Source organism: Microvirga sp. 2YAF29, assembly GCF_052114605.1.
GTDB lineage: Bacteria > Pseudomonadota > Alphaproteobacteria > Rhizobiales > Beijerinckiaceae > Microvirga.
The window spans coordinates 113,561-226,737 of sequence record NZ_JBFRFB010000008.1 but is presented as its reverse complement, the minus strand read 5'-3'; the positions used below and the strand labels follow the sequence as shown (position 1 = coordinate 226,737).

Here is a 113,177-nt window from a genome sequence, read left to right as displayed (position 1 = left end):
ACGCGGTGTACGCCTAAAAAAGCCGTGCGCGGGGAGCCGTCAGGTTCTCAACACAAACACACACACGAGCCGGACGCCTCCTCGCGCCCTCCCTCGACTGAACAAACCTCGGGCCACACGCCGCGAGGCCGTTCCCGCTTGCTCTTTGACAGACAAACCCGTTCCACCTTGCACATGCCTGATGAACTCTCTTGTTCATTGACCTTGCGTCCTGTCCGAATTACCGCTTGTTCGGAAAATCGAACGCGTCCGCGAGAGCCATGACATCCTCCCCGCTCACATCCGAAGCACGAAGCCAGGCTGACGACCCGTCGAGCCTGGTGATGCGTTTCGGCGCTGACGAGCCGTTGATCATGGATTCGGGCGTGGCGCTGGCACCCTGGCAGATCGCGTACCAGACCTATGGCACGCTCAATGCCGACAGATCGAACGCCGTTCTGATCTGCCATGCGCTCACCGGCGACCAGCATGTGGCCAACGACAACCCGGTCACGGGCAAGCCGGGTTGGTGGCTCACCATGGTCGGCCCCGGCAGGCCGGTGGATACCAACCGCTTCTTCGTGATCTGCGCCAATGTGACCGGCGGCTGCATGGGCACCACAGGTCCGGCTTCCACCGATCCGGCGACGGGCCAGCCCTATGCCCTGAACTTTCCGGTCGTCACGATCCGCGACATGGTGAAGGCGCAGGCCGCGTTGATCGACCGGCTCGGAATCGAGAGCCTGTTCTGCGTCGTCGGCGGCTCCATGGGCGGCATGCAGGTGCTGCAATGGGCGGCCTCCTATCCCGAGCGCGTTTTCGCGGCCCTGCCCATTGCGACCGCAGCGCGCCACTCGGCCCAGAATATTGCCTTCCACGAGGTTGGCCGTCAGGCCGTGATGGCGGACCCGGACTGGCGCGGAGGCCGCTACCTTTTGGAAGGCACGCGCCCCTCGAAAGGCCTCGCCGTTGCCCGCATGGGCGCACACATCACCTATCTGTCCGAGATGGCCTTGCACCGGAAGTTCGGCCGCAATTTCCAGGACCGTCTCGCGCCGACCTTCTCCTTCGACGCCGATTTTCAGATCGAGAGTTACCTGCGCTACCAGGGCATTTCCTTCGTCGAGCGCTTCGACGCCAATTCCTATCTCTTCGTCACTCGTGCGATGGATTATTTCGATCTAGCAGCCGAGCATGGCAGTTCGCTCGCCAAAGCCTTCAAGGGTTCGACTACCCGCTTCTGCGTGATCTCATTCACCTCCGACTGGCTGTTTCCGACGTCGGATTCACGCGCCATCGTTCATGCGCTCAACGCGGCCGCCGCATCGGTGGGCTTCGTGGAAGTCGAGAGCGACAAGGGGCACGACGCCTTCCTGCTCGAAGAGCCGGAAATGTTCGCGGCGGCGCGCGGCTTCATCGATGCGGCGGCGCGCGTGAGAGGAATCGCATGACGTCCGCTCTCTCGCTTCTTCCCGCCACGGATCTGGAGACCGGCCACCGGCTCGATTTCCTGCTCGTCACCAACATGGTCGAGCCCGGTTCCCGCGTGCTCGACGTCGGCTGCGGCGACGGCGACCTTCTCACCCTGCTGCGCGACCGCAAAGGCGTCGATGGACGCGGCATCGAGCTCTCCCGCGAGGGCGTGAATGCCTGCCTCACGAAGGGCCTGCCCGTGATCCAGGGCGATGCCGATACGGATCTTGCCGATTATCCTGACGATGCCTTCGATTACGTGATCCTCTCACAAACGATCCAGGCGACGCGCCAGCCGAAAGTCGTGCTGGAGCATCTCCTGCGTATCGGCCGCCGGGCCATCGTCTCCTTCCCGAATTTCGGCCATTGGCGCGTGCGCGTCGATCTTGCGCTGAAAGGCCGGATGCCGGTGACCGACAACCTGCCCTATTCCTGGTACGACACGCCCAACATCCATTTCTGCACCATCCGCGATTTCGTGGAACTGTGCCGCGAAGTCGGCGCGCAGATGGAAAAGGCCGTCGCTCTCAATGCGGGCGGAAAGCCCATGCAGGTGAGCCTGCCCTGGTGGGTCTGGAACCTGCTCGGCGATCAGGGCGTGTTTCTGCTGAAGCGGCGGTGAGCCGCTATTCCCCCGACGACAGCGGATGCAGATCGCGCACCATGCTCTTTAGGCGCTCATCCAGCACGTGAGTATAGATCTGCGTCGTCGAGATGTCGGAATGGCCCAGCAGCTCCTGCACCACGCGCAGGTCGGCGCCGTTCTGCAAGAGATGACTGGCGAAGGCATGGCGCAGGACGTGAGGGCTGATCTTGTCGGCGCGAAGCCCTGCTCCAGCGGCGACGCTCTTCAACTCGCGGGCGAAGGCCTGGCGCGTGAGATAGCCGCTCTCGCTGTCGGCCGGAAACAGCCAGGGGCCTGCCACCTTCCCCTGCTCCTCCAGGAGAGCGAGGTAAGCCTGTGCCGCCTCCCGGGCCGCATCCGTCAGGGGGACGAGGCGTTCCTTGGCACCCTTGCCGCGCACCACCAGAAAACGGTCCCGCGTCTTGGCAGCACTCCGGGGAAGCGAGATGAGTTCGGAAACGCGCAGGCCGGTGGCATAGAGAAGCTCCAGCAGGCAGGCCATGCGGGCGGCGCGCAGTCTCTCGCCGGGCGTGGCCTCTGGACGGGTGACGCCATCATGCGCGACCTGAAGAAGCCGGTCGACCTGATCGATTGTAAGAACCTTGGGGAGCACCCGGCCGCGCTTGGGCGCCGAGACCGCCGCCGTCGGGTCGGCGGAGGCATAGCCTTCCACATACAAAAACTTGTGAAACTGACGGACGGCGGAGAGCCTGCGGGCGGCGGAGGAGGCCTTGAGCCCCCGCTCCTCCAGGCTCGCCATGAAGCCTCGGATGGTGGCGGCCGCCGCGCTGTCGGGCTGTGCGCCGGCCTCCTTCAGATATTCAAGATAATCGTCGAGGTCGCGCCGATAGGCATCGAGAGTGTTCTTCGAGGCGCCGCGCTCGGCGGCGAGCATGTCGAGGAAGAGGCTGGCGTGGCGCGCGCCGCTCATGAAGCCGAAGGCATGCGGTTGCTGGGCACCGGCACGGTGATCTCACGCGGATCGGGCTGCACGAAGGTCGCGAGCGCGAACATCGCGGCAAAGCCAAGACCAGCCAGAATGGCAACGACGAGAAGGAACCGGAATAACGTTGGCAAAGGAAGCCTCTTGAAGCGTCATAACGCTAGAACCATGCAAAAGCCACAAAGGCAAGTCCTGCCCGAAAGTAAAGCTCTTACCCAAAAGGAAAGACCCTGTCCCAGGGGAAAGTTCGCTGTGGGAGAGGGTGACATTAGCCTTGTGACAGGGCATCGCCCCCGTGCTAGGACTGATGCATGAACAATATCAGCCGCTTCAATACGCTCGATGAAGCTGGCGGGCATGACACTGGAAGCCGGCGCGGACACCCCATCAGCCGCAAGCTCGGCGCGCGCTCCATCGTGCTCGTCGGGCTTATGGGCGCAGGGAAAAGCACCGTGGGCCGCAGGCTCGCGCAATCGCTCAAACTGCCGTTCCGCGACGCCGATCACGAGATCGAGGCCGCAGCGGGCATGACGATCCATGACATTTTCGCGATCCATGGCGAAGAGCACTTTCGCGATGGCGAGCGCCGGGTGATCGCCCGCCTGCTTCAGGAAGGCCCGATGGTGCTGGCCACCGGCGGCGGCGCCTTCATGAACGAGGAAACCCGGCAGAACGTGACCGAGCACGGCGTCTCGATCTGGCTGAAGGCCGATCTCGATATTTTGATGCGGCGGGTACGCAAGCGGGATACGCGGCCTTTGCTGCGCAACCCAGACCCTGAGGGCACCATGCGCCGCCTGATGGAGATCCGCCACCCGGTCTATGCGCTCGCCAACCTGACAATCGACTCGCACGAGGCTCCGCATGACCGAGTCGTGGCGGACATCGTCAAGGCCCTGACCGACTGGTTCGAGAAGGCAGCACAGGGGAGCGCCGAATGAGTGCTGCGCCATCTCAGGCAGAGGCCTCCTCTCCCATCACCGTGCCGGTGCCGCTCGGCGACCGGGCCTACGACATACTCGTCGGACGCGGCCTCATCGCGACGGCGGGCGCACGGATCGCCGACTTGCACACCCGCGCCGCCGCCATTGTGACGGATGCGCATGTGGGGCCTCTTTATGCGCAGGCTCTCGCTGCTTCCCTGCAGGCGCACGGTCTGCGAACCTCCGTGGTGATGTTGCCGCCCGGAGAGGCGACCAAGTCCTATGCGAGCCTCGAACAGGTCTGCGATGCGGTGCTGGAAGCCAGGATCGAGCGCGGCGACCTCGTGGTGGCGCTCGGTGGCGGCGTGATGGGCGACCTTGCGGGTTTCGCGGCCGCGGTGGTTCGCCGGGGCGTGCGTTTCGTGCAGGTGCCGACCACCCTGCTCTCCCAGGTGGATTCCTCCGTCGGTGGCAAGACCGGCATCAATTCGCGCCACGGCAAAAATCTCGTCGGTGCTTTCCATCAGCCGAGCCTCGTGCTGGCCGACACGGCCCTTCTCGACACGTTGCCCGTGCGAGAGATGCGCGCTGGTTATGCGGAGGTGGTGAAATACGGCCTCATCGATGACGTGCGTTTCTTCGCCTGGTGTGAGGCAAACTGGCGAGGCATCTTTTCGGGCGGGCCGGAGCGCGACGAGGCCGTGGCCCAGAGCTGCCGGGCCAAGGCCGCCGTGGTCGTTCGCGACGAGCACGAGAACGGCGATCGCGCGCTCCTCAATCTAGGCCACACCTTCGGCCACGCGCTGGAGCGCATCACGCGTTACGATTCCGCGCGCCTCGTTCACGGCGAAGGCGTGGCCATCGGCCTCAACCTCGCCTTCCGCTTCTCGGCTGCGTTGGGCCTCTGCCCACAAGCGGATGCGGAGCGCGTCGAGACGCATCTCGCTGAGGTCGGCCTGCCCACGCGCCTTGCCCAAGTGCCGGGCGGCTGCGGAACATTAGACGAATTGCTCGATGCCATGGCGCAGGACAAGAAAGTGAAGAGCGGCGCCCTCACCTTCATTCTCGCGCGCGGGATCGGCCAGAGCTTTATCGCGCCCGGCATCGAAGCCGATAAGGTGCATGCTTTCCTGCAGGATGAAATTCACACGTCACGGCCATGATCGACGAATCCTCCCTCGGCGATCTCTGGATCGCAGCCCTGGTTGTCGTCTTCTGCCTTCTGCTTTCGGCTTTCTTCTCGGCGAGTGAGACGGCCTTCACCGGCGCATCCCGAGCCCGCATGCTGATGCTGGAGAAAAACGGCAGCCGGCGCGCGAAACTGGTGAACCGCATGCTCGACATTCGCGAGCGTTTCATCGGCACCGTTCTGATCGGCAACAACATCGTCAATATCGGCGTCTCCGCCTTCGCTACGAGCGTGCTGGTCGCCATCTTCGGCGATGGCGGCGCACTCTATGCTACCGCCATCATGTCGGTGCTGGTGATCGTCTTCGCGGAGGTGATGCCGAAGACCATCGCCATTTCCTCGCCCGACAGCGTCTCTCTCTTTCTCGCCCGCCCCATCTCATGGGTGGTGGCCTTGCTCGGTCCGATCGCGATTGCCATCGAGCGCTTGGTTCGGCTCATGCTGCGCCCCTTTGGCATCCATATCGGCGCGAACACGCCGATCCTTTCCGCCTCCGAGGAAATTCGCGGGCAGGTCGATCTGCTGCACAAGGAAGGCGGCGTTGCGAAGATTCAGCGCGACATGCTGGGCGGATTGCTCGACCTCGAAGACCTCACGGTCTCAGAGGTCATGGTTCACCGCACCAAGATGCGCACCATCAATGCGGATCTCTCCTCCGAGGAGATCGTGCGCGAGGTCCTCGCCTCGCCCTATACGCGCATGCCTCTGTGGCGCGAGAGCCAGGAGAACATCGTCGGGGTGCTCCATGCCAAGGACCTGTTGCGCGCGCTCGACGCGGTCGGCGGGGATGCGGGCAAGCTGAAGGTAGAGGCGATTGCGCTGGAGAGCTGGTTCGTGCCGGACACGACATCGCTTCGTGACCAGCTCAAGGCCTTCCTTGCCAAGAAGACGCATTTCTCCCTCGTCGTAGACGAGTATGGCGAGGTAATGGGTCTCGTAACGCTCGAGGATATTCTCGAAGAGATCGTTGGTGACATCAAGGACGAGCACGACCTTTCCATGCAGGGAGTTCGGCCCCAGCCGAACGGATCGGTGAACGTGGACGGATCGGTGCCGGTGCGCGATCTCAACCGCGCCATGGACTGGCACCTGCCTGACGAGGAGGCCACCACCATCGCGGGCCTCGTCATTCACGAGGCGCAGACGATTCCCGATACAGGCCAGATCTTCACCTTCCACAATTGCCGTTTCCAGGTGCTTCGCAAATCACGCAACCGCATCACGGCGCTCAGGATCACGCCGCTCGGGCCGATGCGGGCAAGGGAAGAATAGACCCCTCATTCTGAGAAATTTTGCTGCCGGCTGTACTCAAGCAGGCAGGTCTCATGCCTGTACGGCGCTGATTTCCCGCGCACCCTTGCGAGGTGCAGGCTCCTCGGAAGCCATGAACTGCGCGCGGGCCAATTCGGCGAAGCGTCCTCCTTTCGCAACCAGTTCGTCGAAGGTACCGGTTTCGATGACCCTTCCCTGATCGAACACGAGAATCCGATCCGCATTGCGGATGGTTGCGAGGCGGTGCGCGATCACGAAGGTCGTGCGGCCGCGCATGACCTCGTCGAGCGCCTTCTGAAGCTTCTGCTCCGTCGCGGCATCGAGTGCGCTGGTCGCCTCGTCGAGAATGAGGATCGGCGGATTCTTGAGGAGTGCCCTCGCGATGGAGAGGCGTTGACGCTCGCCGCCGGAGAGGGATCGCCCGCGCTCGCCGATGACCGTATCGAGCCCCTCCGCCTGACGGGAGATGAACTCGATGGCCTGCGCGCGCTCCACCGCTTCGATCATTTCCGCATCCGTCGCATCGGGACGACCGACCTGAAGGTTCTCGCGGATAGTGCGGGCGAACAGCATGGGCTCCTGAAACACGACGCCGATGTTTCGGCGCAGCGAGGCGAGCGCCAGATCGCGAATGTCTTCGCCGTCGATGCGGATGCATCCGGACTGCGGATCGAACGCACGGTGCAGAAGGCCCAGGGTGGTGGATTTGCCCGATCCGGTCGAACCGACGAGAGCGACATTCTCGCCCGGGCGAACACCGAAGTTCACATCCTGCACGGCCGCGCGCTTGCCGTCATAGGAGAAACTTACATTGTCGAACACGACTTCACCTATGAAGCGCTCCACATATTTGGCATTGGGCCTATCGTGAACGGCAGGCGCCGTGTCGAGAATCTCAAAAAACTCGTTCAGCTTCGGTGCCTGCATGAAAAGCTGGTTGATGAAGCTCACCGCCTGCTCCAGCCGCCCGATCAGCATGGTCGCCATGCTCATGAAGGTGACGATCTGACCGATGGTGGCAAGGCCGTTCAGGTGGAGCCAGGTACCGAGCACGAAGATGGCCGTCACCGTGATCGTGGCGGATGCGCGTGAGGCAACAGAAGCGAGCGCCCACCAGGACAGGACCGGGTTCTGCGCCTGCAGCAATTGCTGGATGATCGTGCGGAGCGACCTGCTTTCGGCCTCGATCCTTGTAAAGGATTGGATCACCGGCACATTGCCGAGCGCGTCGGAGGCATGCTCCGCGAGGCTGGAGTGATAGCGCTCGACAGAGCCTTGCAGGGTCTCGGTCTTACGCAGCACAATCGCGGTGAGCATCGTGAAGACCGCGACTAGCGCCACGAGCAGCAGGCCCAGGCGCCAATTGAGAAACACCGTGAGCGGCAGAAGCACCACAAGCGCGACGAGCGCGGAAAGGTGCTCCCGAAAGAAGCCGAGCCAGAGCCAGGACATGCCGCCCGACCCTTCCAGCATGACTTTCAGCACGCGGCCGGAATGGGTCGTGGTGTGGAAGGCGAGAGGCAGCTCGAGCACATGCTCGAAGTAACTCGCTACCACCGCCAGACGACGGCGATGCGCCAGACGATCCGCATGGAGCGCGACCAATGCACCAGCACCGATGGAGAACAGACCAAAGGCCACCCAGGCCAGGAGCAGCGGGGTCAAGGTCGCGAAGGTGACCGGAGTGCTTCCGGGGATCTGGCCGCGGGTGAGAACATCTATGATGCGGCCGAACAGAATGGGCTCGGCAAAAGCCGAGATCGCCAGCGCAATATTCGCCAGGGAAAGGATAGCGCCGACCCGAAGATCGGATCCCAGCTGGCTCAGAACACGCACATAAAGCCTGATCAGCCGCATGCGATTGACCTGCAAACTTGGCGGAGCCTGTCATAGGATCTCCGCTCCCGATAGAGAGTTGCGTAGCTCCATTTCAATGAGAAGCCAAGCCCGCTGCCCATGCGCACCTCATACCCCCGTGGGAGCCGGCTTTTTGAAGGGTTTGCGCAAGCCCAGCCATCGATGCCGGGGCCGGTGCGTCTGGGGGGGGCGCGGCTTGGCTAGGAGAATCGCGCCTTCCTCCGTCTTGCGGATGTGAAGCGTGCGCGTATGGAACTCCTCAAGACCCGGTCGATGGCCGATGGACATGACGCTTGCACCCTGCAGCTCGTTCTCGAACAGGGTCAGCATGGAAGCCTGATTGTCCTCATCGAGAGCAGACGTCGCTTCATCCAAGAAGACCCAGCGCGGTTTGTGCAGGATAACCCGTGCGAAGGCCACGCGTTGCTGCTGGCCGAGCGACATGGTCCTGTCCCAGCGCTCGTATTTGTCGAGCATGTCGACGAACTCATCCAGGCCGCAGCGCGTGAGCGCGGCGCGGATATCGTCATCGGCGAACGTATTCGGCGCGGCGGGATAGCTGAGCGCTGCTCGGAGCGTTCCCAGCGGAAGATACGGACGCTGCGGAAGGAACATCATCTCTTTCTGGGGAGGAATGCGGATGCGTCCCGAGCCCCAGGGCCAGAGAGTTGAAATCGCCCGGAAGAGCGTGCTTTTGCCGGCTCCCGACTCGCCCATGATCAGCACGCGCTCGCCGGGCCTAATCTCCGCCGTTGCATCCTCGATCAGGATGCTGCCGTCATTAAGCGCGATGGACAGACCGTCAAAGCTGAGCCACCCTTTCTCATGGGGCTGAATATCGATGCGGCCATTCTCAGCGGTGACCTCTTCGAGATCGATGGCCGCCTGGCGGAATGTCGCCACACGCAAGACCGCCGAGCGCCAATCCGCAATTTTAGGGAAATTGTCGACGAAATAGCGCAGGGCTGCCTGCACCTGATTGAACGCGCCAACCACCATCATCATGCCACCGAAGGAGAGGCGGCCGCTGAAATAGCCTGGTGCTGCCGCGAGGATCGGCACCACGATAGCAAGCCAGCCATAGCCCGAGGTGATCCAGGTAAGACGCGCAAGCCCACCGGACAGGCGGCGCGTGGCTTTCAAGACCTCCTCGACGAACCCATCGAGGCTGCGCCGCTCATCGGCCTCGCCTTTGTAGAGAGAAACGCTCTCGGCGCTCTCGTTCACGCGCACCAGGGCAAAGCGCAAATCGGCCTCGCGTGCATAGCGCAAAGTGTTCAGACGGATCATCGGACGGCCGACGAGCCATGTCAGCCCTGAGCCGATACCGGCGTAACCGATGGCAACCCAGACCATGTAGCCGGGAACGGAGACCTCATCGCCTTTGAACATGAACGTTGTCGTGCCTGACAATGTCCAAAGCACGCCGATGAAGCTGACGAGCAGGAGAAAGGCCTGGAGCATGCCAACGCCAAGTTCAGTCGAAAGCTCCGAGAAAAGCCGGCAATCTTCCTGAAGGCGCTGGTCGGGCTGGCCACTGGATTCACCCATGAAGCCGAGCTGATAAGCACGATTGGGCTTGAGCCAAATATCGAGCAGCACATGCGTGAGGCGCTGCCGCAGGCGGATCTTCAGCCGCTCCTGCAACCATGTTTGAGCCACGACGAGACCCAGCAAAACGGCAACGATGACCAGAAAGACGAGAAGCTGATGAAAGAAGGTCGCGGTATCGCGGTTCTCCACCGCATCGAAGAAGGCGCCGTTCCATTGGTTGAGCCTAATCTGCCCGAACATGTTGCCGACGAGGATGACGACGATGGCGATCGTCAGCCGCATCATGGGCCAGCCCTTGCGATTTCGGAACATATCCCGGAACAGCAGGAACAGCTCCCGGCCTATGCGCGGCGCGGGCTCGGGATGGATATCACGCTCATGATGCTCGGCGGCTTGGTGAACAGCAGCGATCTCCGCTTCTTTCGCCAGGGTATTATCCTGCCCTGGACCCACATCGGGATCTGTGCCCGTCGCGGGCGGTGGGGGCATTTGCTTGCCCAGTTTGGGATCGAAATCCGGCATGGTAACCGACGCACACTGCTCCATGCGCCGGTCTTGGCGCATGGAGCTAAAGCGCTACGCTTCGCATTCGGTTCCCTGATGCGCGCTCTGCGGCGCATATGCCTCAGTTCAGAGCCTGTCGGCTGCGACGACGAGGGCCCAATAGACCTTGTACTTGGAGTTCGGCGTATAAGCTGTGGCAATGCCGATCCGCGTGGCCGAACGGTCGAGGAGCACGCGATTGTGCTGAGGACTTTCGCGCCAGCCGGAGAAGGCCTCGGCCAGGGTATGATAACCGGCCGAAAGATTGGCGCCGGGCGCCGCAAAGCCGGCGGAGGACAGGCGCGCCTTCACGGCGTCAGTGGAGCTCGGCTTATCGGCGGACGCCATGGCCTGCGCCTCGGCCTCGGCCAGGGCCTGCAGGTCCGGATCGATGGTGAGCGGCCCCAGGCCATTGTTGCGGCGGTAGGCGCCGATCATGTCCCGGGCCATGGCCCCATCGACCACGGCTCCGCGTTGGGCCATTGAGGCGTAGAAGCTAGGCGTCTGAGAACGAGCTTGGCGCTGCTCGGTCTGGCAGGCGGCAAGGGCAAGGGCGCAAAGGCTGAAGATGGCAAGACGGATCATGCCGGCGATTTATCCTTGAGAAGGGTTAAGGTTTCGTCCTCTTCCCCGCCCTTCTTGGATGAATCGTCTCTCGGTTCCTCGTTCTCCTCCGGCGCAGGCACCGCGCCCGGAGGAACGCCGATGCCGGCTTTGCGCATCTCGCGGAAGACCTCGAAATAGAGATCGCTCGAAACCCGGCCCGCCGAATCGATATCGTCCACGAAGCAGACCAGATCGAAATCGATGGTGTTCTCCGTGACCTTCTTGAAGACCACGCGCGGATTAGGCTCGCTCATGATTTCGCGATGGGCCAGGGCCGCGCGCTTCATGAGTTCCGCCATCACATCCGGATCGGTGGCGCGGGGCACGGGGATCGAAACGATCACGCGTCCGACGCGGTCGTTGCGCACACGGTTGCGGACGATGCCCGAGATCAGGTTCGAGTTCGGCACGATCAGGGTCGAGCGGTCGAAGGTCTGGATTTCGGTCGAGCGAACATTGATCCGGCGCACATAGCCTTCGCCGTCGCCCACCACCACGAGATCGCCCACGCGGATGGGGCGCTCCCACAGCAGGATGAGACCTGAGATGAAGTTGTTGACGATGGATTGCAGGCCGAAACCGATACCCACTGAAAGGGCACCGGCCACGATGGTGATGCGCTCGAGGCTCAGGCCCAGATAGGTGAAGGCGACGACGCCGGCAGTGATGATGCCCACATACCCCGCCGCCGTGCGGATGGAGTTGCGCAGGCCCGCATCGAGATCGGTGGCCGGCAGGAAGGTGTTGTCGAGCCAGCGCTGGATGACCCGCGTGACGGTGAAGCCCACTGTGAACAGCATGGCGGCGATCAGCACCGACGACAGGGAAATGTTGAGATCGCCCACGCTGAAGCCGAAGAACAGCGCGCGCAGCGAGCCGGTAACATCCGTCGATTCGATGCCCCAGGGCAGCAGAACCAGCAGAAGGGCGATGATGATCAGCGCAAGACGCGCAACGCCGCTCGCCAACACACCGATCTGCTCCAATGAACGGCGCCGTATGCCAGTGTTGGCCTGGAGCGTCGTGGACAGGCGGCTTTGCGAGCGCAGGGATCCGCCGATGAATTCATCGGCCAGCGCGATGCACAGGATCAACATCGCGATAACGATGGTGATCCAGATGGTCTGATCGACCACGAAGGATGCGAGAGCCGTATAGCCGCCGAGAACGCTGCCGATGATGACGGCGACGATGAACCAGCCGAGGCTGCGGAGCGGCCCGCCGATATCGACCTCCGGAGCCATGTAAGGACCAAGGCAGGTCTCATCCTGATTCGCGCGTGCCGCGAAGCGGCGCAGCAGTTCCGCGAGAACAAGCGCTACGGCCAACGCGAAGACCGCGCGGGTGATCACGGTGATGGGAAGCGCTGCCGCGATCGCCGCATTGAAGGATTCGATCACCTTGCCAACCACGATGATGGTGGCCAGTGTGATGGCGAAGCTCATGATCCGGGTTGCGGATTCATTCCTGACCGGGATCAGCCGCCATGTCGTGTGGTCGGGCGCGAGAATGGCATCGATGAGCGCGCGTACGAAGGCGATGAAGGCAAGCCCGCGCAGGAACGCCGCCATTACCTGCTCCAGGCGGGGCGGAGCGATATCGGCAGAATCGAAGGCCACCCATACGATCCAGCTGCCAGCGATGGCAGGGCCTGCGCTGAGGACCAGGACGCCGACTGCGGCGAGAAGCTTGTTACGATGCAGGGGATCTATAATGGCCGGGTCGCGGCGCACGAGACGCGGAGCGATAGAACGCCGACCGACATAAAGCGCGATGGCGATGCCGACTGTCAGCCCCAGCATCAGCAGAACGCCGAGACTCAGGCTGCGCCCTGCCTGATCGAGAGCATCGGAGAACACGATGCGCTGCGCCCGAAGCTCACGTGGAATCGCCTGGACGACGTTCATCCAGAGACTGGGACTGAAGATACTGTCGCTTTGTTCGAATAGAGCGCGGGTGAAGCCGGCCCTGCGCAGATCGCCGATCTGGGTGTTCAACTGCTCGGCCTGGACCAGCAAGGCGCGCCCGAGGCGTTGCGTCTCGTCGAGTTCCGCCACAGCTGCCTCACGCTCGGCCCGGTCCCGGGCCACGTCGGAGCTTTCCTCGGGCTGGCCGCTCGCCGGCTTTGGACCAAGCTGCGACAGGCGCTGGCGGCTCGCCTCGAGGCGCGGGGCCTGCTCGTCGATGACGGAGCGAATACTGGCAATGACCGGTTCGATCTGAAGGCGCAGGTTCTGCAGGTCGGCATCCGACAGGGTACGCCCCTGCAGGGCCAGCTCCTTCTGGTCGAGATCGGCCTGATAGCCATCGAGCTTGGCGCGGGCCGCTTTGGTCTCAGCGGAAACGGTCACTGCGGGCGCGGCAGCCGGTGGAGCCGCAGCCGAGGGCTGGGGCGCAGCAGGCTGAGGCTGGGATTGCGCTTGCGGCGCAGGCTGCGCCTGCTGGGCCCACCCAATGCCTGCCGATCCAAGGCCGCAGGCAAGAATCACGGCTCCCAAAAGCCGCTTCATTCCGATGCTCTTCATTCACTCCGCCTTATCGCATTCCCTTGCGGGCCGGTTCTTCGCGAATCAATAAGGCGAAAACTCGCCTTCAGGCCGACGGAGTGCAACAAAAAAGCCTGGAAAGGCGAGCGCACCCTTCCAGGCTCATGGATTTTTGGGCTTTTACCGGTTCGGCGTGGGGTTTGCCGAACGCTGAGCATCTGGCGTCGGATAAGCCGGGTTCTCCGGCTGCGTCCGGTTGCCGGGATTGGCATTGGTGGAACCGGTCGTGGAGCCCGTGGTCGCCTCGCGGGCGGCATTCGTGCCCGGATCATCGGGGGAGGTCGAGCCGACCCAGATCATATAGCCGGTCACCGCAACGGCGAGCAGCAGCAGCGAACCGATCAGGACGCCCAGGACCGGGCGGCCGGGAGCGCCTTGACGGGCGCGATCGTCGGGAATTTGTTGAACCATCTCAAGCCTCTTTCATATCAAAAGTTGTCGAGGACGAGCGGCGAGGCTCGGCGTTACCAGGGCAACGCCCGTTGCCAGAGGCGGTTCCTGCCAAGCCTGGGGCAAAACCCAAGGGGACCATGACCGGGACCATGACTGGGCAAGCTTTCGAGACATTGGATCAAATGTTGCATTTCGCCGTTGTTCGAGACGGGCCGCTATTCAGTGACAGGGGACGAGGGGCCGATGGATCGGACACCGTTGGGAAGCTTGCAGCATTTCTCAACCTTCTCTGGCTCATCCCCTCCGCCCGCAGCCTTTTTTTCGCCGTTTTGGGTGCCCTTGGGTAATCTCTGATTCAAGGAGACGTCATGCACGACAATCGCATCAGTCTGGACGGGACTTGGGAATTTTTGCATGTGGCCGACGACCGCCTGTCGGGCCCGGCCGAGGTTCGCCAGATTACGGTGCCGAGTCCCTGGCAGGCCCAATTCTCCGACCTGCGCATGCGGGCAGGAATCGGCATTTACCGCAGGACAGTCGAAATCGACGAAGCGTGGCTGCACGACAGTGTCTGGATCCGGTTCGGCGCGGCGTTTCACAACACCAAGGTTTTCATCAACGGCGAGGTCGTGGGCCACAACGAAGGCGGCTTCCTGCCCTTCTCCTTCGATGTGACGGCGCATCTGAAGCCCGGCCCGAACGAGATCAAGGTCCGTGTCGACTCGCCCACCGACAACCCTGCCGAGTTCCCGGATTCCCCCTTCGCTGAAATCCCCTTCGGCAAGCAGAGCTGGTACGGCCCACTTTCCGGCATCTGGCAGCCGGTATATTTCGAGCGTCGCATTCCGGACCATATGACGCGCGTGCGCCTCGTTCCCAAACTCGCGACGGGTCAGGTCACCTCCGGCGTGTTCTTCGCGCGCCCTCTCACCGATGCCACGCAGGTTCGCATCGAAGTGATGGATCCATCAGGCGAGGTTGTGCTCGACGAGGTGCATGAGACGCAGATCGGCGTCACCAGCATGCCGTTCGAGTTCGAAATCGCCGACGTCAAGCCCTGGTCGCCGGACCATCCGCACCTTTACCGTGTGCGCTTGTCCTTGATGCGCGGCGGCGAGGTGAAGGACGAGATCTCCGACCATTTCGGCTTCCGCACCATCGAGACTCGCAACGGCAAGCTCTACCTCAACGGTGAGCCGCTTTACCTGCGCTCGGCGCTCGACCAGGATTACTACCCGGACACGATCTGCACCGTGCCGTCAATGGAATTTCTCGAGGATCAGTTCCGCAAGACCAAGGAGCTCGGCCTCAACTGCCTGCGCTGCCACATCAAGGCAGCCGATCCGCGCTATTACGAAGTGGCCGACCGGATGGGCGTGCTCATCTGGACGGAGCTGCCCAACGGCGGCATGGCCACCGACCGTTCGCGCGGGCGCAAGGAAAAGCTCCTCAAGGGCATCGTCGACCGCGACGGCAATCATCCGTCCATCATCATCTGGACGATCATCAACGAGAACTGGGGCGTTGACCTCGTCAACGATGCGGATCATCGCGATTGGCTCAAGCGCACCTTCGCGTGGCTCAAGGCCTATGATCCTACGCGCCTCGTCGTCGACAATTCGCCGCTCGCCCCGAGCTTCCACGTGGAATCCGACATCGCGGATTATCACTTTTATGCCGCCTATCCAGACCACCGCGCGCAATGGGACCAGTTCGTGGACGAACTTTCGAGTAGAGCCACATGGCTCTACTCACCTCACGGCGATGCGGTGATTACTGGGCGCGAGCCGCTCATGTGCTCGGAATTCGGCAATTGGGGCCTGCCCTATCCAAAGGACCTGCGTGACGCCGATGGCGAAGAGCCCTGGTGGTTCGAGACCGGCCACGACTGGGGCGAAGGCGTCATGTATGCTCACGGCGTCGAGAACCGTTTCTCCGATTGGAGCCTAGACCGCGTGTTCGGCGATCTGCGCCGTTTCGTGATCGCGGCGCAATGGCAGCAATTCCGCGCGCTCAAATACGAGATCGAGGCTATGCGCCGCAAGCCGAACTTGGCCGGTTACGTCATCACCGAGCTGCACGATTGCCATTGGGAGTCGAACGGCCTCCTCGACATGCGCCGCAACCCGCGCGTGTTCCATGAGCTGTTCCACATCATCAATTCCGATACGGTGATCGTCCCGAAATGGGAGCGCGCCTCCTACTGGTCAGGCGAGACGGCGAGCCTGGAGCTGGCTTTAGCCCATGGCGCCGGTCCGGTGCTCGAGGATTGCCAGCTTGAGGTCAGCGTCGGAAATGAAACCCAGCGGATCGCGCTGCCGCGCCTCGAAGCGCCGGATGTGCTAGACCTCGGACGCGTCGAAGTGCAGCTGCCAGAGATGGAGGAAGCGTCCCTGCGGCGCATCAGCTTCGATCTCCGTTCCTCCGACGGCAATCTGATAGCGCACAACCACCACGATATTGCCATCCACCCGAAGCGGGCGAAGCCCGTGCATTCCCGTGAGCTGGTGTGGTCGCCCGATGAGGATATACGCGAACATTTCCAGGCGCTCGGCTACACGCTCGCCCGGGCGTTCGAGGAATCGACCCTCATCGTGTCCCGCACGCACAACAAGGCTATCGCTGATCATGTGCGCGCCGGCGCCAAGCTTCTGCTTCTGCCGGAAGAAGACATGTCGCTCTATCCGTTCTTCCCGCATTGGCAGGCTGTGCGCGTACAGCCTCGTCACGGCACGCTATGGTCCGGTGATTGGGCGTCCTCCTTCGGCTGGTTGCGGCGCTCGGGCCATTTCGCCCGCTTTCCGGCAGGCCCTCTCCTCGACGAAACAATGGACCGAGTTCTGCCGGATTTCGTGATCTCGGGCTGCAACCTGCTCGACTTCCAGGCGCGCGTGTTCGCTGGGCTCGTCGTCGGCTGGATCCATAAGCCGGTGGCGCTTGGTGTCGAGCGCTCCTACGGGCGTGGACGCCTCGTCGCCTCCACGCTGCGCATCATGCGCGATGCGCCGCTGGCCGACCCCTCGGCCACCCTGCTCACGGACGCGCTCGTGGAGCTTGCGGTCGAATCCCGCGCCGCGCGCCTCGAAGAGGCCGTGCGGGCCGCCGAAGCGGCGGCCTGACGGGGAACGTCATGCCTTATGCAAAAAGCGGCGCGACAATCTCGCGCCGCTTTTCTTTCGATGATGGGAGCTTCTACTCCGCCGCCACTTTCATGGCATTTTCCGACCAGCTTTCCTCGCAATCGTAGAGGTAACGGTCGAGGGCGCTCTCAAGCGTCGGCATGAGAATGCCGCGCTCCGTGGATAATGTCGTATTCAGGACGGGAACATCACTCGCATCCCCGATGCGTGAAGGATCGAACCCTGCCCGCGTAGCCACCTGAATCGCGAGTTCGTGCCACGACAAGCCGCCGATATTCGACATATGCCAGATGCCGGATCCGCCATCGATGAGGAGGTCCAGGGCTTTATGGACCAGATCGGGCACGTAGGTCGGCGAAACCACATCGAGGCTCGCCTTCACGTCGTCGCCCCTGCTCAATGTGTTCAAGATCGACCACACGAAGTTATAGCGATCCCAGGGTCCGAAAAACGCGCTCGTGCGGATGATCAATGAGCTCTCGTATGCCGCGAGCACGCGGCGCTCCGCTTCGGCCTTGCTCGCACCGTAGACGGTCGTCGGGTTGACCGCGTCGCTCTCAAGATAGGACCGTCCGAGATTGCCGTCGAAAACAAGATCGGAAGAGAACGTTACGAGAGGAATGCCGAGATCGCCACAGGCTTTCGCGAGCGTTTCCGCGCCAAGAGCGTTCTCGCGAAAGCAGGCTTCTGCATCCTTCTGCGCTTCCGATACCCGCACATATCCCGCCGTGTTGATGACGGCCCAGGGTTTATGGCATCTCAGGGCTAACTTCACGCTCGCTAAGTCAGCGACATCCATATCCCGCCGCGAGAGCAGTACATGATTGAGGCCACGGAAGTCGCAAATCCGGGAGAAGGCACGGCCCAGCGTTCCTGTTGCACCCGTGATCAGTAGCTGGCGCGGTTCATCCGCGAGCCAACAAGAATTCGATGTTTTCGCGGGCGGCTTATAGAATCGAACATCGCGCTTCCACCACCCTGCCCTGTCGAGCACCGGATGATCGAAACGCCCGGTCTTCGCCAGGGCCTCCGATGCGTGGGCAAGAGCCGTACGCCGTGGGTCAGATGTACGGACATCGAACGGACCGGGCTCGTAGAAACCGCTGCGGCGGGTGAGCAGGCTGTTCCAGTCCATGGCACCGAAGAGCGACCAGATCGTTACGGCGCGAATGTCCGCGCCCTCGTCGCGGAGCGCATTCACATCGTTCCACACTTCCATCAGCCAGCGCAGCTGGTCATCGCGTGAACTGCCGTGATGAGCCTCAGTGACGGCGATGGGACGCTTGTATCGTTCCCACACCTCCCGCAGCCGGGCAGCAGGGCCAAGGTCCTTGGCCGGCAGCGGCATGCGAACAGCCTCGGCATCGGCGTAACGATGGCGACCGTTACCGCCCCAATGATGCTCGGGATAGCGGACGAGCCGCTCGTCGAGATACCGTTCGCTCGTCAGGTAATGATTGATCCCGATGATGTCGGGAGCCCCATCGCCTTCGAGGAAAAACTCGAGATCGGCTTGGCCTACGCCGTGGTCGAGGAAGATCCTCCACCAGGGATGATCCCGATCAACCATGCCGCACAGGAGATCGAAGCCCAGAAAGCGCCTTTGGTTCTCATGCTCGGCTTGATAGGCCAAGGCAGGTGTTGAGAAGGTCTTTCCCATGTCGTCCGTCTGAACGAGTTGCGCATCCGGGCGGACCTTGCGGATGGCACGCATGGAAAGAACGGTTGCCTTGCACTCGTTCACAAGGATTTTGAGAAACAACTCGTAGCTGGTGCCATGCGGATACCAATGGCCGTAAAGACCGCAGAAGCGGGCCGTCGTCAGAGGTTCGTTGACAGGTGTGTAGAGATCAAGATGCGGATAACGCTCGGCGACATTCGCTGCGTGGCGGGCGAGGAGTTCCGGCCATGCGGAATCGAGCATGTGGGTGTAGCGTGGGCCACTGCCGTGGTGGCACAGTCCCGCGATCGCGCGAATTCCAAGCTCTTCAAGTCTGGCAAGACGCTCGTCATGCCACGAAAAATCTGTCTGATCCGGATGCTCGGGAGAGATCGTCTCCCACAGCACCGGATGGCGCAGGGTTCGAATTCCAAGTTCAGCGATCCGATCGAGGTCCTCGATCCGATCACTGTACCCGGTCTCCAGGCTTTGGTCGCGGTACTCATCACCCACCCGCGCGACGGTGCATTCGATACCGCCCCAAAGCTCCAAAGGTCTGCTCATCACGTCACTCCGAGCTATTCCGTTCCGAAATATCAAAACTACGGGTCGCGCGGATTGTTCGTTGAAGATCCTGTCACGATATCGATGCGGCAGATGAGGGCATGACCTTTACGGTCGTGGTATCCGCATCAACCGGCAGGGATTCATTGATGCGCCGGAACGTGGCAAGCGCCTGGCCGACGATTTGATCCATGTTGTAGTAGCGGTAGGTGGCGAGCCGTCCCACGAACCATACATCCGGAGTTGCCAGCGCCAGCCGCTCATACTTTTTGAACAGCTCCTGATTTTCCGCCTTCGGGATCGGATAATAGGGATCGCCTTCAGCGGATGGATATTCGTATGTCAGAGCTGTCTTCACATGCTCCTGACCGGTGAGGTGCTTGTATTCCGTGACGCGCGTATATTCATGCGTCTGCGGGTAGTTCACGACGCCGACCGGTTGGTGCCATGGTTTATCGAGAGTGATGTGCTCGAAGCGCAGCGAACGGTAAGGCAGCTTGCCGAACTGGAAGTTGAAGTATTCGTCGATTGGGCCGGTATAGATGACCCGGCGATGGGGGACGACTTTCTTCACATCTTCATAATCGGTCTGCGTCATCACATGGATGTTCGGATGGCTCACCATCTTCTCGAACATGCGCGTGTAGCCGTGCTTCGGCATGAACTGGAATTCATCCGTGAAATAACGGTCATCCTGGTTCGTGCGGGTCGGCACGCGCGAGGTCACGGACTTGTCGAGTTCGGACGGATCGAGCCCCCATTGCTTGCGGGTATAGCCCCGGAAGAACTTTTCGTAGAGCTCGCGGCCGACCACGGAGATCACCACGTCTTCCGACGTCTTGATCTCTTCAACCTTCTCGGCGCGTTCGGCAAACCAGCCCTTCAATTGCTCAGAGGTCAGGTTAAGGCCATAGAGCTTGTTGACCGTGTCGAGGTTGATCGGGATCGGCACCTGCTTGCCGTCCACTTCCGCCAGAACACGATGCTCGTAAGGACGCCACTCCGTGAAGCGGGAGAGATGATCGAAGATCTGTTTCGAGTTGGTGTGGAAGATATGCGGGCCATATTGGTGAATCAGGAGGCCGTTATCGTCGTAGCGGTCATACGCATTCCCACCGATATGGCTTCGACGGTCGATGAGAAGAACGCGCTCGTTCCGCTCGGTTGCAAGACGCTCAGCCAATACGCTACCCGCAAAGCCAGCGCCGACAATCAGCCAATCATACATTCGATCACTCCGCAGGGGTAGTGGCGTAGATGGGAAGAGACGGAGCGGTGCGATCCGTTGCGATTTCTCCAGACTCGTCCTGCATCAGCTTCTGCATGGCGAACCACGTCTTATCCCAGGAACCCTGAGCCAGATGACGGTCGACCTTGGCGAGCCAGGCTTCTTTGGGTCGGGCAAGCATCATTTCGACCTTGGTAACGACCTCGTCGGCATTGCGCGCGATCTCCACAAGGCCCTTCTCGCCATAAGGCTTCACCACATCGGTGATGGCGGTGGACACAACGGGAACGCCGGCTGCGAGGAACTCGGGCGTCTTGGTGGGACTGATGAATTTCGTCGCTTCATTGAGCGCGAAATTCATGAAGCCTACATCCCAGCCCGACAGATAGCGCGGCAGTTCGTTGTAGGATTTTCCGCCCAGCCAATGAATGTTGGGGCGTTGCGGCAATGTCGCCGGATCGATCTTTACGACCGGGCCGATCATCACGAATTGCCAGTCAGGGCGCAGGTCCGCGGTTTGCGCCAGCAGGTCGATATCCATGCGCTCATCGATGACCCCGAAGAAGCCGAGACGCGGATGCGGAATATGCGCCTGATCTTCGGGATCCTGATGGGTCGAGCGGGCTTGCGAGAAATGACTGAACTCGATGGAGGACGGGAAGCCATGAACACTGCGATGGCGGCTCTTCTTGGCTTCGTAGAGACTCATTCCACCGGTGAACACGAGATCGCACCGGGAGAACAAGGCGTTCTCGAGATCAAGAAGCTGCTGCGAGGCTCCGCGGAAAAGCGAGAGCTCATCCATGTTATCGTAAACGCATAGCTCGCATTCGAGATCGCTGGTGAACGCCATCGCCATCGGCGTGTAGTACCAGAAAACGCGGCTGTCCCTGAATTCGCGCCCGATTAAGCCTTCGATCAAATCGTGCTGTTCGGCGACGATATCCTCATGGGACAAACCTTCCGGCAGCATGGGAACGGCAATCGTGACGCCTTGCGGGCGGCTGCTTACATCCATGTGCGGCTGGATTCCCGCTTTGAAGATCGGCTCTTCGATGATCAGCACATCGTAATGCTTGGCGGCGCGACTGAGCAGATGCTGCGGGCGTTGCCAGACAAAATCCCACCGCAGGTGAGAGAAACAGACGAGGAGAGGCTTTTCGGCATTGGCCTTGATAGGCGAACGAAGGGCATGCGGCTGCGTTCTCAAACGCTCATGCATAGCGCGATCCTCAAAAAGAGATGTGTTGTCACAATCGGACGGAAGAACACAGTCCGGGGCGAATAATGTGATGACTTATATGAAGCGCACCGGCGAAGGGTCGCGGTCGCAATCGTTCAGTCAACGCAGAAGGTGCAATTTGGTTCCATCTGCATTCATGTTTGTGAACAACTATTCATGAGGAAACTGTCGTTCACTTCTTCTCCAACAGCAACGTTCCTTGCTTTTGAATGAACGACTTTGCTTTTTCAGCAACCACGGCGAGTATCCATGGCAGCTGCAATTCAACGCGCACTTGGTCTTCCATGACATCGAGATGCCCGCTGACATTCTGACCCATTGCGCCGACGCGAAAATCCATTCGATCGCCCGCCCATGCTTCATTGATCGAGGCAACCTTGTCGCCGAACTGGGACTTCAAGCTGCCCATGCCGCCTTGAAGACGGCGCATAGCTTCGGCTTTGCCGAGATTATGGGGAATAGACACGACGAGGGGCTTAGACATTACGAAACTCCGCTTTGCCACGACAAGCGAGGCAGTGCCGGTCGGGTTCCGTCGCTAGAGCATTTCCACCCTGATTGCCCGAATCACGAGCGTCTCTTGCCGGAAGCGCCGCTCCAGCTCCGCTCGGTAATTCTCCCACCATGTGTGATCGATCTCGCGTGCCATCACCTCGAACACGACAATGTCGTCATGCGTCGTGTGACCGCCCTCCTTCCACATGCCGTGGGCGGGCGCGCGGGTAAAGCTCGTGATTCCGCCGAACCGTTCGGAAAGCTCCGTACGTACGCGCCCATATTCAGCGCCGTCGAAGCGTCGACCCGCATTGTCGGCCAGCGGAAGAAGGATTTGCACAAGATGCATCGCCTTGGCCTTGAAGCATCACATCATCGGAAGCAGGTGAGATAGTTCAGGAAGCGCAAAAAGCGAGAGCAGTGCTTCAGGCCATCAGAGCTGTAAAGAGTTCTTGATCGGATTCCGGCAGGTCCTCGACCCAGTCGCGGTTCGACGGCTTGGAAACGCGCCAGGAATGGCAGCTCGACGCCTGAAAAGCCTCCGAAGGACGAAGACGGCGACGCGTCCCATCGGGCCGCATCTCATCGATCACGACGAATCCGAAGATCGTGAGTCGTGTCGCCATGTCCTTGCTGGCGCGGTCGTCCGCCGCAATCGGCAATGAGCCTGCGGCATAGACCGCATCCATGAGGCTTTTCTGATCGCGGCGCGGACTGGCTGATGAGCGCGCGCCCGGAAAGCGGATAACGTTCGTCGGAAGAGACGATGTCGATTCCATATAAGCAACCCTTGGTCCCGAATCGGGTCCAAGGATCGCCGCAAGGAATTAAGAAGCGCCTAACCGGCGCCTCAAGGCTCAATCCAGCCGATGCAGGGACACATAACCCGTGCCGCTGGAGGTCAAGCCCAGAGCCTGGGCCGGGCTCTTGGCCAGATCGATGATCCGCCGATGAGCGAAGGGACCGCGGTCATTGACCCGAACGACCACCGAGCGGCCGTTGGATTCATTGACGACCCGAAGGCGGGTGCCGAAAGGCAGCGAACGGTGCGCCGCCGTCATGTCGCCGGAGTCGAAACGCTCGCCGCTGGCGGTCTTGCGGCCATGAAACCCCGGCCCGTACCAGGATGCCGTGCCTCGCTGGAACTCTTGGCCCAGGTTGGCCTGAGAAATGGATCCCGTCGCATTGGGATCGTGAGATGCAGTTGTATTGCATGCAGCAACGAACAGAAGAGGCATCATTGCGCACACGCGGGTGACGTTGTTTTTCAAGGACAGTCTCCCCTTGTGTTTTATTTGCAAGTGAAGCTGCCTTTTAAAAAGGCAAGAATAAGGCGTAGCAATTTTTTGTTGGCACTATCATCCTTTTGATAATGTGGATTGCTGTGAGATATAGCCTGATTGAAACTTAGTTGCTTATATAATAGCCTGGATATGGTTTCCTTTTTCGTAAAGGAATTCTTCATAATTCTCGGCTTTTCACGGATATCCCTCTAGTCGTCGAGGAGGGATGTCCTACTTGGCTTTTCCTAGCCGGGATGAGCCCCGGCGACGCATGAGGATTGCCGGTTCATGTCGAATGCCTCCCCATCGTCGCGGGTCGCCGTCGTCGGTTCCGGCCCGGGCGGACTCGCCGCCGCCATGCTGCTGGCCCGAGAAGGCATTCCAGTCACCATCTTCGAGCGTGAACCCGCAGTCGGCGGCCGCACCCGCACCATTCATGCGCCGGCTGGCTACAAATTCGATATCGGCCCCACGTTCTTTCTGTATCCGCGCGTTCTGAAGGATATCTTCGAGGCTTGCGGCGAACGGCTCGAAGACCATGTCGAGCTCAAGCGGCTAGACCCGCAATATCATCTGGTCTTCGAGGGTGGCGGTGAGATCCGCGCCACGTCCGACCTGCCTCGTCTCGAACAGGAAATCGCGCGTCTTGCACCGGCCGATGCGCGCAATGTACGGCGCTTTCTAGACGACAACCGCGAGAAGCTCGAAGCCTTTCGCCCGATTCTGGAGCAGGCCTTCTCAAGCCCAGCAGATCTCGTTTCGCCTGCCATGCTGGCGGCCTTGCCGAAGCTGCGGCCATTCTCGAATGTGGATGCGGATCTTAAGCGCTACTTCGCGGACCCGCGCGTGCGGCTCGCCTTCTCGTTTCAGACGAAATATCTTGGCATGTCGCCGTTCCAGTGCCCGAGCCTGTTCACCATTCTTTCGTTCCTCGAATACGAGCACGGCGTCTACCACCCCATCGGCGGCTGCGGCGCGGTGTCCGAGGCCATGGCCAATGTCGCGCGCAAGATGGGGGTGGAAATCCGCCTCGATACGCCGGTTGACCGCATTCTCTACGAGAACGGGGAAGCCGTCGGACTTGAAGCAGGAGGCGAGCGGCATGCTGCGGGCTCCGTGGTCGTGAATGGCGATTTCGGCCACGCCATGCGCCATCTCGTGCCGGAAGAGATGCGTCCGCGCTGGAAGAATAAAAAGCTTGATCGCGCGAAACTCTCCTGCTCGACCTTCATGCTCTATCTCGGCATCGAGGGCGAGGTCCGCGACCTGGCGCATCACACGATTCTCCTGGCGCGCGACTACCAACGCAACATTCGCGAAATCACCGAAGGCATTCTCTCCGAGGAACCGTCCATCTACATCCAACATGCGGGCGCCACCGATTCATCGCTTGCTCCAAAGGGACATACGAGCCTCTACATCCTGGTGCCCGTGCCGAACCTGCGCTGCGGCATCGACTGGCAGCGCGAGGCCCCGCGTTATCGCAAGCTGGCGCTGGAGCGGCTGAAAATCCTCGGGTTGCACGACATCGAAGAACGGATCCGCTTCGAGCGCGTGGTAACGCCGAGCGGATGGCAGGATGAGTTCTTCGTGTTCGAAGGCGCCACCTTCAACCTCGCGCATAATCTCACGCAGATGCTCTATTTCCGCCCGCACAACCGCTTCGGACGCAACGTCTACCTCGTCGGCGGCGGGACGCATCCCGGCAGCGGCTTGCCAGTCATCTATGAGGGCGCAAGGATCACGGCGCGCCTGTTGCTGGAAGACCGAGAACGACGTCGCTCGGGCCTGCCGCAGCAGGAACCGGAAGTCGCGCGAGCCGGTGAAGCCGCCTTATAGGGGATCGTGCTAGCGAAGACCAGCGTGATGGAGTTTCGCGTTCGAAACATCAAGCATCATCCCTAAGCTCTTGCCTTGTTTCACGAGAAGAGCGGCAACGGCAAGCTTGACTGCAACCTCATCGATCTCGACAGCAAGCCCTCTATGAGCAAGCCTCTATGAGATCGTCGTCTTGAACTGTCTCTTCTGCTTCCTAGAACCAAGACATCAGATCATACGCCCGCCGGCATAGCAAAGACCGCGCGTCCAGGCTCACTGCCCTGAACCGTTCGGCTTCTAGGAGGAATTTCGTGAGCGCTCGTGAGCATTCGGTGGCCGTCATCGGCGGCGGATTGGGTGGTTTGGCTGCGGCCTGCGTCTCCGCAGCACGCGGGCACAAGGTTACGCTCTACGACAAGAACCCCTGGCTTGGCGGCAAAGCCGCCGTATTGCACGAAGACGGCTTTCGCTTCGACATGGGCCCGACGATCCTCACCGTGCCCCGCGTTCTGGAACGCATCTTCGCGGAAGCGGGACGCAACCTTTCCGACTATCTCGATCTCGTGCGTCTCGATCCGCAATGGCGCTGCTTCTTCGACGATGGATCACGCATCGACCTGCAGGAAAACATCGACGCCATGGCCGATGCCATGGACCTCTTCTCCCCTGGCAAAGGCGCAGGCGACGGCTATCGCCGTTTCCAGGAAATCTCCGCTCATCTGCACGATATCTCCAACCGCTTCTTCTTCTGGAAACCTGTCGAGGATCTTTTCGACACCATCAACATCCGCGCCAACATGAACCCTGGAACATTGCGGGATGTTCTGTCCCTGCGCATGGGTTCATCGGTTGCCGGCACCATCCGCTCCAAGGTGAAGGACGAGCGCCTCGCACAGATGCTCGACCACTTCACGCAATATGTCGGCTCGTCTCCTTACGGCTCTCCCGCCGTGCTTTGCGCCATCGCCCATATGCAGGCCGCAGATGGCGTCTGGTATCCGATGGGCGGAACGCGGGCAGTGGCCGAAGCACTGATCAAGCTCGCCTCCGAATTAGGCGCCGAGTTCAAGCCGGAATCGGATGTGTCTTCCCTGAAGATCGAGAACGGCGCGGTGACCGGAATCGTGCTGGCGAACGGAGAAACCGCCCCTTACGACAGCGTGATCTCGAACATGGATTCGATCCGCACCTACCGGGAGCTCGTCGGCGGCGAGGTGGGCGAGCATTACGCCCGCAAGGACTTCGAGCCCGCCTGCTCCGGCGTCGTGCTCTATCTCGGCCTGAACAAGCGCTACGACCACATCCTCCATCACGATTTCGTCTTCTCGCGCGATCCGGAGGAGGAGTTCGACTTCATCTATCGCAAGGGTGAGCCTGCCCCCGATCCCACCTGTTATCTGGCGGCGCCCGCCGCCACCGATCCGAGCGTGGCGCCGGAGGGCGGAGAGGCGCTCTATGTTCTCGTCCACACGCCTTATCTGCGTCCGCACCACGATTGGTCGCAGATGTTTCCGGCCTATCGCCAGGTCATCATCGATAAACTCAAGCGCACGGCCGGCATGGAGGATATCGAGGAACGCATCGTCGTCGAGCGTCACCTCACGCCGCAAGATATCCATGACCGCTACAAAGTGCTCAACGGCGCGATCTACGGCCTGGCGAGCCACGGCAAATTCATGGGCGCATTCAAGCCCGGCAACCGCAGCCGGCAGGTACGCGGGCTCTATCTGGCAGGCGGCGCGGCACATCCTGGTCCCGGCATGCCGATGGTCATGATGTCGGGCTGGATCGCCGCCGACGCCCTCGATACGGACACGAAATCCGATAGCTTACGGAACGCATCTTGATGCAGGATACGGGCAGCAGAGCAGGAAGACGAGAACTCCGCGCACAGGCTGGGTCCTCTCCCGTCGCGCGCCGCTCCGCTGCGATCCATCGCTTCATGGTGTCGGTCTTCCGCCGCTACTTCACCCGCTACATGAACGCACTCAGGGTCGCAGCCTGGGGCATGCCGGACGCTTCCCGGATTGGTCCTGTGGTCGTCTATTCCAACCATCCGGCATGGTGGGACGCAGCCGTCTACATCCTGGCCGCAGACCGTTTCTTCCCTTCCCATGAAAGTTACGCGCCCATCGATGCCGCGATGCTTAAGCAATACGGAATCTTCGGTCGTATCGGCGCCTTCGGCGTCGATCTTGAGACATCGCGCGGCGGTGCCGAGTTCATGGCCGCAAGCGCCGAGATCCTTGCCTCGCCGAAGCGCGCTCTTTGGGTCACGGCGCAGGGCCGTTTCTCCGACGTGCGCGAGCGCCCCCTCTGGCTCAAGCCCGGCATTGCACGGCTCGTCGAGATCGCTCCCGACTGCACGATCATTCCGCTGGCCATCGAATATGGTTTCTGGCTGGAGCGCGGTGCTGAAGCCTTCATCGCCTTCGGCACACCCCTGCGCGGAGAAGACCTAATCGGCTTTCCGCGCGCGCAACGCCTTGAATATCTGGAGCGAGAACTCACGTCGACACTCGATCACCTGAGCGCCGACGTACAGGCCCGCGATCCCGCGCGCTTCCGTCCCGTGCTCGAAGGACGCTCCGGAATCGGCGGCCTTTATGACGGCTGGCGCCGTCTCACCTCGGCCCTGCGGGGACGGTCCTTCGATCCATCGCATGAGGGCCGGCATTCATGACGGTTCTCGGATTCATTCTGCTCGCCCTTGCGGCTCTTCCCACATTTTTGTCTCTCGCCAATCTTTTAGCCCTGCACAGAACCCGCCATTTCAAACCGCAGGCAGGCACGTTCGTCTCCATCCTGATCCCGGCGCGCAATGAAGCGCAGAATATCGGGGGCGCCCTCGATGCCGCTCTCGCCAGTACCGGCACCGAGATCGAGGTGCTGGTGATAGATGACGGATCGACCGATGCCACGGCAGAGATCGTGAAGGCATACGCTGCCCACGACCCGCGCGTGCGCCTGCTCAGCGCTCCTCCCTTATCCGAGGGCTGGACCGGGAAGGTCCATGCCTGCCATCACCTCGCCAAAGAGGCGCGCGGCACGCATTTCCTGTTCGTCGACGCTGATGTGAGGCTTGCGCCGCGCGCGGCGGCTCTGATAGTTGCACATGCGCAGACGATAGGCGTCGGTCTCGTCAGCGCCGTGCCGCGCCAGATCATGAGTTCGCTCGGCGAGCTTCTCACCGTTCCCACCATCAACCTGCTTCTTCTCGGCTATCTGCCGATCAAAGCCATGCGGTCATCGAGCAATCCCCGCTTCGGCGCTGCCTGCGGACAGCTGATGCTGGTCGAGAGTAAGGCCTATCGCGCCAGCGGCGGACATGCCGCGATCCGCTCTCTCATTCATGACGGCATCCAACTGGCGCGGCTTTTCCGCCAGAAGGGCTTCATGACGGATCTCATGCCAGGCGAGCGCCTTGCCACTTGCCGCATGTACACGCGTTTCGGGGATGCCTGGAACGGCTTTGCGAAGAATGCGCATGAAGGCATGGCGAAGCCCGTCGCGCTCCCGATCTGGAGTGCACTGCTGCTCGGGGGGCATGTGCTGCCCTTCGGGCTCCTGCCTTTCGTGCCCACATGGCAAATCGGGCTTGCCGCCGCGCTGTCTCTTTTCACCCGCACACTCGTGACATTGGCGGGACGGGAGAGCTTCCTGTCCATTCCCTTGCACCCCTTCGCCATCCTGACGAGCCTTGCCATCCAATGGAGCGTTCTCCTGCGGATCGGCGGCCCGAGGCGCGCGGGATGGAAGGGCAGGCTCTACCCGGTGGGATGAAGCGATGAACGAGCCGGCAACAGCAACGAAACGTCCCAGGGATGAAAATTTCCCCGTTGCATCGCTCGTTCTGTCGCGGCCGCATCGTGAGGCCGTCCTTGCCTTCTATGGCTTCGTGCGCATGGCGGACGACATTGCGGATGATCGCGATCTCGGCGCTGCGGAAAAGCTGACGCGGCTCGATGCTCTGGAAGAGGCCCTTGTCACCGGGGATCCATCTGTGCCTCAGGCGGTGCGCCTTCACGCCGCCGACAAGCGGCATAAGGCCGGCATCGCGCAAGCCCGGGAGATGCTGCGCGCCTTCCGGCAGGATGCCATCAAGAGCCGCTATAATGACTGGACGGATCTTGCCGATTATTGCCGCTTCTCCGCCAATCCCGCCGGGCGTTTTCTTTTGCAGCTTCATGGGGAATGCGCCTCGGCCCAGGCCCCTGCGGACGCGCTTTGCACGGCACTCCAGATTCTCAATCACCTTCAGGATTGTCGCCTGGACCGGGTGAATCTCGGACGCATCTACATCCCGATTCAATGGGCAATGAGAGCAGGCGGCGAGGAAGCATTCTTCAATCCCGAGAATGCCCCTGCCCGCCGCGCCGTTCTCGATGCCATGCTCGACCGGACCGACGACCTCATCGATCGAGCGCGGGCCCTGCCTCGGCATGTGCAGAACAAGCGCCTGCGCGCCCAGAGCATCGCGACCATCGCTCTGGCTCAACGTCTCAGCAGTCTCCTGCGGCATGACGATCCCGTACTTCGTCGCGTCGAGGTGAGCAAGAGCGATGCCGTGAAGGCCTTTCTGTCGGGCCTCTCCGGAATTCTGCATACGACCGTTGCGGACGACGAGCATGTGACGGCGGCCGCCGTCCGGCGCTCCGGCTCGTCTTTCCGCCTCGGCATGCAATCCTTGAGCCGGGAGCGCCGCCGCGCCATACATGCCGTCTATGCGTTCTGCCGCGTCGTGGACGACATTGCGGACGGAGCCGCCCCCGCATCGGAAAAGCTCCGGTTTTTGCGCGATTGGCGCCGCGAGATCGACCGCCTGCACCGCGCGCCCGAAACGCCCATCGGACGCGAACTCGCCCGCGCCACGAGCCTGTTCAAGCTGCCTCTCGAAGAATGCCATGCGCTCCTCGACGGAATGCAGACGGACAGCGCAGAACGCGTGAGATTGGCGAGCGACGGCGACCTGCGCCTCTATTGCCGCCGTGCGGCGGGATCTGTCGGTACGCTCTCCGTGCATATCTTCGGCACACCGAAGGCGCGAGACTTCGCGCTCGATCTTGGGCGCACGCTCCAGCTCGTGAACATCCTGCGCGATGTGGACGAGGATGCCGCGCGCCAGCGGGTCTACGTTCCTTTGTCGCGACTTGGGCAACTCGGCCTCCAGGATGCGCCCGCATCCATCCTCGTCGCCGATCCGCGCTTTGCTCGTACATGTGAGGCTCTTGCCGTGGAGGCGCGCGAGGGCTTCGCATCCGCCGATGAAGCGCTCCGACATCTCGACCGGAAGGCGCTGAAACCCGCGATCCTGATGATGGAGAGCTACCGTCGCATCCTCGACCGGCTTGAAGCTCGAGGCTGGGGATCGCGGCAGGGCAAGCTTCAGCTCACCACAACCGACCGACTCCACCTGATCACCCGCGCCATGAGGCCTGCATGACGATCAGACGCACTCATATCGTCGGCGCCGGCATCGCCGGTCTCAGCGCTGCTCTCGCCGTGACTGCGGAAGGCGGCGAAGCGGTTCTGTATGAAGCAGCCCCCCAACCCGGTGGGCGCTGCCGCACGATCCAACCCGCCGATGGATTCATTCACGACAACGGCACCCATGTGCTGTTCACCGCCAACCGCCGCGCCCTGAGCCTGCTCAAGGATGTGGGCGCACGGGACAGATGGATCGAGCCCGAACCCAAGGGGCTTCCCCTGCACGATCTGAAAACCGGCACCGCCCGTCGCATCGGCCTCTCACCCTGGTCGTGGCTATTGCCCTCGCGGCGTCCCGACGGCCTGAAGTTCTCGGACCTCTCGCGCATTGCGCGCCTTGCCTTCCCATCTCAGGATTGTCCGGTCGCCGCCATCATCGGCAACCGGCCGATCATGGACAGCCTGATCGGTCCGTTGACGGTTGCGGTTCTCAACACACCCGCGAGCGAGGCCTCGGCCTCCAGGCTCGGCCTTGCCTTGAGGCAAATGTTATGGCCCCGGGCCTGCCGCCTGCTGGTGGCCCGCAATGGATTGGGCGAAGACTTGGTCCAACCAGCCACCGAAACCTTGCAGGCACGGGGTGTCCCCGTTCTCGCCGGGCAGCGGCTCAGAACTCTTTTGACGAATGGGCAGCGTGCCATCGGCCTTGCTCTCACGGATCGCACGGTGGCGCTGGGGCCCGATGATCGGGTGATCCTCGCGCTGCCGCCCTATGAGATCCAGCGGCTTCTGCCGACGCTGCCGGTTCCGCAGGGCTTCGAGCCGATCCTCAACGTGCATTACCGCATTCCCGGTCTTGCCCGTCCGCGCTTCATCGGTTTTACCGGCGCGCTGGCGCAGTGGATGCTGGTGCGACCCGACCATGTGAGTATCACCGTCTCCGCCGCGCATGATGTGATCGATCTCAGCGCAGACGATCTCTCGCAGACGATCTGGCGCGAGATTGCGCCCACGCTCCAAAGCCTCGGCCTCGATGCGGCCATCGACCGGCAGCCTGAGGCGCGGGTTGTGAAGGAGAAGCGAGCCACGATCAAGCAGGCAGCGAACCTGTTGCCCCTGCCGCCGCTGCGCCCTCTCGCCAATCTTGCCCTTGCCGGTGATTGGCTCGGCTCCCTGCCCGCCACCATCGAGAGCGCCGTCGTTTCCGGCGAACTGGCGGTAGCAGCCTTGCGTCATGCGCGCGGGGCGAAGCTCACCGTATCGCGCACGAGTCTTCAAAGACGGGAGAACGCGGCATGATCCAGGACCGCCCGCCCCTCACCGTCCTGCTTGCGGCCCCGCGCGGATTCTGCGCCGGTGTGGAACGGGCGATTCACGCCGTCGAGGATGCCTTAAGAGAGACGGACAAACCCATCTATGTGCGCCACGAGATCGTGCATAATGGCCGTGTGGTCGAAGAGTTGAAGCAGCAGGGCGCCGTCTTCGTGGATGACATCTCCGAAATTCCCGATGGTGCGGTGGCGATTTTCAGTGCGCATGGGGTGCCGCGAAACGTGGAACGCGAGGCTGCCGGACGAGGCCTTGCCGTGCTCGATGCTACCTGCCCACTCGTGCGCCGTGTGCATATCGAAGGACAGCGTCATGCGAAGGGCGGTCGCGAAGTGATTGTTATCGGCCATCGCGGCCATGTGGAAGTCGAAGGTACCATCGGGCAGATCGACGGAAAGGTTCATGTGGTCGAGAACGTGGAGGACGCACGGGCCATTGCCGTGATCGATCCGGAGCGCATCGCCTACGTGACACAGACCACTCTGTCCGTCGATGACACGCGCGAGATCATCGCGGCTCTCAAAACGCGGTTTCCCACTATCCAAGGTCCCGACACAAAGACGATCTGCTACGCCACGCAGAACCGCCAGATGGCCGTTCGCGTGATCGCGCAGCGTGCGGAGCGGGTCATCGTGTGCGGCGCGCGCAACTCCTCCAACACCAACCGTCTCTGCGAGGTGGCGGAAAGCGAAGGCCGCCCTTCCCTCCTGATGCAGGACCCGAAGGATCTGACCTTGTCCTTCATCGACGGCGCGGCGGTGATCGGCATCACAGCAGGCGCGTCCGCGCCGGAAGAGCTGGTGCAGGAAGCGCTCGCCCTTCTCGCGCAATGGCGCAGGATCACGGTGGAGGAAGTGCGCGTGACCCACGAGGGAACGCAGTTTGCCCCCGTGGATCTCTCACGGCTGATCTCTCAGCTGGCGAATGCTTCCTGAACGTCGCGCGGCACGGCGGTGACGAGGCCGAGCCTGTCGCGCCGCAGCCAGCGCCACAGCATCAAGGATGCCACGACGGCAAGCCCGGTGGCGAGACCGATCCAGATACCGATGCCGCGCAGGCTGGTGCCGAAGGCGAGGATCACACCGAGCGGCAGGCCGACGCCCCAATAGCCGAAAGCGGCATAGACCATGGGCACGCGGGTATCCTGCAATCCGCGCAGCATGCCCGCCCCCACGGCCTGCGCCGCATCGGCCAGCTGGAAGATGGCGGCCATCACCAGGAAGGACACGGCAAACCCGATCACCGGCAGGTTCTTCGGATCGGACAGATCAAGGAACGCGCTGAGCAGCAGATGCGGCGCGAACCACATGAGGGATGCCGTAACCACCATGAAGCTCACCGCGAGAGCAAAGGCCGTCCAGCCCGCGCGGGTGACGCCCGGCGCATCCTTCGCGCCATAAGCGAGACCAACCCGCACCGTCGCGGCCTGGCTGAGGCCGAAGGGCACCATGAAGCAGAAGGATGCGATCTGCAGGGCAATGGCGTGAGCCGCAAGCTCGCTCGGGCCGATCAGCCCCATGAGCAGGGCGGCGGCATTGAAGATCGTCACCTCGAAAGCAAGCGTCAGGCCGATGGGGGCACCGATCTTCCAGAGGGTCTTGTAGCGCGGCCAGTCGGACCGCCAGAATCGGCCGAAAAGGAAGTAACGACGCAGCTTCCGGTCGAGGCTGATGACCAGGGCGAGCGCCAGGAACATGAAGACGCTGGAAATTACCGTGCCGACGCCCGCGCCGATCAGGCCGAGGTGAGGCATGCCGAACTTGCCGAACATGAAGCAATAAGCGGCACCCAGATTCACCGGCACGGCCACGATGCCGATGAGGAGCGGCCAGCCGGGACGCTCCAGCGCCGCCAGGAACGAGCGCAGCACCAGATAGAGCAGGAAGGGCAGCAGGCTCCATTGCAAGGCGCGCATGTAATCGCCCGCATCCTTGGCGAGCGCCGGCTCCTGCCCCATGGCGAGGAGCAGGAACTCCCCATTCCAGGAGATGATCCAGATCGGGATGGCAACCGTGATCGCGGCCCAGAAGCCCTGACGCACCGTGCGGCGCACCTCGCGCACGGAATGGCGCTTGCGCCCCAGTTCCTCGGCGATGAGCGGCGAGGTGGCGTTCACGAGGCCGATGCCGAAGATCAGGAATGCGAAATAGAGATTCGTGCCGAGCGCTCCGGCGGCCAGCGCGCCGGACCCGAGCCATCCCATGAGGATGACATCGGACGTCATCAAGGCGTTCTGTGCCACATTAGTGAGAACCAGGGGCCAGCCCAAGGCAAGGGTGGCGCGCAGCTCCGATATCCAGGCCGCGCGCTCGAGATTTTCGTTTTTTGCGCTCATAACGGCGCGCTTTTACCTAAATGAGGCCCGAAAAGCCACATCGGGACCCCAATATTGAGGAAAAAGTCTCAGAAGGAACCCAGCCACGGCGCATCCGTTCATCCCGGGTCACCTTGCCGTGCCACGCTTGGAGTCTCCCATGGCGCATCCTGCGCTTTCCACCTCGATCGATTTTGTCCTGCCGCCGTTGCTGCACAACGAACACGGCGCGCTGCGGACGGTCGGCGTAGAGATCGAATTCGTGGGCCCCTCTGCCGAGCAGGCGGTCCAGGCCCTGCAGGAAGCCCTTGGGGGCAGGCTGATCGAGGTGGACCCGCATGCCTTCGTCCTGAAGGAATCGGCCATCGGCGACCTCAGCGTGGAGTTAGACAGCCGTATCCTTCATCCCGGCAAGGGCGCCGGTGGGTCGCGTGGTGTCTTGCCGAAGATCGCGGCCCTGTTCGGCTTTGTGGCGCGCTATCTCGTTCCCTGCGAGCTGGTCACCGCGCCCACGCCCATCGACCGGCTTCAGGAACTCGACAGAATCCTCGACATCCTTCGTAAAGTCGGCGCGAAGGGCACCCAGGATGCGCCGTTCTATGCCTTCGGTCTCCATTTCAATCCGGAGATCCCGCGCCAGGATGCCGAGACGCTCACGGCCTTCATGAAGAGCTTCGTGCTTCTCAATCCCTGGCTTCGGCGGGAAGTGTCCCCCGACCGCACACGGGACCTCCTTGGTTTTGCCGATCCGTTCCCGACAGATTACGTCCGCAAGATCGCAGCCGCCGATTACTGGCCGGACATCCCCCGTTTCATCGACGATTATCTAAGCGCGAATCCCACCCGCAACCGCGACCTCGATCTTCTGCCGCTTCTCCACCATTTCGATGCTGCGCGCGTGCGGAAGGTGTTGCCGAATGAGAAGATCAACGGTCGCCCGACCTTTCACTACCGCCTGCCCGATGCGCGGGTAAGCGATCCCGGCTGGAGCATTGCGCCGGACTGGAACCGCTGGGCCTGCGTCGAGCGCCTCGCGGCGGACCGGGAGAAGCTCGATGCCGCAGGCGCCGCCTATCTCGACTTCAAGGGCGAGGACAAAAGCTGGGCCAATGTGGTGGAACAGGTGGTGCGCGCATGACACGTCCCCTGATCGGCGTTACCACATCCCGCCGCGGCGGCTGGCGCAGTTATCTCATGCATAGCCTCGCGCTTGCCCGTGTCGGCGCGCGCGCCGTGCGTCTGGTGCCAGGAGAGCCTCTGCCCAAAGCTCCCTTGCAGGGTCTCGTGATCGGCGGGGGTGACGATATCGGCGCGGAGATTTATGGCGGCAAGGTGCTTCCCGACGTTCGCATCGATCCCGAGCGCGACAAGATGGAGCTTGGCCTGCTCAAAGCCGCCCTGCCGGCGAAGCTCCCGATCCTCGGCATCTGCCGTGGCTCACAGATGATCAATGTGGCCCTTGGCGGCACGCTGCACACGGACATCCACGAAGTCTATGTACAGGCACCGAAGATGCGCACGGTCCTGCCGCGCAAGCGGGTGACCATTGAGCGCGATTCCAGGCTCGACCGAATCCTGCGCTGCAACCCATGTTTGGTGAACGCCCTGCATCATCAATCCGTCGACCGCCTCGGCGAAGGCTTGAGGATTGCAGCCCGCGACGAAAGCGGAATCGTGCAGGCCATCGAGAACGACCGGATGCCATTCCTGCTCGGTGTGCAGTGGCATCCGGAGCTTTTAGTGTGGAAGCGCCCTCACCAGCGCCTGTTCGCAGCCCTGGCGCTCGCCGCGCGCGAGGCCGAGGCACCGCTGCCGACAGCCGCGCTGGCCTTATGACGATCCGCTTACGCGTTTCGCGGCGCGGGGAAAGAGCGGGATGACCTTGTTCTTGTCCGGCGGCGCCAGATGGCGCTGGATCGCGGCGTGCAGATCGCGGCTGATGATGGGCTTCTGCAACAGCGGAAACTCGCTGATTTCATCGGCGGCGACAGGATTCCCGGTGATCAGAAGAACAGGAAGATCCACGTAGATCTGCCGGACTTCGCGGGCCAGCATGACGCCGTTCATCGTGCCCGGCATGGCGATATCGGTCAGCACGACACCGGGCTTGCGCGCGCTCAGGTTCTTCATGGCCTGCGCCGCATCGGTGGCGATGCTGGTCACATAGCCGAATTCCTCGAGCGTGGATTGAAGGGCCAGCGCAACTTCGATCTCGTCATCGACGATGAGGATCTCGGCATTCTTGCGCACATCCTCGCTGGGACTTTCGTCCTCACCCGGCGTTCCAAAGGGCAGAAGGGTCGTGGTGTGAGCGCGCGGCAGGTAAAGGGTGATGCCCATTTCCATGCCACTGCGATAAACCTTCGAGGCACCGCCGATGCCCTGCAGGAAATGGAGACTGCGGTTCAGGCGAAGCCAGGACGAGACATCGATGTCCTGCAACGTGAAGATGGGCTCCAGATCATCATCGGAATCGGAAGCGTCGGACGCCGTGCTGCGGATCGTCAGCTGCACGAACTCACCCTCGATGGCGAGGTTCGGCAAGGTGCCGCGCGGTACATGGACATTCTGGGCTTCGAGGGAGATCGTGCCGCCCTGAGTCAGGGCATCGCGCACATGGGCGCTCAAAGTCACGATGGCCGTCTCGATATCGTCGGGATCCGCCTCGACGGGCCAGAGGTCGTCCTCGAGGGACAGACGCAGTTCCACCGTATCGCGCAGAAGCGAGCGGCCCATGAGGGCCGCCACGGAATTCACCCGTTCCGAGATATCGAGATACTGCACCTTCGGCTCGCTCTGACGCGAGAAGGCAGCCGACTTGGCAATGAGCTTGGCAGCCTGATCGGAAGCCACGAGCGCGGACAGAAGCTTGCGCTGGACGGAGGGCTGATCCTTCATCTGCCGGGCAACGGCATCGATATTGGCACTGATCACCATGAGCTTGTTGTTGAGATCATGTGTGATGCCGTCGCGCAGGCGGTCCACGGCCTGGGCCTTCTGGAGGCGGCGCAACTCTTCATCATCCTCAGTGGGCGGCACTTCTTCGGCTATGGGAAAAGCGGCGACAGGCTCCTCGACCTGACGCTCCGTCACATCCTCGAAGACGGAGAAATCCTCTTCCACCTGCTCTTTGTCCTGAAGGTGTGCCCTCACCTGCCGTCCCACCAGCAAGGGCGCGCCGGCGGCCACCAGAAGGAAGAACGCGACGGCGCCCGCCATCATCTCGGGGTTTCGCGTATAGGCGGCAAACGCCAGCGCGAAGCCTGAGAAGATCAGCGCAAAGGACAGGACCGCAAAGGACAGCCTCAAAATCGGGGGCACCGTATGCTCGTGCTTTTCCAACAAATGAATTGACCTATGGCCCGCAAGCCGCCACTTCGAACGCTATCTTGTGTAGCATGAGCAAACGGCAAGCGAGAGCCTCTCGTTATAAAGTTTTCGTGCGCGATAAGGAGACGAATGTGCGGCTTTCTTATGTCCTGGGCTTGGGGCTAACCTCCCTCTTTCTAGGTATCTCTGCCCTGTCCGTCACGTGCGCCAGCGCACAGGAATCCATGGAGCGCCGGGTGAACGACCTGCTCTCTCAGATGACCCTGGAAGAAAAGGTTGGACAGCTGAATCTTGTCTCCCATGGCCCGCCGCTGCGCTGGGAGGACATTTCCGAAGGGAAGGCGGGCGCGGTGTTGAACTTCAATAGCGCCCCCGACGTCGCCCGGGCCCAGGAACTCGTGCGTCAGTCGCGCCTCAAGATTCCGTTGCTCTTCGGCCTGGATGTGCTGCACGGCTTCCGCACTCAGTTCCCTCTTCCGTTAGGTGAAGCCGCAGCCTTCAGCCCGCGCGTCTCGTTTCTCGCCTCCGAATGGGCCGCCAAGGAGGCATCCTATGTAGGCGTGAACTGGACCTTCGCGCCCATGGCGGACCTCTCCCGCGACAGCCGCTGGGGCCGCATCGTCGAAGGCTTCGGAGAGGATCCCTATCTCGGCTCCGTGCTCACCGCAGCCCGTGTCGAGGGCTTCCGCAAGGGCGGGCTTGCCGCCGCCGCCAAGCATTTCGCGGGCTACGGCGCGCCGCAGGGCGGCCGCGACTACGACACCACCTACATTCCGCGCGCGGAAATGTACGACACCTACCTGCCGCCGTTCCGCGCCGCGGTAGAGGCCGGAACCGCGAGCCTCATGGCGGCCTTCAACGCCAATAATGGCGAACCCTCCACGGCGAATGCGTGGCTTTTGACGGATGTGCTGCGCAAGCAATGGGGCTTCGACGGCTTCGTCACATCGGACTGGGTCGGCATTGGCGAATTGATCAATCACGGCGTCGCCGCCGACGGTGCGGAGGCCGCGCGTAAGGCGATCCTCGCCGGCGTCGACATGGACATGATGGGCCAGCTCTACATCAACCATCTGCCGGACGAAGTGCGGGCGGGCCGCGTGCCGGAGAGCGTGCTCGATGAATCGGTCCGACGCATCCTGCGCACGAAGTTCCGCCTCGGTCTGTTCGACCAGCCTGCCATCGATTCTTCGCGCACGGATGCGGTCTTCCCGTCGGCGGAGTCGCGCAAGGTTGCGCGCGAGGTCGCACGCGAGACCCTCGTGCTGCTGCAGAACCGGGGCGATGTGCTTCCCGTGAAGCCGGGCACCCGCTCGATTGCGGTCATCGGCCCTCTTGCCGACGCACCGCATGACCAGATGGGGCCGCACGCAGCCCGTGGGCATACATCGGACGGCGTTTCGTTCCTCCAGGGCATCCGCCAGCGTGCGCAGAAAGCCGGCATAGCCGTGCAGCATGCGCCGGCCTGCGACCTGTTCTGCCGCTCGACGGAGCAGCTGCCCGCCGCCATCGAGGCCGCGAAGCAGGCCGATCTGATCGTTGCCGTCTTCGGCGAGGCTCAGGAATTTTCTGGCGAGGCCGCATCGCGCGCCCATCTTGAACTCAGCGGCAAGCAGACGGAAATTTTGCAGGCGCTCGCCGATACCGGCAAGCCGATCGCTCTCGTGGTCATGGGCGGACGCCCACAGGTGCTGGGCGCCATCGCTGACCGGATTCCGTCGATCCTCATGGCCTGGTATCCCGGCACGGAGGGCGGCACCGCTTTGGCCGACGTGCTGTTCGGCGACTACAATCCGAGCGGCAAGCTGCCGGTCTCATGGCCACGCGCCACGGGTCAGCTGCCACTCTACTACAACCGCCTGCCGAGCAGCCGCCCGACCATCCCGAACAACCGCTTCACGCTGAGCTATATCGACGAGGCCATCACCCCGCTCTATCCGTTCGGCTGGGGGCTCAGCTACACGCAATTCGCCTATTCCGACGCGGCGGTCGCGAGCAAGCGACTGGATGCCGGGCAGATGCTGGAAGTCTCCGTTACCGTCGCCAACAAGGGCGCACGCCCCGGTCAGGAAGTGGTGCAGCTCTACACCCGCGATCCGGTCGCAAGCCGCAGCCGCCCCTTGCGTGAGCTGAAGGCTTTCGAGAAGGTCAGCCTGAATGCGGGCGAGACCAAGCACGTGACCCTGAAAGTGCCAGTGGAGTCGCTGGGCTTTCATGCGGAGGATGGCAGCTACGCTGTCGAGGCCGGCGCGATCCAAGTGTTCGTCGGCGGCAACTCGCTTGCGGAACAGGTCGGCGAGGCTGAGATCATGAATACGATCCGCATTCCTCCCGATGAGCGGCGCGCATCCGGCGCGACCAACATCGTGCAATAGGCCGTCAGGTGGCGCTGCTCGAACAAGATGCTTCGATCAGTGCCCTTTCCACGTGCGGGCCGGCCCGGTAAGCTGATGCAATGGATCAACCCCGCACACCCGACGCGCCGCACGGTATGATTGCCCGTGCGGCGGGGTCGATGAAAGCTATCGCAGCGGCGGAGCGCAGCGGTGCGGCGGATACCTTACTCGGGATGGCGCTCACCTTCATTGCAGGCGCCATCAATGCGGGCGGTTTCCTGGCAGTTGGCCAATACACGTCGCACATGTCCGGCATTCTTTCCTCAATGGCGGACAATCTTGCCCTTGGCGGCGTTGGTCTCGTGCTTCTCGGTCTTGCGGGATTTCTTCCCTTCGTGCTCGGAGCGGCGTGCTCCGCCATCCTGATCAACTGGGGACGGCGTCATCATCTCGGAAGCCGCTATGCGCTACCGTTGATGCTGGAGGCAGCGCTGCTGGCGGCTTTCGGCATCCTGGGTTGGCTTGCCTATCCCTTGCCCGGCTTCGGCGCGGGCGCTGTGCCGCTCCTGTGTTTCATCATGGGCCTTCAAAACGCGACGATCACGAAAATCTCCGGAGCGCGCATGCGCACTACCCATGTCACCGGAATCGTGACCGATATCGGCATCGAACTCGGCAAGATGGTGTACTGGAACCGGAGCCGCCATATCGCCGAGAAAGTTGCGGCGGATAGGGAGAAGATGATGCTTCTCATTCTTCTGCTCGCATCCTTTTTCGCAGGCGGTGTGACGGGCGCCGTTGGCTTCGGCCGTGTAGGCTTTCTGTTCTGCCTGCCTTTCGCATGCCTGCTTCTGCTTTTGTGCGTGCCCCCGCTCGCCGAGGATGTCTTCGCTCGTCCTCGCAACATACGAAGTCATTGAAGCCGGTTGTCTGGAGCGCCACCGTGCTGCTTTTCCGGGTATAAGGAACCTCCGCCTGGCTTGACGGTTCATCCGTGACACAGCGGAGCCGTCGTCCATGTCCAACATCACCCGTAATCCCGTCGAAACCCTGGCTCGCTTAGGCTATGGCGCACGCGGCGTGGTTTACGGACTTGTCGGCGCCCTTGCGCTCCTTGCAGCCATCGGTTCGGGCGGGCAGACAGGCGGCAGCCGCAGCGCGCTTCAGACACTTCTCGCACAGCCTTTCGGTCAATTCTGGCTCGTTCTGATCGCCATCGGCCTGTTCGGCTTCTGCGCCTGGCGATTTCTGGAGGCGCTGACCGATGCCGACCGTCGCGGATCGGACATGAAAGGTTGGGCGATCAGAGGGGCTCATCTCATCAGCGGCGCCATTTATGCGGGCCTTGCCATCTCTGCCATCGGCCTCGTGCTCGGCCAGGGATCCAGCGGCGGCGAGGATCAGGCCGCCCAAGGATGGACCGCATGGCTGCTGAGCCAGCCGTTCGGCCGGTGGCTCGTCGGCCTCGTGGGGCTTGCCATTGCGGGGACTGGGCTCGGCTTCGGCTGGAAAGCATGGCGCGGCAACGTGGCCGAGCGGCTTAGCGTGCCCTCCGACAAGCGGCATTGGATCATCACCCTGGGACGAATGGGGTTTGCGGCCCGTGGTGTCGTGTTCCTGTTGATCGGCGGCTTTCTCATCTTGGCCGCGATCCATAGCTCCTCGTCCCAGGTCCATGGGCTCGGTGGGGCGCTCAAGACCCTTCAGCAGCAACCCTATGGCTGGATTTTTCTTGCTCTCACCGCCATCGGATTATTCGCGTTCGGGCTGTTCGGGCTTGTCCAAGCCCGTTACCGGCACATCGATGCTCCGGACATTGAAGACGCCAAAGCCACGATGGCCCGGGCAAAGCCCTTCTGAGGCGGCTGAAGCCCGATGACAGGCCCGGACTCTTCCCACGATGAGACCACCGGCCCTCTGCATGCCTATCTTTCAGGGACAGGTCTGGATGGCCGAGGACGATCCGCTCAGGACGTTCTGCGCTTCTCTAACCGTCAGCTGGAGGACATTCACGACTATATTCAGTGGCTGTTTCCCCTGCCGGCCCGCAGCGCGGCCCAACCGAGCGCACCGATCCTCACAGCCTCCGAGATCGTTTCGATCTCATCCGATACCCGAGCCCAGTCCACTTTGCTCCAAGCGATGGATCGAATGACACGGTTTTATCGCGAGACGGATGACTGGCTGACGGGCTACGACCACAACCACCTGCGGATCACCCGCATTATCCAAAGCCTCAGAATGCTCGTATCCCCGAAAGCGGCGCGTGGTTTTCACGAAACCATTCTCGCGCGGCATCAGGCTGCCGGAGCACCGGTCAACAATCGAAGCCTTCAGTACTGGCAGCAGGCGGTGGAATACTGACCGGCAAGGCGCCTGTTTTCTTTTGAGACGCGCAAACGGCTCTTGCTTCTGCCTCGTGACCAGCTATTGGCGAAGGGCCTTGAGTCAATCTCGGCAGTATTGAACTTTGTAACGTTTGGCGGCCGATTGCTCTCGTGCATGATCTCGACGTAATCTCGCGGAATGTGGCGAGGCCTGACCTGAAGGCTGCACCGTCTGTTTTGTCGTCTATACCAATATAAAATTCGCAAGCGTTGATATTGCCAGGAGGCATCAATGAATAATGATAAAGTCTGCCGTATTCTGGTTATCGAAGATGAGCCCATGCTCTCTTCGAGCATCGAAGACTTGGTTCGCGAATTAGGCTGCCAAGTGGTCGGCCCCGCAGCCCGGCTCGACCATGCTTTGACGCTGGCACTGCAATCGGAGATCGACGTCGCCATCCTCGTCATCAATGTCGACGGATCGGTCATCTATCCGGTTGCGGACGTTCTGCGCTTCCGCGGCATCCCGTTCTTCTTCTCTGTCGGAGACGACTTCCGGCCGCTTCCTCAACGGTTCGAGGGAAGTCGGACGCTCCCGAAACCTTTCTCTGCCGAAGCCCTGAAGGATGCTCTGGGGGAGACTTTGACCAGTCCATCCTGATTTCGGCACGAACCACGAAATCCAGATGTCTCGACCATGAAAAAGGCCCCTGCCGCGAGCGCTGCAGGGGCCTTTGATTTTTAGTTCGGTCCCCGCCGTGATCGTGCCACGGCGAGGTTCTGGTTTTTGGATTTAGAGAACGAACCAGCTCTTCTGCAGGTCGAGCGCGCCCTTGAGCTTGATCACGCCTTCAGCGGCCTTGTCGTTATCGGTGTTGAAGTAGACATACGTGTAGTTGCCTGCCTTCTCATAACGAACCTGACCAGCCTTGGTGAAATCATCGTTGCCGATGAAGCTGAAGTTCTGGTTGCCCTTCCTGGTCGTGTTGGCATCGATCGCCCTCAGGTCGAGCCTGTCACCCGCGCTTCCGGAGAAGTCGGTGATGTAATCGGCCCTGCCCCGAGTGGTTCCCGTGTCCTTTTCGTTGAAGACGAACACGTCGCGGCCAGCGCCACCCGTCATCGTGTCCTGCCCGGCACCGCCGATGATGCGGTCGTTTCCTCTGCCGCCATCGATCTTGTCCCGACCGGCGCCGGCATCGATGAAGTCGTTGCCGTTGCCGCTGGAGATGCGGTCGTTGCCGGCGCCGCCGTAGATACGATCGGCGGATGCAGAACCCGCAACGTTCTCGACCAGGACATCGCCCACGCCGAGCGTCAGCACTTCATCGTGGATGGCTCCAGCCTTGTCGGTCACCCGAACGATAACCTGATGGCTCGTGGCCTGCTCATAATCGAGCTTGAGCGAGTCGGCCACGAGGATCCTGTTGCCGTCGAGAGTGAAGCGACCGTCGGCATTGCTGAGAAGATCGAACCGGAACGTGTCGCCCGCATCCTGATCCAGGGCCGAAAGCGTACCTACGACAGTACCCTTTGCGGAATTCTCAAGGACGCTGCCGCCACTGACGAGAACCTTGGAAGGAGTGTCGTTCACGTCCGTAACGTTGATCGTGAACGTCTCCTCCGTGGTCAGGTCACCGGCATCCTTCGCGGTCACGGTCACGTTGATCTTCGACGCAGCCTCGAAGTCCAGGCTCACGCCTGCCTTCAGCTTGAGCTGGCCATTGACCACCTCGAAGCGGCTGTCGCTCACCGTGTAGGTGAAGCTGTCGCCTTCGTCCTGATCCGTGGTGGTCAGGTTGCCGATCACCGCACCGGCTGCATTCTCAGCCACTGTGCTGGCGGACAGAGCGATTGCCGTCGGAGCCTCGTTCACGTCCCGGATACGGATCTTGATCGTCGTTGTCGTGGTGTTGACGCCGTCGAACGCCGTAACCTGGAGTTCGCCCTCCTTCTCGTCGAGTTTTTCGAAGTCGAGCGGGATACCGACGTAGACGAGCTGGTTGTCCTCGTTGATCTCGAAGATGCCAGCGAGTTCCCCGGAGATGGAGAATTGCGCCGGGTTGAGACCGACCGTGTCCGGGTCGAGCGAGGACAAGTCCGCGACGACGGCGTTGGTGGCGTTCTCATCGAGATCGTACACCTTCACGGACACTTCAGGAGCAGTGTCGTTCTCGTCCGTCACGTCGACCGTGATGACATCCGACGTGATGGCATTGTCGTCTTCATCCGTGACCTGAACGGCGACCGAGTAGGACCGCTGGGCTTCGTAGTCAGCGTTGCCCTTGAACCACAGCTCGGTTCCGCGGATTTCGAACATGTCCGCGTCGTCACCCACCAGCGACAACGTGTTGGTGCCGAGAGCGTCATCCGTGACGGTGATGTCGGTCACCTTCATGGCCGCGCCGTTTTCAGCCGTCGTAAGAGCGGCAAGCTCCTTGTTCAGGCCGATAGCCGTCGGGGCCTCGTTCACGTCCTTCAGGTTGATCGTGATCTGCTTCGAGACGGTGTACTTGCCGTCCCAAACCTCGACCTCGACCTCGAAGCTGGTCTTGCCGGCTTCGTAATCCGGAGCCGCCTTGAAGACCAGCTTGCCGTCGACGACGTCGAACAGAGCTGCGTCCTTGCCCTTCACCTGGAAGGTGTAGATGTCGTCCGGGTCCATGCCCTGGTCGTTCACGGCAGCGGCCAGATCGGCGACGAAGCTCTGGTTCTCGTTGACGTCGTACGAAGCCTTCGTCTCGAAGAGCGGAGCGTTGTCGTTCACGTCCTTCAGGGTGATCTTGATGGTTGACGAGGTGGTGTATGTGCCATCCGTCACCGAGACCTTGACCGAGAAGTCCGTGCGGTCAGCCTTCTCGTAGTCGATCGGGGCTCCCACGTAGTAGAGCTTGCCGTTTTCGACAGTGAACAGATCGGAGTCCGCGCCGTTGAGGAGCGTGAACGTGATCGGTCCACCCACCGTATCCGGATCGTCAGCCTGCAGGTCGGCGATGAGAGCGCCTCCCCCGAAGCCGTTGACGTTCTCGTTGAGGTTCACCTCGGTCGTCTTGAGCACCGGAGCGTTGTCGTTCTGGTCCAGGACATCGATGGTGAACGTCTCGGCTGTCGTCAGGCCACCCGCGTCCTTCGAAGTCACCGTCAGATTGACAGCAGATTCCTTCTCCGTATCCAGGTGGATGCCTGCCTTGAGCTTGAGCTGGCCGTTGACCACTTCGAAGCGGTTGTCGTTCACCGTGTAGGTGAAGGAATCCTCGGCATCCTGATCCGTGGTGGACAGGGTCCCGATGATCGCTCCAGCCGCGTTCTCATTGACCGCGTGGGAGCTCAGAGAGACAGCCGTCGGAGCATCGTTCTTGTCGGTGACTTCAATGGTGAAAGTCTCCGCCGTGAACGCGCCCTTGGAGTCCGTCGAGGTTACGATCACGTCAATCGAGGACTTGTCCTCGAAGTCGAGGCTCACGCCGTCTTTCAGCTTGAGCTTGCCATCCACGACCACGAAGCGCTGATCATCCACCGCATAGGCGAAGGTCTCATCGGCGTCCTGGTCCGTGGTGGACAGGGTGCCGATTTCTGCACCGGCCGCGTTCTCGGCCACCGTGGCTGCGGACAGGGTAATCTCCGTCGGAGCGTCGTTCTTGTCGGCCACGTTGATCGTGAACGTCTTCGTCGTGGTGAGACCGCCGAAATCCTCCGAGGTCACAGTCACGTCGATGGAGGACGCAGCCTCGAAGTCGAGGCTGACGCCCGCTTTCAGCTTGAGCTGGCCGTTGACCACTTCGAAGCGGTTGTCGTTCACCGTGTAGGTGAAGGTCTCGTCGGCGTCCTGGTCCGTGGTGGACAGGGTGCCGATCACCGCGCCAGCTTCGTTCTCATCCACATTAGCGGCTGACAGGGTAATCTCTGTCGGAGCATCATTCTTGTCGGCCACGTTGATCGTGAACGTCTTCGTCGTGGTGAGACCGCCGAAATCCTCCGAGGTTACGGTCACATCGACGGAGGACGCGTCCTCATAGTCGAGGCTGACGCCCGCTTTCAGCTTGAGCTGGCCGTTGACCACTTCGAAGCGCTCGTCGTCCACCGAGTAGGTGAAGGTGTCCTGGACATCCTGATCCGTCGTGGACAGGTTGCCGATGACTGCGCCCTCCGCGTTCTCATCCACCGCATGGGCGGACAGGGAGATCGCCGTCGGAGCGTCGTTGACGTCCGTCAGGTTGACCGTGATGGTCTTCTTGACGACATAAATGCCGTCCGTGAGCTGCACCTCGACCGAGAAGCTGGTCTGGCCACCTTCGAAGTTGGGAACCTCCTTGAAGACGAGCTGGCCGTTCTCGTCGACCGTGAACAGATGGCCGTCCGTACCGCCGCTGACCTGGAAGGTCTTGATGCCGGCATCGGCTGTATCGTCGTCCTTCGCGATCAGCGTCGTTACGATGGTCTGGTTCTCGGCCGCATCGTACGAGTCGTTCATGTCGATGGTGGGCGCGTTGTCGTTCACGTCCTTCAGGCTGATCGTGATCGCCTGAGCGGCACTGGTGTTGACGCCGTCGGAAGCCGTCACCGTGACGTTGAAGCTCTTCTTCTGGTTGACATACTCGAAGTCGAGCGGGCCACCCGTATAGACGAGCTTGTCGCCTTCGATCTTGAACAGGCCAGCATCGGCACCGCCCGCGATCTTGTAGGTGATGGTCTCGCCGGTCGTGTCCTTGTCGTGGCTCGTCAGGGTCGCCACAACATAGTTGTTCTGGTTCTCGGGCAGCGCGCCCGTGCCGCCGGAGGTGATCTCCGGAGCGGTGTCGTTCACGTCCTGCAGGTTGACCGTGATGACCTGCGGAGCGCTCTCGTTGTTGACGTCGTCATAAGCCGTCACTTCGACCTTGAGGGCCTTGTTCTGGCCTTCGAGGTCGTAGTCGAGCGCGCCGCCCACATAGACGAGCTTGCCGTTCTCGATCTTGAACAGATCCTTATCGGCGCCGCCCGTGATCTTGTAGGTCAGGGCCGAGCTGAGCGTGTCGAGGTCAGTTGCCGTCAGGGTGGCGAGCTCGACATCGTTCTGCCCTTCGAGCAGCGTCCAGGTCGCGCCGGATGTGATCTCAGGGGCAACGTCATTCACATCCGTCACGTCGATCGTGAAGGTTTCCGTCGTGTGGGCGCCGCCCTTGTCGGTCGAAGTGACCTGGACAGTCACCTTCGATTCGGTCTCGTAGTTGATCCACTGACCAGCCTTCAGCTTGAGCTGGCCGTTGACCACTTCGAAGCGCTGATCGTTGACTGTGTAGGTGAAGGTGTCGCCGGCATCCTGGTCCGTGGTGGACAGATTGCCGATGATGGCGCCGTCCTCGTTTTCCACCACCGTGCTGGCAGACAGCGAGATTGCCGCCGGAGCGTCGTTGACGTCCGTTACATTGACCGTGATGGTCTTCGTGGTGCTGTAGACGCCGTCGAACACCTTCACTTCGACTTCGAAACTGGTCTTGCCGCCTTCGAAATCGGGAGCCTGCTTGAAGACAAGCCGGCCATTCGGATCGACCGTGAACAGGTCTCCGTCGGCACCGCCGACCACCGAGAAGGTCTTATCGCCGACCGTGTCCGCATCCTTGGCGGAGAGCGTTGCGACGACGAGCTGATTCTCAGCCACGTCGTACGAAGCGCTCATGTCGATGACAGGTGCGTTGTCGTTCACGTCCTGCAGGTTGATCGTGATCGTCTGGGGCGCGCTGTTGCCGACACCGTCGGATGCCGTCACCTGAACAGTGAAGGTCTTCTGCTGTCCCGGCTTCTCAAAATCGAGCGGAACGCCCTTGTAGACGAGCTTGTCGCCCTCAACCTTGAACAGCGCAGCATCGGCGCCGCCCGTGACGCTGAAGGTCAGGCTCGAAGCGGGTGTGCCAGGATCCTGGGCCACCAGCGTTGCGACAGAGACGCCGGTCTCGTTCTCAGGGAGCGTCCAGGTAGCACTGGATGTGATTACCGGCGTAACGTTCGTCAAGTTGACCGTCAGGTCCTTCTTGGTGACGTTGCCCGCAACGTCCCTGGCCTCTACGGTCACCGAGAATGTCGTTTGGCCGCCTTCGTAGTTCTGGGCCTGCACGAAGACGAGCTTGCCGTTTTCGATCTTGAACTTGCTGGCGTCTGGGCCGGAAAGCGTGGCCGGCGTCGAGTTTCCGGACACAGTCAGGTCACCGATCACCGTCTGACCTTCGGCAACGGAATGCGTGTCAATCGTCGTGATGGTCGGCGCAACCTTGTCGACCGTCAGCGCCTTTGTTTCTCTATCGGCAACATACCATCCAAACGGGAAACCGCCATTTCTCTGCAGCTCGACTTCCACCGTTTGGCTTGCAAGATTTGCGACTCGGTTGGCCGGGATGGTCAGGGTCCAAGTACCACCGCTCGCGGTGATCCCGCCGCCGGAAAGAGTAGAATATTCCTGACCGCCGATCGTTACATAGATCCGGTCAGCACCCGAGCTGAAGGAACCCGTATAGGTTCCCGTGATCGTCAGCGACTGACCAGCCTCAGTCGCGTTGAGATAGCCGTCGCCGGAAATCGGATTGATGGTTACTGAAGTAGCCAATTTGAGGTCCCCCGAAGCTCGCCGCAGTGGCGAGGCCAAGTCATGTTTTGTGTTGCGATTGGGACGGGTCGCGTCCCGAAATTACGTGCCAAAGCCCTGCCGCTAGCCACCACGCGGCGATGGACGTGAATGTGGTTTTCTGGCTGGAAGGAACCATACGTTTGGGGTAGGCCTCACTCCCTGAATGGGTAGGCCGAAAGAAAAAACCCCTGGCCTATGACGATGTTCGCTAGAAACGGGCGAATATTTGCTTCGAATTGTCAGTTTTACAGCGCGTCACTACCCATTTGGGGAGAATCAATACAATAATTATGAAAATGTAATCACATTTCATATTACAATAAGAGATTCACTTCCCAAAAGGAAACTACTTATTTATTACTCCTGATGCGCATCAAGACGCCTCTCCTCTGCAAGGTCATACCCCCGGTGCCCATCAAAGAATCATTTTACGAAGCTGCGGTGATTCCCGAGCTTTGGGGCAAGGCCGTCAGCACGGCTCGAGAGGTCTGGAACACGGACGCCGTCGGCATCGTGCGCTTTTCGAACGTCTGTTCGGGCTTGGTCGCATCCCGGGGAGCGGAGGATCTCGCGGCTCGTTATGTTCTGGAGGGGTGGTACAAGGCCGATGTAGGTGCCGAGCGCTCCATTCGTGCGTTTCGAAAGGGAAAAGACCTCGTTACGGAATCCGAACTGTTTCAGCCCGACGAGCTCCTGCACCTGCCGTACTTCTCGGACTTTCTTCACAAGTCGGGATTCGGACATTTTGCCACCGGTCTTCTCTGTGAAATCGACGGCATCATCATGAGCCTCGCAATCAACCGCCGTCGCGAGAACGGACCTTTCACTGAGAGTGAACTCGCTCAGATCCGCGCTCAGCTTCCTGAACTCCGCAAGGCGTGTGAGCTTGCATCATTCAATCGCCTGGCGGCTGCAAACGGCGTCATCGGGAACCTGGAACAGCTCGGCGCGGGCGCCTTCCTCGTCGACTGGCTGGGACGTGTCATCCGCGTCAACAAGAAGGCCGAAAACTACATCGACACGACATTTCAGCTCGTGATGTCGCGACTGCATTTGAAGGAGAAGGATGCGAACAAAGCCCTCCAGAATTTCGTCGCGGGAAGCGTTCAGCCGATCTTCAGCGGCATCAGCAAGCCTGTCCCGCCACTCGTCATTCATCGACCCGACAAGCGGCCCTTCACTTTGACATCATATCCCATCGTTCTCCAGGCTTCCGATGTCTTTCAGGGCGCCCGCGCGATCCTGCTTATCAAGGACCCGGAGGAGCAGCGCACCATATCGCAGCATGTCGTGAAGGATGCATTCCGATTCACACCGACGGAACACCGCGTCGCGTCATTGCTGCTCGCCGGCCTGAACACGGAAGAGATTTCCGAAAAGCTCGTTGTCAGCAAGGAAGCGATCCGCTTCCACTTGAAATCCATGTTCGCGAAAACCGACACCAATCAGCAGGCGCAACTCGTCAGCCTGCTCACGCGCTACAGCGAGACGGTCTAGAGCACACGCTCGGTTTCATTCCTTCGAGGGTAGGATCTGCCTTAGAAAATCCAGAGAGCTTCCTGGCCCGTTATCCCTGGATGACTAAGAGGATGGCCGACAAGATCAGGCGTATGGCGGCCCGACATAAGCGAAGACAGGTCTGAAAAACAGTCGCTGACAAGCTTTCAGGCTCTGGTGGGTCCTACCCTACCCGGAGCTTTTCTTTTACGGTCAGCGTCCACGCTTACGGCCAAGGTGACCTATGAAGCCCTTATATGTGCTTGCTTTCCTCGCGCTCTCCTCTCCAGCGTTTGCTCAGACCTCTGATGACTATTCCAAGATGGGGATGAAGACTTATTCGCTTTGGTCGTGTGCCGTCCTGACCAGCTACACGAAGGAAGCGCAGGAGGGGAACAAGCTGTTCGGCCTCGGCTACGAGACTGGAAAGACCTTCGTAGAGGCCGTGAAGGCAGGGAAGGCCAAGCAGGAGGACCTACGCAAGTACGCTCCCATGGTATTTGGAGACAAGCTCAACAACCCGAACACGGACTTCGCACTCGGCCGGATGTTCGAGGCTGTCTTGGACGGCACAGTGAAAGAGGTCTGGCAGGATGCCTCATCTGATGAGGAGCTTAGGAAGAACAAGGCTGCTGATATGTATCGGAAGCAGAACTGCTCCTTCCTCAAGTAATTTCCACCTCTCTATGATCTCCCGATGGTCTGAAGAAGATTGTCGCGAGCGGCTTCGAAACTAGGCTCCAGAGCATGAATGCTCTCGCCCATAGCTTTTGAGAGCTTTGCGCCTTCATTGAGCGCAGCTACGAGATCCATCAAGACCTCCCGGTTGCCCCCGAGATCATAGAGAGGTTGGAAGTTGAAGTTCGGTTCCTGAGTGCTAGCGCCACCCCCGGTCAACGGGCGGAGCAAAGCACCACTCATCCGCTCCGCTTCAAGGAGCACGATGTTGAACTCGAACCAATTTGGACGGATTGCAGCTCGCAGAGCATTATCTAGGATCTTCTCTGCGTATGTATCCTGAAACGCCTTGATGTGTGGAGCTAACCGGAGATCCATCGAGAAGTAATGCCTCGCTGAGATTAGGATGTTGTCGAGGTTAATCTCATCTGGATCATCTGCTGATATTTCCCCCAAGATGGCTTCAACCGCCTCTCGCATTGAATTTAGGCTAATCACTGCTCCAAAGAGGGTCCCTCCGATCTGCCGCACCTCAAGGAGAGTAGCCTCAGCCATGGGGAGGCGAGCGATCGCGGTCTGGCGACGTGCCTCCCTGTACTGCCTGTATGTGAACACAGCGGCTGCGAACGCTCCAACCACAGCGACCAAGTTCCCAGCGGCATTCACCCAGTTCCTCGCACAGACGGTGGGATTCAATCGCTCGTCAGGTCCGCAGAGGGCGTTGGCATCGCTCAGAGCAGAGCCTACGAAGAGGAGGCCAAGGAAGCCGAAGCAGGAGAATAGGAAGATCACCGGCCAGTGATCGCGGTGAATCTTGCGCAAAGTTTACCCCCAGGTTTACCCCGGAAGCTCGACAACGTTCGATATGGAGGGGCTAAGTTACTGAAAAAAATTGGCGATCCCGGGAAGACTCGAACTTCCGACCTTCGGTTTAGGAAACCGCTGCTCTGTCCTGCTGAGCTACGGGACCGCGTGAGGAAAGCGGGTGTAGCATGGTCGCGGGGAGCATTCCAGAGGGTGATGGGGCCTTGCCGGGCGCTCCCGGCTCATCCGGAAGGACACGGAACCCACCTTCGCCGGATCGGGTTTGATGGAGGAATCGGAGGCATGCCATGGCTCAAACCCTGCGCGAGTTCCTGACCCAAGTCGAGCACCTTCCTCCCGACACCCTGCTCTGCGTGGCAGAAGTGGATGAAGTCTTTGCAACCCATGTGGCCGAGGTCGATATCGTTTCGGACGCCAAGGAGCAGAACCGAAAAGCGGAGAGCATGGAAGCGGTCGAACTCGGCAACGGCAAGCAGACGGTGATCGTGATCCGCTGGTGATTGCCCGCCAGCTCGCATGCAACAGTTCGGAACCGCAAGACTGCGCTAGCCCATCCGGCACAAGCAGGCAGAGCGGCACGTCCCATCAGGAAAAGCACTGTATTACCGCAACTGAGTAACGGCGCGATGCTGCCTGTTCGCCAAGTGCAAGGTATGATCCCGGTCGATGACAAGACCGATCTCATGGACAATAGCCGCCCTTGGCCTTTTCTTCGCCGTCGCCCCCCTGCCCGCGAAGGCTCAGGAAAGCGCGAGCCGTTGTAGCGGCACGCTCACCGAAGACCGGATCATCACCGTCAACGATGATGGGAGCTTCCTGCTGGCCAAGGGGCAATTGGCCAGGATTTCAGGCCTTCGACTGCCGGAGATGGAAGCGCAACGCCGGCAAGTGGCGGATTTCCTTCGCGTCCACAAGGAAAAGCCCGTTTCGATCGAAGGTCTTGGAGAGAGAGACAGGTGGGGCCGCCAGCCTGTCAGAATCCGTTCTTCGCATGATAAAACCGTCGTCGATCTGAGTCATGCTCTTGTCGAGGCAGGGCTTGCTCTCGCCGATCCGGGAGCCGGTCGCGTCTTCTGCCACCCGGAATTGCTCGCTTTTGAGGAAACTGCCCGCGAACAGCGCCTTGGTCTTTGGGCCGAGGCCCGCTATAACCCCATTCCTGCCGAGAGAAACGAGCTCTTGCGGGAGCGCGTCGGCAGCTTCGTCATCGTCGAAGGACGGGTGCGGAGCGTGGGCGAGCGCAAACAGACAACCTATTTGAACTTCGGGGGGCACTGGGCAGAAGACTTCACGATCATCATTCCTCGGAAGGTCTGGACCCTCATGACGGAGCGCGGCCTCGGCGCCGCTGCGCTGAAGGGGCAAAAAATCCGGGCCCGAGGCATTTTGCAATCTTGGCAAGGCACGGCCTTGACCATTGAAATGCCGGAGATGATTGAACGACTTGAAGGTAATCGCTTGCCCCGATGAACACGCATGAGCGACACACGTCAGACAGGTAAAGTCCGGATCGTCGGCATCCTCATGATCTCGGCCCTCGCTTCGGCCTGTTCGAGCTTTGGCGGGACCTCCCTGCCGGCAAACACGCCTCGCGTGCTCGGCCCGGACAGGGACAGGGACCACATCCGTCTTGTGTCGGCCTTCGGCGGAGAGGGCCGCGCGCCTCAGCTCCAGCGGCTTCTGTCCGATGCGGTGAACCGCCTCGTCATGGCCACCGACAGGCCCGACGAGGCTTATCAGGTCACCATTCTCAACTCGCCCGTGGTGAACGCCTTCGCCCTGCCGAATGGCCGCCTCTACGTGACCCGGGGCCTGCTGGCGCTCGCCAATGACACGTCAGAGGTCGCGGCCGTTCTGTCCCACGAAATCGCCCACGTTACCCTTCGCCATGCCTCTCAACGCAACGAGTTGCAGGCGCGCTCGGACCTGATCGAGCGTGTCGCGGAGAACGTGCTCAACGATTCCCAGGAAGCAGCCGTGGTGCAGGACCAGGCCCGCTCGACGCTGGCGAGCTTCTCGCGCTCCCAGGAGCTCGAAGCGGATAAGACCGGTGTCGCCGTGCTCGCACGGGCAGGCTTCGATCCTTACGGCGCCCCGCGTTTCCTGACCGCGCTCGGCCGCTCCGCCGCCAGCTCCGAGACCGGGGGCGAGCGGGTGACCTCGCATCCCAGCACCACCGAGCGCGTCTCACGCGCTCTTCAGGCCGCACGCCGCGCCGGCCCGCCAGGCATGGGCGAGACGGGACGCGCCGAGTATCTGGCGGCGCTCGACGGCCTGGCCTATGGCGACGACCCGGGTGACGGCGTGGTCAAGGGCCGCCGCTTCGTTCACGCGCGCCTCGGCGTCGCCTTCGAGGCCCCTGACGGCTTCACGCTTGAGAACACCTCTCAGGCCGTGCTCGGCTCCTCTTCCGACGGTGAGCGGCGCCTCCTGTTCGATGCCGCGGATACGCCCAACGGGCAGAGCCTTGAAGACGTATTGCGCTCCACCTGGACGGACACGATCGAGCCCGGCAGCCTCACCACGGCCACCATCAATGACCTGCCCGTGGTCACGGCCCTGTCCAACGGCAAGGAATGGACGTTCCGCCTCTCCGCCATCCGCATCGGCAATACAACCTACCGCCTCATCATGGCGGCCCGCACCGGCGGCAACGATCTCGAAAGCATGTTCAACCGCACCCTCAACAGCGTGCGGCAGGTGCAGGCGGACGAGGCGCGGCGCATCCGACCCCTGAAGCTGCAGCTCGTCGTCGCGCAGCGGGGCGACACGCCTCAGACCCTGGCCGCGCGGATGCCGGTGGATCGGTCGCTGGAGCGTTTCCTGCTGCTCAACGGACTTGAGCGAAACTCGCAGCTCAACGTTGGCGAGCGCTACAAGATCGTCATCGAGTAAGAGATTGTTTTCGGCATCCTGAAAATGCATCAGGCGAGCCATTCCTGGCTCGCCTGTTTGGTAATGTGCGACGTGTGCCGGGAAGGCTTCAGACGAAAGCGCCTGAGGCCTGCGGGTACTTTTCGATCAGGGCGCGCTTCAGCTTTTCCAGAGCGCGGTTCTCGATCTGGCGCACGCGCTCCTTCGAGATGCCGAGGCGGTCGCCGAGGAATTCGAGGGTCACCTGTTCGTCGTCGAGACGGCGGGCCCGCAGGATACGCAGCTCACGCTCGTTGAGCACTTCGAGAGCCTGCTTCAGCCAGCGTACGCGACGCTCGGTATCGATCACGTCGGTGACGCTTTCATCCGGAAGCGGGCTGTTGTCGACGAGAAATTCCACACGTTCGGCGGAATTGGAGGAATCGGCATCGAGAACAGGTGCATTGAGCGACGTGTCGGGCCCCGAGAGACGAGCATCCATCAAAGCCACATCAGCCTTGGAGACGCCGATAGCCTCGGCGATCTTCGCGTGCACCTCGGATGAAATGCGCTCTTCGCCGCCACGGGTCAGGCGAGCACGCAGGCGCCGCAGGTTGAAGAAAAGGGCCTTCTGCGCGGAACTAGTTCCGCCACGGACGATTGACCAGTTACGAAGGATGTAATCCTGTACGGAGGCACGGATCCACCACGTCGCATAAGTCGAGAAGCGAACTTCGCGTTCAGGCTCGAAGCGAGCGGCGGCTTCGAGAAGGCCGACATGACCTTCCTGAACCAGATCGGCCATCGGAAGGCCGTAGTGACGGAAGCGGGCGGCAAGCGCGATGACGAGGCGCATATGAGCCGCTGTCAACTGATGAAGAGCAACCTCGTCGCGCTGATATTTCCAGCGCACAGCAAGTTGATGCTCCTCTTCTCTTTCGAGAAAAGGCGCATTCATGGCTGCGCGAACGAAACGACGACGAACGCCTGAGATTTCTCCCATTGTGTCCTCCCTTGGCACAGACACAACGAGCGAGGCGGGAAAAAGTTCACGCCGAACAGCCAAGTTTTGCAAAATAGATTCCAATGCCTTGAAAACAAGGTGTTTGGCCAAGAAAAAAGCCCGGCATGAAGCCGGGCTTTTTGGTGCAATGCAATATCGAAGAGGGTTCCAGCATCGGACCAAAAAGTGGATTTGCACTTTTTGGATCGATCCGATGCTGTCTTTTTTGAATGAGAGCATCGTTCGACCGCAAAACCGAGTCCACTTTTGCGGACGATGCTCTATGCCGCTTCTTCCTGCACGTCGTCGCCATCGGCTTCGTCCGCCTCGGCGCCCTTGACGCGGCGCGGGGACTTGGCGAGGCTCTGCTCGATGAGCTTCAAGGCCTCCGTATCCGTGATCTTGTTCACGGCGGAGATCTCACGCACGACGCGGTCGAGAGCGGATTCGTAAAGCTGACGCTCGCTGTAGGACTGCTCGGGCTGAGCCTCGGAGCGGTAGAGGTCGCGCACGACTTCCGTGACGGCGATCAGGTCGCCCGAATTGATCTTCGCTTCATATTCCTGGGCCCGGCGCGACCACATGGTGCGCTTCACGCGGGCACGACCCGTCAGAACGTCCAAGGCCTTTTGAATCAGGGCCGGTTCGGCAAGCTTGCGCATGCCGACGCTGGCAGCTTTCGCGGTCGGGACACGAAGGACCATCTTGTCCTTGTCGAAGGAGACCACGTAGAGCTCCAGCTTGAAGCCTGCGATTTCCTGCTCCTCGATGGCCGTGATACGGCCGACGCCGTGAGCGGGATAAACAATGGCTTCGCCGGACTTGAAACCCAGGCGCTGGGTGGACTTCTTGGCGGTGGTCATGCGAGAGAGGCCTCCTTGCATGGTCCCCCGTTTGGAGCGGGGGAGCTGTGGTTCTACTGGGCAGGGCCCCCAGGAGAACGAAAATGGAGATGAGTGGTTGCGGAGCTTGACAGGTCCGCTCGACTCCCTGATGTAAGCCAACAGCTATAAAACGCTCTTGCCCGGACCCAAGGCAGTATCAGCTCCCTTAGGTCAGAGGTCGTGCATCATTGCTTCAGTGTGTGAACCGACGACCTGCGAGGACGGTGCACGGCTTGAGCGCAAGCGACGGCATCTGTGGACCCTATCACGATCCAGCCGAAAAAGCAAAAATATTTCAAAGCATAGCGTAAAGAAGCACGGTTTATGGCCGAGCTTCAGGCCAGGTCTACGGGGCGAAAAACAAGCTGGTTTTCATCGGCCAGGCGAGGCCTCGGATCACTCACAAAGGCTCTTCGGGCCGCCGGAGCAGCGCGCAAAAGTCGGTTCGGTTTTGCGCTTAAGCGATGCGCCGCGCTTAACCTTGAGCATCGGATTGGTCCCGAAAGTGCAAATCCACCTTTCGGTCAGATGTTTTAATCGCCCTCGCCCGGATTAGCCGAGAAATAGGTCTCGAATTTGCCTGCCACGCCGTCGAATTCCTTGGCGTCTGCCGGCGCATCCTTCTTTTGGGTCAGGTTCGGCCAGCTCTTGGCCATATCCGCATTGAGCTTCAGCCATTGCTCGAGGCCGGGCTCCGCATCGGGCTTGATGGCCTCGGCCGGGCATTCGGGCTCGCAGACGCCGCAATCGATGCACTCGTCCGGGTGGATGACGAGCATATTCTCGCCCTCGTAGAAACAATCGACCGGGCATACCTCCACGCAGTCCATGTATTTGCACTTGATGCAATTTTCAGTGACGACGTAGGTCATGTCCGTCCTTTGAGGATATTCCAGAGATTAAAGCTTGCCGTTGCCGCCGCTCTAGCCCTTGTCGCCTTCGCTGACAAGCACCCCATCGCTCTCGTTGAGATCGATGTAGAGCTGCCTTGCTTCCGGTGCAGGGCCCCGGCGTAGCCCAAGCCCCTCAATCCGCACCACCAAGGCCGTGCGGGCGAGAGCGATGGTGACCACGTCACCGACGGCGACCGCCTTGGCGGGATTGTCGGTGCGTTGGCCGTTGATCCGCACGAAGCCGCTCGTGACGAGCTTGGCGGCCAGCGCCCGGGTCTTAGTGAAGCGTGCGAACCAGAGCCACTTATCGAGCCTCTGCCGGTCCTCACGCATCACCAAGCCTCACACTTTCATCTCACTTCTTGCTGTCTTCCATCTGCGCCTTGAGGGCCATCAGCTTGGCAAACGGCGAATTCGGATCGGGCTGTTTCTCCCGGCGCTCCTGTCCACCGTCGCGACGATGATCGGGGCGCTTATCGGGACGCGGGCCACGACGGTCGTCCTGACGGGGACCGCGCGGCGGACGGTTCTGCGGACGGCCGCCCTCCCCTTGAGCCTCACGGTCGCGGCGCGGGCGCTCGCCCTGGCCTTCACTATTGCGGGGACGCCGGTCGCCGCGCTCGGGGCGCTCACTGCGTTCGGAGCGCTCGCCCCGCTCGTGACGTCCGCCACGGGCCTCGCGGCCCTGGCGGGCGTGACCGCCCTCGTGATGACGGCGATGCTGACGCCAGACCTCGACCATTTCGGGCTCGGCGGGGGCTTCAGGGGCTGTCTCAGCGGAAGCGTCTGTAACGCCTTCCGCCGGAGCCATCATCTGACCCTCGGGAGAAGCCACGGCCTCGGCGGCACTCCCCGCAACCGTCTCAGGCGAGACGTCAGCCTCGGGAGCCTCAACGGCCACAGCGCCGGCTTCCTCGGCAACAGCCTGTGTTTCGGCAGGAGCCTCGGTCGAGATTTCAGCCGCAGCCGCAGGCTCAATCGAAGCCGCCGGAACCAGCGGTACGGTGATCGCGGGGCCGGGGCGGCGATCCACGACATAGCCGAGCGACGTCAGGATCGTCGCGAAATCCTCGCCCGCGCAGCCGACCAGAGAGGTCATGGCAACCGTCGGCACGAATCCTTCGCCGTCGGCGGCACCGGCCGGGGGCTCGCCGGGGGTGATACCCGGGCGATAGGAAATGGCCGGGCGGATCAGGTCGGCCAGACGCTCCAGGATGTCCACACGCACGGCACGCCCGCCGCAGACGCGGAAGCCGGCGGCGCGATATAGGCCATGAGCGATTTCAGGATCGACCGGGATCGAGGTGCGGCCGGACTGGGCGAGATGGGCGATCTCGTCGATGCCCTTCTGGTCGAGGCCGCCGTTCTGAAGCGCCCAGAGCTGCGTCGCGAGAACGCGCGGAGCGGGCTTCAACAGGGCCGGAAGATATAGATGATAGGCGCCGAAGCGCACGCCCGCCTTGCGGAGCGCCGCGCGGGCGTCCTGGTCGAGGCTGCGGACTTCGTTGAGAACCTTCGCACGCTCCAGAACGCCGATCGCCTCGCCGATCTGGAAGGCGATGCCGCGGGCAAGGCCCGCGAGCTCCGCATTTGTCTCCAGTTCCGTGACGGAGCCGAGCAGGCGCACCACATAGGCCTTGAGCCAGGCGCGCAGGCGATTCTCGACCTTGTCGCGGGCGGGGCCTGTCAGGTGCTCGTCCGAGAGAATGCGCACGCGCGGCTCGAACAGCTTGTCGCCGGATTCCAGCTTTGCCACCGGGTCGCCCATCCAGCGGATGGTGCCGTCATTGGACAGAACCAGCGTGGTGTCGGGGGTTTCGGAAAACCGGTCCGCCCGTGCCTCGATCTCGCCGGCCAGCGCCTTGCTGGCAGCGTTGCGCAGGGTCTTGGCTTCCGTCGTATCGGCCTGGGGATCAGGCACGAAATGGAAGCCGTGCAGATGGCCAATGTGTTGCCCCTCGACGGTGACATCGCCGGTGGTCGTAATTTCCGCTTCGAGCATCGTGTTCTCTCTCAAGCGCCGCATGAGAACGCTTGTCCTTCGGTCGACGAACCGTTGGGCCAGACGTTCATGAAGCGCATCCGATAGCTTGTCCTCTACCTGACGCGCAACACCCTGCCAATGCTCCGGGTCCTTCAACCAGTCGGGACGGTTAGCAACAAAGGACCAGGTTCGCACCTGGGCGATGCGGTTGGAGAGGGTGTCGATATCCCCATCCGTGCGGTCCATGGCCAGAAGATGGCGCGAGAACCAATCCGCCGGAATGGCCTTGTCCTTCATGAGGAAACGGTAGATCTGGCCGATCAGATCCGCATGGGTCTGGGGCGAAACCTTCCTGTAATCAGGCACTTGGCATATCTGCCAGAGCCGCTCCACCGCATAGGGCGTGCGTGCGAAGGCCTGGATGTCGTCATCCCGGGCGAGCAGTTCGAGGGCCGCAAGGTCCTCGCCCATGGGGGCCCGCACGAGGCCGTGTTCGCGGGGCTGCCTCCCTAGGGAATCGCGCAATCGCGCAAGGGAAGAAAAATCGAGGTCCGGGTTGCGCCATTGCAGAATGCGCACTGGGTCGAAAGTATGATTCTCGAGCGCTTCCACCGTTTCCGCGTCGAAAGGCGGGCAGCGGCCCGTGGAGCCGAAGGTGCCGTCGCGCATGTAGCGGCCCGCTCGCCCGGCTATCTGGGCCAGCTCCGGATTGTAGAGCCTGCGGAAGCGGAAGCCGTCGAATTTCTTGTCCGAAGCGAAGGCCACGTGGTCGACATCGAGGTTGAGGCCCATGCCGATGGCGTCGGTGGCGATCAGGTAATCCACATCCCCGTTCTGGTAGAGCTCGACCTGGGCATTGCGGGTGCGGGGCGACAGCGCCCCGAGGACCACCGCGGCACCGCCGCTCTGGCGACGGATGAGCTCCGCGATGCCGTAGACTTCCTCCGCCGAGAAGGCGACGATGGCCGAGCGGCGGGGCAGCCGGGACACCTTCTTCTCGCCGGCGAAGGTGAGTTGCGACAGACGTGGACGCGTGACCACATGCACGCCGGGAATCAGCGCCTCGATCAGCGGGCGCATAGTCAGGGAGCCGATGAGAAGCGTCTCCTCCCGCCCGCGCTGGTTCAGGAGGCGGTCGGTAAACACATGGCCGCGGTCGAGGTCGCTGGCGAGCTGGATTTCGTCGATGGCGACGAAGGCCACATCCACGTCCCGGGGCATGGCTTCGACGGTGGAGATCCAATAGCGCGGCCGGTCCGGCTTGATCTTCTCTTCGCCAGTGATGAGGGCCACGTTGTGATGGCCCGCCTTCTCCACCACCCGGTTATAGACCTCGCGGGCAAGCAGGCGCAGCGGCAGGCCGATCATCCCGCTGTCATGGCCGAGCATGCGCTCGATGGCGAGATGGGTCTTGCCGGTATTGGTCGGCCCGAGCACGGCTGTCACGCCGCGCGCGCGCACTTGCGGAGGAAGGGAACGGCGGGCCATGAGACGGGTAATGAGGATCGATCCCGGGTGAGAGGGGCGAGATGCTGCAGCATCTCGCGACAAAAAGGCCTTGCTGCTCATCGGGCAGGCTCACCCTTTATATGGTGCCGAAGCTGAGTTTCGCTACCCGCTCGCGCGATTTACGAGCGTTTTACAGGGCTTACTGAGACGCATCCGCCTTGATCGGCTGAACGACCCTGGCGCGCGGCTTGGCCGAGGTCGGCGTGACCTTGGGCGCGTCTTCGACCGACCAGCTCGCGGCCTCGAGCTCGCCCATGCCAACCATAGTGCGCACGGAGACGCGGATGGGGAACAGCACCCGCTGTCCCTCCACGGGAGCCAGCCACACATTCATGTCCTTGTTGTCCTGCATGAATTTGGTGGCGGGCCGCTCGGACCTGTGACCGGCGATCGGCACCCAGCGGGCATTGCAGACCAGGACGGGGCCGGAATAACCCGGCAGCTCGACGTTCTTCGTCTCAGCGTAGGAGAGGATGACGTCCTGGCGGGTCGCCCCATCGAAGACCGGAAGCGTGCGGTTGCAATTGGCCTCGTCGGTGAGGCTCTTCGACGCGACGGCCGGCATGATGAGGGCGCTCAAGGGGTCGATGACCCCCTTCTTGTCCGCATCCTTCACGGGCACACGGTCGGATTTGGGCTCGACGGGCGGATTGATCTCCAGCTCCTTCACATTGCCGGAGGCGAGGCCCATGCGCACCGTGCGCAGATCCTTCGAGGATTTCGACGTGACGGCGAAGCCCTGGGGCTGAAGCTGTGCGCCGGCAATCGTGCCCGAGGCGGTGCCCGACCCCTTGCCGCCGGTGAAGAGCCGGACGAGCCCCGTCATCTTCACATTGCCTTGAAGCTCGTATTTCGGGCCCGTGAAGGTGGACGACAGGTCGACCTTCCCGATGGGCAGGCCCGCCAGGGACAGGTCGTAATTCACCGTGAGGGTCTGGGCATGGGCCTGCGTGCCGATACCGGCAAGAAGCATGGCCGTGAAGGCGGAGGCGATGAGGCGCATAGGGCTATCCCGAAAGTCCATTCTGTTGCATCGCATGTGAATCGGAATAAATGATGACCATGATGTTGCAAAAAAACGAGATGCGACGTCGCACTATTCTTGACGGGGTGGGGGTTTTCAGCCTATAGCCCTGCACCTTCCAAGGACTTCTGGTGTCCGGCCGCGTGGGATCTGCGTTGAGGCAAACCCGCGAAATCGAAGCCGCGACCCTATATGACGATAGGATTGAACCCATGTCGCGCCGTTGCGAACTGACCGGCAAGGCCGTGCTGAGTGGCCACCTGGTGAGCCACTCTAACCGCAAGACGAAGCGGAAGTTCCTGCCGAACCTCTGCAACGTCACGCTCCAGTCCGATACCCTGCAGCGCTCCGTGCGCCTGCGCGTGTCCGCCCATGCTCTGCGTTCCGTCGAGCATCGCGGCGGCCTCGACGCCTTCCTCGCGAAGGCTTCGGCTGACGAGCTGTCGAACACCGCCCTCGGTGTGAAGCGTGAGATCGAGAAGAAGCTCGCCGCTGCGAGCTAATCTCGGTTTCGTGAAAAACTTTGCGCAACGGGCGGCCTCGCAGCCGCCCGTTTTGCGTTGCCTCTATGGCCTAGCTGCCGCCTAGGAAGGCCTGATCATGATCAAGACCGGACACCGCGACTTTCTCATTGCGCTTTTCGCGATGACCCTCGTCGTCCTCTCGTCGAATATTCTGGTTCAGTATCCCTTCCATCATCTGGGCCTGGGCGACTACCTGACCTGGGGCGCGTTCAGCTACCCCTTCGCCTTCCTGGTGACCGACCTGTCGAACCGCCGCTTCGGTCCCAAAGGCGCGCGCCGGGTGGTCTATGCGGGCTTCGTGCTGGCCGTGGCCTTGTCGATCTATCTCGCCACGCCGCGCATCGCCATCGCCTCCGGCGCCGCCTTCCTGTGCGCCCAGCTTCTCGACATCCGGATCTTTACCCGCCTTCGCGGCCATGCCTGGTGGATGCCACCCTTCGTATCCTCTGTGATCTCCTCGGGTCTCGATACGGCGATCTTCTTCTCGTTCGCCTTCTATTGCGGCATCGTCCCAGGCCTCGGGATGACGATCACCGATGCGCTTAGCCAGGCCGGCATCGCGGATGAGTGTATCGCCCTGCCCTGGATGAACCTGGCCGTGGCCGATTATCTGGTGAAGCTCGCGCTCGCTGCCCTCTCGATCGCCCCCTACGGCGCGATCCTGCGGCTCATGCGCTTCGACGCGAAGCATCACCATCACCGGACGGCCTGAGCGCCCTGGAACCCGGCCCCGTTTTCACGAATATAGGCCTCAGTTGCGAACCCGTGGGATGTCCGCACCCCTGGCATCACCAGCGGCGGCAACTCCAGCAACTGCAGGTCCCTGACGACCGCATTTGAGACGGCGCAGGTCCGCACCCGGCGTGGGAGCATCGGCCTTCAGCATACGAAGATTGCCAACCGGAGCGGTGGCTCCCGAGAGGCCGGCCTCAAAGAGTTCCTTCGTGATCCGGGTCCGCGTCGCAGCGCTGGGAGAGCCGAGGACCACAGCGACGACACGCCTGCCTCCGCGGACGGCCGAGGCCGCGACATTGAAGCCGGATGCGCACACATATCCCGTTTTGGTCGCCTCGAGAGCGGCATAGCCCTCGATGAGCTTGTTGGTGTTCTTCAGCATGCGGCCGTTGACCGTGATCGACGGTGTTCTCAGCAGATCGGCATGATCCGAATGATAGCTGAGGACGGCGAGCATGAGGACGGCCATGTCCCTGGCATTCGTTACCTGTCGATCATCATGCAGCCCATTGGCATTGACGAAGCGCGTTCCGCTCATTCCAAGGCGGCGGGCCTCCGCATTCATCCCAGCTACGAACGACGCCTCACTGCTGCCGATGCCTTCCGCAATTGCGAACGCCACGTCGTTGGCGCTCTTGACCATCATGACACGCAAGGCGTCCTCCAGACGGAGAGAGGTGCCCTGTGGAACGCCCAGCTTCGTTGGGGCCTGAGCCACGGCCCGCTCGCTCAAGACGATGGGCGTATCCATGGTCAGCTTGCCGGTTTCGACGGCCATGAGGGCAAGATGCGCCGTCATCAGCTTGGTCAGCGATGCCGGGTGCCAGGAACGGGTGGCCTCCTGGGCTGCCAGGATGTCGCCGGATGACGCATCCACCAGCAGCAGGGGCGCGGCGCCTGCCGGGACGGTCGTCAGGAAAAGGCCAGCGGCCAGCAGGATCGAGGGCGCCTTCATAGCCCGATGGTGGCCCGAACCTTGGCCGCCCGCAAGCAACGGTGAGCGCACTACCTCGAAATCGCCAGGCCGGCGGACTCGGCTGCTTTTCTATTTGTTCGTGAGAGCTTCGAGACGCCGGCACTCTGCGATGCACGCTTCCAGACCGGCCCTGATCCGCTCGGCCGTCTCCAGATCGAAATTGATGTAGTTGTTCGGCGAACCCTCGGCTCCTGCGTATCCATCCGGAAGCATTTTGACGCCCACGAAGTACGAGGCATCGTCCAGCCCCTTCTTCACGCGCCACTGAAACAGCGATGTCGATACCTGACCCTGCAGGGGTTCAGTCTCGTAAAGGATTTCACCTAGCAGCGAGCCTATGGCCCCCGACTTGGCAAAAAACTCCCTGATGGGCTTCCACATAAACACCGCACCTCAGCCAAATTCGATAAAGAGCTATCCTATAACAGGTAGGATAGCCATCTCGTCAGCGAGCACTTGGATCTTGTGGAGCTAAAGAACCTCTTCCGCGTAAGGCGGGTGGGGAATGGCCTGATGGGCGGCGCGCAGCGCGGCGGACCAGCGCTCGCGCAGGTCGCGGAAATAGGGTTCGTCTTCCTGAATCCGGTAAGTGATCTGGGACTTCAGCGCATCGCGCTTGGCCACCACGATGTCGATGGGCAGGCCCACGCCGAGATTGGACTTGAGGGTCGAGTCCATGGAAATGAGGCTGAGCTTGAGAGCTTCCACCAGTTCCGTTTGATAGGAAATCGCGCGGTCGAGAATCGGCTTGCCGTATTTCGGCTCGCCGATCTGCAGGAAGGGCGTGTCTACGGTGGATTCGATGGCGTTGCCCGCAGCATAAATCTGGTAGAGCCGCATCTGCCCCTGCCCGATCTGGCCTGCGAGCAACATGGTCACATCGAAAGTCATGCTGCGCTTTTCCAGCTCGGCGCCGTCGATGGCATAGACCTGGCGGATAACGCGGCCGACGAGCTGGGCGGCCTTGAACATGCTGGGCACATTCATCAGCGTCTCGATCTCCCCCGTTTCCGGGTTCTCGATGCCGTCGGCCAGCAGCGACAGGACGGATTGGCTCGCCGAAAGATTGCCCGCGGTCGCCAGCGTGATGAGCCGCTCGCCAGGCTTCTCGAACACATGCAGCTTGCGGAAGATCGCGATGTTGTCGACGCCCGCATTGGTGCGCGTATCCGCGATCATCACCAGGCCATCCTGCACGAGGATACCAACACAATACGTCATGGGTGCTCCCCCTGGTGCCTTCTGATCGAGCTGCAGCTTTACGGCCATTCTCACGCCTGCGACTGACGGGCGCTCTCGATCCTCAAACGAACGTCGAGCGCCTCACGGGAGATACCGTAATAGCTGCCTCGCACGGGGGCCGCATCCAAATAATCGAGGCCGATGGCCAGACGCACGTAGTGTTCCGTTGCGGAAACACCATTGGTCGGATCGAGGCTGACCCAGCCGAGATCCGGAATGAAGGCCTCTACCCAGGCATGCCCAGCCTCCTGCACGATCTCCCCAGGCTTGTGGAGATAGCCGGACACGTAGCGGGCTGGAATTTTCAAATGCCGGGCAGCAGCCAGAAAGACATGGGAAAAGTCCTGGCAGACTCCATGCCCTGCGGAGAAGGCCTCTGTCGCTGTGGTGCCGGAATGCGTCGCATCCGTATCGAATCGCAGATGCGCATGAATCGCGTTGTTCAGCGCATGGGCCTTGTCGAGTAGGCTGGAGACGTGCCCGGTCGCCTTGTCCGCGAAATCGCCGATGGCGGTGCTCTCCCGGCTCAGAGGCGTTGGCCTGAGATAGAATATCTCGGGGAAGCGCTCGACCCCTCCCCTCACCACGCCCGCGGTTTCTGTGGTTTCGATTTCGCCCGCGACCCGCAGGGTGATCTGATCGACAGGGCCCGCCACGAAGAGGCTGTGAGCGATATTGCCGTACCAATCCTCCCGCCGCAGGAGCTTGGCCTCGCAATCGACATCCAGCGTCCAGGACAGAACGGTCTGTCCCTCATGCCCGCGGGGCGTCAGGCGCAGCAGCTGGATCGCCGATTTCGCGGGCTGGTCGTAGGTGTAGACGGTTTCGTGTGTGATGCGGATGCGCATGATCAGCCCAGGTATTGCTGCGAGATGGCAAAACCGAGCCGGTTGTTCTCGGCGATGAACTCCTGCAGGAACTCGTGCAGCCCATCTTGGAAGATATCGTCGATGCTCCGGTTCACCAGACGGGCATGAATGGAGCGGGCCTGACGCTGCGCCGCACCCGATGTGCCGTAGCGATGCGCGATGTCATCGAGATGACGGGAGAGGAGACCGTAGCAGGCAGCGAGTGAACGCGGCATCTCCTCGCGCAGGATCAAAAGATCCGCCACGAGCCAGGGACGCAGGTTCTGGTGATAGACCCATTGGTAGCTCACCAGCGCCGAGACGGAGCGCAGAATGGCCGCCCATTGATAATAATCGATACCGCCGCCGACCTCCGCATCCTTCGGCAACAGCACATGATACTTGACGTCGAGCACCCGCGCCGTGTTGTCGGCGCGCTCGATATAGACGCCGAGCCGAGAGAACCAATACGCATCGTTGCGCAGCATCGTGCGCATGGCCGAGCCGTCATAGCGAAGCGAGGCTTCCTTCACGAGATTGAGGAAGCGCGGCAGCTCCTCCACCTTGATCGACTTGGCTTTGTAACGGCGCAGATCGAGCCATGCGGAATTGATCGCCTCCCACATCTCGGACGTGAGCGCGGAGCGCACGGAACGGGCGTTCTGCCGCGCCGTATTGAAGCAGCTTTGGATGCTCGATGGATTGGCTTCGGAGAAGGCCAGGAACTCGATGACATTTTCAGGCGTCACATCGCCGTGCAGCACGCGGAACTGGTCAACGCCTCCGGCTGTGATGAGTGCGGATTCCCACTCGTTCGTCATGTCGCCATGATAGGAGATCGGCATCGAGGCCATGCGATAGGCGACATCGAGAATGCGCGCGGTGTTCTCCGCTCGCTCTACGTAGCGGGAAAGCCAGTAGAGGCTGTCTGCATCACGACTCAACACGGCAGCAACTCCACACTCATTCGCTAAGCACCCAGGTGTCCTTGGTGCCACCACCCTGGCTCGAATTCACCACCAGCGATCCTTCCGTGAGCGCGACGCGGGTCAAGCCGCCCGGCACCAGCTTCACGCCGTCGCGTCCGCTGAGCACGAAGGGACGCAGATCCACATGGCGAGGCGCGAGACCCTTCTCCGTGAAGATGGGGCTCGTGGACAAGGCCAGCGTCGGCTGTGCGATGTAATTGTCGGGAGCAGCCAGAATGCGGGCGCGGAAATGCTCGCGCGCTTCCTTCGTCGCATGCGGGCCGACCAGCATGCCGTAACCGCCCGAGCCGTTGACCTCCTTCACTACCAGTTCGTGAAGGTTGTCGGCCACGTAGGACAAGGCCTCCTTCTCACGGCAGCGCCAGGTCGGCACGTTCTTGAGGATCGGCTCCTCGCCCATGTAGAAGCGCACGATGTCGGGCACATAAGAGTACATGGCCTTGTCGTCCGCCACGCCCGTTCCCGGCGCGTTGGCGATGGCGACATTGTCGGCGCGATAGGCGGCGATCAGACCCGGCACGCCGAGCGCCGAGTCGGGCCGGAACACGAGCGGATCGAGGAAATCGTCGTCGATGCGGCTGTAGATCACGTCCACACGCTTCGGACCTTCGGTCGTGCGCATGTAGACGACTTCGTCGCGCACGAAGAGATCGCGTCCTTCCACCAGCTCCACGCCCATCCGGTCGGCGAGGAAGCTGTGCTCGTAATAGGCGGAGTTCAGCGGGCCCGGCGTCAGCAGGACCACCGTCGGCTCCCCCGAACTGCTCGCGGGCGCGACGGATTTCAGCGTGCCCAGCAGCTCGTTCACATAGTTCTCAATGGGGCGGATGCGCTGCATTCCCACGAGTTCCGGGAAGAGGCGCATCATGACCTCCCGGTTCTCCAGCATGTAGGAGACGCCGGAGGGCGTGCGTAAGTTATCCTCGAGAACGTAGAAATCCTGATCGTCCACGCGGACGATATCGACGCCTGCCACCTGCACGTAGATGTCGCTGTTGAGCGAAAGCCCATGCATCTGCGGCCTGTATTGGGGATTATGATAGACGAGTTTCCGGCGGGATGATCCCGGCGCGCAGGATCTCGCGCGCGCCGTAGATATCCTTCAGGAACATGTTGAGCGCCTTCACGCGCTGCTCCAGCCCGCGCGATAGCCGCTTCCATTCATCCCCTGAAAGGATGCGTGGAATGATGTCGAACGGGATCAGCCGTTCCTCGGCTTCCGTTGCGCCATAGACCGCGAATGTGATGCCGACCCGGCGGAAGAACAGCTCCGCTTCCTCGCGGCGGTGTTCGAGAAGCTGCGGCGGGGCGGAGGCCAGCCATTCCTGCAACACGCGGTAGGCCTCGCGGCTCTTGCCGTCATGGCCGCTCATCTCGTCGAAGATCGCTCGTGCCGTCACCAGGTCTGCCGCCTCCCCATGGACAGAAAGTGCAAAGATTTGCGCCACTTCCATGAAAGAGAAGCTTAGTTGCCTAAATCGTGGGATCGCAAGGGATACTTGGAGGGGAGGACGGGCAGGCCATGATGAGAAAAAGGGCAATTGCCTTTTCCAAAGGCAGACCAAGTCTCATGCCGTAAGGGCAAATTCCAGCAGCAGAGTACGTTGCAGGCTGGTGTTGAAGTTGTTGTCCGAGATCAGGGAGATCACGGTCTCCGAGCCCTCCCGATGAACGGCCAAGCCTTCCATGTTGTCGATGTGATGCGAAGGCTCGCTCTCATAGATCACATCACCTTCGAGCCGAGCCCCGACCCCAATGGCGGAGCTTGCCACGCGGCGCAGCCGGCAGCCAAAGCCCCCGAATATCGAGAAGCGCCGCTCCAGAAGGATCATGTCGCCATTATCCATGAAAGCGAGATCGGTCACGTCGTAGCCATTCGCGCGCACGACCTCGAAAGTACCTTGCCGCGAGCCGGTAAGGACAAAGCCCTTGCCGCCTTCTGCGATGCCGATGAGTGCGCCTGCCAAAGGCGAAAGCTGCGGCGCGACGCCAAGAGCCTCCAACCCGCCGTTGGACGGCAGGCCCTTCATGTCCTTCGGCACCGAGATCGGGACGCCTTCAATCGGGGAACCGGCTTTGTTGCGTCCGAAGCGGACGACCGCATGGTTTCGCTCGACGCCTACGAAGACAGCTTTGCCTGAAACGGCCAGGCTCTCCGTGTCGTAATAGCGCGACCGACGCAGGGCCTTGCCATTGTCGAACAGCAGCGGCGCCATGATGGCATCGGAAAGCCCCGACAGCCTGCCATCCGCCGTTTCGATGCGAGCTTTGAGGAACTGCGCGTTGTCGGCAAGCGCAATCAAATCCTGCCCCTTCGCCGAGCGCCACAATCCCGAGAAGCCGCCGAAGGCTGACGTCTCCGATTTCAGGTCAAGACCGGAGCGGAAGAGCAGGGAGCCGAAGCGGTTGCGGTCGGGGTCGGTATTGGAGAGGCGGCTGATGGGCTCGGCCCGCACCACGACGGGTGTGGCATTGCCGAAGGCCTGCGGGCGCTGCGCGAGCGCGATCTTGTCGCTTAAGAAAGCGGCGGCGGTGGCGACACCACCGCCGATCAGCAGATTGCGCCGGCTGAGCAGCCTCACGCGTGCGCCCGGCGTCGAGGCGCCGCGCCCCGCGAAGGTTGCGCGTTCTCCTCGAACAGCTCCGCGAGTTTTTCGGTCATCACGCCGCCGAGTTCCTCCGCATCGACGATGGTCACGGCGCGGCGATAATAGCGCGTCACGTCGTGGCCGATGCCGATGGCGATGAGTTCGACAGGAGAGCGGGTCTCGATTTCCTCGATGACGTAGCGCAGGTGCCTTTCGAGGTAGTTGCCGGGATTGACCGAGAGCGTCGAGTCGTCCACCGGCGCGCCATCCGAGATCACCATCAGAATGCGGCGCTGCTCGGGGCGGCCGAGCAGGCGCTTGTGCGCCCAGTCGAGCGCCTCGCCGTCGATGTTCTCTTTCAGCAGGCCTTCGCGCATCATCAGGCCGAGATTCTTGCGCGCGCGCCGCCAGGGTGCGTCGGCCGACTTGTAGATGATGTGGCGCAGATCGTTGAGGCGGCCCGGATTGGCGGGCTTGCCGTTCTGCAGCCACATCTCGCGGGCCTGTCCGCCCTTCCACGCCCGCGTCGTGAAGCCGAGGATCTCGACCTTCACGCCGCAGCGCTCCAGCGTGCGCGCGAGGATGTCGGCACAGGTGGCCGCCACGGTGATCGGACGTCCGCGCATGGAGCCTGAATTGTCGATGAGCAGCGTTACCACCGTATCGCGGAAATTGGTGTCCTGCTCCTGCTTGAAGCTCAGCGGCTGGAACGGGTCCATGATGATGCGCGGCAGGCGTACGGGATCGAGCGTGCCTTCTTCGAGGTCGAATTCCCACGACCGGTTCTGCTGCGCCATGAGACGGCGCTGAAGGCGGTTGGCGAGGCGGCCCACCACGCCCTGCAAATGCGCGAGTTGCTTGTCGAGATAGGCGCGAAGGCGCGTCAGCTCGTCGGCATCGCACAGGTCTTCTGCGTGGATGACCTCGTCGAATTTGAGGGAATAAGCCTTGTAGTCGGGCCCGCGCGCTTCGTTGGCACGGGACGGCGGACGCCAGGATTCTCCGGCCTCGTCGGAATCGGCCTCTTCGGCTTCCTCGGGCAGCTCGCCGGAAGGACCATCGGCCTCTTCCGTCGCGCCGTCCTCCATGTCGTCGCTGGAATCCTCGCTGATTTCGATATCAGCCCGGTCTCCTTGCGATTCCTGTTCGGATTCGCCCTCGCCCTGCTGTTCCTGCTGTTCGGATTCGTTGTCTTCCTCGTTCTCCTCGTTGTCCTCATCCAGGGCCACATCATCGGCCATGTCGAGGGAGGAGAGCATCTCGCGGATGCCGCGGGCGAAGTCGCGCTGATTGTCGATGTTCTTGAGCAGGCTGTCGAGGTCGCGGCCCGCGCGTTCCTCGATGAAGTCGCGCCAGAGATCGACGATCTTGGCGGCGGATGCGGGCGGCTTCGCGCCGGTCAGGCGCTCACGCACCATGAGCGCCAGCGCGTCCTCGAGCGGCGCGTCCGCGCGGTCGGTGATCTCTTCATATTTGCCGCCGCGATGATAGCGGTCTTCCAGCATCGCCGTGATGTTGGAGGAAATGCCCGACATGCGGCGGGAGCCGATGGATTCCACGCGCGCCTGCTCGACCGCGTCGAACACCGCACGGGCGGCCTGACCCTCGGGCGCAAGGCGGCGGTGAAGACTCGTGTCGTGACAGGCGAGGCGCAGTGCCATGGAATCCGCATTGCCGCGCAGGATCGCCACGTCGTTCGCGGTGAGCCGCCGGGGCGGCTCGGGCAGGCGAGCCTTGTCCTGGCCCATGAGCACCGGACGGTCGGAGGCGAAGGCCACTTCGAGATCGGGCTTGCGGGCGATGGCCTTCATGGCGCCGGCGATGGAGCGCTTCAGCGGCTCCGCCGGCGCTTCCTTCTTCTCACCCGGCTTGCGGTTCGAGATGGACATAACACCCCAATCGTTATGATCTTACCGCCTCAACGAGGCTGCACGTCGGAATTCGGTTGTGTTCACCCTCAAGGAACGTGAGCACGTAAACTCGCTCCGCGTCAGTATCTGCGCGTAGTGTAGGCACGGCATATCCCGAAAGAGCACCATACGACACCTTATTCCGCTCGAAAGCATCAGGCGCTGAAATTCCACCCGTGAACAGTCCCTCAAACGTAACTTCCGATACTGTGCGGAAATTGGACTTCTTCCAGAGGTGAACCCTATAGGTCGGGTCCATATCTAGAAAGGGATCTCTCGGCTGGTTCGGATATTCGCCCATCAGTTCAATGGTTTGGCCTATATTCGCTTGTAGGCATTTAAGAAATTCTTCGGTATCGAGCTTTTTGAAGCCATCTGGCTGATTAAACCGATGTGAGGTCTCGTAGACAAAGGCAGCACTAACAAGAATTAGACCACCTATTGTCAAAAGCCTCCCAGATACCGGCATTTTCTATCAGCTCAGCACCATGTTCACGGCGCTCTCCGGCAATTCCTTGCCGAAGGAGCGCTGGTAGAATTCGGCGACCAGCGCGCGCTCCAGCTCGTCGCACTTGTTGAGGAACGTCACGCGGAAGGCGAAGCCAGTGTCGCCGAAGATCTCGGCGTTCTCGGCCCAGGTAATCACCGTGCGCGGGCTCATGACGGTGGAGAGATCGCCGTTCATGAAGGCCGAGCGGGTGAGGTCGGCCACACGAACCATCTTGTTGACGATGTCGCGACCCTCCGGATTCTGCTGGTAATGCTTCGCCTTGGAGAGGACGATGTCCACTTCCTTGTCGTGCGGCAGGTAGTTGAGGGTGGTGACGATCGACCAGCGGTCCATCTGGCCCTGGTTGATCTGCTGCGTGCCGTGATAGAGGCCCGAAGTGTCGCCGAGACCAACCGTGTTGGCGGTGGCGAACAGCCGGAAGGCGGGGTGAGGACGGATCACGCGCTTCTGGTCGAGCAGCGTGAGCTTGCCCGATTGCTCCAGCACGCGCTGGATCACGAACATCACGTCCGGGCGGCCCGCATCGTACTCGTCGAAAACGAGAGCGACGTTGTTCTGGAGCGCCCAGGGGAGGATGCCGTCCTGGAAGGCGGTGACCTGCTTGCCGTCCTGAAGCACGATGGCGTCCTTGCCGACGAGGTCGATACGAGACACGTGGCTATCCAGGTTCACGCGCACGCAGGGCCAGTTGAGGCGGGCTGCCACCTGCTCGATATGGGTCGATTTGCCGGTGCCGTGATAGCCCGTGATCATTACGCGGCGGTTGCGGGCAAAGCCCGCCAGGATGGCCAGCGTCGTCTCGCGGTCGAACAGGTAATCGGGGTCCAGATCGGGCACATGCTCTTCGGCCTGCGAGAAGGCAGGCACTTCGAGATCCGAGTCGATGCCGAAGACCTGTCGCACGGACACTTTCATATCCGGCAGGCGGGTCGTTGTATCGGTTTGTGCCGTCATTGGGGCCTCTCGGTCGGATGTTTGTTTCGTTGATGCCATGGCTTCTTAAACCCCATGGCTGCGCGGCGCAATTTCCTAAAAAGCCGGGGTCACCTGCAGAAAAGTCTTATGGGTCAGCACAGACCGGCGCTTTTCAGGATATCATGCGACTTGATGATATCCCGCAGCCGCTCCTCGAAGGAACGGTCGCCGCCATTGGCGTCCGGGTGGAACCGCTTCACCAGGGCCTTGTATTGAGCCTTGATGGCAGGACCATCGGCGGTCTCGTCGAGACCCAGGATGTCGAGCGCCCGGCGCACCGCCCCTGAATAGCGGGGACGCTTCGGCTCCGGATTGCTCCGGCGGGCCCTGGTCTTGGTGAAATCCTCACCCCGGAGGATCCCCAGCGGGTCCACATAGGCCCAATCCCGCGTCTCGCCCTTGGTTCCCTCATCCTTGCCGGAGGTGTTCACGCCCATGGCCCAGGTGGGGCGATGACCGATGACGGCATCCTTCTGGTAGGCCGCCACCGCCGAATCGGACATGCCGGTGAAATAGTTGTACGAGGCGTTGTACTCGCGCACGTGCTGGAGGCAGAAGCGCCAATACTGGCCTTCCCGGTCCCGCCCCTTGGGCGCGCGGAATTCGCCCGCGGCCTTGCAGGCGGGGTGCTCACAGACAGGACCCTTGACCTCCTGCGGTTCGTCGCTGGAAGACTTGATCCGGATACGGTCGAAAAAAGGCGAGTTGAGATCCATGATTCAGCGATTATGAGGGGCTAGGAGCCTTCAGCCAAGGCCTGAGAGCTTTTCGCCGCAGACCCGTTCAAAAAGGTTTACAAGAGCATCGTGCAAAAAGTGGATCCGGTTTTTGCCGGACCGATGTTCTAACTAAAGGAGAAAGCATCGGATTCGTCCCAGAAGTGCAAGTCCACTTTTGGGTCCGATGCTGGAGGCAGCATGACCCTAACCGATTGGATCACACAGAATCTGCAGGAGCGGTTGCAGCCCTCCGCGCTCACCGTCACCGACGAATCGGAGCAGCATCGCGGCCATGGAGGCTGGAGGGAGGGGGGTGAAACTCACTTCCGTCTTTATATCGTGTCGGACGCCTTCTCAGGCAAGAGCCGCGTGGAGCGTCACCGCCTTGTGAACGACGTTCTGAAAGGAGCCTTCGACAGAGGTCTGCACGCCCTGGCGATTCAGGCCAAGGCGCCGGGGGAGTAAGGCTCCCCTCTCGTCATGGCCGGGCTTGTCCCGGCCATCCCGATCCGAAAAGCGATACGCATCAATCAATCGGGATCACCGGCACAAGGCCGGTGACGTCGTGAAGCGCATAGCTTCGGCAGAAGCGTCTATTTGATCCGCTCCAGCACGCTCACGTAATTGGCCACCGCCGCGCCGCCCATGTTGAAGATGCCGCCGAGCTTCGGGTTCTGCACCTGGATGCCGCCGGCCTCCTCGCAGAGCTGCATGGCGGAGAGCGCGTGCATGGACACGCCCGTCGCGCCGATGGGATGGCCCTTGGCCTTGAGGCCGCCGGACGGGTTCACCGGCAGCTTGCCGTCACGGTTCGTCCAGCCTTCCTTGACTGCTATCGCCCCCTGACCGGGAGGCGTGAGCCCCATCGCCTCGTATTCGATGAGTTCCGCGATGGTGAAGCAGTCATGCGTCTCGACGAAGGAGAGATCGGAGAGCTGGATGCCTGCCTGGTCCAGGGCCCGGCGCCAGGCCTCCGCGCAGCCTTCGAACTGGACGATGTCCCGCTTCGACATGGGCAGGAAATCCTGCGCATGGGCCGTGGCGCGGAAGGCAACCGCCCGCTTCATGCGAAGCGCGGTTTCCGTATCGGCCAGAACGAGGGCGGCGGCGCCGTCCGACACGAGGGAGCAATCCGTGCGCTTAAGGGGGCCGGCGACGAAGGGGTTCTTCTCGCTCTCGGCGCGGCAGAACTCGAAGCCAAGATCCTTGCGCATCTGCGCATAGGGATTGTCCACGCCATTCTTGTGGTTCTTGGCCGCGATCAACGCCAGCGCATCGGACTGGTCGCCATGGCGCTGGAAATAGGAGCTCGCGATCTTGCCGAAGACACCTGCGAAGCCGCCGGGCGTGTTGCCGTCTTCTTGCACATAGGAACAGCGTAAGAGGATGTTGCCGATCTCAGGCCCCGGCGTCTTCGTCATCTGCTCGACGCCGACCACGAGCACGGTCTTGGCGCGTTTGGCCTCGATGGTCTTGATGGCCTGATGCACGGCGGCGGAGCCGGTGGCGCAGGCATTCTCCACCCGGGTCGCGGGCTTGAAGCGGAACTTGTCGCTCGTCTGGAACACCAACGATGCCGTGAAATCCTGGGGCGAGAAGCCGCCGTTGAAATGGCCGAGCACGACCTCGTCCACATCCTCCGGCCCGATCCCCGCATGCTCCAGCGCCTCGCCGGCGACACGGGTGATCAGGCTCTCGACCGTTTCCGTATCGAGCTTGCCGAAGGGGGTATGGGCCCAGCCGACGATACAGGCTGTCATGAGCGTCTCCTGATAAATTGTTTCTTGAGCATAAGGTGGAATGGTTCGCACCGTTCGGCAAGCCGCCCAGGCGCGCTCGCGCCCCTTGAATTTGCCGCAGCTTGGGCCTCCATGGAGGCTCAAGAACGAATCGTCGGACATATCTCATGCGTCTTTGTGTTTTCTGCGGCTCCAGCGCGGGCCAGGATCCCGTCTATCTCGAAACCGCCCGCCTGCTCGGCGAGACCTTGGCGCGAAACGGGATCGAGCTTGTCTATGGCGGCGCGTCGGTCGGCCTCATGGGCGCTGTTGCGGATGCGGTGCTGGCGAATGGCGGCCGCGTGATCGGCGTGATGCCGCAAGCCCTCGCCGACAAGGAGATCGCGCATGCGTCTTTAAGCGACCTGCGGGTGGTCGGCTCCATGCATGAGCGCAAGGCGATGATGGCGGAGCTCTCCGACGGGTTCATCGCCCTGCCCGGCGGCCTCGGGACGTTCGAGGAATTGTTCGAGGTCTGGACCTGGGCGCAGCTCGGCTATCACAAGAAGCCCTGCGCCCTGCTCAATGTCGCCGGCTTCTACGACAAGCTCGCGGATTTCCTCGACGACGTGGTGGAACGCGGCTTCGTAAAGCCCATTCACCGCGCCATGCTGATCGTGCAGGACGAACCGGCGGCCCTGATCGACGCGATCCGCGCCTACGAGCCGCCCCGAGTCGATAAATGGATCAAGGCCGGGGAGCGCTGAACGGCTGACCCGCCATTAGGCTTTGTAGCCACCCACGCCCTCGCCCAAATGGGCGTTGTTCGCCTCGCGGACTTTCGCCGCCGCCTCATCGTAGAGGAAGGGCAGGAAGACGAAGCGGCGGCCGGATGTGACCTTCGATACTGCGTGGAGCATCGGGGTCGTGAACACCACGGCCCCGCCGAGAGGGGCCTTGTAGCTGCGCGGGCCATATTCCGGGAAGCTCACCTCGCCGCCCTCGAAATCGGCGTTGAGGTTGATCGACACCGCAAAGCGGCGATGCGCCGTTCCCTTGGTGGTGTTGTCCCGGTGCGCACGGAAATGCCCGCCGTCTTCGGCTGCATAGCAGGAGACGATGTAACGCTCCATGCGGGTCGGCGTGAAGAAATGAATCTTCTGGATCTCGGGATTCACGCGGCGGATGATGCGGCGCTGGACCTGAGTGATCAAATTCTGATCCTCAATCGTGTAGTCCTTGCGGCGCTTGTGATTGGGATCGTGCGCCGCCACGGTCTTGCCGTTGACCTCACGCATGAAGCCGGATTCCTCACCACCATGCTTCTCGTAAAGCCCGATCAGGTGACGGCAGAACTCGGGCTCGAACACGTCCGGGACGATGAGGATCGGCGCAAACATCTCGAAGCCCGCGAAACGGTCCACGGGAGGCAGATCGCGCAGGTAGGCCATGACCTCCTCGCGGTCGCTGCCGTCCGCCCTGAAGGGGAAGATGGCACGGATGCGCATGGTCGGGTTGAGCACCATCCAGAACCGACGCATCGGAACTGAGCCCTGGGCGTTTGTGGAATTTTGAGGGACGGAACCGTAAAGGCGGCTGACCTTGCCGTCGAAATCCCAGAAATGGCGAATGCCGGGGATGGACTGCGTGGCCTTGTTCTCGCTCTCGTCGCTCGGGTCCGCGCTTACGCCGAAGATCGAGATCTTATCATCGTCGAAGAGAGACCGATGGTCTTCCTGGAAGGTCCTGAGAGCCGCGCGTCCGATCTCGTCGGAGGCCGTACCGAAGAAGCAAAGAACGAGATAGCGACCGGCCGCCGTCTCGAAATGAAATTGCGGATTGCTGGTCGAGTTCTGGTGGAACCACGGTGCGGGATCGCCTACCTGAAGGTCGCGATAGGTGGGCTTTTCATTGGATGGAGCGGTATCCGTGGCCATGAACAATTTCCGATGTGAGCGCGAATGCAATAATATTCGATACCATCCGGTTGCCGTTGCGACAAGAAAGGAGGACTAAAAACCATCTCATCCTTCAAACCGCGCCGCTCTTGCCACTCTCTTGCCACGGAATTCGTTAGAACAAGGGCATGCGGGTAGAGATCACGCCATTCACCTAGTCAAAGCTACGGTTTGGCGCTAAAAATATAGTCCAGCTAGCAAGCGGGACTCTAAAATCCCCTCTCCGACCGTCGTGTGATGCCCTTAGGAGTCGTTCCGTATGAACGTTAGCCGCACCCTCCGTGTGACCGCTTTCGCCTTTGCTGCCCTCGTGAGCGGCCCGGCCCTGGCGGCTGGCGGACCTGCCCTCGTGGTCGAGGTCGAATCCGGCCGAGTCCTGCATGCGGAGAAGGCCACGGACCCCTGGTTCCCGGCCTCCATCACCAAGCTGATGACGGCTTACGTCGCCCTCGACAAGGTGCGCAGCGGCCAGATGAGCATGGAGACGCTCCTGACGGTCACCGACACCGCTGCCGCGCTGCCGCCCTCCAAAATGGGCTTCAAGCCAGGCACGGAGATCCGCCTCGACAACGCCCTCAAGATCATGATGGTGAAGTCGGCGAACGATATTGCCGCCACCATCGCCGAGAATATCGGCGGCTCCATCGACGGCTTTGCGGAGCTGATGAACGCCCATGCCCAGCACCTGGGCATGAGGAACAGCCATTTCGCCAATCCGCACGGCCTGCCCGACGAGCGCAACCAGACGACCGCCCAGGACATGGCGATCCTGGCCCGTGCGCTCCTGCGCGAGTTCCCGGACCACCAGGATCTGTTCCATATCGGCGCCGTCCAGTTCGGCCGCCGCATCATGCGCAACACCAACGGCCTCATCGGCCGCTATCCCGGCGCCGACGGCATGAAGACCGGCTTCATCTGCTCGGCGGGCTTCAACGTGGTGGCCAGCGCCACCCGCAACGGCCGCCACCTGATCACCGTCGTGATGGGTGCGCCTTCCGCCAACGAGCGCACCATGAAGGCGGCGGAGCTGTTCGACCGCGGCTTCAACAGCAAGGTGAACTTCACCAATCCCGAACTGGCCGCCCTGCCCGCCTCCGCCAACACCACGCCCCCGGACATGCGCCCGGTGATCTGCGACCGTCGCGGCCCGATGCCCCAGGAGGAAGAGGGCACGCCGGTAGCGTCCGAGGATACAGGCGTTCCGAATCTCTTCTCCTCCGAAGTCATGGCCTTTGCGGGCGACGCCCAGAAGCCCGTGCGCACCGTGCTCGGCCCCCGCACCGCCGTGGTGCCGGAGCGGGTCTGGGTCGGGCTGAATCCTCCGAGCGAGGCCGAACTGGCCGCCCAGGCTGCAGCCGAGGAGGCTGCCGAAAAGGCCCGCACCGCAAAGAAGAAGACCGCGACGCCGAAGAAATCAACCAAGCAGGCCGTGTCCAAGGAGTCCGACGCCACAGATGACGAGGACACCAAGACCACCAAGGGCAAGGGCCGCGTCACGGTCACCGTCAAGCCGGTGAGCGGCCAGAGCAAAGCCGGCGACAAGAAGCCCGCCGAACAGAAGGCCACCACCAAGCCGAAGGCGCAGAAGGCCGAGGCCGCATCCAAGCCGAAATCGGCGGCGAACTGACCGTTCCGCATTGTTTTCCCAGAACGCCCGGCCCTCCAGCCGGGCGTTCTGCTTTCTCGGGTTTGTCCTTGCATTCACCCCCGATCCGCGCGAACGGTGCGAGCCTGACAAGATGAAGTGACATGCCGCGTTCGACCCACGCCACGGGCCTCGCCTTCGCCCTCGTTTCCGCCAGCCTCTACGGCTTCAACATCGTCTATGCACGGATGGCATCCTTTGCGGGCGCCAGCGGTTCGGCCATCGTGGTCTACCGGGTGCTGCTGATGCTGGGGCTGGTCACCCTCGTGGCCTTTGCCGCGCGCTGGTCGCTGCGCATGGCCCGTGAGGAGCGAGGGACGATCCTGCTGCTCGGCATCTCCACAGCCCTGGTAGGACTCTGCTACCTCTCCTCCGTGGCCTTCATTCCGGTCACGGTCGCAGCGGTGGTGTTCTACACCTTCCCGATCCTGATCGTGCTCGCCAGCCCCTTCGTGGAAAGAACGCGGCTCACCCCGACGCTGATCGGCGTCGCGGCGATTGCCACGCTCGGCGTGATCCTGGTCGTGGGACCTGCCCTCGGTGATCTCGACTGGCGCGGCCTAGCCCTCGCCTTCGGCGCCAGCGTCGCGACCGCGTTCCAGTTCTTCGCCGCCGCCCGCTGCCGCAGGACCGGCGTGGTGGCGAAAGTGTTCTGGATTCACGTGATCGTGCTGCCGACCGCTTTTCTCATCAGCCTGGCGACCGGGCAGCTTGCTGGGCCATCGACGCTCGCGCTCGCGCCTCTGGCTGTCGGCCTGACCATCGGCGGCTACATGTTCGGCTTCATCCTGCAATTTCTGGCGCTGGGGCGCATCTCTGCTGTTGCCGCCGGGATCATCTATTGCACCGAGCCGGTCGTGGCGGCCGTCTCATCGGCGCTCATCCTGCAGGAGAGCCTTGCGCCCCTGCAAATCGCGGGTGGCGCCCTTGTGCTCGCCGCCATCATCGCCAACGTTCTCCTGGAACAGCGCCATTTGAAGAACGCACCCCTGGTGCCCATCGCGGATTGAAGCATGACGGACAAGCCGATGACCCCTCCCGCCCCGATCCCGCTCACGATCCTCACCGGCTTCCTCGGTGCCGGAAAAACGACGCTCCTCAACCGCATGCTGAAAAGCCCGGCCATGCAGGACAGTGTTGTGATCATGAACGAATTCGGCGAGATCGGCCTCGATCACCTGCTCGTCGAGACGGTCGATGAAGGCATGGTGCTGCTCTCCGCGGGCTGCCTCTGCTGCACCGTGCGCGGCGATTTGATCGCGACGCTCGAGGACCTTCTGCGCAAGCGCGACAACAACCGCATCCTGCCTTTCAAGCGCGTGATCATCGAAACCACGGGCCTCGCGGATCCGGCGCCGATCCTGCATGCGGTGCTCTATCATCCCTATCTTTCCATGCGCTACGCGGTAGAGGGCGTAGTGACGGTGATCGATGCGGTGAATGGTTCCGCCACTCTCGACGCCCATCGCGAGGCCGTGAAGCAGGCTGCCGTCGCGGAGCGCATCGTGCTCGCGAAGACAGACCTCGCGTCCGATCAGCAAGTCGTCACCGCCTTGCGCGAGCGCCTGCATCAGCTCAATCCCGGCGCGTCCATTCTAGATGCGGATGTGCCGGTCGAAGACATCATCGCCGGCGGCCTCTTCGGCATCGACGGCAAGATCGCCGATGTCGCCGATTGGCTGAAGACGGAGGCCGTGGAAGCGGCCGAGCGGGAAAGCCATGCCCATCAGCACGGGCACCATCATCACGGCCATCATGGGCACGATCATCATCACCACGATGTGAACCGGCACGACGAGCGCATCCGCGCTTTCTGCCTCACGAGCGACCAGCCCATCCGCCAGGGCACGCTCGACATGTTCCTCGACCTGCTGCGCTCATCGCAAGGCACGAAGCTGCTGCGCGTGAAGGGCCTCGTGGCTCTCGCCGAGGATCCGGAGCATCCGGTGGTCATTCACGGCGTGCAGCATGTGATCCACATGCCCGCCGTGCTGCCGCGCTGGCCAAGCGAGGACCGCCGCAGCCGCATCGTCTTCATCGTGGACGATCTGGAGCGTGAGACGGTCGAAAAGCTCTGGAACGCGTTTCTCGGCAATCCCGCCATCGATCAACCGGATGCGGCGGCGCTTTCGGACAACCCGTTGTCGTTGAGGCGGTAGGCCTTCGAAGCTCGCATGATCTTTTCGGAAAACCGGTTCCCACTTTTCGCTGGCGCGGACCGCTGGTTCCGGATCATGCGTTAAGCCGCCATCTGCGAGCGCTGCGCCCAGCCGGTCATGGAGCGCTCCGCATAAGCCGTGATCGCGTACATTAACACGCCGAGCACCGCGAGCACCAGGAGGGCAGCCCAGACGAGCGGCACCTCGAAGGCGGCGGAGGCACGGGTGAGCAGGTTGCCGATGCCGACATTCGAGGCGTTCTGCTCGCCGATGACGGAGCCTACATAGGCGAGCGTGATCGCCACTTTGAGCGAGCCGAAGAAATACGGCATGGCGCGCGGCACGCCGACCTTGAACACGATGTCCTTCTTCGAAGCGCCGAGCGCGCGCAGCACGTCCTCCATCTCGGGCTCCACCGTCGCGATGCCGGTGGCGACATTCACCACGATGGGAAAGAACGAGATGAGGAAAGCGGTCAGCACTGGCGGCACCCAGCCGACGCCGAACCAGAATACGAGGATCGGCACCACGGCCACTTTCGGCACCGAGTTGAAGCCGACAAGCAGCGGATAGGTGCCCGCGTTGATGAGACGCGACGAGCCCAGCACCATGCCGAGTACCAGGCCGAAGCCAACCGCGAGGCCGAAGCCTGCCAGGGTCATCCAGAGCGTGTGCATCGCATGATAGGCAAGCTGAGTGCGGTACTCCCACACGGCCGCGAGAATCGTGGAGGGCGCGGGCAGGATGAAGCTTGAAATCTTGAGGACGTGGCAGGCGAGCTCCCACAGCAGAAAGAAGCCGATAGTGAAGACGTAAGGAGCGAGGGCGAGTTGGTTCTTGCTTTTCATGGAATGCTCAAGCCGCCTTGCGCGCCTGCGCGATGTGATTGCGCAGCTCATGGACGAGTTCGGAGAATTCCGGTGTGTAGGTGATCTCGAGATCGCGTGGACGCGGGAAGGGCACCTCGCGCTCGGCCACGATCCGTCCGGGACGTGAGCTCATGCAGAAGATGCGGTCGGCCAGGAAAGCAGCCTCGCGCAGGTCGTGCGTCACCAGGATGATCGTGACCTTCTGCGCCGCGTGCAGGTCACGCATCACGCACCACAACTCCTCACGCGTGAAGCTGTCGAGCGCACCGAAAGGCTCATCCAGCATGAGCAGTTTCGGCTCGTGGATGAGCGCGCGGCACAGAGAGGCGCGCTGCTGCATGCCGCCGGAGAGCTGCCACGGAAATTTATCGCCCTGCCCTTTCAAACCGACCTGGGCGAGAAGGCTCTCAGCCCTCGCGACATATTCCTTCTTGTGCTTGCGCAGCCGTGAGCGATGCGGCTCCACGATCTCAAGTGGCAGCAGGATGTTGTCGAGCGTCGTGCGCCAGGGCAGCATCGTCGGGTTCTGGAACGCCATGCCTGCGAGCTTTACCGGCGCGACGACCTGCTTGCCATCGACAATGACCGTTCCCTCGCGCGGAAACTGCAGGCCGGTCGCAAGCTTCATCAAGGTGGACTTGCCGCAGCCGGAGGGTCCGACAATCGCGGCGAACTCGCCCTCGTTGATCTTGAGGTTCAGGTCCTTGACCGCGGGCACGCCGTCCTCGGCGCGGGCATAGACATGAGTGACCTTGTGGATGTCGACGAAAACCGGCAAAGGGCGCTCCGCTAAATATCCTCCCCTTGAGGGGGGAGGATCGGCTCGTAAGAGCCGAGGTGGGGTGGGTAGCGCCGACCTTGCAGAACGTAACGCTTCCCACCCCACCCCGCTCGCTATGCTCGCGACCTCCCCCTCAAGGGGTGGGTGATCAACGAAGCGGAATACTCAATTCACCTTCCGCTGGTCGGCGGCGGGCAGGAACTCTTCCGTGAACACGCCCTCAACCGTGGGCTTTGCCTTGTAGGTGAAGGTCAGGCCGATTTCGTCGAGCGCTTTCGCGAAGCGGGCCTTGTCGATGCCGCCGAAGCCGTTCTCCTTCACCCACGGCGTGATCATGTTTTGCTCGAGCACCATCTTGAGGCGCTCCAGCTCGACTTCCTTCTTCGCGACGTCGTTGCGCTTGATCACGGAATCGACCGCGCTCGACGGGTCCTTCAGCGTGTCGTGCACGCCCTTCATGATGGCGCGCAGCAGGCCCTTCACCGCTTCCGGCTTTTCCTGCGCAAATTTCTGCGAGACGATGATGGTGTTGCCGTAGAGGTCCACGCCGTAATCGCTCATGAGCATGACGACGATGTCGTCGGCCGGAACGCCGCGGGACTTGAGGTTGATGTAGGAGGACATGGAGAAGCCGAAGACCGCATCGACCTCGCCCTGCGCCAGCATCGGTTCGCGTACGGGGAAGCCGACATTCTCGAACTTCATGGTGGAATCGTCGATCTTGTTCACGGCCTTGAAGATCGGCCATTGCGCATAGGCGCCGTCGGCTGCCGGGGCGCCCATCTTCTTGCCTGCAAGGCTCGACACCTCCTTCGAGATGCCGCGGCTCTTGCGTCCGATGATTGCGAAAGGCGGACGGTCGTAGATCACCATCACGGCCTTGATGTCGGTGCCGGGATTCTCGTCGCGAAAGCGCACGAGGGAGTTCACGTCGCCGAAGCCCACATCATAGGTGCCCGATGCCACGCGCGAGATCGGCTCGCGCGAGCCCGAGGCCGGATCGATCGTCACATCGAGGCCCTCGGCCTTGAAGTAGCCCTTGTCGAGCGCGACGGCGAAGGGTGCCGCCGGGCCTTCCCAGCGCCAGTCCAGACTGAAGCGTACCGGCGTCTGAGCCTGTGCGGCTGCGGAGCCGAGAAGCAAAGCTGCTCCCGCCAGCAGACCCATGCTCCACCGCTTCTTCGTCGAACGTTCAGACACCATCACCGTCACCTCTGTTTTATGGTCTGCTCCCGGAATATCCGGGAGGCGGAGCAGCTTGGCCGTCTTCGTGCCTTTTGCCCGGTTCTTGACCATGCAAGCAGAACGGCGCTCAGGGTCAAGCCTCTTGCCACGGCAAAACTGCCTGCCAGCCCAGCATTTGGCTTAAGATTGAGCAAAATTCATTTTCGAGACGGCACTCTTGACGCGGGAGCTTTTCCTACCCACTTTGGCGATATCGGTGACCGGGCCCCTCTGGCAGGACGCGAACATGCGCCTGTGATGTCGGAGCCGATGCTTGAACTTAAAGCAATCATAGGTCCGGTTATCATGCCAGAATTCCTCTTAGTGGAATGGCTGGGAAAACCCGTCTGGATGTGGACGGCTTTCCTGAGCCTTGTCGTTTTTCTCCTCGCTTTCGATCTCGGTGTCCTGAACAGAAAGGACAAGGAGCTCGGCGTGAAGGAGAGCCTTCTCCTGTCCGTCTTCTACATCACCATCGCGGTGCTGTTCGGCGCTTATATCTGGTGGTCGTTCGAAACCGGCCTCCTGGTGACCGAGGACGGAACCCATGCGGGCATTTCGTACTTCACGGGTTTCTTCATCGAGAAGTCCCTGTCCATCGATAACGTCTTCGTGATCTCGCTGATCTTCAGCTATTTCGCGATCCCCCGGAAATATCAATATCGAGCCCTCGTGTGGGGCATCATCGGCGTCATCATTCTGCGCGGCATCATGATCGCGGTAGGCGCTGCCCTGGTGCAGGAATATGCCTGGATGCTCTATCTCTTCGGGGCGTTCCTCATCGCGACCGGCATCAAGATGCTGCTCGTGCCGGAAAGCGAGCCGAATATCGACAAGAACGCGATGGTCCGCTTCATGCGCAAGCATATGCGCGTGACGAACCGCTTACACGATCAGCGCTTCTTCGTGCGCGAGCCCGATACGAAATCCGGCAAGCTCGTCGTGTGGGCGACGCCGCTTTTCCTGGCGCTCGTGGTGATCAACATCGCCGACCTGATCTTTGCGGTGGACTCGGTGCCAGCGATCTTCGCCATCACCACCGACACCTTCGTGGTCTACACGGCCAACATCATGGCTATCCTCGGCCTGCGCGCGCTCTACTTTGCGCTCGCCGCCATGGTGCACCGCTTCCACTATCTGAAATACGCGCTGGCTCTCGTGCTCGTCTTCATCGGCGGCAAGATTTTCTGGAATCAGCTCGTGGGCAAGCTCGCCCCCACCATCTCGCTCGGCGTAACTCTCGCCCTGATCGCGGGCGGTGTCGTCTTCTCACTGTGGAAGACGAAAGACGAACAGGAAGTCATTTCCGGCTAACCACCCTTAGAGCATCGTACGCAAAAGTGGACCCGGTTTTGCGCGCGAACGATGCTCTCACTCAGAGAGAAAGCATCGGATTCATCCAAAAAGTGCAAATCCACTTTTTGGTCCGATGCTTTAGCGACCGTCATCACCGGCCTTGTGCCGGTGATCTCGTTCTGAAGAGCGTAGCGCTTCTCAGTATCGGGATGGCTGGGACGAGCCCGGCCATGACGCGACGGATGTCACACCGGCAGCATCCCGTCGCTCTTCACTTCCTCCATCACCGCGTAGGTGCGCGTTTCCTTCACGCCCGGGAGCGCCAGCAGAATCTCGCCGAGGAAATGCCGGTAGGCCGCCATGTCGGCGACCCGTGTCTTCACCAGATAATCGAAGCCGCCCGCCACCATGTGGCATTCCAGAACCTCGGGCGCGCGCTTCACGGCCTCGGCGAATTTCTCGAAGACATCCGGCGTAGTCTTGTCGAGGGAGACCTCCACGAAAACCAGAAGCTCCAGGCCGAGCCGGTGCGGATCGAGCCTCGCCCCGAAGCCGGCGATATAGCCCTCCCGCTGGAGGCGCTTCACCCGGTCGCTTGTGGATGTGGGCGAAAGGCCCACTTTTTCGGCAAGGTCCACGGCCGAGATCCGGCCATCCTCCTGCAGGAATTTCAGGATCTTCCGATCGATCCGGTCCATATCCGCCATTTTCACGGCCTTCTCATCATTTGTCCTTGTTTCGTAAGGCAAAGCTCCAAAGATTGCCATCGAAACACGGCAGGATGGCTCATATATTCCGGGAAACACCCAGAGGACATCCATGACCGCGACGTCTCAAGCCGCCCCGCCCTTCCACCCTCCCTTCGCGGAAGACGACAAGGCCGTCGCCGCCCGCCTGCTCAGCCGGTCCAGGCTTTCCCCGGAGCGCGAGCGCCGGGTCGATGAGCGCGCCACGCGCCTGATCGAGGCGATTCGCGCCAAGGGCGGCGGCCTCGGCGGCGTCGAGGAGATGCTGCGGGAATATGCGCTCTCCACCAAGGAAGGCTTGGCGCTGATGGTGCTGGCCGAGGCGCTGCTGCGGGTGCCGGATGCCGCCACGGCCGATAAGCTCATCGAGGACAAACTGGGAAGCGCGGATTTCGCGGGCCATAAGTCCAAGTCCGACGCGTTCCTCGTGTCTGCCTCGGCATGGGCGCTCGGCATTACGGCCCGCGTGATCCAGCCCGGCGAGACGCCGGAGAGCATTCTGGGCCAGCTCACCAAGCGCCTCGGCCTGCCGACCGTGCGCACGGCGACGCGTCAAGCCATGCGCGTGATGGGCAATCACTTCGTGCTCGGACAGACCATCGAGGACGCGCTGAAGCGCGCCGGCTCCGCCAAGGGCCGCGTCTATCGCTATTCCTTCGACATGCTGGGCGAAGGCGCGCGTACGGCGGATGACGCCCGCCGCTATTACGATTCCTACGCCGCCGCCATCGATGCCATCGGCCGCTCCGCCGGCAACGAACCGCTGCCGAACCGCCCCGGCATTTCGGTGAAGCTGTCGGCGCTGCATCCGCGGTATGAAGCGACGAGCCGCGAGCGCGTGATGCGCGAACTCGTTCCGCTGACCATCGAGCTGGCGCGCAAGGCGAAATCCTACGACCTCAACTTCACCATCGACGCGGAAGAAGCGGACCGGCTCGAACTCTCCCTCAACGTGATCGAAGCCGTGATCGCGGATCCGTCGCTTGCCGATTGGAAAGGTTTTGGCCTCGCCATTCAGGCCTATCAGAAACGCGCGGGCTCGGTGATCGATGCGATTGCCGCCATGGCCGAGAAGTACGATCGCCAGATGATGGTGCGTCTCGTGAAGGGCGCCTATTGGGACACGGAAGTGAAGCGCGCGCAGGAGCGCGGCCTCGACGATTATCCGGTCTTCACCCGCAAGGCGATGACGGACCTGCATTACGTCGCCTGCGCCGAGAAGATGCTGGCGCTTCGCCCGCGCATCTACCCGCAATTCGCCACCCACAACGCGCTCACCGTCGCCTCGATCATCGAGCGCGCGGGCGGCACGGAGGGCTACGAGTTCCAGCGCCTGCACGGCATGGGCGAAGCGCTCTATACGCGCCTGCTCGAAGACAATCCGGGACTTGCCTGCCGCGCCTATGCGCCGGTCGGCGGCCACCGCGATCTTCTTGCCTATCTCGTGCGTCGTCTGCTCGAGAACGGCGCGAACTCCTCCTTCGTGTCCGTGGCGGCGGATACCGATGTTCCGGTGCAAGCGCTTCTCAAGCGCCCTGCGGACATCATCGTCTCCGCCGATCAGGCGCGCCATCCCAAGCTTCCTCTGCCGCGCGATCTCTACGGTCCAGGACGCGCCAATTCGCAGGGGGTCGAGTTCGGCCATCGCGATTCGCTCGAAGTATTGCTGGCGGAAATCAGGACGGCCTCACAGAAAAGCTTCAAGGCCGAGCCGCTGATCGACGGCAAGGCTGCGAGTGGCGAAATCCGTTCCGTCGTCAGCCCCATCGACGGCACGACGATTGCAGGCCATGTGACGGAAGCATCTCCGGACACAGCGGACCGTGCCATAGCGGCTGCTCTAAAGGGCTTTAGCGCCTGGAGCCGCACGGATGCGGATGTGCGAGCAAAGGCGCTTCTGCGCGCCGCCGATCTGCTGGAGGAACGCCGCGGGGCGCTGCTGCACCTGCTGCAGGTGGAAGCGGGCAAGACGCTCGACGACGCGCTCTCGGAAGTGCGCGAGGCAGTCGATTTCTGCCGTTACTACGCCGTGCAGGGGCGCACCCTCTTCGGCTCCGGCGAGCCGATGCCGGGACCGACGGGCGAGAGCAACGTGCTGCGCCTGCGCGGACGCGGCGTGTTCGTGGCGATCTCGCCGTGGAACTTCCCCCTCGCCATCTTCCTCGGCCAGGTGAGCGCAGCCCTCATGGCCGGCAACACGGTAGTGGCGAAGCCCGCCGAGCAGACGCCGCTGATCGCCGACATGGTCGTGCGCATCCTGCATGAGGCGGGCGTTGCGAAGACAGCGCTTCATCTCGTACCCGGCGACGGACGCGTCGGCGCGTGCCTTGTCGAGCACAAGAATGTAGGCGGCGTTGTCTTCACCGGCTCCACGGAAGTGGCGCGCATCATCAACCGGACCCTCGCGAATAAGGACGCGGCCATCGTCCCGCTGATCGCGGAAACGGGTGGCATCAACGCCATGATCGTGGACGCAACCGCCTTGCCCGAGCAGGTGGCCGACGACGTGGTGATGTCCGCCTTCCGCTCGGCCGGCCAGCGCTGCTCGGCGCTTCGTCTTCTCTGCGTGCAGGAGGATGTGGCCGACCGTATGATCGAGATGATCGCGGGCAATGCGAAGGAACTGAAGATCGCCGACCCGCGCGAGATCTCGACCCATGTGGGCCCTGTGATCGACCGCGAGGCGAAGGACAAGCTGGACGCGCATATCGCGAACATGAAGAACCAGGCGAAGGTGCATTACGCGGGCGATGCGCCTGCAACCGGCACCTATGTGGCGCCGCATATCTTCGAGTTGAACAAGCCGCACGATCTCGCACAGGAGGTCTTCGGCCCGGTGTTGCACGTGGTGCGCTACAAGGCGGGCCGTTTGAACGAGGTGATCGAAGCCATTGAGGGTTCAGGCTATGGCCTGACGCTCGGCGTGCATTCGCGCATCGACACCACCGTGAGCCGCATCGTCGATGCGCTGTCCGTCGGCAACGTCTATGTGAACCGCAACATGATCGGCGCCGTCGTCGGTGTGCAGCCCTTCGGCGGCCACGGCCTCTCCGGCACCGGCCCGAAGGCCGGCGGCCCGCACTATCTGCTGCGTTTCGCGACAGAACAGACGGTGACGATCAACACGGCGGCCGCAGGCGGCAACGCCAGTCTGATCGCGATGGGTGAGTGAGCGCCCGCTTTTACTTTCCTATCTTGCAGCACATCATGGCCGGGCTCGTTCCGGCCATTTTTCTTCGCACGATCCCCAACACAGACCTACTCAGAGTCTGGCCCATAAAGGATGGAGCGCGTGCTTCCCTCCCCCTTGCGGGGAGGGATTGAGGGTGGGGGTCGGAAAGTCGGAGCTCTCAGCAACCTCCATAAATTGTCGCCGTTCCTACAGTGCCTCCATGGGGCTGCCGCTCACCCGGGCGCACCACCCCCACCCCTGCCCCTCCCCGCAAGGGGGAGGGAAAGAACCGTCAGCGCTTGATGAACCAGACTCTCAGGATGAGGGTAGAGAGATGGAGAGCGAGCAAGACAAGGATTGCGCTGGCGTCGGGAATTCTATTGCCCGTTCGCAAAACGGAATTCCCGCACCTTCTCCCAGGGACCACCGCGATACCACCAGAGATCCAATCCCGTTCCGACCACTGAAAACGGCTCGAAGGGTTCCGACAGCGTCGTCAACAGCGCTCGCGCGGCGACCGGCTCCACATTGTTCTGAATGGTGACATGCGGCTGATGCTTTTGCCGGTCCTGCGGCGTAAGCCATTGGGCCCATTCGGCGGCGAGATCGCGTCTCAGTTCGGCCAGTTCCTGCGATTGGAGCGAATAGGCGACGCCTCGCCCAAGGGAGCGAAGCCCGGTGACACTGAGCGAGAAGCTGTTCCGGGCAGCAATCGTCGTTTCGACCGTGTCCTCAATCTTGCCCGGATGAGCGCCGGGCAGATGGTGAAACAGCGTCAGATGCGCGGGTATGAAGTTCCGCGCGGGCGGAAAGTAACGCCGTCTCTGCTCGTCGAAGAATGCGAAGGAACGCTCGTCGAGAGCGAGCGTGAGGATCAAGGGTGCCGCATCTGCCATGAAAAGAAAAACCCGGCCGGAGCCGGGTGGTTTCAGATCAGTAGGTCAGCGCCTCTTTGGCCTCACGCAGCTGCGCGATGGCGGATTCGGCGGCTTGCCTTGCGGCGGGATCGGTTGTGGCGTCCCAGACCATCTCCGCCTGCAGGATTTCCCGGTCGAGAATCTCGTGGGTCAGCTCCTCGGCGGGAAGAGCGCGCTCGGCGAGAACCGTCAGGCCGGTCTGGTTGATATCGGCGAAGCCGCCGCGCACGAGAACGCGGCTGCCGTTGCCGGAGCCGTTCCCGACAATGAGGAAGCCGGTCTTGAGGGTCGTCATCATCGGCGCATGGCCGGCGAGAACCGTCATGTCGCCTTCGCTCGCGGGCAGAACCACCGCATCGACGGCGCCGGAGAACAGCACGCGCTCGGGAGAGACGAGTTCGAAATTGAAGGTGGCCATTTGAGCTTCTCGTCAGCAGACCACTTGTTGAAGGCGGTCTGGAATCGGTGGAGACAGGCTGGATAGAGCAATCCCGAGGCGTGCGGACACGCCCCTGGATGAGCTCAAGTTCAATTAGGCAGCCTCAGCCGCGAGGCGCTGGGCCTTCTCGACGGCTTCCTCGATGGTGCCGACCATGTAGAAGGCAGCCTCAGGGAGGTGGTCGTACTGGCCGTCGACCAAACCCTTGAAGCCCTTGATGGTGTCTTCGAGCGACACGAGCTTGCCGGGCGAGCCGGTGAACACTTCAGCCACGTGGAACGGCTGCGAGAGGAAGCGCTCGATCTTGCGGGCGCGGGCCACGGTGAGCTTGTCCTCTTCGGAGAGCTCGTCCATGCCCAGGATCGCGATGATGTCCTGGAGCGCCTTGTAGCGCTGCAGCACCTGCTGAACCTGGCGGGCGGTGTTGTAGTGCTCCTCACCGACGATTGCCGCGGACAGCATGCGCGAGGTCGAGTCGAGCGGGTCCACGGCCGGGTAGATGCCCTTCTCGGCGATCGAACGCGACAGAACGGTCGTGGCGTCGAGGTGGGCGAAGGAGGTGGCAGGCGCCGGGTCGGTCAGGTCGTCGGCCGGCACGTAAATGGCCTGCACCGAGGTGATCGAACCCTTGGTGGTGGTGGTGATGCGCTCCTGCAGGGCGCCCATGTCGGTCGACAGGGTCGGCTGATAGCCCACGGCCGAAGGAATACGGCCGAGAAGCGCCGACACCTCGGAGCCTGCCTGGGTGAAGCGGAAGATGTTGTCCACGAAGAACAGCACGTCCTGGCCCTGGTCGCGGAAGTTTTCAGCAACCGTCAGACCGGTCAGAGCGACGCGGGCGCGGGCGCCCGGGGGCTCGTTCATCTGGCCGTACACGAGGGCGCACTTGGAGCCGGCGGCGGAACCATTGTTCTCGGCCGGATTCACGTTCACCTTCGACTCGATCATCTCGTGATAGAGGTCGTTGCCTTCGCGGGTGCGCTCACCGACGCCGGCGAACACGGAATAACCGCCGTGCGCCTTCGCGACGTTGTTGATGAGCTCCATGATGAGAACGGTCTTGCCGACGCCTGCGCCGCCGAAGAGGCCGATCTTACCGCCCTTGGCGTAGGGAGCGAGCAGGTCGACGACCTTGATGCCCGTGACGAGGATCTGGCCCTCGGTGGACTGCTCGGCGTAGGACGGAGCCGGCTGGTGGATGGCGCGGGTGCTTTCGCCCACGATCGGGCCGGCCTCGTCCACCGGCTCGCCGATGACGTTCATGATGCGGCCGAGGGTGGCGGCACCCACCGGAACCGAGATCGGTGCGCCGGTGTCGGTGACGGGCTGGCCGCGCACCAGACCCTCGGAGGTGTCCATGGCGATGCAGCGCACGGTGTTTTCGCCGAGCTGCTGCGAGACTTCGAGCACCAGGCGATTGCCGCCGTTGGTGGTCTCGAGAGCATTCAGGATCTCCGGCAGCTCGCCTTCGAACTTCACGTCGACGACGGCGCCGATGACCTGCGTGATGTGACCGACATTCTTGCCGGCAGTAGCGGTGTTAGCCATGTGAGGCTCCTCTCGGATTCGTCAGAGCGCCTCGGCGCCCGAAATAATTTCGATCAGTTCCTTGGTGATCATCGCCTGACGCGACCGGTTGTAGGTCTGCGTCTGCTTCTTGATCATTTCGCCCGCGTTGCGGGTCGCGTTGTCCATGGCGCTCATGCGCGCGCCCTGTTCGGAAGCGGCATTTTCCAGGAGAGCGCGGAAGATCTGCACGGTCAGGTTCCGCGGCAGCAGGGCGGCGAGGAGTTCGCCTTCCTCGGGCTCGTACTCGTAGACCGCATCCGAGGATGTGCCGGTCGCCTCGATCTGAGCCGGGATGATCTGCTGCGCCGTCGGGATCTGGGCGATCACCGAGCGGTAGCGCGAGTAGAACAGCGTCGCCACATCGAACTCGCCAGCTTCGAAGAGGCCGAGCACCTTTTGAGCGATCTGATCCGCCTGCTCGAAGCCCATCTGGCGCACGGAGCGCAGATCGACCAGATCGATGATCTGTTCGGCGAACTGGCGACGAAGAATATCGTAGCCCTTCTTGCCGACGCAGATGATCTTGATCGTCTTGCCTTCCGCCAGCAGGCGGTTGGCATGCTCGCGAGCAAGACGCGAGATGGAGGAGTTGAACGCGCCGCACAGGCCGCGCTCGGCCGTGCAGACGATCAGCAGATGAACCTGATCCCTACCGGTTCCGGCAAGCAGGCGCGGCGTCTCGGGCCCGACAGTGATGCCGGACGCGAGGTTGCCGAGCACCACGGCCATGCGCTCCGCATAGGGACGCGCAGCCTCTGCGGCAGTCTGCGCGCGGCGCAGCTTCGCGGAGGCCACCATCTGCATGGCCTTGGTGATCTTCTGCGTCGCCTTCACGGAGGCGATGCGGTTACGAAGGTCTTTCAAGCTCGGCATCGAGCAGCCCTACCTCTCCGGTATTCCGGTTCGATCTTACGAGAAAGAATCTTACGAGAAAGACTTGGCGAAGTTGACGACAATGTCCTTCAGCTTCGCTTCGGAGTCGCTCGACAGGTCCTTGGAAGCGCGGATGGCCTCAAGGAGATCAACGTGCTTACCGCGCAGGAGCGAGAGAAGACCGTCCTCGAAAGCGCGCACGCGGTTGAGCGGCAGGTTGTCGAGGTAGCCGTTCACGCCGGCGTAGATCACGGCGACCTGCTCTTCCATCTTCAGCGGCGAGAACTGCGGCTGCTTCAGGAGTTCGGTCAGGCGCGAGCCGCGGTTCAGCAGGCGCTGCGTGGTGGCATCGAGGTCGGAACCGAACTGAGCGAAGGCCGCCATCTCGCGGTACTGCGCCAGCTCGCCCTTGATCTTGCCCGCGACCTTCTTCATCGCCTTCGTCTGGGCTGCGGAGCCCACGCGCGACACGGAGAGGCCGACGTTCACCGCCGGGCGGATGCCCTGGTAGAACAGATCAGTCTCAAGGAAGATCTGGCCGTCGGTGATGGAGATCACGTTGGTCGGGATGTAGGCAGACACGTCGTTGGCCTGCGTCTCGATGACCGGCAAAGCGGTAAGCGAGCCCGCGCCCTGGCCGTCGTTGAGCTTCGCGGCGCGCTCCAGAAGGCGGGAGTGCAGGTAGAACACGTCGCCGGGGTAAGCCTCGCGGCCCGGAGGACGGCGGAGCAGGAGCGACATCTGACGGTAAGCGACGGCCTGCTTGGACAGGTCGTCATACACGATCACGGCATGCATGCCGTTGTCGCGGAAGTACTCGCCCATGGCGCAGCCCGAGAAGGGCGCCAGGAACTGCATCGGAGCCGGGTCCGACGCGGTGGCGGCGATGATGATGGAGTATTCCAGCGCGCCGTTCTCTTCGAGAACCTTCACGAACTGGGCGACCGTCGAGCGCTTCTGGCCGATGGCGACGTAGACGCAGTACAGCTTCTGCGATTCGTCGTCGCCCTGGTTCAGCGGCTTCTGGTTCAGGATCGTGTCGAGGGCGATGGCGGTCTTGCCGGTCTGGCGGTCGCCGATGATCAGCTCGCGCTGGCCGCGGCCGACCGGGATGAGGGCGTCGATGGACTTCAGGCCCGTCGCCATCGGCTCATGCACCGACTTGCGCGGAATGATGCCCGGGGCCTTCACGTCCACGCGGCGACGCTCGGTCGACACGATGGGGCCCTTACCGTCGATGGGGTTGCCGAGCGCGTCGACGACGCGGCCGAGCAGGCCCTTGCCGACAGGAACGTCCACGATGGCGCCCGTGCGCTTCACGGTCTGGCCCTCGGCGATGTCACGGTCGGAACCGAAGATCACGACGCCGACGTTGTCGGTCTCGAGGTTGAGGGCCATGCCCTGCACGCCCGACTCGAACTGCACCATTTCACCGGCCTGGACATTGTCGAGGCCGTAGCAACGGGCAATGCCGTCGCCGACGGACAGGACCTGACCGACTTCGGTGACTTCAGCCTCGGTGCCGAAGTTCTTGATCTGCTCTTTGAGGATCGCGGAGATCTCAGCGGCTCGAATGTCCATCAGTGGACCTCTTTCATCGCTAGACGAATGGAATTGAGTTTAGTGCGCACCGAGGCATCCACCATGCGGGAACCCATCTTCACGATGAGGCCGCCGATGAGGCTCGGGTCGATTTTGACGTCGACAGCGACGTCAGCCTTGGCGACGTCGCGCAGCGCCGCCTTGATTTCGTTGAGAACGGTGTCCGACGGCGTTTCCGCCAGGGTCACCTGGGCCCGGACGATGCCCTTCGCGTTGGACACGAGGTCCTGATACGCGCGGATCATGTCGGGAAGAGCGAAGAGGCGGCGCTTGGAGGCCACGAGACGGATGAAGTTGCCCGTCAGGCCGGAAATGCCGGCCTTGTTGAGGAGGGCATCCGTCGCCCGGGACTGCTCTTCAGCCGTAAAAATCGGGTTGCGGATCAGACGCTGCAGGTCTTCGCTGCCGCGGATCAGCTGGTCGAAGCGGCCGAGGTCGCCGGAAACGGCATCCACGGCATTCGCTTCCCGAGCGAGTTCGAACAGCGCCGAAGCGTAGCGCAACGCTACGCCCGACAGGAGGGGTCCTTCTTGGGAGCCGCTTTGCGCCACGTAATCGTCTCTCTCAAGTTACAGGTTTCGAACCGGGGAAGCTTGGAGCTCTCGGGAAACCCGTCAGGTCGATGGAAGTGAGTCTGAAGCGGGACCGTCTCCGCCCTCAGACGCGGCTGGACTAGCATGGGTTTTTCCGGGGCGCAAGGCGAGCAGGGCCAAGGGATGCCCGGAAAAGCGAGGTTCCGGCTTCAGGATGTAAAGACTCAGAGCTCCAGAACGGCGACTTCACAATTGGCCAGATACTGCCCGACCAGCTGATTGAAGAACATGCCGTGCCCCACGACCGCGATCATCTGCTCGGGCCGCGACTGAAGCCAGCCGCGGAATTCCTCGACCCGACCCTCGAAAATGTGACCGGGCTCGCAGATGAATCCTCTCGGGTCCTGTTCACCCTCGTTGTGCCACCAGACCTCGTTCAGGTGGTCGAAGGCAAGGTGCGGAAACTCCTGCAGCAGTAAGGACGGAGCCCGCCCCACATCGCAGCTGCTCCCCAGATGCTCCCGGTGAAGGCACTCCACATGGATCGGCGGCCTGGCTGGATGCTCGCCGAAAAGCTCCAAGGTCGTCTGGATCGCCCGGGTCAGCGGCGACGTCACGATCAGTTCATAGGAATATTGCCTGAGCTCGAGGGCCCGCTCCGCCGCCTGCCTGTGGCCAAGCTCGGTGAGAGGCGCATCGAAATGCAACGGATCCTCGCCGGTCTCGTCGAAACGGGCGTTGAAGGTCGATTGGCCGTGGCGGATGCAGTGGACGATCTTGGGCATGAGGCTCCTCGCGATGGCCGTTATCGATCACAAAATCGCGTTCGGGTCGACCCATTCGGATAGTTTGAGGCCTTTTGTGCCGTTCCGCACTTGAGAATCCGTGAGAGAATTACATTCTCCCTTGGGTTCAGTCCGGGAACACGCCCATGCGCTTGTTCGCTACCCTTGCTCTCATTGCGGCGGCCGTCTTCTGGAGCCATCCGTTCCTGCCTGCGGAACCAGTAAAGGCCTTCCTTGGCTGGACCATGCCGTTGCAGAAGAGCACAAACCCTCCCGCTGTCGTTCATGCCCCGGCTCAGAATGGAAGGCCGGCCAAAGAGACCGTCATGTCCAGCGCTAAAGAAAGCTCTGAGGATCCACATCGATAGACATGCGGGTATTACCCCTCGTCTTGGGACAGCGCGACATCCATTCCCTTAAGTAAGCTTGGAGGTCGACCTCCCGCTCCGTCTTCACGAGCAGCCGGAACCGGTAGCGCCCACGGATCAGGGCAAGCGGCGCCTCGGCGGGGCCGAGCACCGTGACGCCGGGCAGCGGCTCGGCAACCAGAGCCATGGCACGGGCATGGGCCTCGGCCGCCTCCCGCTCTTCCGCCGAGACGATGAGCGAGGCCAGACGCCCGAATGGCGGCAGGCCCGCCATTTCGCGCACCCGGGTCTCCTCCTCGTAGAAGCGCTCGGCGTTCCCTGAGACCAGAGCCGCGATGACCGGATGGTCCGGCTGCCAGGTCTGGACCAGGGCACGGCCCGGCTTCTCGCCGCGGCCGGCGCGGCCCGTGACCTGCTGGAGCATCTGGAAGGTGCGCTCGGCGGCCCTTGGGTCGCCCGAGGTCAGGCCGATATCGGCGTCCAGCACGCCGACGAGCGTGAGGAGCGGGAAATTGTGGCCCTTGGCGACGAGCTGGGTGCCGATGACGATATCGACCTCGCCTGCCGCAATCGCCGCGAGTTCCGTGCGCAGCCGCTCGGTGCCGCCGGGAAAATCGCTGGAGAGCACGATGACGCGCTTGTCGGGGAAGAGCTGCACCACCTCCTCGGCGATTCGCTCCACGCCCGGACCGCAGGGCACCAGCGAATCGATGCTGCCGCATTCCACGCAGGCCTGCGGGGTGCGCTCCACATGCCCGCAATGGTGGCAGACAAGGGAGCGCCGGAAGCGGTGCTCCACGAGCCAGGTCGAGCAGTTCGGGCATTCATAGCGATGGGCGCAGGCCCGGCAGAGGGTGAGCGGCGCATAGCCCCGCCGGTTGAGGAAGAGAAGCGCCTGCTCCCCTCGCCCCACCGTTTCCTCGACGGCGCCGACCAGGGCGGGCGAGAGCCAGCGCCCTTTCGGGATCTGCTCGCGCCGCAGGTCGATGGGGCGGATCTGCGGCATGGAACGTCCGCCGAAGCGCTCGGGCAGCTTCACGTAGCGGTAGCGTCCGCGCTCCACATTGACCCGGCTTTCGATGGACGGCGTGGCAGAGGCCAGCACCACCATGGCGTTCTCGATCTTGCCCCGCACGACCGCCATGTCGCGGGCATGGTAATGCACGCCGTCATCCTGCTTGTAGGCCGTCTCATGCTCCTCATCGACGACGATGAGGCCGAGATCCGCATAGGGCAGGAACAAGGCCGAGCGCGCACCCGCGATGACCTTCACTTCGCCGGACGCGATAGCCGCATAGAGCCGCTCGCGCTTGCGGCCCGTGACACCGGAATGCCAGGTGGCGGGCTTCACGCCGAAGCGGGCCGCGAATCGGTCGAGGAACTGTGCGGTGAGCGCGATTTCGGGCATGAGGATCAGGGCCTGTCGCCCCTGTTTCACGGCCTCGGCCACCGCCTCGAAATACACTTCCGTCTTGCCGGAACCGGTGACGCCTTCGAGCAGGATCACCGGAGGATGCTCCGCCTTCATGGCAGAAACCACATCATTGGCGGCATCGCGCTGCCCATCCGAGAGCTGCGTCTCGCCGAAATCGGGCTTCGGGAGCTCCGCCACGGGCTCCTGCAGCAGCGCTACGGTTTCAAGCGTGCCGTCGTCGATCAAGCCATCGATGACGCCGTTGCTGACGCCTGCCGCGTGAGCCAGTTCACTCTTGAGCCGCAGGACACCATCCTGCGCCGCCTCGATCACCTTCTGGCGCGCGGGCGTCATGCGCTTGGGCCGGTTCTCGGTGAGCCTGACGCCGACGCGCACGACTTCGCTGCGGTCTGGATCGGGAAATTTCAGGCCCATGGCGAGCGCCGAGCCCTTGGGCGCCAGGGTGTACCAGGCCACCCAATCCAGGAACTTACGCATGTTGGGCGAGAGATTCGGACCCCCGATGACGCCCGTCACCTTCTTGAAATTCGCGCCCTGCCCTTCGCGCAGCGACCAGACGACGCCCGCCACCTCACGGGTCGCGAGCGGCACCTGCACCACATCGCCCTCTTCGAGGCTGAGGCCATCCGGCACGGCATAGGAATAGGCCGTGTCCAGCGCCAGCGGGATGAGGACATCGGCGATCTTGGAAGCCATCAGGGAGCGAGTATGTCCATGGAGTGCATGAAACGCTTAGACCCGATTTTCCCGCTCGAATGCAAGCATGGTCCAGCGGACATCCTGACGCCCGAGCCTGTCATCGTATTCGTAGCGTCTCAGGAGCACGAGTCCGGCTTCTGAAGCGGCAGCGGTCAGCGGGTCGATAGGGATATGAAACATGCGGCGTCCAAGAGGCACAGGCCCCTTTCTCACCGTGATGAACAATCGCCCATCCGGCGTGAGAAGATGCGCGACACGCGGCAGCGCCCTCGCCCGCTCCTCCTCGTCGAGATGCATCCACACAGCGGTCATGATGATGAGATCGAAACGGGTTTCGCCCGCATGAAGCCGCGCAAGATCCGGCAAGGCATCGTCGATCCAGGTGATCGCGGGATCGGGATGAAGGCGCTGGGCGTGAGCGCGCAGCTCCGCCGTCGGCTCCGCGGCGTGGACGAGAAATCCGCGCCTCGCCAGAGCCGCCGCATCGCGGCCCGTGCCGGCGCCGATATCGAGGGCGCGTCCGCCTTGCGGCAGGATATCGAGGACAGGAGTATAAATATCCTCGAAGGAGATGCTCTCATAGGACGAGACCAGGGAATCCGCTTCCTCGGCATAGCCTGCATTGCTTGGCATCTTCGTGTCGGAACTCACTTCATCCCCCTTGGCATCGTCTCACGGCGGTCAATGTTATCCTATTGATAGCGTTGTCCTGAGACTTCATCTTTTGGCAAGATCGGGAGCAGATAGTGCCCCTGTGATGAACGCGAAAGACCAAGCATCAGCCCTCGATCTCGCCCTCCCCGGCGCTGAGGATGCCCGCCGGGAGGTGATGGCGTGGCTCCAATCACTCGCCAAGGAGCGCCGGCTCTCGCCGAAGACCGTGGAGGCCTATGCCCGCGACATCCGGCAGTTCCTCGCGTTCCTGACCGAGCATCTCGGTGAGAGCCCGACGATCAAGGGCGTGCTGGGATTGAAGCCCCTCGATATCCGCTCGTTCCTGGCCGCGCGCCGCATGAATTCCGTGGGAAGCCGCTCGCTGATGCGCCAGCTCGCGGCGTTGCGCTCCTTTGCCCGGCATCTCGAACGGGAAGGTTTCGGCACGGCCTCGGCTTTTGCGGCGATTCGCACGCCGAAGGTGGAGAAGAACCTGCCGCGTCCCCTCTCCGCCTCCTCCGCCGTTGCGGTGACGGACAAGGAGACGCGAGCATCGGAAGACCGCAAGCCCTGGATCCTCGCCCGCGATGCCGCCGTGCTCTCGCTGCTCTACGGCGCAGGCCTGCGCATCTCCGAGGCGCTTGGCCTCCAGCGGCGCGATGCGCCCATCAGCGGAACCGATTCGATCACGGTCACCGGCAAGGGCGGCAAGATGCGCAGCGTTCCCGTGATCCCGGCCATCCAGCGGGCGGTGGAGGAATACCTGCATCTGTGCCCTTATGCGATTGCGCCGGAGGGGCCGCTCTTCGTTGGCGCACGCGGCGGGCCGCTCTCGCCGCGCATCATCCAACTCGCCGTCGAGGAACTGCGCGGCGCGCTCGGCCTGCCGGACAGCGCCACGCCCCATGCCCTGCGCCATTCCTTCGCCACGCATCTGTTGGCCAAGGGCGGCGACCTGCGCGGCATTCAGGAACTGCTCGGCCATGCTTCGCTCTCGACGACACAGCTTTACACGAAGGTGGATGCTGCGCGGTTGATGGATGCCTTCAATGCAGCGCATCCGAGGGCGCGGGTGAAGTAAACACCCAGCTGCCATTCCAAAATCATCAGCAGGACGAAGTGCTTGAAACTACCCTGTCATTCCCGCGAAGGCGGGAACCCATAAGCACCCTGGGCGCAGGATGAAGCGAGCGGATGCCATGACACTCTTCTTGGCGCCGTCGCGGTTCTGGATCCCCGCCTACGCGGGGATGACAGCTTCACTCCGCAGCCACAACCGCTTCAGCCAGCAATTGCCGCGCGGCAGGACCGATGTCGCCTTTGGTCCAGTGCGGACGGCAGACGGAGACGTAGCGGTTCTCGCCGCCGATCTCGACGACAGGGCCTGAGCGCACGGCCTCCCCATTAGGATCGAACTTCAGGATCATCGTGGCCTTACGGCCGCAATGGCAGAGTTGCTTGATCTCCTGAAAATCCTCGGCCAGCGCCATGATCGTCGCGATGGCGTCGCTGAACAGCGTCCCATAGACGTTGTTCTTCAGCCCATAGGCCATGACGGGGATTTTCAGCTCGTCCACGATCCAGGCCAGCTGACGGACCTGATCGGCCGTCATGAACTGAACCTCGTCGATCAGGACGACCGTCACCTTCTTCCGGGCATGCTCAGCCGCAACGAAGGCCGCGATGTCCTCGTCCTTCTTCAGCGGGATCGCATCGGCCTCGAGGCCGATGCGGGACTTCACTTTACCGACGCCGAAACGGTCGTCGATCAAGCTCGTGAACAGCAGCACATGACCGCCGTTTTCGACATAGTTGTAACGAACCTGCAGGAGATGGGTCGTCTTGCCTGCGTTCATGACCGAGTGGATGAAGTGAAGCTTTGCCATGAATCCATATTACATATGGATGGCGCGCTTCTCCACCGCCAAGGCTGCTTCCTTCACAGCTTCCGCAAGTGTCGGATGCGCATGGCAGGTGCGGGCCATGTCTTCGGACGAACCGCCGAATTCCATGGTGATCGCCGCCTCGTGGATGAGGTTGCCGGCTTCCGGGCCAATGATGTGGACGCCAAGCACCTTGTCGGTGGTGGCATCGGCCAGGATCTTCACGAAACCGTCCGTGGTGCGGTTCACCTTGGCGCGACCGTTCGCTGTGAAGGGGAACTTGCCGACATTGTAGGCGATGCCCGCGGCTTTCAGCTCTTCTTCCGTTTTGCCGACGGAAGCGACCTCGGGGAACGTGTAGACCACGCTCGGAATCACGTCGTAATTCACATGGCCCGCCTTGCCGGCAAGGATCTCGGCAACCGCCACACCCTCGTCCTCGGCCTTATGCGCGAGCATGGGGCCCGCGATCACGTCGCCGATGGCGTAGATGCCGGTGACGTTCGTCGCGAAATGCGAGTCGGTCAGAATGCGGCCGCGATTGTCCTTCTGCACGCCGAGCTCGTCGAGGCCGAGACCTTCGGTATAGGGCACACGTCCCACAGCCACGAGAACCACGTCGGCCTCAAGGGTCTCAGCGGCACCGCCTGCGGCGGGCTCGAAGGTGAGCGTTGCGCTTTTGCCGGTGCTCTTCACGCCGGTGACCTTGGCGCCGAGCTTGAACTGGAAGCCCTGTTTGCCGAGGATGCGCTGGAAGTTCTTGGCGACCTCACCGTCCATGCCGGGCAGGATGCGGTCGAGATATTCGATCACGGTCACTTCCGAGCCGAGGCGACGCCACACGGAGCCGAGCTCCAGGCCGATCACGCCCGCTCCGATCACCACGAGGCGCTTCGGCACGCTCTCGAGCTCCAAAGCGCCGGTGGAGGACACCACGACCTTCTCGTCGATCTCGATGCCGGGAAGACGCGTCACGTCCGAACCGGTGGCGATCAGAACGTTCTTCGTCTGCAGGAGTTGGTTGGAACCGTCCTCAGCCTTCACCTCGACCTGGCCAACGCCTGCGATGCGGGCAGTGCCGATGAAGGCATCGATCTTGTTCTTCTTGAGCAGGAACTCGACGCCCTTGGTGTTGCCGTCGACGCCTTCCTGCTTGAAGGACTGCATGGTCTTCAGATTGAGCTTAGGCGCGGAGACGCCGATGCCGAGACCGGCGAAGTGATCGCGCGCATCCTCGAACATGTGCGAGGCGTGCAGCAAGGCCTTCGACGGAATGCAGCCCACGTTGAGGCAGGTGCCGCCATGGGTCTTGCGCTTTTCCACGACAGCGGTCTTGAGGCCAAGCTGCGCGGCGCGGATAGCGGCCACGTAGCCGCCGGGGCCGGTGCCGATGACGATGAGATCGTAGGACATTGATTTACCCCTGTTTCGTCATCACCAGGCTTGTCCCGGTGATCCCGATGCCGTGACGCGTAGCGCCTCTCTTATCGAGATGGCCGGGACAAGCCCGGCCATGACAGTCACGTTGAGAATTACAAATCGAGAACCAGACGGGCCGGATCTTCCAGCGCGTCCTTGACGCGCACGAGGAAGGTCACGGCTTCCTTGCCGTCGACGATGCGGTGATCGTAGGACAGCGCGAGGTACATCATCGGGCGCACGACCACCTGGCCGTTGCGGACCACCGGGCGCTCCTCGATGCGGTGCATGCCGAGAATGCCCGATTGCGGCGCGTTGAGGATCGGCGTCGACATGAGCGAACCGTAAATGCCGCCATTGGTGATGGTGAAGGTGCCACCCTGCATCTCGTCGATGCCGAGCTTGCCGTCACGAGCACGCTTGCCGAAATCGGCGATGGTCTTCTCGATGCCGGCGATCGAAAGGTTGTCCGCATCGCGCACCACGGGAACCACGAGGCCCTTCTCGGTGCCGACGGCGACGCCGATGTGGTAATAGTTCTTGTAGACGAGATCCTGCCCGTCGATCTCGGCGTTCACCGCCGGGATGTCCTTCAGCGCCTGGACCACAGCCTTGGTGAAGAAGCCCATGAAGCCGAGCTTCGTGCCGTGCTTCTTCTCGAACACGTCCTTGTACTGGCTGCGGAGCTGCATCACGGCGCTCATGTCCACGTCATTGAACGTGGTGAGCATCGCGGCGGTATTCTGGGCTTCCTTAAGGCGGCGCGCGATAGTCTGGCGCAGCTTCGTCATCTTCACGCGCTCTTCGCGCTCGGCATCGACCGGAGCGGACGGCGCGCGCACCGCAACAGGAGCAGCCGGGGCCGGAGCCGAAGCGCCGCCCGTGGCGATCGCGGCGAGCATGTCACCCTTGGTCACGCGACCGTCCTTACCCGTGCCGCCGACATTGGCCGGGCTCACGCCGCTCTCGGCAGCGAGGCGGGCCACGGCCGGGCCGTTGTCCTTGTTGGCGGCGGGGGCGGCGGCCGGTGCGGACGCGGCGGCGGGCACTGGCGCAGCCTTCGGAGCCTCGGCCTTGGCGGGGGCAGCGGCAGCGCCGCCTTCGACGATGGAGCCGAGCACCGCGCCGGGAGCGACCGTCTCGCCGTCCTTGGCGACGATCTCGCCCAGCGTGCCGCTCGCGGGAGCGTTGACTTCGAGCGTCACCTTGTCGGTTTCGAGCTCGAGCACAGGCTCATCGGCCTTCACGGGATCGCCGGGCTTCTTGAACCAGCGGCCGATGGTAGCCTCTGAAACGGATTCGCCGAGAGTAGGTACGCGGATTTCGGTTGCCATGGTCGTCTTCGGGTCTTTGCGGGGCTCTTCTCAAGCCCCTCGGAATGGATGAGAGCTTTCGCGGAATTTATGCCGCGAAAGCCTCGTCGAGGAAAGCCTGCAGCTGGTTCATGTGCTTGGACATAAGGCCCGTCGCGGTCGCGGCGGAGGCGGGGCGGCCCACATAGCGCGGGCGATCCACCTTGGAGCCTGCCGTCTTGAGCACCCACTCGAGGTAGGGCTCGACGAACATCCAGGAGCCCATGTTCTTGGGCTCTTCCTGGCACCACACCACATCGGCCTTCTTGAAGCGGGCAATCTCGTTGGCGACGGATTTCGCCGGGAACGGATAGAGCTGCTCCACGCGCAGCAGGTAGACATCATCGATGCCTCGCTTCTCGCGCTCTTCGAGCAGATCGTAATAGACCTTGCCCGTGCAGATCACCACGCGCCGGATCTTGTCGTCCTTCACCAGCTTGATGCCGTCCGTGCCGCGCTGCGCATCGTCCTGCAGCACGCGGTGGAACGACGTTCCTTCCGCGATGTCGGCAAGCGACGAAGTGCAGCGCTTGTGGCGCAGAAGGGATTTCGGCGTCATCAGGATCAGGGGCTTGCGGAAGTCGCGCTTCAGCTGACGGCGCAGGATGTGGAAGTAGTTCGCCGGCGTCGAGCAGTACGCAACCTGCATGTTGTCTTCCGCGCACATCTGCAGGAAGCGCTCCAGGCGGGCGGAGGAGTGCTCCGGACCCTGTCCCTCGTAGCCATGCGGCAGCAGGCAGACGAGACCCGACATGCGAAGCCATTTGCGCTCACCCGACGAGATGAACTGGTCGAACACGACCTGCGCGCCGTTGGCGAAGTCGCCGAACTGGGCTTCCCACAGGGTCAGCGCGTTCGGCTCCGAGAGGGTATAGCCGTACTCGAAACCGAGCACCGCTTCCTCCGAGAGCATCGAGTTGATGACCTCGTAGCGGGCCTGATCGTCGGTGATGTGGTTGAGGTTGGTGTAGCGCTCCTCGTTCTCCTGGTCGGTGAGAACGGAGTGGCGCTGCGAGAAGGTGCCGCGCTCGCAATCCTGACCGGAGAGACGCACGCGGTGGCCCTCGACCAGCAATGAGCCGAAGGCGAGCGCTTCGCCCATGGCCCAGTCCAGGCCTTCGCCGGTTTCCATCATCTTCTTGCGGTTGTCGAGGAAGCGCTGGATCGTCTTGTGGACGTGGAAGCCCTCCGGCACGGAGGTCAGCGCCTTGCCGATCTTCTGCAGCATCTCCGACGTCAAGCCCGTCTGGCCACGGCGCGGATCGTCCTGATCCTCACGCACGGCCTTGAGGCCCGACCAGCGGCCATCGAGCCAGTCGGCCTTGTTGGGCTTGTAGTTGGAGGCGATGTCGAACTCGGCGTCGAGCTTCGAGCGCCAGGCAGCCTTCATCTCCTCGACTTCGGTTTCGGTGATGACGCCGTCGGCGATGAGTTTCTTGGAATAGAGCTCGATGATGCCGGGGTGCTGACGGATCTTGCGGTACATCAGCGGCTGGGTGAATGACGGCTCGTCACCCTCGTTGTGGCCGAAGCGGCGATAGCAGAACATGTCGATGACGACAGGCTTCTGGAAGCGCTGACGGTATTCGGTGGCGACTTTCGCCGCGAACACCACGGCTTCCGGATCGTCGCCGTTCACGTGGAAGATCGGCGCCTCGACCATCTTCGCCACGTCGGACGGATAGGGCGAGGAACGCGAGAAGCGCGGATCGGTGGTGAAACCGATCTGGTTGTTGATGATGAAGTGGATCGAACCACCCGTGCGGTGGCCGCGAAGGCCCGAAAGCCCGAGGCACTCCGCCACCACGCCCTGGCCCGCGAAAGCGGCATCGCCATGGATGAGGAGCGGCATCACCGCGCTGCGGTTATCCGGCGTGCAGCCGTGCTGGTCCTGCTTGGCCCGCACCTTGCCGAGCACCACGGGATCGACGATCTCCAGGTGCGAGGGGTTGGCGGTGAGCGACAGGTGGACGTTGTTGCCGTCGAAGGTGCGGTCGGAGGAAGCGCCAAGATGGTACTTCACGTCGCCGGAGCCTTCCACGTCGTCGGGGGCGAAGGAGCCGCCCTTGAACTCGTGGAACAGCGCGCGGTGCGGCTTGCCCATCACCTGCGTCAGCACGTTCAGGCGGCCACGATGCGCCATGCCGAACACGATTTCCTTCGTGCCCAGATTGCCGCCGCGCTTGATGATCTGCTCGAGTGCCGGAATGAGCGACTCACCGCCGTCCAGGCCGAAGCGCTTGGTGCCGGTATAGCGGACATCCAGGAATTTCTCGAAGCCTTCGGCCTCCACGAGCTTGTTGAGGATGGCGCGCTTGCCCTCCTTCGTGAAGGTGATCTCTTTATCCGGACCTTCGATGCGCTCCTGAATCCAGGCCTTCTCGACCGGGTCGGAGATGTGCATGAATTCGACGCCGAGTGTCTGACAATAGGTGCGCTCGAGAATGGCGACGATCTCGCGGATCGTGCCGAATTCGAGGCCGAGCACGTTATCGAGGAAGATCTTGCGATCCCAATCGGCTTCCGTGAAGCCGTAATGCGACGGATGCAGCTCCTCGTCGCTCGGAGGGGGATTGATGTTGAGCGGATCGAGCTTGGCATGCAGGTGGCCGCGCACGCGGTAGGCGCGGATGAGCATGATGGCGCGCACGGAATCGCGGGTCGCCTGCTGAACGTCGGCCTCGCTGATCTGCGAGCCTTTCGCGTCGGCCTTCGCCTTGATCTTGTCGCCGACGACCTTCTCGACCTGCGCCCAGTTGCCGTCGAGCGCAGAGATCAGCTCGCCATTGGCGGGAATCGGCCAGTTCGGCTTTTCCCAGGACGGGCCGTTGGCCGCCTTCTCGACAGCCTGCTTGTCGTCCTTCAACGCGCCAAAGAACCCCTGCCACTCGGCATCGACCGAGGACGGATCCTTCTCGTAGCGGGCCTGGAGCTCCTCGATATAGGACGCGTTCGCCCCATAGAGGAAAGCGGTGTTCAGGAAGTTTTCGTTGGCGTCTTGGCGTGCCATGGCAACCTACACATCAAAAAGGTGATTGGCCGCCCCGACACCGGGGCGACCTATTCTCGTTACTTACCCTTGAGAACCTCGACCAGGGTCTTGCCCAGTCGCGCCGGAGACGGCGAGACGCGTATGCCCGCGGCTTCCATCGCGGCGATCTTGTCTTCCGCGCCGCCTTTGCCGCCGGAGATGATCGCGCCGGCATGGCCCATGCGGCGTCCGGGAGGAGCCGTGCGGCCGGCGATGAAGCCGACCATCGGCTTCTTGCGGCCTTTCTTGGCCTCGCGGGCAATGAACTCGGCAGCCTCTTCCTCGGCCGAGCCGCCGATCTCGCCGATCATGATGATCGACTCGGTCTTGGGATCGGAGAGGAACATGTCGAGCATGTCGATGAACTCGGTGCCCTTCACCGGGTCGCCGCCGATGCCGACAGCGGTGGTCTGGCCGAGGCCTTCGTTGGTGGTCTGGAACACGGCTTCATAGGTCAGCGTGCCGGAGCGCGACACGATGCCGACATTGCCAGGCTTGAAGATGTTGGCTGGCATGATGCCGATCTTCGATTCACCAGCCGTCACGATGCCGGGGCAGTTCGGGCCGATGAGGCGCGACTTGGAGCCCACGAGCGAGCGCTTCACGCGCACCATGTCCTGCACCGGAATGCCTTCCGTGATGCAGACGATGAGCGGGATCTCGGCCTGGATAGCCTCGCAGATCGCATCGGCCGCGCCCGGAGGCGGAACGTAGACGACGGAGGCGTCGGCGCCGGTCTTCTCACGCGCTTCCATGACCGTGTCGAACACGGGCAGGTTCAGGTGCGTGGAGCCGCCTTTGCCGGGCGAGGTGCCGCCGACCATCTTGGTGCCGTAGGCGATGGCCTGCTCGGAGTGGAAGGTCCCGTTCTTGCCGGTGAAGCCCTGGCAGATGACCTTGGTGTTCTTGTCGATCAGAATGGACATCAGCTCGAACCTTACTTTCCGCCGCGCACGGCGTTCACGATCTTCTGGGCGGCGTCGTCGAGGTCGTCGGCGGGGATCACGTTGAGACCGGACTCGCGGATGATCTTCTTGCCCTCTTCGACGTTTGTGCCCTCAAGGCGCACGACCAGCGGAACCTGCAGGCCGACAGCCTTCACCGCGGCGAGAACACCGCGAGCGATGACGTCGCACTTCATGATGCCGCCGAAGATGTTGACGAGGATGCCCTTCACCTGCGGGTCGGCGGTGATGATCTTGAACGCCGCCGTGACCTTCTCTTCGGAAGCGCCGCCGCCGACATCGAGGAAGTTCGCCGGCTCTTCGCCGTAGAGCTTGATGATGTCGAGGGTTGCCATGGCAAGGCCTGCGCCGTTGACCATGCAGCCGATGGTGCCGTCGAGGGCGATATAAGCGAGGTCGTATTTGGAGGCTTCGATTTCCTTCGCGTCCTCTTCCGTGATGTCGCGAAGCGCGACCACGTCAGGGTGACGATACAGAGCATTGCCGTCGAAGGAGATTTTGGCGTCGAGGCACTTCAGGTGACCGTCCTGGGTCACGATCAGCGGGTTGATCTCGAGCATCTCCATGTCCTTCGCGGTGAAGGCCTTGTAGAGCTTGGAGACCAGATCCTCGGCTTCCTTGGCGAGCGGGCCGGTGAGGCCGAGCGCCTTGGCGACCGTACGGCCGTGATGGGGCATGACGCCGGTTGCCGGATCGACGGAGAAGGTGAGGATCTTCTCAGGGGTGTCGTGAGCGACCTGCTCGATATCCATGCCGCCTTCCGTCGAGACGACGAAGGCAACCTGGCCGGTGGCGCGGTCGACGAGCATGGAGAGATAAAGCTCGCGCTCGATGTCGGAGCCGTCCTCGATATAGAGGCGGTTGACCTGCTTGCCGGCATCGCCCGTTTGGATCGTGACGAGGGTGTTGCCGAGCATCTGCTTGGCGAATTCCTTCACCTCTTCCACGGACTTGGCGAGGCGCACGCCGCCCTTCTCGCCGGCAGCGGCTTCCTTGAACTTGCCCTTGCCGCGACCGCCCGCATGGATCTGGGACTTCACGACCCAGAGCGGACCGCCGAGCTTTTTGGCAGCGGCTTCCGCCTCGTCGGCGGAGAAGATGGCGACGCCGTTGGAGACCGGAAGACCGAACTCCTTCAGAACGGCTTTGCCTTGATATTCATGGATGTTCATTCGTTTCTCTCCGCATGTGCGGTTGAAAGACATGGATGGCCGGAGATGAACCCGGCCAAAACGTCACTGTGAATTAAGCGAGTGTCGAATTGATCTGCTTGCAGGCGTCGATGAGGCCCTGCACGGAGGAGACGGACTTCTCGAACATGGCCTTCTCATCGCCGGAGAACTCGACCTCGACGATGCGCTCGACGCCCTTCTCGCCGATCACGATCGGCACGCCGACGAACATGTCCTTCACGCCGTACTGGCCCGTCAGGTAGGCCGCGCAGGGCAGAACGCGCTTCTGATCCTTGAGGTAGCTCTCGGCCATCGCGATGGCGGAAGCGGCAGGCGCGTAGAAGGCGGAACCGGTCTTGAGCAGGTTGACGATCTCGCCGCCCCCTTTACGGGTGCGCTCGACCATGGCGTCCAGCTTTTCCTGGGTCGTCCAGCCCATCTTCACGAGGTCGGGCAATGGCACGCCAGCGACCGTGGAATAGCGAACCAGCGGCACCATGTCGTCGCCGTGGCCGCCAAGCACGAAGGCGGTCACATCCTTCACAGAGACGTTGAACTCTTCAGCGAGGAAGTGGCGGAAGCGGGCCGAGTCCAGCACGCCGGCCATGCCGACGATCTTCTCAGGCTTCAGGCCGGAGAACTTCTGGAGCGCCCACACCATGGCGTCGAGCGGGTTGGTAATGCAGATGACGAAGGCGTTCGGGGCATATTGCTTGATGCCGTTGCCGACAGCTTCCATGACCTTCAGGTTGATGCCGATCAGGTCGTCGCGGCTCATGCCGGGCTTGCGCGGCACGCCGGCGGTCACGATGATCACATCGGCGCCTTCGATGGCGGCGTAATCGTTGGCGCCCTTGTACTTGGCGTCGAAACCGTCGACCGGCGCGGATTCCGCGATATCGAGACCTTTGCCCTGGGGGATGCCTTCCGCGATGTCGAAGAGAACGACGTCGCCGAGTTCCTTCAAGCCGACGAGATGGGCGAGCGTACCGCCGATCTGGCCTGCACCGATGAGCGCGATCTTTTTCCGGGCCATGGTCTGTCCTTGGGTGTTGTGAAAGCTGGGGCCTTGTGAAGTGTGGCGCTGTTTGACTCAGAAATGGGTCTGCTTCAAGCCAGCAAAAGGTTAACCTGCAAGGCTTTAGAGCTATCGAGCGAGGCCGTACAGCGTGGCCATTCCTGTTTAGTCCGCCTTATCAGCTATTTAGAAGCTTTGTTGCGGCTCCGAATTTTCTGTTACAATTTTTGAAATTTGTAACTTAACTTATACGGTCCCGATATCCAGGGACCGAAGAATGACCCTGATCATCACCGCCAGCCGCTGGTCCAGAAGGTCCTGGGGAACCTCGGCATCGAGCCTGACGGTCAGGGGGTTAATGAAGCGGTAGACCGCGTCGCTGATGAAGGCGACCGCCCTCTCTCGGTCTCTGGGGTCGAACTTACCCGTCGTGATCCCCTCGTCGAGCACCCGCTCGATCAGCGCCCGCATGCGGGAGCGGTGCTTGCGGACCAGAGCCCGTGAGGTCTCGGTGGCGGAGCAGAGCACATCGAAGAGATGGCGGTCTTCCTGCAGGAGTTCCCGGTGGGCATGCGCCCAGGCATGGATCAGGCGCTCCAGCTTGTCGTCGGTGGGGTCGGGAGCATCCGCGATGTCGGCGATGGTGGCCTCTAACCGCCGGAGCCATTGGCCGGCGACCGCATCGATCAAGGCTGCTTTTGAGGCGAAGTAGCGATAGACATTGGCATGGGTCATGCCTGCCGCATCGGCGATGCTGACCACCGTTACGTTTTTAGGGCCGAAGCGCTTGAGCTGATCGGCGGCGATGGTCAGCAGCCGCGTCTCCACCGGCATTGTATGGCGCACGTTCTTCATGACATCCGGTCTGAGGTGGCCCTGGCGTGAAACGGGATCGGTCAGGAGCCTCGTTAGCATGAAGAGAGGATGCCGGGCCAGAATGGATCGCTTGACGGGCCGGGTTCGCTTCACACCTATTGTTCAGGCCATCAGCACCCAGGGTCCGCCGTGACGAAACCTGTGCCGAGACATCGTAGATCCCTCTTCAACCTGCTCGGCCCCGGCCTGATCACGGGTGCGGCGGATGACGACCCAAGCGGAATCGCCACCTACTCCCAAGCCGGCGCCCAGACCGGATTCGGCCTGCTGTGGACGGTTTTCCTGACCACGCCCTTCATGACGGCCATCCAGATCATCAGCGCCCGCATCGGCGCGGTCACGGGACGCGGGATCGCGGCCAACGCCAAAATTATCTATTCGCGCTCTCTCGTCTTCGCGCTGATCGCCCTGCTCTGCGGCGCGAACATCATCAATATCGCGGCGGACCTGACGGCTATGGGCGAAGCCCTGCAGATGCTGGGCGGCGGCCCTCCTCACATCTATGCCGCCGCCTTCGGCCTGTTGTGCCTCACGCTCGAGATTTTCATCTCGTACAGGCGATATGCGCCTTATCTCAAAAGCCTGACACTCGCGCTCTTCGCTTATGTGGCCGCCGCCTTCAGCATCAATGTGCCCTGGGGCGAGGTGTTCACGGCGACGTTCATTCCGCGCCTCTCCTTCACCGCCGATTACTGGTTCCTCGTCGTTGCAATCCTCGGCACCACCATCAGTCCCTATCTCTTCTTCTGGCAGGCTGCCGAGGAGGTGGAGGAGGACAGGCTGAAGCGCGGCAACAGCTTCAAACGCTCGCCTCAGCGGGCGCAGGCGCGGCTGAAGGAAATCAGCCTCGACACCTGGATCGGAATGGCGTTTTCCAACCTCGTGGCCTTCTTCATCATCGTCACGACGGCGGCCACTCTGCACAAGGGCGGCGTCACCGACATTCAAACAGCCTCGCAGGCGGCCGAGGCGCTACGTCCCATCGCAGGGCCGTTCACCTTCTTCGTGTTCGCTGCCGGTATCATCGGAACAGGATTGCTGGCCGTGCCGGTTCTCGCAGGTTCCGCCGCCTATGCGGCGGCCGATGCTTTCGGATGGCGCAGCAGCCTCGAATTGACGGTGATGCAGGCGCGCGGCTTCTACCTGATCCTCGGCGGCGCCACATGCCTTGGCATTCTTCTGGCGTTCCTGCGCATCGATCCGATCAAGCTGCTCCTGTGGAGCGCCGTCATCAACGGCATCGCGGCAGCTCCCATCATGGCCATGATGATGGGCATCGTCACCAGCAAGCGCGTGCTGGGAGAGTACACGGTGAAGACTTGGCTCGCCTGGGCCGGATGGGGCGCGACGGCGCTCATGGGGCTGACCGTCTTCGCCCTGATCGCCAGTCTATTCCTCGCCTAACGCGATTTTAGGTCTCGACCAGACCCTCGGAAGTGCCGGACACCTCTCGTCCATGCGGAAGCGTGAGATAGCCTTCCGAGCGCATTTCGATGAGGCGCGACACCGTGCGATCGAACTCGAAGGCTTCGCGCCCGCTATCGGCCCGATAGAGTTCCGGCGCTTCTGCTTCGGCGGAGGCGAGAAGCTTCACCTTGGCGTCGTAGAGCGCATCGATCAGCATGATGAAACGCTTGGCCTCATTGCGGCGCTCGAAGCTCATGACCGGGATGTTTTCCAGAACGACCGTATGGAACTCCTCGGCTACGGCGAGGAAGTCGCTGGCGGCGAGGGGCTTGGAACAGAGATCCTCGAAGGAGAAGCGCGCCACGCCGCCCGCCGCCTGCGGCACCTCGACGGGATGGCCCTTCACGGTAAGGGTGAGCGGCTTGCCCTGCTCCCGGCCCGTGAGGCTCT

General features: G+C 62.2%; 93 protein-coding genes, 1 tRNA gene and 1 pseudogene (1 of these 95 cut by a window edge). 36 read left to right on the top strand and 59 right to left on the bottom strand.

Annotation, left to right across the window (positions count from 1 at the left end; all coding sequences use genetic code 11):
* Positions 1 to 260: 260 nt before the first annotated feature.
* Entirely contained in the window at positions 261 to 1,430 is a 1,170-nt protein-coding gene (metX, locus tag AB4Y85_RS13090) for a homoserine O-acetyltransferase MetX (protein WP_441985339.1), read from the top strand.
* Positions 1,427 to 2,074 carry a methionine biosynthesis protein MetW gene (gene metW, locus AB4Y85_RS13085; RefSeq protein ID WP_441985338.1) on the top strand — a complete coding sequence of 216 codons (648 nt, stop codon included), beginning with the start codon at positions 1,427 to 1,429 and terminating at the stop codon, positions 2,072 to 2,074. The genes metX and metW overlap by 4 nt, the downstream gene beginning before the upstream one ends.
* A 4-nt stretch (positions 2,075 to 2,078) precedes the next feature.
* On the opposite strand, the gene xerD is transcribed toward metW, so the two are convergent.
* Both xerD and AB4Y85_RS13075 read right to left on the bottom strand, forming a co-directional pair.
* Positions 2,079 to 3,008: a site-specific tyrosine recombinase XerD gene (gene xerD / locus AB4Y85_RS13080; protein ID WP_441985337.1), complete on the bottom strand. Its 930-nt coding sequence runs from the start codon at positions 3,006 to 3,008 to the stop codon at positions 2,079 to 2,081.
* Complete coding sequence (locus AB4Y85_RS13075; protein ID WP_441985336.1) at positions 3,005 to 3,154, bottom strand: histidine kinase; 150 nt, start codon at positions 3,152 to 3,154, stop codon at positions 3,005 to 3,007. The genes xerD and AB4Y85_RS13075 overlap by 4 nt, the downstream gene beginning before the upstream one ends.
* Positions 3,155 to 3,331: 177 nt before the next feature.
* Between AB4Y85_RS13075 and AB4Y85_RS13070 the strand changes: the two genes are divergently transcribed.
* Genes AB4Y85_RS13070 through AB4Y85_RS13060 form a run of 3 tightly spaced genes read left to right on the top strand, consistent with a single transcriptional unit; the run spans position 3,332 to position 6,404 of the window.
* Positions 3,332 to 3,961: a shikimate kinase gene (locus tag AB4Y85_RS13070; protein WP_441985335.1), complete on the top strand. Its 630-nt coding sequence runs from the start codon at positions 3,332 to 3,334 to the stop codon at positions 3,959 to 3,961.
* Positions 3,958 to 5,106: a 3-dehydroquinate synthase gene (gene aroB, locus AB4Y85_RS13065; RefSeq protein ID WP_441985334.1), complete on the top strand. Its 1,149-nt coding sequence runs from the start codon at positions 3,958 to 3,960 to the stop codon at positions 5,104 to 5,106. The genes AB4Y85_RS13070 and aroB overlap by 4 nt, the downstream gene beginning before the upstream one ends.
* Positions 5,103 to 6,404: an HlyC/CorC family transporter gene (locus AB4Y85_RS13060; protein WP_441985333.1), complete on the top strand. Its 1,302-nt coding sequence runs from the start codon at positions 5,103 to 5,105 to the stop codon at positions 6,402 to 6,404. Before aroB ends, AB4Y85_RS13060 begins: the two co-directional genes overlap by 4 nt.
* 51 nt (positions 6,405 to 6,455) lie before the next feature.
* Here the strand turns inward: AB4Y85_RS13060 and AB4Y85_RS13055 are convergent, their stop codons facing one another.
* From AB4Y85_RS13055 to AB4Y85_RS13035, 5 genes are all read right to left on the bottom strand, one after another.
* The gene (locus tag AB4Y85_RS13055) at positions 6,456 to 8,261 is read right to left on the bottom strand and encodes a glucan ABC transporter ATP-binding protein/ permease (protein ID WP_441985332.1); all 1,806 of its coding nucleotides are present in this window, start codon (positions 8,259 to 8,261) and stop codon (positions 6,456 to 6,458) included.
* A 108-nt stretch (positions 8,262 to 8,369) separates the two neighbouring features.
* On the bottom strand, positions 8,370 to 10,361 hold the full coding sequence (locus tag AB4Y85_RS13050) for an ABC transporter ATP-binding protein/permease (RefSeq protein WP_441985331.1): 1,992 nt from the start codon (positions 10,359 to 10,361) through the stop codon (positions 8,370 to 8,372).
* A gap of 84 nt (positions 10,362 to 10,445) precedes the next feature.
* Positions 10,446 to 10,943 (bottom strand): CAP domain-containing protein, encoded by a 498-nt coding sequence (locus AB4Y85_RS13045; RefSeq protein ID WP_441985330.1) that lies wholly within the window; start codon positions 10,941 to 10,943, stop codon positions 10,446 to 10,448.
* The gene (locus tag AB4Y85_RS13040) at positions 10,940 to 13,489 is read right to left on the bottom strand and encodes a DUF3772 domain-containing protein (protein WP_441985329.1); all 2,550 of its coding nucleotides are present in this window, start codon (positions 13,487 to 13,489) and stop codon (positions 10,940 to 10,942) included. Before AB4Y85_RS13040 ends, AB4Y85_RS13045 begins: the two co-directional genes overlap by 4 nt.
* Positions 13,490 to 13,630: 141 nt before the next feature.
* Positions 13,631 to 13,921, bottom strand: coding sequence for a hypothetical protein (locus AB4Y85_RS13035; RefSeq protein WP_441985328.1), 291 nt, complete (start codon positions 13,919 to 13,921; stop codon positions 13,631 to 13,633).
* A 350-nt stretch (positions 13,922 to 14,271) separates the two neighbouring features.
* Here AB4Y85_RS13035 and AB4Y85_RS13030 point away from each other — a divergent pair, with 350 nt between their 5' ends.
* Positions 14,272 to 17,022, top strand: coding sequence for a glycoside hydrolase family 2 protein (locus AB4Y85_RS13030; RefSeq protein ID WP_441985327.1), 2,751 nt, complete (start codon positions 14,272 to 14,274; stop codon positions 17,020 to 17,022).
* Positions 17,023 to 17,095: 73 nt separating this feature from the next.
* Here the strand turns inward: AB4Y85_RS13030 and AB4Y85_RS13025 are convergent, their stop codons facing one another.
* The 7 genes from AB4Y85_RS13025 to AB4Y85_RS12995 form a co-directional block, all read right to left on the bottom strand.
* Positions 17,096 to 19,267: a family 1 glycosylhydrolase gene (locus AB4Y85_RS13025; RefSeq protein WP_441985326.1), complete on the bottom strand. Its 2,172-nt coding sequence runs from the start codon at positions 19,265 to 19,267 to the stop codon at positions 17,096 to 17,098.
* A 73-nt stretch (positions 19,268 to 19,340) separates the two neighbouring features.
* Positions 19,341 to 20,495, bottom strand: a complete 1,155-nt coding sequence (gene glf, locus AB4Y85_RS13020) for a UDP-galactopyranose mutase (protein WP_441985325.1) — start codon at positions 20,493 to 20,495, stop codon at positions 19,341 to 19,343.
* Positions 20,496 to 20,499: 4 nt separating this feature from the next.
* Entirely contained in the window at positions 20,500 to 21,717 is a 1,218-nt protein-coding gene (locus AB4Y85_RS13015; protein WP_441985324.1) for a glycosyltransferase, read from the bottom strand.
* 193 nt (positions 21,718 to 21,910) lie between these two features.
* Positions 21,911 to 22,222, bottom strand: coding sequence for a polyhydroxyalkanoic acid system family protein (locus tag AB4Y85_RS13010; RefSeq protein ID WP_441985323.1), 312 nt, complete (start codon positions 22,220 to 22,222; stop codon positions 21,911 to 21,913).
* A 54-nt stretch (positions 22,223 to 22,276) separates the two neighbouring features.
* Entirely contained in the window at positions 22,277 to 22,582 is a 306-nt protein-coding gene (locus AB4Y85_RS13005) for a hypothetical protein (RefSeq protein WP_441985322.1), read from the bottom strand.
* Between the two features lie 76 nt (positions 22,583 to 22,658).
* Positions 22,659 to 23,012 (bottom strand): hypothetical protein, encoded by a 354-nt coding sequence (locus tag AB4Y85_RS13000; RefSeq protein ID WP_441985321.1) that lies wholly within the window; start codon positions 23,010 to 23,012, stop codon positions 22,659 to 22,661.
* Between the two features lie 78 nt (positions 23,013 to 23,090).
* Positions 23,091 to 23,504, bottom strand: coding sequence for a septal ring lytic transglycosylase RlpA family protein (locus tag AB4Y85_RS12995; RefSeq protein WP_441985320.1), 414 nt, complete (start codon positions 23,502 to 23,504; stop codon positions 23,091 to 23,093).
* A 300-nt stretch (positions 23,505 to 23,804) separates the two neighbouring features.
* Between AB4Y85_RS12995 and crtI the strand changes: the two genes are divergently transcribed.
* The 7 genes from crtI (at position 23,805) to ispH (ending at position 33,025) form a co-directional block, all read left to right on the top strand.
* Positions 23,805 to 25,355 carry a phytoene desaturase family protein gene (gene crtI / locus AB4Y85_RS12990; protein WP_441985319.1) on the top strand — a complete coding sequence of 517 codons (1,551 nt, stop codon included), beginning with the start codon at positions 23,805 to 23,807 and terminating at the stop codon, positions 25,353 to 25,355.
* Positions 25,356 to 25,645: 290 nt separating this feature from the next.
* Positions 25,646 to 27,181 (top strand): phytoene desaturase family protein, encoded by a 1,536-nt coding sequence (locus AB4Y85_RS12985; protein WP_441985318.1) that lies wholly within the window; start codon positions 25,646 to 25,648, stop codon positions 27,179 to 27,181.
* Between the two features lie 95 nt (positions 27,182 to 27,276).
* A complete protein-coding gene (locus AB4Y85_RS12980) occupies positions 27,277 to 28,017 on the top strand; it encodes a lysophospholipid acyltransferase family protein (protein ID WP_441985346.1) in 741 nt (246 codons plus the stop codon).
* Positions 28,014 to 29,117: a glycosyltransferase gene (locus tag AB4Y85_RS12975; protein ID WP_441985317.1), complete on the top strand. Its 1,104-nt coding sequence runs from the start codon at positions 28,014 to 28,016 to the stop codon at positions 29,115 to 29,117. The genes AB4Y85_RS12980 and AB4Y85_RS12975 overlap by 4 nt, the downstream gene beginning before the upstream one ends.
* A gap of 4 nt (positions 29,118 to 29,121) precedes the next feature.
* Complete coding sequence (locus AB4Y85_RS12970; RefSeq protein ID WP_441985316.1) at positions 29,122 to 30,777, top strand: squalene/phytoene synthase family protein; 1,656 nt, start codon at positions 29,122 to 29,124, stop codon at positions 30,775 to 30,777.
* Complete coding sequence (locus AB4Y85_RS12965; RefSeq protein WP_441985315.1) at positions 30,774 to 32,060, top strand: hydroxysqualene dehydroxylase; 1,287 nt, start codon at positions 30,774 to 30,776, stop codon at positions 32,058 to 32,060. Before AB4Y85_RS12970 ends, AB4Y85_RS12965 begins: the two co-directional genes overlap by 4 nt.
* Positions 32,057 to 33,025 (top strand): 4-hydroxy-3-methylbut-2-enyl diphosphate reductase, encoded by a 969-nt coding sequence (gene ispH, locus AB4Y85_RS12960; RefSeq protein WP_441985314.1) that lies wholly within the window; start codon positions 32,057 to 32,059, stop codon positions 33,023 to 33,025. The genes AB4Y85_RS12965 and ispH overlap by 4 nt, the downstream gene beginning before the upstream one ends.
* On the opposite strand, the gene AB4Y85_RS12955 is transcribed toward ispH, so the two are convergent.
* A complete protein-coding gene (locus tag AB4Y85_RS12955) occupies positions 33,004 to 34,425 on the bottom strand; it encodes an MATE family efflux transporter (protein ID WP_441985313.1) in 1,422 nt (473 codons plus the stop codon). The genes ispH and AB4Y85_RS12955 overlap by 22 nt on opposite strands.
* A gap of 139 nt (positions 34,426 to 34,564) precedes the next feature.
* On the opposite strand from AB4Y85_RS12955, the gene AB4Y85_RS12950 reads away from it, so the two are divergent.
* Together AB4Y85_RS12950 and AB4Y85_RS12945 are read left to right on the top strand one after the other, a co-directional pair.
* Positions 34,565 to 35,542, top strand: coding sequence for an amidoligase family protein (locus AB4Y85_RS12950; protein WP_441985312.1), 978 nt, complete (start codon positions 34,565 to 34,567; stop codon positions 35,540 to 35,542).
* The gene (locus AB4Y85_RS12945) at positions 35,539 to 36,240 is read left to right on the top strand and encodes a gamma-glutamyl-gamma-aminobutyrate hydrolase family protein (RefSeq protein ID WP_441985311.1); all 702 of its coding nucleotides are present in this window, start codon (positions 35,539 to 35,541) and stop codon (positions 36,238 to 36,240) included. Before AB4Y85_RS12950 ends, AB4Y85_RS12945 begins: the two co-directional genes overlap by 4 nt.
* Here AB4Y85_RS12945 and AB4Y85_RS12940 read toward each other — a convergent pair.
* The gene (locus AB4Y85_RS12940; protein WP_441985310.1) at positions 36,235 to 37,725 is read right to left on the bottom strand and encodes a response regulator; all 1,491 of its coding nucleotides are present in this window, start codon (positions 37,723 to 37,725) and stop codon (positions 36,235 to 36,237) included. The two genes, AB4Y85_RS12945 and AB4Y85_RS12940, sit on opposite strands and share 6 nt — an antisense overlap.
* Before the next feature lie 140 nt (positions 37,726 to 37,865).
* On the opposite strand from AB4Y85_RS12940, the gene bglX reads away from it, so the two are divergent.
* The 5 genes from bglX (at position 37,866) to AB4Y85_RS12915 (ending at position 43,058) form a co-directional block, all read left to right on the top strand.
* Positions 37,866 to 40,109, top strand: a complete 2,244-nt coding sequence (gene bglX / locus AB4Y85_RS12935; RefSeq protein ID WP_441985309.1) for a beta-glucosidase BglX — start codon at positions 37,866 to 37,868, stop codon at positions 40,107 to 40,109.
* A gap of 140 nt (positions 40,110 to 40,249) precedes the next feature.
* Positions 40,250 to 40,990 carry a YoaK family protein gene (locus tag AB4Y85_RS12930; RefSeq protein WP_441985308.1) on the top strand — a complete coding sequence of 247 codons (741 nt, stop codon included), beginning with the start codon at positions 40,250 to 40,252 and terminating at the stop codon, positions 40,988 to 40,990.
* 97 nt (positions 40,991 to 41,087) lie between these two features.
* Positions 41,088 to 41,930, top strand: a complete 843-nt coding sequence (locus tag AB4Y85_RS12925) for a DUF1206 domain-containing protein (protein WP_441985307.1) — start codon at positions 41,088 to 41,090, stop codon at positions 41,928 to 41,930.
* 15 nt (positions 41,931 to 41,945) lie between these two features.
* The gene (locus AB4Y85_RS12920) at positions 41,946 to 42,434 is read left to right on the top strand and encodes an opioid growth factor receptor-related protein (protein ID WP_441985306.1); all 489 of its coding nucleotides are present in this window, start codon (positions 41,946 to 41,948) and stop codon (positions 42,432 to 42,434) included.
* 255 nt (positions 42,435 to 42,689) lie between these two features.
* Entirely contained in the window at positions 42,690 to 43,058 is a 369-nt protein-coding gene (locus tag AB4Y85_RS12915; protein WP_441985305.1) for a response regulator, read from the top strand.
* A 132-nt stretch (positions 43,059 to 43,190) separates the two neighbouring features.
* Here the strand turns inward: AB4Y85_RS12915 and AB4Y85_RS12910 are convergent, their stop codons facing one another.
* Entirely contained in the window at positions 43,191 to 48,974 is a 5,784-nt protein-coding gene (locus AB4Y85_RS12910) for a cadherin domain-containing protein (protein WP_441985304.1), read from the bottom strand.
* 429 nt (positions 48,975 to 49,403) lie between these two features.
* Here AB4Y85_RS12910 and AB4Y85_RS12905 point away from each other — a divergent pair, with 429 nt between their 5' ends.
* Positions 49,404 to 50,492 (top strand): helix-turn-helix transcriptional regulator, encoded by a 1,089-nt coding sequence (locus AB4Y85_RS12905; RefSeq protein ID WP_441985303.1) that lies wholly within the window; start codon positions 49,404 to 49,406, stop codon positions 50,490 to 50,492.
* A gap of 244 nt (positions 50,493 to 50,736) precedes the next feature.
* Positions 50,737 to 51,165 (top strand): hypothetical protein, encoded by a 429-nt coding sequence (locus tag AB4Y85_RS12900; protein WP_441985302.1) that lies wholly within the window; start codon positions 50,737 to 50,739, stop codon positions 51,163 to 51,165.
* Positions 51,166 to 51,176: 11 nt separating this feature from the next.
* Here the strand turns inward: AB4Y85_RS12900 and AB4Y85_RS12895 are convergent, their stop codons facing one another.
* Together AB4Y85_RS12895 and AB4Y85_RS12890 are read right to left on the bottom strand one after the other, a co-directional pair.
* Positions 51,177 to 51,992 carry a hypothetical protein gene (locus AB4Y85_RS12895; RefSeq protein ID WP_441985301.1) on the bottom strand — a complete coding sequence of 272 codons (816 nt, stop codon included), beginning with the start codon at positions 51,990 to 51,992 and terminating at the stop codon, positions 51,177 to 51,179.
* A gap of 71 nt (positions 51,993 to 52,063) precedes the next feature.
* Positions 52,064 to 52,140, bottom strand: a tRNA-Arg gene (locus tag AB4Y85_RS12890).
* A 142-nt stretch (positions 52,141 to 52,282) separates the two neighbouring features.
* Here AB4Y85_RS12890 and AB4Y85_RS12885 point away from each other — a divergent pair.
* The 3 genes from AB4Y85_RS12885 (at position 52,283) to AB4Y85_RS12875 (ending at position 54,890) form a co-directional block, all read left to right on the top strand.
* Entirely contained in the window at positions 52,283 to 52,495 is a 213-nt protein-coding gene (locus AB4Y85_RS12885; RefSeq protein WP_441985300.1) for a sugar phosphorylase, read from the top strand.
* Between the two features lie 367 nt (positions 52,496 to 52,862).
* On the top strand, positions 52,863 to 53,465 hold the full coding sequence (locus tag AB4Y85_RS12880) for a thermonuclease family protein (protein ID WP_441985299.1): 603 nt from the start codon (positions 52,863 to 52,865) through the stop codon (positions 53,463 to 53,465).
* Positions 53,466 to 53,471: 6 nt separating this feature from the next.
* Entirely contained in the window at positions 53,472 to 54,890 is a 1,419-nt protein-coding gene (locus AB4Y85_RS12875) for a M48 family metalloprotease (protein WP_441985298.1), read from the top strand.
* 88 nt (positions 54,891 to 54,978) lie between these two features.
* Here AB4Y85_RS12875 and AB4Y85_RS12870 read toward each other — a convergent pair whose 3' ends face one another.
* From AB4Y85_RS12870 to AB4Y85_RS12845, 6 genes are all read right to left on the bottom strand, one after another.
* A complete protein-coding gene (locus AB4Y85_RS12870; protein WP_441985297.1) occupies positions 54,979 to 55,851 on the bottom strand; it encodes an RNA polymerase factor sigma-32 in 873 nt (290 codons plus the stop codon).
* A 281-nt stretch (positions 55,852 to 56,132) separates the two neighbouring features.
* On the bottom strand, positions 56,133 to 56,714 hold the full coding sequence (locus AB4Y85_RS12865; protein WP_441985296.1) for a CarD family transcriptional regulator: 582 nt from the start codon (positions 56,712 to 56,714) through the stop codon (positions 56,133 to 56,135).
* Between the two features lie 554 nt (positions 56,715 to 57,268).
* Positions 57,269 to 57,607, bottom strand: coding sequence for a ferredoxin FdxA (fdxA, locus tag AB4Y85_RS12860; RefSeq protein ID WP_441985295.1), 339 nt, complete (start codon positions 57,605 to 57,607; stop codon positions 57,269 to 57,271).
* A gap of 51 nt (positions 57,608 to 57,658) precedes the next feature.
* Positions 57,659 to 57,961, bottom strand: a complete 303-nt coding sequence (locus AB4Y85_RS12855; RefSeq protein WP_441985294.1) for an RNA-binding S4 domain-containing protein — start codon at positions 57,959 to 57,961, stop codon at positions 57,659 to 57,661.
* Between the two features lie 22 nt (positions 57,962 to 57,983).
* Complete coding sequence (locus AB4Y85_RS12850; protein WP_441985293.1) at positions 57,984 to 61,100, bottom strand: helicase-related protein; 3,117 nt, start codon at positions 61,098 to 61,100, stop codon at positions 57,984 to 57,986.
* 160 nt (positions 61,101 to 61,260) lie between these two features.
* Positions 61,261 to 62,124, bottom strand: a complete 864-nt coding sequence (locus AB4Y85_RS12845) for a DUF3108 domain-containing protein (protein WP_441985292.1) — start codon at positions 62,122 to 62,124, stop codon at positions 61,261 to 61,263.
* A 233-nt stretch (positions 62,125 to 62,357) separates the two neighbouring features.
* On the opposite strand from AB4Y85_RS12845, the gene rpmB reads away from it, so the two are divergent.
* Both rpmB and AB4Y85_RS12835 read left to right on the top strand, forming a co-directional pair.
* Complete coding sequence (gene rpmB / locus AB4Y85_RS12840; RefSeq protein ID WP_441985291.1) at positions 62,358 to 62,648, top strand: 50S ribosomal protein L28; 291 nt, start codon at positions 62,358 to 62,360, stop codon at positions 62,646 to 62,648.
* Positions 62,649 to 62,745: 97 nt separating this feature from the next.
* The gene (locus AB4Y85_RS12835) at positions 62,746 to 63,381 is read left to right on the top strand and encodes a queuosine precursor transporter (RefSeq protein ID WP_441985290.1); all 636 of its coding nucleotides are present in this window, start codon (positions 62,746 to 62,748) and stop codon (positions 63,379 to 63,381) included.
* Positions 63,382 to 63,420: 39 nt separating this feature from the next.
* On the opposite strand, the gene AB4Y85_RS12830 is transcribed toward AB4Y85_RS12835, so the two are convergent.
* The 10 genes and pseudogenes from AB4Y85_RS12830 to AB4Y85_RS12785 all read right to left on the bottom strand — a co-directional run bounded on the left by AB4Y85_RS12830 (position 63,421) and on the right by AB4Y85_RS12785 (position 74,159).
* Positions 63,421 to 64,410 carry a D-alanyl-D-alanine carboxypeptidase family protein gene (locus AB4Y85_RS12830; protein WP_441985289.1) on the bottom strand — a complete coding sequence of 330 codons (990 nt, stop codon included), beginning with the start codon at positions 64,408 to 64,410 and terminating at the stop codon, positions 63,421 to 63,423.
* A 39-nt stretch (positions 64,411 to 64,449) separates the two neighbouring features.
* Positions 64,450 to 64,761 (bottom strand): hypothetical protein, encoded by a 312-nt coding sequence (locus AB4Y85_RS12825; protein WP_441985288.1) that lies wholly within the window; start codon positions 64,759 to 64,761, stop codon positions 64,450 to 64,452.
* Positions 64,762 to 64,851: 90 nt separating this feature from the next.
* Positions 64,852 to 65,601, bottom strand: a complete 750-nt coding sequence (locus tag AB4Y85_RS12820; RefSeq protein WP_441985287.1) for a peptidase — start codon at positions 65,599 to 65,601, stop codon at positions 64,852 to 64,854.
* Between the two features lie 50 nt (positions 65,602 to 65,651).
* On the bottom strand, positions 65,652 to 66,470 hold the full coding sequence (locus AB4Y85_RS12815; RefSeq protein WP_441985286.1) for a transglutaminase family protein: 819 nt from the start codon (positions 66,468 to 66,470) through the stop codon (positions 65,652 to 65,654).
* A gap of 2 nt (positions 66,471 to 66,472) precedes the next feature.
* Complete coding sequence (locus AB4Y85_RS12810; RefSeq protein ID WP_441985285.1) at positions 66,473 to 67,417, bottom strand: alpha-E domain-containing protein; 945 nt, start codon at positions 67,415 to 67,417, stop codon at positions 66,473 to 66,475.
* Between the two features lie 16 nt (positions 67,418 to 67,433).
* A pseudogene (locus tag AB4Y85_RS12805) lies at positions 67,434 to 68,832 on the bottom strand (circularly permuted type 2 ATP-grasp protein).
* A gap of 195 nt (positions 68,833 to 69,027) precedes the next feature.
* On the bottom strand, positions 69,028 to 70,041 hold the full coding sequence (locus tag AB4Y85_RS12800) for an esterase-like activity of phytase family protein (RefSeq protein ID WP_441985284.1): 1,014 nt from the start codon (positions 70,039 to 70,041) through the stop codon (positions 69,028 to 69,030).
* Positions 70,038 to 71,936 (bottom strand): cobaltochelatase subunit CobT, encoded by a 1,899-nt coding sequence (gene cobT / locus AB4Y85_RS12795; protein WP_441985283.1) that lies wholly within the window; start codon positions 71,934 to 71,936, stop codon positions 70,038 to 70,040. The genes AB4Y85_RS12800 and cobT overlap by 4 nt, the downstream gene beginning before the upstream one ends.
* 496 nt (positions 71,937 to 72,432) lie before the next feature.
* Positions 72,433 to 73,422 (bottom strand): cobaltochelatase subunit CobS, encoded by a 990-nt coding sequence (cobS, locus tag AB4Y85_RS12790; RefSeq protein WP_441985282.1) that lies wholly within the window; start codon positions 73,420 to 73,422, stop codon positions 72,433 to 72,435.
* A gap of 113 nt (positions 73,423 to 73,535) precedes the next feature.
* The gene (locus AB4Y85_RS12785; RefSeq protein WP_441985281.1) at positions 73,536 to 74,159 is read right to left on the bottom strand and encodes a J domain-containing protein; all 624 of its coding nucleotides are present in this window, start codon (positions 74,157 to 74,159) and stop codon (positions 73,536 to 73,538) included.
* A 201-nt stretch (positions 74,160 to 74,360) separates the two neighbouring features.
* On the opposite strand from AB4Y85_RS12785, the gene AB4Y85_RS12780 reads away from it, so the two are divergent.
* Positions 74,361 to 74,627 carry a BolA family protein gene (locus AB4Y85_RS12780; protein ID WP_441985280.1) on the top strand — a complete coding sequence of 89 codons (267 nt, stop codon included), beginning with the start codon at positions 74,361 to 74,363 and terminating at the stop codon, positions 74,625 to 74,627.
* Positions 74,628 to 74,755: 128 nt separating this feature from the next.
* On the opposite strand, the gene AB4Y85_RS12775 is transcribed toward AB4Y85_RS12780, so the two are convergent.
* Positions 74,756 to 75,922 (bottom strand): acetyl-CoA acetyltransferase, encoded by a 1,167-nt coding sequence (locus tag AB4Y85_RS12775; RefSeq protein ID WP_441985279.1) that lies wholly within the window; start codon positions 75,920 to 75,922, stop codon positions 74,756 to 74,758.
* A gap of 146 nt (positions 75,923 to 76,068) precedes the next feature.
* On the opposite strand from AB4Y85_RS12775, the gene AB4Y85_RS12770 reads away from it, so the two are divergent.
* Positions 76,069 to 76,647: a TIGR00730 family Rossman fold protein gene (locus AB4Y85_RS12770; RefSeq protein WP_441985278.1), complete on the top strand. Its 579-nt coding sequence runs from the start codon at positions 76,069 to 76,071 to the stop codon at positions 76,645 to 76,647.
* A gap of 15 nt (positions 76,648 to 76,662) precedes the next feature.
* On the opposite strand, the gene AB4Y85_RS12765 is transcribed toward AB4Y85_RS12770, so the two are convergent.
* Positions 76,663 to 77,817 (bottom strand): 2OG-Fe(II) oxygenase, encoded by a 1,155-nt coding sequence (locus AB4Y85_RS12765; protein ID WP_441985277.1) that lies wholly within the window; start codon positions 77,815 to 77,817, stop codon positions 76,663 to 76,665.
* Positions 77,818 to 78,097: 280 nt separating this feature from the next.
* Here AB4Y85_RS12765 and AB4Y85_RS12760 point away from each other — a divergent pair, with 280 nt between their 5' ends.
* The 3 genes from AB4Y85_RS12760 (at position 78,098) to AB4Y85_RS12750 (ending at position 81,642) form a co-directional block, all read left to right on the top strand.
* Entirely contained in the window at positions 78,098 to 79,465 is a 1,368-nt protein-coding gene (locus AB4Y85_RS12760) for a D-alanyl-D-alanine carboxypeptidase family protein (RefSeq protein WP_441985276.1), read from the top strand.
* A gap of 122 nt (positions 79,466 to 79,587) precedes the next feature.
* Positions 79,588 to 80,493, top strand: coding sequence for an EamA family transporter (locus AB4Y85_RS12755; RefSeq protein ID WP_441985275.1), 906 nt, complete (start codon positions 79,588 to 79,590; stop codon positions 80,491 to 80,493).
* Positions 80,494 to 80,496: 3 nt separating this feature from the next.
* Positions 80,497 to 81,642 carry a CobW family GTP-binding protein gene (locus AB4Y85_RS12750; protein WP_441985274.1) on the top strand — a complete coding sequence of 382 codons (1,146 nt, stop codon included), beginning with the start codon at positions 80,497 to 80,499 and terminating at the stop codon, positions 81,640 to 81,642.
* An 80-nt stretch (positions 81,643 to 81,722) separates the two neighbouring features.
* Here the strand turns inward: AB4Y85_RS12750 and AB4Y85_RS12745 are convergent, their stop codons facing one another.
* From AB4Y85_RS12745 to AB4Y85_RS12735, 3 genes are all read right to left on the bottom strand, one after another.
* The gene (locus tag AB4Y85_RS12745) at positions 81,723 to 82,490 is read right to left on the bottom strand and encodes an ABC transporter permease (RefSeq protein ID WP_441985273.1); all 768 of its coding nucleotides are present in this window, start codon (positions 82,488 to 82,490) and stop codon (positions 81,723 to 81,725) included.
* A 7-nt stretch (positions 82,491 to 82,497) separates the two neighbouring features.
* Complete coding sequence (locus tag AB4Y85_RS12740; RefSeq protein WP_441985272.1) at positions 82,498 to 83,289, bottom strand: ABC transporter ATP-binding protein; 792 nt, start codon at positions 83,287 to 83,289, stop codon at positions 82,498 to 82,500.
* Positions 83,290 to 83,457: 168 nt separating this feature from the next.
* Positions 83,458 to 84,495 carry an ABC transporter substrate-binding protein gene (locus AB4Y85_RS12735; RefSeq protein ID WP_441985271.1) on the bottom strand — a complete coding sequence of 346 codons (1,038 nt, stop codon included), beginning with the start codon at positions 84,493 to 84,495 and terminating at the stop codon, positions 83,458 to 83,460.
* Between the two features lie 327 nt (positions 84,496 to 84,822).
* Between AB4Y85_RS12735 and AB4Y85_RS12730 the strand changes: the two genes are divergently transcribed.
* Entirely contained in the window at positions 84,823 to 85,830 is a 1,008-nt protein-coding gene (locus AB4Y85_RS12730) for a TerC family protein (RefSeq protein WP_441985270.1), read from the top strand.
* Between the two features lie 227 nt (positions 85,831 to 86,057).
* On the opposite strand, the gene AB4Y85_RS12725 is transcribed toward AB4Y85_RS12730, so the two are convergent.
* Positions 86,058 to 86,519 carry an Lrp/AsnC ligand binding domain-containing protein gene (locus AB4Y85_RS12725; protein ID WP_441985269.1) on the bottom strand — a complete coding sequence of 154 codons (462 nt, stop codon included), beginning with the start codon at positions 86,517 to 86,519 and terminating at the stop codon, positions 86,058 to 86,060.
* Between the two features lie 112 nt (positions 86,520 to 86,631).
* Here AB4Y85_RS12725 and putA point away from each other — a divergent pair, with 112 nt between their 5' ends.
* The gene (putA, locus tag AB4Y85_RS12720; RefSeq protein WP_441985268.1) at positions 86,632 to 89,730 is read left to right on the top strand and encodes a bifunctional proline dehydrogenase/L-glutamate gamma-semialdehyde dehydrogenase PutA; all 3,099 of its coding nucleotides are present in this window, start codon (positions 86,632 to 86,634) and stop codon (positions 89,728 to 89,730) included.
* Between the two features lie 377 nt (positions 89,731 to 90,107).
* Here the strand turns inward: putA and AB4Y85_RS12715 are convergent, their stop codons facing one another.
* The 9 genes from AB4Y85_RS12715 to AB4Y85_RS12675 form a co-directional block, all read right to left on the bottom strand.
* Positions 90,108 to 90,626 (bottom strand): 2'-5' RNA ligase family protein, encoded by a 519-nt coding sequence (locus AB4Y85_RS12715; protein ID WP_441985267.1) that lies wholly within the window; start codon positions 90,624 to 90,626, stop codon positions 90,108 to 90,110.
* 37 nt (positions 90,627 to 90,663) lie between these two features.
* Positions 90,664 to 91,065 (bottom strand): F0F1 ATP synthase subunit epsilon, encoded by a 402-nt coding sequence (locus tag AB4Y85_RS12710; protein WP_441985266.1) that lies wholly within the window; start codon positions 91,063 to 91,065, stop codon positions 90,664 to 90,666.
* Positions 91,066 to 91,179: 114 nt separating this feature from the next.
* A complete protein-coding gene (gene atpD / locus AB4Y85_RS12705) occupies positions 91,180 to 92,634 on the bottom strand; it encodes a F0F1 ATP synthase subunit beta (RefSeq protein WP_441985265.1) in 1,455 nt (484 codons plus the stop codon).
* 21 nt (positions 92,635 to 92,655) lie between these two features.
* Positions 92,656 to 93,528, bottom strand: a complete 873-nt coding sequence (locus AB4Y85_RS12700; RefSeq protein ID WP_441985264.1) for a F0F1 ATP synthase subunit gamma — start codon at positions 93,526 to 93,528, stop codon at positions 92,656 to 92,658.
* Between the two features lie 51 nt (positions 93,529 to 93,579).
* Positions 93,580 to 95,109, bottom strand: coding sequence for a F0F1 ATP synthase subunit alpha (atpA, locus tag AB4Y85_RS12695; protein WP_441985263.1), 1,530 nt, complete (start codon positions 95,107 to 95,109; stop codon positions 93,580 to 93,582).
* Positions 95,109 to 95,681 carry a F0F1 ATP synthase subunit delta gene (locus tag AB4Y85_RS12690; protein ID WP_441985262.1) on the bottom strand — a complete coding sequence of 191 codons (573 nt, stop codon included), beginning with the start codon at positions 95,679 to 95,681 and terminating at the stop codon, positions 95,109 to 95,111. The genes atpA and AB4Y85_RS12690 overlap by 1 nt, the downstream gene beginning before the upstream one ends.
* A 206-nt stretch (positions 95,682 to 95,887) precedes the next feature.
* Positions 95,888 to 96,448 carry a histidine phosphatase family protein gene (locus AB4Y85_RS12685; protein ID WP_441985261.1) on the bottom strand — a complete coding sequence of 187 codons (561 nt, stop codon included), beginning with the start codon at positions 96,446 to 96,448 and terminating at the stop codon, positions 95,888 to 95,890.
* Between the two features lie 336 nt (positions 96,449 to 96,784).
* Positions 96,785 to 98,947 (bottom strand): primosomal protein N', encoded by a 2,163-nt coding sequence (locus tag AB4Y85_RS12680; protein WP_441985260.1) that lies wholly within the window; start codon positions 98,945 to 98,947, stop codon positions 96,785 to 96,787.
* A gap of 36 nt (positions 98,948 to 98,983) precedes the next feature.
* Positions 98,984 to 99,601 (bottom strand): class I SAM-dependent methyltransferase, encoded by a 618-nt coding sequence (locus AB4Y85_RS12675; protein WP_441985259.1) that lies wholly within the window; start codon positions 99,599 to 99,601, stop codon positions 98,984 to 98,986.
* A gap of 106 nt (positions 99,602 to 99,707) precedes the next feature.
* Here AB4Y85_RS12675 and AB4Y85_RS12670 point away from each other — a divergent pair, with 106 nt between their 5' ends.
* A complete protein-coding gene (locus AB4Y85_RS12670; RefSeq protein WP_441985258.1) occupies positions 99,708 to 100,685 on the top strand; it encodes a tyrosine recombinase XerC in 978 nt (325 codons plus the stop codon).
* A 178-nt stretch (positions 100,686 to 100,863) separates the two neighbouring features.
* Here the strand turns inward: AB4Y85_RS12670 and AB4Y85_RS12665 are convergent, their stop codons facing one another.
* The 8 genes from AB4Y85_RS12665 to AB4Y85_RS12630 all read right to left on the bottom strand — a co-directional run bounded on the left by AB4Y85_RS12665 (position 100,864) and on the right by AB4Y85_RS12630 (position 111,359).
* Positions 100,864 to 101,490, bottom strand: coding sequence for a thymidine kinase (locus AB4Y85_RS12665; protein ID WP_441985257.1), 627 nt, complete (start codon positions 101,488 to 101,490; stop codon positions 100,864 to 100,866).
* Positions 101,491 to 101,499: 9 nt separating this feature from the next.
* On the bottom strand, positions 101,500 to 102,900 hold the full coding sequence (lpdA, locus tag AB4Y85_RS12660) for a dihydrolipoyl dehydrogenase (protein WP_441985256.1): 1,401 nt from the start codon (positions 102,898 to 102,900) through the stop codon (positions 101,500 to 101,502).
* Positions 102,901 to 103,019: 119 nt separating this feature from the next.
* Complete coding sequence (odhB, locus tag AB4Y85_RS12655) at positions 103,020 to 104,240, bottom strand: 2-oxoglutarate dehydrogenase complex dihydrolipoyllysine-residue succinyltransferase (protein WP_441985255.1); 1,221 nt, start codon at positions 104,238 to 104,240, stop codon at positions 103,020 to 103,022.
* Positions 104,241 to 104,307: 67 nt separating this feature from the next.
* A complete protein-coding gene (locus AB4Y85_RS12650; protein ID WP_441985254.1) occupies positions 104,308 to 107,268 on the bottom strand; it encodes a 2-oxoglutarate dehydrogenase E1 component in 2,961 nt (986 codons plus the stop codon).
* A gap of 59 nt (positions 107,269 to 107,327) precedes the next feature.
* A complete protein-coding gene (gene sucD / locus AB4Y85_RS12645; protein WP_441985253.1) occupies positions 107,328 to 108,215 on the bottom strand; it encodes a succinate--CoA ligase subunit alpha in 888 nt (295 codons plus the stop codon).
* Positions 108,216 to 108,226: 11 nt separating this feature from the next.
* The gene (sucC, locus tag AB4Y85_RS12640; protein WP_441985252.1) at positions 108,227 to 109,426 is read right to left on the bottom strand and encodes an ADP-forming succinate--CoA ligase subunit beta; all 1,200 of its coding nucleotides are present in this window, start codon (positions 109,424 to 109,426) and stop codon (positions 108,227 to 108,229) included.
* 73 nt (positions 109,427 to 109,499) lie between these two features.
* A complete protein-coding gene (gene mdh, locus AB4Y85_RS12635) occupies positions 109,500 to 110,462 on the bottom strand; it encodes a malate dehydrogenase (protein WP_441985251.1) in 963 nt (320 codons plus the stop codon).
* A 228-nt stretch (positions 110,463 to 110,690) separates the two neighbouring features.
* Entirely contained in the window at positions 110,691 to 111,359 is a 669-nt protein-coding gene (locus AB4Y85_RS12630; protein WP_441985250.1) for a TetR/AcrR family transcriptional regulator, read from the bottom strand.
* A gap of 90 nt (positions 111,360 to 111,449) precedes the next feature.
* Between AB4Y85_RS12630 and AB4Y85_RS12625 the strand changes: the two genes are divergently transcribed.
* A complete protein-coding gene (locus AB4Y85_RS12625) occupies positions 111,450 to 112,724 on the top strand; it encodes an NRAMP family divalent metal transporter (protein WP_441985249.1) in 1,275 nt (424 codons plus the stop codon).
* Positions 112,725 to 112,731: 7 nt separating this feature from the next.
* Here AB4Y85_RS12625 and zapE read toward each other — a convergent pair whose 3' ends face one another.
* Positions 112,732 to 113,177: the 3' portion of a cell division protein ZapE gene (gene zapE, locus AB4Y85_RS12620; protein WP_441985248.1), read on the bottom strand. The gene runs 742 nt beyond the window's last position; the window shows 446 of its 1,188 coding nt (coding positions 743-1,188); its start codon lies beyond the right edge, outside the window; its stop codon occupies positions 112,732 to 112,734.

What these genes read in the sequence shown, in the direction of transcription:
- metX (WP_441985339.1), top strand. Translation starts at nt 261, where the DNA reads ATGACATCCTCCCCGCTCACATCCGAAGCACGAAGCCAGGCTGACGAC.
- metW (WP_441985338.1), top strand. Translation starts at nt 1,427, where the DNA reads ATGACGTCCGCTCTCTCGCTTCTTCCCGCCACGGATCTGGAGACCGGC.
- xerD (WP_441985337.1), bottom strand. Translation starts at nt 3,008, where the DNA reads ATGAGCGGCGCGCGCCACGCCAGCCTCTTCCTCGACATGCTCGCCGCC.
- AB4Y85_RS13070 (WP_441985335.1), top strand. Translation starts at nt 3,332, where the DNA reads ATGAACAATATCAGCCGCTTCAATACGCTCGATGAAGCTGGCGGGCAT.
- aroB (WP_441985334.1), top strand. Translation starts at nt 3,958, where the DNA reads ATGAGTGCTGCGCCATCTCAGGCAGAGGCCTCCTCTCCCATCACCGTG.
- AB4Y85_RS13060 (WP_441985333.1), top strand. Translation starts at nt 5,103, where the DNA reads ATGATCGACGAATCCTCCCTCGGCGATCTCTGGATCGCAGCCCTGGTT.
- AB4Y85_RS13055 (WP_441985332.1), bottom strand. Translation starts at nt 8,261, where the DNA reads ATGCGGCTGATCAGGCTTTATGTGCGTGTTCTGAGCCAGCTGGGATCC.
- AB4Y85_RS13050 (WP_441985331.1), bottom strand. Translation starts at nt 10,361, where the DNA reads ATGGAGCAGTGTGCGTCGGTTACCATGCCGGATTTCGATCCCAAACTG.
- AB4Y85_RS13045 (WP_441985330.1), bottom strand. Translation starts at nt 10,943, where the DNA reads ATGATCCGTCTTGCCATCTTCAGCCTTTGCGCCCTTGCCCTTGCCGCC.
- AB4Y85_RS13040 (WP_441985329.1), bottom strand. Translation starts at nt 13,489, where the DNA reads ATGAAGAGCATCGGAATGAAGCGGCTTTTGGGAGCCGTGATTCTTGCC.
- AB4Y85_RS13035 (WP_441985328.1), bottom strand. Translation starts at nt 13,921, where the DNA reads ATGGTTCAACAAATTCCCGACGATCGCGCCCGTCAAGGCGCTCCCGGC.
- AB4Y85_RS13030 (WP_441985327.1), top strand. Translation starts at nt 14,272, where the DNA reads ATGCACGACAATCGCATCAGTCTGGACGGGACTTGGGAATTTTTGCAT.
- AB4Y85_RS13025 (WP_441985326.1), bottom strand. Translation starts at nt 19,267, where the DNA reads ATGAGCAGACCTTTGGAGCTTTGGGGCGGTATCGAATGCACCGTCGCG.
- glf (WP_441985325.1), bottom strand. Translation starts at nt 20,495, where the DNA reads ATGTATGATTGGCTGATTGTCGGCGCTGGCTTTGCGGGTAGCGTATTG.
- AB4Y85_RS13015 (WP_441985324.1), bottom strand. Translation starts at nt 21,717, where the DNA reads ATGCATGAGCGTTTGAGAACGCAGCCGCATGCCCTTCGTTCGCCTATC.
- AB4Y85_RS13010 (WP_441985323.1), bottom strand. Translation starts at nt 22,222, where the DNA reads ATGTCTAAGCCCCTCGTCGTGTCTATTCCCCATAATCTCGGCAAAGCC.
- AB4Y85_RS13005 (WP_441985322.1), bottom strand. Translation starts at nt 22,582, where the DNA reads ATGCATCTTGTGCAAATCCTTCTTCCGCTGGCCGACAATGCGGGTCGA.
- AB4Y85_RS13000 (WP_441985321.1), bottom strand. Translation starts at nt 23,012, where the DNA reads ATGGAATCGACATCGTCTCTTCCGACGAACGTTATCCGCTTTCCGGGC.
- crtI (WP_441985319.1), top strand. Translation starts at nt 23,805, where the DNA reads ATGTCGAATGCCTCCCCATCGTCGCGGGTCGCCGTCGTCGGTTCCGGC.
- AB4Y85_RS12980 (WP_441985346.1), top strand. Translation starts at nt 27,277, where the DNA reads ATGGTGTCGGTCTTCCGCCGCTACTTCACCCGCTACATGAACGCACTC.
- AB4Y85_RS12975 (WP_441985317.1), top strand. Translation starts at nt 28,014, where the DNA reads ATGACGGTTCTCGGATTCATTCTGCTCGCCCTTGCGGCTCTTCCCACA.
- AB4Y85_RS12970 (WP_441985316.1), top strand. Translation starts at nt 29,122, where the DNA reads ATGAACGAGCCGGCAACAGCAACGAAACGTCCCAGGGATGAAAATTTC.
- AB4Y85_RS12965 (WP_441985315.1), top strand. Translation starts at nt 30,774, where the DNA reads ATGACGATCAGACGCACTCATATCGTCGGCGCCGGCATCGCCGGTCTC.
- ispH (WP_441985314.1), top strand. Translation starts at nt 32,057, where the DNA reads ATGATCCAGGACCGCCCGCCCCTCACCGTCCTGCTTGCGGCCCCGCGC.
- AB4Y85_RS12955 (WP_441985313.1), bottom strand. Translation starts at nt 34,425, where the DNA reads ATGAGCGCAAAAAACGAAAATCTCGAGCGCGCGGCCTGGATATCGGAG.
- AB4Y85_RS12950 (WP_441985312.1), top strand. Translation starts at nt 34,565, where the DNA reads ATGGCGCATCCTGCGCTTTCCACCTCGATCGATTTTGTCCTGCCGCCG.
- AB4Y85_RS12945 (WP_441985311.1), top strand. Translation starts at nt 35,539, where the DNA reads ATGACACGTCCCCTGATCGGCGTTACCACATCCCGCCGCGGCGGCTGG.
- AB4Y85_RS12930 (WP_441985308.1), top strand. Translation starts at nt 40,250, where the DNA reads ATGAAAGCTATCGCAGCGGCGGAGCGCAGCGGTGCGGCGGATACCTTA.
- AB4Y85_RS12925 (WP_441985307.1), top strand. Translation starts at nt 41,088, where the DNA reads ATGTCCAACATCACCCGTAATCCCGTCGAAACCCTGGCTCGCTTAGGC.
- AB4Y85_RS12920 (WP_441985306.1), top strand. Translation starts at nt 41,946, where the DNA reads ATGACAGGCCCGGACTCTTCCCACGATGAGACCACCGGCCCTCTGCAT.
- AB4Y85_RS12915 (WP_441985305.1), top strand. Translation starts at nt 42,690, where the DNA reads ATGAATAATGATAAAGTCTGCCGTATTCTGGTTATCGAAGATGAGCCC.
- AB4Y85_RS12900 (WP_441985302.1), top strand. Translation starts at nt 50,737, where the DNA reads ATGAAGCCCTTATATGTGCTTGCTTTCCTCGCGCTCTCCTCTCCAGCG.
- AB4Y85_RS12885 (WP_441985300.1), top strand. Translation starts at nt 52,283, where the DNA reads ATGGCTCAAACCCTGCGCGAGTTCCTGACCCAAGTCGAGCACCTTCCT.
- AB4Y85_RS12880 (WP_441985299.1), top strand. Translation starts at nt 52,863, where the DNA reads ATGGAAGCGCAACGCCGGCAAGTGGCGGATTTCCTTCGCGTCCACAAG.
- AB4Y85_RS12875 (WP_441985298.1), top strand. Translation starts at nt 53,472, where the DNA reads ATGAGCGACACACGTCAGACAGGTAAAGTCCGGATCGTCGGCATCCTC.
- AB4Y85_RS12870 (WP_441985297.1), bottom strand. Translation starts at nt 55,851, where the DNA reads ATGGGAGAAATCTCAGGCGTTCGTCGTCGTTTCGTTCGCGCAGCCATG.
- AB4Y85_RS12865 (WP_441985296.1), bottom strand. Translation starts at nt 56,714, where the DNA reads ATGACCACCGCCAAGAAGTCCACCCAGCGCCTGGGTTTCAAGTCCGGC.
- fdxA (WP_441985295.1), bottom strand. Translation starts at nt 57,607, where the DNA reads ATGACCTACGTCGTCACTGAAAATTGCATCAAGTGCAAATACATGGAC.
- AB4Y85_RS12855 (WP_441985294.1), bottom strand. Translation starts at nt 57,961, where the DNA reads ATGCGTGAGGACCGGCAGAGGCTCGATAAGTGGCTCTGGTTCGCACGC.
- AB4Y85_RS12850 (WP_441985293.1), bottom strand. Translation starts at nt 61,100, where the DNA reads ATGGCCCGCCGTTCCCTTCCTCCGCAAGTGCGCGCGCGCGGCGTGACA.
- AB4Y85_RS12845 (WP_441985292.1), bottom strand. Translation starts at nt 62,124, where the DNA reads ATGCGCCTCATCGCCTCCGCCTTCACGGCCATGCTTCTTGCCGGTATC.
- rpmB (WP_441985291.1), top strand. Translation starts at nt 62,358, where the DNA reads ATGTCGCGCCGTTGCGAACTGACCGGCAAGGCCGTGCTGAGTGGCCAC.
- AB4Y85_RS12835 (WP_441985290.1), top strand. Translation starts at nt 62,746, where the DNA reads ATGATCAAGACCGGACACCGCGACTTTCTCATTGCGCTTTTCGCGATG.
- AB4Y85_RS12825 (WP_441985288.1), bottom strand. Translation starts at nt 64,761, where the DNA reads ATGTGGAAGCCCATCAGGGAGTTTTTTGCCAAGTCGGGGGCCATAGGC.
- AB4Y85_RS12820 (WP_441985287.1), bottom strand. Translation starts at nt 65,601, where the DNA reads ATGACGTATTGTGTTGGTATCCTCGTGCAGGATGGCCTGGTGATGATC.
- AB4Y85_RS12815 (WP_441985286.1), bottom strand. Translation starts at nt 66,470, where the DNA reads ATGCGCATCCGCATCACACACGAAACCGTCTACACCTACGACCAGCCC.
- cobT (WP_441985283.1), bottom strand. Translation starts at nt 71,936, where the DNA reads ATGTCCATCTCGAACCGCAAGCCGGGTGAGAAGAAGGAAGCGCCGGCG.
- cobS (WP_441985282.1), bottom strand. Translation starts at nt 73,422, where the DNA reads ATGACGGCACAAACCGATACAACGACCCGCCTGCCGGATATGAAAGTG.
- AB4Y85_RS12785 (WP_441985281.1), bottom strand. Translation starts at nt 74,159, where the DNA reads ATGGATCTCAACTCGCCTTTTTTCGACCGTATCCGGATCAAGTCTTCC.
- AB4Y85_RS12780 (WP_441985280.1), top strand. Translation starts at nt 74,361, where the DNA reads ATGACCCTAACCGATTGGATCACACAGAATCTGCAGGAGCGGTTGCAG.
- AB4Y85_RS12775 (WP_441985279.1), bottom strand. Translation starts at nt 75,922, where the DNA reads ATGACAGCCTGTATCGTCGGCTGGGCCCATACCCCCTTCGGCAAGCTC.
- AB4Y85_RS12770 (WP_441985278.1), top strand. Translation starts at nt 76,069, where the DNA reads ATGCGTCTTTGTGTTTTCTGCGGCTCCAGCGCGGGCCAGGATCCCGTC.
- AB4Y85_RS12765 (WP_441985277.1), bottom strand. Translation starts at nt 77,817, where the DNA reads ATGGCCACGGATACCGCTCCATCCAATGAAAAGCCCACCTATCGCGAC.
- AB4Y85_RS12760 (WP_441985276.1), top strand. Translation starts at nt 78,098, where the DNA reads ATGAACGTTAGCCGCACCCTCCGTGTGACCGCTTTCGCCTTTGCTGCC.
- AB4Y85_RS12755 (WP_441985275.1), top strand. Translation starts at nt 79,588, where the DNA reads ATGCCGCGTTCGACCCACGCCACGGGCCTCGCCTTCGCCCTCGTTTCC.
- AB4Y85_RS12750 (WP_441985274.1), top strand. Translation starts at nt 80,497, where the DNA reads ATGACGGACAAGCCGATGACCCCTCCCGCCCCGATCCCGCTCACGATC.
- AB4Y85_RS12745 (WP_441985273.1), bottom strand. Translation starts at nt 82,490, where the DNA reads ATGAAAAGCAAGAACCAACTCGCCCTCGCTCCTTACGTCTTCACTATC.
- AB4Y85_RS12735 (WP_441985271.1), bottom strand. Translation starts at nt 84,495, where the DNA reads ATGGTGTCTGAACGTTCGACGAAGAAGCGGTGGAGCATGGGTCTGCTG.
- AB4Y85_RS12730 (WP_441985270.1), top strand. Translation starts at nt 84,823, where the DNA reads ATGCCAGAATTCCTCTTAGTGGAATGGCTGGGAAAACCCGTCTGGATG.
- AB4Y85_RS12725 (WP_441985269.1), bottom strand. Translation starts at nt 86,519, where the DNA reads ATGGCGGATATGGACCGGATCGATCGGAAGATCCTGAAATTCCTGCAG.
- putA (WP_441985268.1), top strand. Translation starts at nt 86,632, where the DNA reads ATGACCGCGACGTCTCAAGCCGCCCCGCCCTTCCACCCTCCCTTCGCG.
- AB4Y85_RS12715 (WP_441985267.1), bottom strand. Translation starts at nt 90,626, where the DNA reads ATGGCAGATGCGGCACCCTTGATCCTCACGCTCGCTCTCGACGAGCGT.
- AB4Y85_RS12710 (WP_441985266.1), bottom strand. Translation starts at nt 91,065, where the DNA reads ATGGCCACCTTCAATTTCGAACTCGTCTCTCCCGAGCGCGTGCTGTTC.
- atpD (WP_441985265.1), bottom strand. Translation starts at nt 92,634, where the DNA reads ATGGCTAACACCGCTACTGCCGGCAAGAATGTCGGTCACATCACGCAG.
- AB4Y85_RS12700 (WP_441985264.1), bottom strand. Translation starts at nt 93,528, where the DNA reads ATGCCGAGCTTGAAAGACCTTCGTAACCGCATCGCCTCCGTGAAGGCG.
- atpA (WP_441985263.1), bottom strand. Translation starts at nt 95,109, where the DNA reads ATGGACATTCGAGCCGCTGAGATCTCCGCGATCCTCAAAGAGCAGATC.
- AB4Y85_RS12685 (WP_441985261.1), bottom strand. Translation starts at nt 96,448, where the DNA reads ATGCCCAAGATCGTCCACTGCATCCGCCACGGCCAATCGACCTTCAAC.
- AB4Y85_RS12680 (WP_441985260.1), bottom strand. Translation starts at nt 98,947, where the DNA reads ATGGCTTCCAAGATCGCCGATGTCCTCATCCCGCTGGCGCTGGACACG.
- AB4Y85_RS12670 (WP_441985258.1), top strand. Translation starts at nt 99,708, where the DNA reads ATGAACGCGAAAGACCAAGCATCAGCCCTCGATCTCGCCCTCCCCGGC.
- AB4Y85_RS12665 (WP_441985257.1), bottom strand. Translation starts at nt 101,490, where the DNA reads ATGGCAAAGCTTCACTTCATCCACTCGGTCATGAACGCAGGCAAGACG.
- lpdA (WP_441985256.1), bottom strand. Translation starts at nt 102,900, where the DNA reads ATGTCCTACGATCTCATCGTCATCGGCACCGGCCCCGGCGGCTACGTG.
- odhB (WP_441985255.1), bottom strand. Translation starts at nt 104,240, where the DNA reads ATGGCAACCGAAATCCGCGTACCTACTCTCGGCGAATCCGTTTCAGAG.
- AB4Y85_RS12650 (WP_441985254.1), bottom strand. Translation starts at nt 107,268, where the DNA reads ATGGCACGCCAAGACGCCAACGAAAACTTCCTGAACACCGCTTTCCTC.
- sucD (WP_441985253.1), bottom strand. Translation starts at nt 108,215, where the DNA reads ATGTCCATTCTGATCGACAAGAACACCAAGGTCATCTGCCAGGGCTTC.
- sucC (WP_441985252.1), bottom strand. Translation starts at nt 109,426, where the DNA reads ATGAACATCCATGAATATCAAGGCAAAGCCGTTCTGAAGGAGTTCGGT.
- mdh (WP_441985251.1), bottom strand. Translation starts at nt 110,462, where the DNA reads ATGGCCCGGAAAAAGATCGCGCTCATCGGTGCAGGCCAGATCGGCGGT.
- AB4Y85_RS12630 (WP_441985250.1), bottom strand. Translation starts at nt 111,359, where the DNA reads ATGCTAACGAGGCTCCTGACCGATCCCGTTTCACGCCAGGGCCACCTC.